The sequence below is a fragment of the Bradyrhizobium sp. STM 3561 genome (assembly GCF_045571455.1).
GTDB classification, from domain to species: Bacteria; Pseudomonadota; Alphaproteobacteria; order Rhizobiales; family Xanthobacteraceae; genus Bradyrhizobium; species Bradyrhizobium vignae.
On sequence record NZ_CP120695.1, the window covers coordinates 4,992,623 to 5,107,153 of the forward strand.

Consider the following 114,531-nt stretch of genomic DNA (forward strand, 5'->3'; position numbering starts at 1 on the left):
GCCGTCATCGCGAGCGGATAGGCGAGGCCCGTGATGGCGGTGAGCACCAGCAAGAGCACGATGGCCGGGCGGATTTCTCTGAGCATGTGCTTCTCCTATTTCTTTCGTCATTGCGAGCGAAGCGAAGCAATCCAGCGTCCTTCTGAGGCAGTCTGGATTGTTTCGTCGCTTCGCTCCTTGCAATGACGCGTTAGGCCAAATGCAAGGCGACGACGACGAGGTCGATCGCCTTGATACCGATGAAGGGAACGACGATGCCGCCAAGCCCGTAGATCAAGAGGTTACGCCGGAGCAGCGCACCGGCACCGACCGCGCGATAGGCAACGCCTTTCAGCGCCAGCGGGATCAGCGCAATGATGACGAGCGCATTGAAGATGATCGCCGACAGGATGGCGCTCTGCGGGCTCGACAGGTTCATGACGTTGATCACGCCAAGCTGGGGATAGAACGCCAGGAACATCGCCGGGATGATCGCAAAATATTTTGCGACGTCGTTGGCGATCGAGAACGTCGTCAGCGCGCCGCGCGTCATCAAGAGCTGCTTGCCGATCTCGACCACCTCGATCAGCTTGGTCGGGTTGGAGTCGAGATCGACCATGTTGCCGGCTTCGCGCGCGGCCTGGGTGCCGGTGTTCATGGCGACACCGACATCGGCCTGGGCGAGCGCCGGCGCGTCATTGGTGCCGTCGCCGCACATCGCAACCAGCTTGCCCTTGGCCTGCTCGTCGCGGATCAGCTTAAGCTTGTCCTCTGGAGTTGCCTGCGCCAGGAAATCGTCGACGCCGGCCTCCGCCGCGATGGCAGCGGCGGTCATCGGATTGTCGCCGGTAATCATGATGGTGCGGATGCCCATGCGGCGCAGTTCGGCGAAGCGCTCGCGAATGCCGCCCTTGACGATATCCTTGAGCTGAACGATTCCGAGCAGCTTGCCGTCCTTGGCGACAGCCAGCGGTGTGCCGCCCGATTTGGCGACTTCGTCGGCAATGGCGCTGATCTCGCGGCCGGCCTCGGACAAAGCCGCGGGCTGCAAGGCCCGTGCCGCGTTGCCCGAGGCGATCGCGATCGGCGCGCCGCCGCCGATATGGTTGAGGATGGCATCGACCGCACCCTTGCGCACCGACGAGCCGCCGGCGTTGACGCCGCTCATGCGGGTCTGCGCCGTGAACGGAACGAAGGTCGCTCCCAGCTCGGCCATGTCGCGGCCACGGATCCCGTACTTCTCCTTGGCGAGCACGACGATGGAGCGGCCTTCCGGCGTCTCGTCCGCGAGCGAGGCGAGCTGGGCGGCATCGGCCAACTCCTGCTCGGTGACACCGCGCACGGGACGAAAGGCGGTCGCCTGCCGATTGCCGAGCGTGATGGTGCCGGTCTTGTCGAGCAGCAGCGTGTCGACATCACCGGCAGCTTCGACCGCGCGGCCGGACATGGCGAGCACGTTGAAGCGCACCAGGCGGTCCATGCCGGCGATGCCGATCGCCGACAACAGCGCGCCGATCGTGGTCGGGATCAGCGTCACGAACAGCGCGACCAGCACGATCACGGAGATCGAGCCGCCGGCATAGGCCGCGTAGCTCGGAATGGTCACGGTGGCGAACACGAAGATGATGGTGAGGCCGGCGAGCAGGATGTTGAGCGCGATCTCGTTCGGCGTCTTCTGCCGCTCGGCGCCCTCGACCAGCTTGATCATGCGGTCGATGAAGGTCGAGCCCTGCGCGGCGGTGATGCGGACGCGGATCCAGTCCGACAGCACCTGCGTGCCGCCGGTCACCGCCGAACGGTCGCCGCCGGATTCGCGGATCACGGGCGCGGACTCGCCGGTGATGGCAGCCTCGTTGACGGAGGCGACGCCCTCGATCACTTCACCGTCCGATGGGATCGTGTCGCCCGCCTCGACCAGCACGAGATCGCCGACCTTCAGGCTCGTGCCTGATACGAGCTTGTAGTCGCGGCCCGCGCCGCTCAGGAGCTTGGCCTGGCTCTCGGTGCGGGTCTTGCGCAGCGTCTCGGCCTGCGCCTTGCCCCGGCCCTCGGCCACCGCTTCGGCAAGGTTTGCGAACAGCACGGTGAACCACAGCCAGAGGATGATCTGGAAGGTGAAGGCGAGATTTTCCCCGCCGATGACGAGGTCGCGGACGAAGATCACGGTGGTGAGCGCGGCCACGATCTCGACCACGAACATCACGGGGTTCTTGATCATGGACCGCGGATCGAGCTTGGTGAAGGCTGCACCGATGGCGGGCATCACGATCCTGGGATCCAGCATCGCCGAGACCGGCATGCGCTTGTTGGGTTTATGGACGGGTTCCATGGAGGTCACTCCGAAAGAGCTGGATCAGAAGACGTTGCCGGCGTTCATCGCGAGGTGCTCGACAATGGGGCCGAGCGCGAGCGCCGGGAAGAAGGTCAGGCCGCCCATGATCAGGATGACGCCGACGACGAGGCCGACGAACAGGCCGCCGGTGGTCGGAAAGGTCCCCATCGACGGCGGAATGGATTTCTTCTCCGCCAGCGATCCCGCGATCGCCATCGCCGGCACGATCATGAAGAAGCGGCCGACGAACATGGCAACGCCACCGGTCAGATTGTAGAACGGCGTATTACCGGTGAGGCCCGCAAAGGCGGAGCCGTTATTGGCGGTCTGGGAGGTATAGGCATAGAGCACTTCGGCGAAACCGTGTGGGCCGGCATTGGCCATCGACGCCACGGCCGGCGGCAGCACCACGGCGACGGCGGTCCAGCCGAGAATCATCAGGGGCAGGACGAGAATGGCGAGCATCGCCATCTTGACCTCACGCGCCTCGATCTTCTTGCCGACATATTCCGGCGTGCGGCCGACCATCAGGCCTGCGACGAAGATCGCGAGGATGACGAACAGCAGCATGCCGTACATACCGGCGCCGACGCCGCCGACGATGATTTCGCCGAGCTCCATGTTGATCAGCGGGATCATGCCGCCGAGCGCGGTGAAACTGTCGTGCATGGCGTTCACCGCGCCGCACGAAGCGGCGGTGGTGATGACCGCGAACAGCGCGGACGCAACGATGCCGAAGCGGACTTCCTTGCCCTCCATGTTGCCCCCGGTCAGGCCCAGCGCCTGGAGCGTCGAGGTGCCTTGAGCCTCCGCCCAGTAGGCGACGGCGACGCCCGCGACGAACAGCACGCCCATTACTGCGAGGATCGCCCAGCCCTGGCGCTGGTTGCCGACCATGCGGCCGAACACGTTGGTCAGCGCCGCACCGAGCACGAAGGTCGACAGCATCTGCACGAAATTCGACAGCGCGGTCGGATTTTCGAACGGGTGCGCGGCATTGGCGTTGAAGAAGCCGCCGCCATTGGTCCCCAGCATCTTGATCGCGACCTGCGAGGCGACCGGACCGACCGCAATGGTCTGCTTGGTGCCTTCGAGCGTGGTCGCTTCGACGTAGTTGCCCAGCGTCTGCGGCATGCCCCGCCAGACCAGGAACAGCGCGAACACGACGCAGATCGGCAGCAGGATGTAGAGCGTGCAGCGGGTCACATCGACCCAGAAATTGCCGACGGTGCGCATGGATGCACGGGCAAAGCCGCGGATCAGCGCCACCGCGAGCACGATGCCGGTCGCCGCCGACAGGAAATTCTGGTGCGTGAGGCCGACCATCTGGGTCAGATAGGAGAGCGTGCTCTCGCCGGCGTAGTTCTGCCAGTTGGTGTTGGTGATGAAGGAGATCGCGGTGTTGAAGGACAGATCCTCGGCGACCGCGGACTGCCCGGCCGGATTGAACGGCAGCACGGCCTGGAGCCGCATGAGGCCGTAGATGATGAGAAAGCCGCCGACATGGAACAGCAGCATGGCGACCGTGTAGGTCAGCCAGTGCTGCTCGCGCTTCTCGTCGACGCCGGAGATCCGGTAGATGCCGGCTTCGATCGGGCGCAGCACCGGCGACAGGAACGTCCGCTCGCCGCTGAAGACGCGCGTCATGTACCAGCCGAGCGGCTTGGCCAGCGCGACGATGATGGCACAATAGAGAATGATCTGGAGCCAACCGATCACGGTCATGGAGAGAGCCTTTGTGGAATCGCGTTAGAGCGGCGCCCGCTCAGAACCGTTCGGGCCGCAGCAGCGCGTAGGTGAGATACATCAGGAGGCCGAACGAGACGGCGCCGGCGAGCGCATAATCGAAGATCATGGTCCGCTCCCTCAAAGCCGTTCGCAGGCGTAGGTATAGCCGACCGCGAGCGCGAAGAAGACAAAGCCCAGCGCCAGCATCAGAATGTCCATCATGGAGATGATCCTCGTCGTGTCCTTATGTCCGGCAATTATTCTCGGCCTGCCGGCGGCACGACGCTGAGGTGCCACCGCGGACATAGGTTTTCGAGACGGAGGCCGCGGCGAAGTTATAGGAATCTCATAAAGGCCGGCGAGCCGGCTTGCCGTGGTCGGTCGGGCAAGTGCATCCGCGCCTTTATGAAATCCTTATATCTTCCGCCCCTTTCTCACCTCGTTTTCAAATGCCGTTCCAGCCATCTTGGACACGCCGGCCGACTGACCGAGGCAGATGTCCACGAGGCCCAAGTGACCGCCGCTCTCGAACGCCGTGATCTGCTCTTGCTGGGTGAACGCATTCGCGCCGCGAGCGCAGCGACTCGGCCGTTGATGATCGAGATCATCGATAGGGCGTGCCGACGCTTGCCCTCGCTCAGGCAAAGCGCAGGCACCGCGCGCGTCATGAGCCTGATCGACGTCGAGGCTTGGGCCGATGCCGCGCTCGCATTGATGGAGCTCGAGCTGCCGCTTTGGCAGGTCCGCCGTATCGCCTATGACGATGGGGAGTGGCATTGCGCCCTGTCGCGCCAACGCGAACTGCCGGACTGGCTGGACTCCGCGGTGGAGGGCCGCCATGCCGACCTTGCGCTCTCTCTGATGTCGGCCTTTGCCGAGGTGCAGGTGCTGACCGCGGAGGCAGCCCGGCCGAGCGTTCCCTCTGTTCGTCCGGCCCGCGATCCGCTCTACGAGCCGATCGGCTGCGACAATGTCGGTTAAACGCGCATGCAGACCGGCACGCGAAATCTGGAGCGGGTGGTCACCGTTATCGTCTTGACGATGACGCTGAGCATGATCTGGGGCGCCGTGCTGACGCTCGTGATCGCGCTGGCAGCACGCGGCCTGGGCGTTTAGGATCGCGGCGCCGCGCGCGGCAACGGCTCGCGCGCTGACCATGGCTGCCTTTGAAGCGAGCAACCGCGCGCGCAGCGCAGTCGCAATGCCGGGTTGAGGCAAGCTGTCCCGCGGAAAAGGCCTGCCCGATCTGGCGCAATTTCACGGAACCGTGTAGATCGGTTTCATGAGCACAAGCAGCGTCAACGTCGTCGTCCACCCCCTGGTCCAGCACAAGCTCTCCCTGATGCGGGAGAAGGATCGCTCGACCAAGAGCTTTCGCGAGATCCTGAACGAGATCGGGATGCTGCTCTGCTACGAGGTGACGCGTGACCTGCCGCTGGAGCTGGTCGAGATAGAGACGCCGATCGCGCCAATGCAGGCGCCGAAGATCGCCGGCAAGAAGCTCACGCTGGCGCCGATCCTGCGCGCCGGCGTCGGCTTCCTCGACGGCATGCTCGCCTTGATGCCTTCGGCGCGCATCGCCCATATCGGGCTCTACCGCGACCCCGAGACGTTGCAGGCCGTGGAATATTACTTCAAGGCGCCGCAGGACCTGTCCGACCGCACCGTGATCCTGATGGACCCGATGCTGGCGACCGGCAATTCGGCCTGCGCCGGCGCCTCACTGCTCAAGGCCCGCGGCGCCCGCGACATCCGCTTCGTCTGCCTTCTGGCCGCGCCCGAGGGCATCGCCCAGTTCCAGAGCGAGCATCCCGACGTGCCGATCTGGACCGCCGCAATCGACGAGCGGCTCAACGACCATGGCTACATCGTGCCGGGCCTGGGCGATGCCGGCGACCGGATGTTCGGCACCAAGTAGACAGGTTTGCGCGGGCGCGTTACTCCAGTCGGCATGAGCGCCGACGCTTTTTCGCTGCAATCGCTGATCCGGATCGAGACCGCCGCCGATCCTGCCTTCGTATTCGACGCCACACTCTTCTCCCGCGTGGAATTCTCGGCAAAGGTCGAGCAGACCGCCGCCTGGCTCGCCGCGCAGGGCATCGGCAAGGGCGACGTCGTCGCGGTCTGGCTGGTCAACCGGGTCGAATGGCTCGCACTGCTGTTCGCCGCCGCACGGCTCGGCGCGGTCGTCGCCGCCGTCAACACGCGCTACCGCAGCGCGGAAGTCGCGCATCTGCTTCGCGTGTCCGGTGCGAAGCTCATGGTGGTCGAGGCCGCATTCCGCTCGATCGATTTTGCCGCCATCCTCGCAGGCATCACCAAAGACGAGGTGCCGGCGCTGCAAAGGCTCGCGGTGGTTGGCGCGGATGCGATCCCGGCACACTGGCCCTGCGTGCGGTTCGACGCGTTTGAGAAACCCTATCCACCGGCTCCGCCGGCCCAGGACGACGTCGACCTGCCCGTGCTGCTCTACACGACGTCAGGCACCACCAAGGGCCCGAAGCTGGTCGCGCATTCGCAGCGGACGCTGGCGACGCACGCCGCCTCCGTCGCCCGCGCGCTCCAACTCGATCACCGGCGTCATTCGCTGCTGGCGATGCTGCCGTTCTGCGGCACGTTCGGCATGACGAGCCTGCTCGGCTTCATCGCAGCCGGCGCGACCATCCATGTGCTCGACGCCTTCGAAGCCGCGCCGGCCCTCAAGATTCTCAGCGCGTGCAGGATCACGCATTCCTTCGGCTCCGACGAGATGTTCCGGCGCATTCTCGCCCTCACCGATGCGCCGCGCCCATTTCCATATCTCGAAGTCTGTGGCTTCGCCGCGTTCCAGCCCGGCTGGCGCGAGCTGGCAGTCGAAGCAGAGGCGCGCGGCATGAAGCTGTTCGGCCTCTACGGCTCGAGCGAGGTGCAGGCGCTGTTCTCGATCGGCCGCACCGGTGATGCCTTCGCCGACCGCATCGAGGGTGGCGGCTGGCCGATGTCGCCTGACGCGCAAGTCCGCGTACGCGATGTCGAGACCGGCGAGCTTGCGCCCCAAGGCGTGCCCGGCGAGATCGAGATCAGCGCGCCGTCACGCTTCCTCGGCTACTTCAACAATCCCGCGGCAACGCATGAAGCGATCACCGCCGACGGGTTCTTCCGCACCGGGGACATCGGCCGGCTGCGCGGCGACGGCTCCTTTGTCTACGAGACGCGCGCCGGCGATGCGATGCGGCTCGGCGGCTTCCTGGTCGCGCCCGGCGAAATCGAGGACGAGCTCAAATCCTGCACCGGTGTCGCCGACGCCCAGGTCGTCGCGGTCGATCTCAGGGGTCAGGCACGCTGCGTCGCCTTCGTGATAACGGCTGGAGATCCACCGCGACAGGAGGCGCTGACCGCTCATCTGCGCGAACGGCTCGCCGGCTACAAGGTGCCGGCCCGGATCTATGTCGTGGACGCCTTCCCCGTCACCGACAGCGCCAACGGCGTCAAGATCCAACGCGCCAGGCTTCGTGCCATGGCGATGGAACGCATCGCCGCCGAATAAGCCGGCCTGTTTGGTTGCGCCGCGAGACTCGTTCAGTAGGACTTCGCGAGCCCCAGCACCTTTTCCGCGATGAAGCTGAGTGCGAGCTGCGGGCTGACCGGCGCAATGCGCGGGATCAGCACCTCGCGCAAATAGCGTTCGACATGGAATTCCTTGGCATAACCGAAGCCGCCATGGGTCATTACCGCCTGCTCACAGGCCGAGAAGCCCGCCTCGCCCGCCAGATATTTCGCGGCATTGGCCGCAGCGCCGCACGGCATGCCCTTGTCGTACTGCCACGCCGCCGACATCACCATCAGCCAGGCCGCTTCGAGCTCGACCCAGTTCACCGCGAGCGGATGCTGGATGCCCTGGTTCTTGCCGATCGGGCGGTTGAACACGGTGCGCGTCTTGGCGTACTCCGTCGCGCGCGACAGCGCGAGCTTGCCGAGACCCACGGCTTCGGCCGCAATCAGGATGCGCTCGGGGTTCATCCCTTCGAGAATGTACTGGAAGCCTTTGCCTTCCTCGCCGATCCGATCCTCCATCGGGATTTCAAAGTCCTCGAAGAACAGCTCGTTGGAATCGACGATCTTGCGGCCCATCTTCTCGATTTCGTGGACCTTGATCCTGTTGCGGTCGAAATCGGTATAGAACAGGCTGAGGCCGTGGGTGGGCGAGCGCACCTCCTCCAGCGGGGTGGTGCGCGCCAGCAGCAGGATCTTGTGCGCGACCTGTGCGGTCGAGATCCACACTTTCTGGCCGTTGACGATGTAGCGGTCGTTCTTGGCGACCGCGCGGGTCTTGAGCTGCGTGGTGTTGAGTCCCGTGTTGGGCTCGGTGACGGCGAAGCACGCCTTCTCGCGGCCTTCGACCATCGGCGGCAGCATGCGCCTGCGCTGCTCCTCGGTGCCGAACACGACCACCGGATTGAGCCCGAATACGTTGATATGCACGGCCGAGGCACCGGACATGCCGGCGCCGGACTCCGCGATGGTACGCATCATGATCGCGGCTTCCGTGATGCCGAGCCCGGAGCCGCCGTATTCCTCCGGCACGCAGATGCCGAGCCAGCCGGCGTCCGCCAGCGCCTTGTGGAAGTCGTGCGGGAAGCCGCCGTCGTGATCCTTCTTCAGCCAGTAGGCATCGGGAAAGCCCTCGCAGATCTTGGCGATCGCGTCGCGAATGGCTTCCTGCTGATCGGTGAGCGCGAAATCCATGTTCTTGATCTCCTCCTTGGGAGCCGCGACCCCGCCATCTCCCTTGCCTTCGCGTTCCCCAACCAAGGCCACGACCTATTGCTGTGCCTCGGTCGCGCCTTTGCTCGCGTTCTTAGCTCGAAAAACTGGGCACAGATACGTGAATTTATCCGTAGACTGTGTGTACCATGCATAGGGTCATGCGGCGCGACGGTGCGAGCGCGCCGTTATTTCGCAGGGAGGAAACCGCGATGGCCGGACTTTATTTCGAAGACTTTTCCGTAGGCCAGGAGTTCAGGCATCCGCTGACCCGGACCGTTACGGAGATGGACAACACCATGTTCAGTCTGCTGACGCTCAATCCGCAACCGCTGCACATCGACGCCCATTTCGCCGCGAAGACCGAGTTCGGCCAGCGCATTTTCAACAGCCTTTACACCCTCGGCATCATGATCGGCATGACGGTCTATGATACGACCCTCGGGACCACCGTCGCCAATCTCGGGATGACCGACGTCACCTTTCCAAGGCCGGTCTTCCATGGCGACACCTTGCGGGCGACGACGAAGGTGCTCTCGGTGCGAGAATCCAAATCGCGGCCCACGGCCGGGATCGTCGAGTTCGAGCACCACGCCCTGAACCAGAACGACGAAATCGTCGGAAAATGCCGCCGCATGGCGATGATGCACAAGAGGCCGGTCTGATGCGTTCGATGCTGTTCGTGCCGGGCGATTCCCCGCGCAAGTTCGAGAAGGCGAGCGAAGGCAAGGCCGACGCGTTGATCATCGATCTCGAGGACTCCGTCGTCACAGAGAAAAAGGCGGAGGCGCGCGAGTTGACAGTTGCGATGCTGAAGAGCCGTCCCGGCCCACACCAGCTCTACGTCCGCGTCAATGCGCTGGATACCGGCATGACGCTGGCCGACCTCGCGGCGGTGATGCCGGGCAGGCCCGACGGCATCGTGCTGCCGAAATCGCAAGGCGGCGACGACGTGCGGCAGGTCGCGACCTGGCTCGAAGCGCTCGAGGCGGCAGCCGGCATCGAGATCGGCGCGACCCGCATCGTTTGCGTGGCGACGGAAACGGCCAGTTCGATCTTCGGGCTCGGCAGCTACAAGGGCTGCTCCCCTCGCCTTGCCGGGCTGATGTGGGGCGCTGAGGATCTCTCCGCCTCGCTTGGTGCCACCGAGAAAGCGAGCGGCGGCGTGTTCCACAGCCCCTATCGCCTCGCGCGCGATCTCTGCCTGATGGCCGCGGCCGCGGCCGAGGTCGCGGCCATCGACACGGTCTACACGGATATCGACAACCTCACTGGCCTCGAGCAGGAAACGCGCGCCGCGCGGCGCGATGGTTTTTCGGCAAAGGCGCTGATTCACCCTAAGCATGTCGACATCGTCAACGCGGCCTTCGAGCCGACGGACGCCGAACGCACATGGGCGGAGAAGGTCATCGCGGCGTTCGCGAGCAATCCCGATTCCGGCACGCTGCGGCTCGACGGCCAGATGATCGACAAGCCGCACCTTCGCGCCGCCAAGAAGATCCTCGGCCAGTCCTAGATCGGGACGAAGCCTCGCCAGACAGGCGAGGGCTTGAAGCTGCCGGCCTCAATCGAATCCCTGAACGGGCGGCGTCGAGGTCTGCGCCGGGACGGCAGGTGCGGCTTGAACCGGCGGGGCCGGATTGCCGGCAGCGCGCATCTGGCCGTTGGCTGCCATCGCCTCGCGCGTGCGCGACGGACCCCCGGTCGCGGCGGCGCGGCGCAGCGGCTGCCGGTGCCTTGCCGAGTGCGAACCTCTCGTGCCCCAGGAGCGGGCGATCGAAGGTCCGGCCGTGTAGCCGATCAAGGCTCCGGCGACCGCACCGACCGGGCCCAGCACGACCGCGCCCGATACCGCGCCCAGCGCCGCATCGCCCGCACGCTCCTGCGCAACCGCGCTCGCGGGCACGCAGGCCAGCATCGCGATAGCAGTGATCAGAGCTTTGTTCATCGGAGCGCCTCCCTCACGGGAATTCACTCGTTCTCAAATATGGCCGCACGAGGTTCACTTGCCGGCCAACAAAAGGCAATCGACCCGCGGAACTCGGCGATTCCTGAGCCTTCCGCTGCCAACTGGTGGTTGCGGCGGCATGGCAACTACACGATCTTGATCGACATGTCGGGCAGGCCCTCGAGCTTGCAGAGCAGCACGTCGCCCTTCACGACGGGGCCGACATTCTCGGGCGTGCCGGAATAGATGATGTCGCCGGCCTTCAGCTCGAACGCTTCCGACAGCTTCGCGATCTGCTCGGCCACGCTCCAGATCATCTTGCTGAGATCCGAGTTCTGCCGCACCGTACCATTGACGGCCAGCGAGATCGCGCCCTTCTCGAAATGACCGGTCTTGCTCGCTGGGTGAATCGGGCCAAGCACCGCGGCGTGGTCAAAGCTCTTGCCGATTTCCCAAGGCTTCTTCTCCGCGGCCATGCCGTTCTGGAGATCGCGCCGGGTCATGTCGAGGCCCAGGGCATAACCATAGACGTGGTCGAGCGCCTTATCGACCGGGATATTGGTGCCGCCGGACTTCAGCGCGGCGACCAGCTCGACCTCGTGATGATAATTCTTGGTCAGCGACGGATAGGGATGTTCGGCGACCTCACCGATCGCGACGTTCTGGATCGCGTCCGTCGGCTTCTGGAAGAAGAACGGCGGCTCGCGGTTCGGATCCGAGCCGCGCTCGATCGCATGTGCCGCATAGTTGCGCCCGATGCAGTAGATGCGGCGGACCTGAAACACCTGGCTCTCGCCGACGATCGGGATCGTGACCATCGGCACCGGGAAGATCGGCTTCGGTCCGGCCTGCGCCGCGGCCGGTGCGATCTCGGCCAGCGAAGCTGCGGTGGCCGCCGCCGCGGTTGCAATCAGGTCGCGTCGCGTCGGTGAGATCCTTCTCATGTCAGGTGCTTCCTTCCTTGTCCTTGGGCAGCGTCAAGCGCTCCGATCCGGCTGATAGTCGATCTTCAGCCTGCCAGCAACAAGGACTGGCACGGGCTTCGAGCATCTTGACACCGTTCACCCGCCGCATATTTTTTCGCCGAGAAGTTTCTCACCCTCGAAATCAAAGGACTTAACGCGACCGTCTGGAGAGACGATGATGCTCGATGAGAATCTGGCCCGCATTCGTGCGCACCGCAACAACATCCACCGCTACCGGCGCCTGCTGAAGACCAGGCTGTCGGAGCTGGAGCGCCATTTCATCGAGAGGCGCCTCGCAGAAGAGCAATCGGCGCTCGATGCCCTGACCGCAGCGATCTTTCCTGTCAGCTTCCGCGCCCCGGGAGCGCCGGCCAATGCGACGGGGATGGCGCAATGAACAGTCAGCGAGACCTGCTCATTCGAGGCAGCGAGAAGGTCATTGGCCATTACGAGCTGCTTCTTGCCAGCGCGAAGAGCGAGCATGAGCGCGAGCTCTATCGCCAGCGCATCGAACGCGAGCGGCGGCTTATCCGGGACCTGCAAGACGGGCTGGATCACCGCGCGGCCTGAGCTGGGAGATCATACGCCTGCGACCATTGCAGGGGACAAGCAAACCGCGCTTCCGTTCGCGGATTGCCGCTGCATCCGGTTCAGCGAACGAGGCGGTTGGGGCCCGCGAGCGCACTGCTCGGTTCGGCCGCTGGCGCCACCCTCACCGTGGCGGTGAGCGGCGTACCGTCGCGCAGCAGAGTAAGCTTCACATCCTCGCCGACGCGCGCAAGGCCGATCGTGTTGCGGAGCTGGGCGGCGGTGCGTATCGGGCGGTCGTCGGCGCCGGTGACGATATCTCCCTTGCGCAAGCCGGCCCTCTCTGCCGGCGAATCCGCGGCGATCTCGGCGACTACGGCGCCTTGATTCAGTCCCTTGTTGACTGACGGATGCAGGTCCTTCAGCGAAACGCCGATGCGGCCGCGCTCGACGCGCCCCTTGGCGATGATCTGCTCCATCACCTTGCGCGCCATGTTGACCGGAATGGCAAAGCCGATGCCGACATTGCCGCCCGCGGGTGAGATGATCGCCGAGTTGATGCCTACGAGTTCGCCGCGCAAGCTGACCAGCGCTCCGCCGGAATTGCCGGGATTGATAGCTGCATCGGTCTGGATGAAATCCTCATAGCCCTGCTTGCCGAGGCCGGTGCGCCCCAGCGCGCTGACGAGCCCCGATGTCACGGTCTGGCCGAGGCCGAAGGGATTGCCGATCGCAAGGACGAAATCACCGACCTCGAGCCCGTCGCTATCCCCGAAGGGAAGCGCCTTGAGCCCGGCCGGACTCTGGACCTGGAGCACCGCGACATCCGTGGGCGGATCACGGCCGATGACCTTGGCGGAAAACTGCCGGCCGTCCTTGGTCGTGATCTGAACCGCGGAGGTGCCTTCGACCACGTGATTGTTGGTCAGCACATAGCCGCGCTGGGCATCGACGATCACGCCGGAGCCGGTCGCATTGACCTCCTTCTCGATTTGCCGGGGAACGTCGAAGAACTCGCGGAAGAGCGGATCGCGATAGAGCGGGTTGTCCTCGCGCACGCGCCCGTGCACGGAAATGTTGACCACGGCGGGCGTGACCTGACGCACCAGCGGCGCCAGGGTCGGCACCGAGCCGCCGGTCTTCATATCCGGAATCTGGCCGGCGGCAGGCTGCGACGCTGTGAGCGTCAGCACCAGCAAGGCCAGGAAAAGCAGACGCACAGCATTCATCATCTTCACCTGCCGCTTGGTATTGTGTGGATATTCGAGACCTTGGTGGCTTCAGCCTTCGTCGCGTGGCGCGACGATCCAGCCCTGCAGAGCCAGAAGCGGAACGACCCAGGCTGCCGAGGATTGGCCGAGCAGCACGAGTCCGAGAACGGCGGGCGTAAACATCATGCGGCCTGCCTCTCCGCGGCGGCCCATGGCCGCCGCAGCCGCATCGGCACGCCGCCGCCGCGCGGTGGGTCGTCGTTGTCGTTGTCACCGTCACCGTCGAGCTTGCGCAGGGCGGCCAGAATGTCGGCGAGCCGGACCGTGTGGCTCATGCCGGGAATCTCGCGCAAGGCCGGACAGGATTCGACCGCGTACATGTCGGATGCCCAGGACGACAGGATGATGCGCTTCTCCGGCGTGGAGAGCTCCTCGGCATTCAGGACTTCGGTAGGCGAGTTGTAATGGGCCGCAGGGTGAAACAGCGGATTGAGAGTGCCGATATTGGTATTCACGTTGGTCATTGGCGGTGCCTCCCTCAAACTCCTTTCCATAGGGGACGGGGTTGTTGACTGCGGGACGGCGGGGCCAATCGCCGCCGCCCCGCTTGACACTAATGCGTATTGATCGCGATGCGCTTGACGCCTTCGCGCGCCTTCTCCGATTTCGGCAGCGACACGGTCAGGACGCCGTCCTTGAACGACGCCTCGGCCTTGTCCTCCTCGACGCCCTCCAGCGGGATCTGCCGCTCGAAGGCGCCGTAATAGCGCTCGGTGAAGTACCTGCCTTCGCCGTTGCGCTCCGCCTTCCTCTCGCCGCGGACTGTCAGGACGCCATTGGCGATCTCGACCTGGACGTCCTTCTCAGTCAGGCCGGGAAGCTCGGCCGAGATCGTCATCGTCTTGTCGGTCTCGCTGAGCTCGAGCTTCGGCCAGCCGAAGCGACCTTCCATCAGCGGCGACAGGCCGGTCCCGCCGAAGCCACGGAAGACGTCGTCGAACAGACGGTTCATCTCGCGGTGAAGCGTCAGGAACGGATCGAAATTGTCGCGCGCCGGCGCGAGCTCCTGGTTTCTCGACCAGGGAATGAGATCACGAAAAGCCATGGTTCTCTCCTTCATGCATCGGGAGCGCGGCCCGCGCATCCGCGCGCCGCGTCCGCCGTGGACCGATCGAGCGCTCAGGCTGCTTTCTTCTGCTCGATCTGCGATGCCGCAGGAGCGCCGCCCGCGATCGGAATCCGGCGCGGCTTCATCGCTTCCGGAACCTCGCGGACGAGGTCGATGATCAGGAGCCCGTCCTGGAACGAGGCCTGCTTGACCTGGACGTAATCGGCGAGATTGAACACACGCCGGAACGGACGCGCGGCGATGCCCTGGTACAGGTATTCGCGCGCAGCGGTCTCGGGCTTCTTGCCCTCGATGGTGAGCGCGTTCTGCTCGGCCGTCACGGTGATATCGCTGGCGCCGAAGCCTGCCACCGCAAGGCTGATCCGGTAGTGGTCTTCGCCGGAGCGCTCGATGTTGTAGGGGGGATAGTTGTCCTCGGTCGCCTGGCGCAGCGTGCTGTCGACGAGGTCGGCCAGGTGATCGAAGCCGATGGTGGAGCGCCACAGGGGCGCGAAGTCGAAACTGGTCCTCATAACCAAGTCCTCCAAAGAGCAAGATGGATACGAAGGAGCGCAAGGCGGGGATTCAGACGGGTCCGAAAAGACCAGCCCGGCGCCCGTGCCGGACCCGATTTTGGCATCCGGCACACCGCTCTCGCGGCGAAAAACGACTTAGAAAACCGGACATCGGTTTCAAGAGGGGGCCGAAGATTTTTTTGTGCCCCACCCTGGTCAATGGCGCCGGGGGCCCGTCCCTTTGCGCCGCGGTGGCCGGCCCCCGAGGCGCCGGCGGCGGGCACTCGGCGTCGATGATGCAGTAAAATTCAGATAAGTAAAATACAGGTAAATTGTCGATCTGGATAAAGGCCAGGGTTGCCTCTCATGCATCTGGACCGGCGCATGACGACGATCGCGCTGCTCGCGACCGTAACGATGTGCGCGGCGCACGCCGGCGGCGTTGCCATCTCGCCCTCCAATCTGAATGCGATCGGAACGATCGACGAGCGCTTTCAATCCTACAACATCGAGATGGTGGAGGTGACCGGCGGACGGTTCTGGCGGCCTTATCCGCCAATGGGACGTGCTTTCGATGGGCGGGATCGTTACAGCGGGCGACCGCCGATCGATCTCGCCAATGCGCGACTGCGCCTGCTCGCCGCGGCGTTGTCGCCGGCTTATCTGCGCGTGAGCGGCACCTGGGCCAATGCAACGTTCTTTGCCGAGGCGCCGGGAAAGCCGCCGCCGGGATATGGCTCGGTGCTCAGCCGCGCGCAGTGGCGCGGCGTCGTGGAGTTCGCGCGCGCTGTCGATGCGGAGATCGTCACGTCCTTTGCGATCAGTCCCGGCAGCCGCGATGCCAATGGCGTATGGAAGCCGGACCAGGCGCAGCAGCTGATCGACACCACGCGCGCGCAGGGTGGCCGCATCGCCGCGGCCGAATTCATGAACGAGCCGACGCTCGCAGCGACGGGCGGCGCACCGGCGGGCTATGACGCGACCGCCTATGGCCGCGACTTCAAGATCTTCCGCGACTGGATGCGGCGCGCCACGCCTGAGACGCTGATCCTCGGCCCCGGCTCGGTCGGCGATGCACCGTCGCCATCCGGGTCGGGCATCACCACACACGACCTGCTTGCCGCATCCGGTTCCGGCGTCGATCGTTTCTCCTATCACCATTACAACACGATCTCGCCGCGCTGCGGCGGGCACGATGATCCGGCGCAGGCCCTCTCGGAGGACTGGCTGGCGCGCACGGATGCGACGCTCGGCACTTATCAGGCCCTGCGCGACGCATTCGAGCCGGGCAAGCCGATCTGGCTGACCGAGACGGCCGATGCGGCCTGCGGCGGCAACCGATGGGATCGGACTTTTCTCGACACCTTCCGCTATGTCGACCAGCTCGGACGCCTGGCGAGGGCCGGCGTCCAGGTGGTGATGCACAACACGCTGGCCGCCAGCGATTACGGCCTGCTCGACGAAACGACGTTCCGGCCGCGGCCGAGCTACTGGGCCGCGCTGCTCTGGCGCCGGCTGATGGGAACGATTGTGCTCGACGCAGGAAAGGCTGCTCCGCGCGGTCTCCATCTCTATGCGCAGTGCCACCCGGCCGTGGCAGGTGCGGTGTCGCTGCTCGCAATCAACACCTCGCGTCGCATGTCACACGCGCTGACGCTTTCGGATTCCGCCGAACGGTACACGCTGCATGCGGCGCGGTTGCAGGGCACGGCTGTGCAGTTGAACGGCAAGAGGCTCGCGCTGACGACGGATGGCCAGCTGCCCCGGCTCGAGGCACGCGCAACGCCGCCGGGAGCAGTCAAGTTTGCGCCGGCGACCATCACCTTCCTGGTGTTTCCGAACGCTGCAAATCCCACTTGCTCGTCCGGGCGCTCAGGATCTTAGCGAATCCCGCGCCGTCTCCGGCGCCATCAGCGTCGCGACGATCGTCACGATCGACAGCGCGACGATGTAGACCGATACCGCCCAGTACGAGCCGGCCCACGCCAACAGCGCAGCCGCGATCAGCGGCGAGAAGCCGCCGCTCAGCGCCGCCGCGACGTTGGCGCCGAGCGAGGCCCCGCTGTAGCGCACTTGGGTGCGGAACAGCTCCGGCATGAACGCGGCCTTCGGCCCGAACAGCAGCGCATGGGTGAGAGTCATCGTGACGACGAGCGCGAGCGTGATCAGCGCCGGCTCCTTGCTGTCGAGGAACCAGAACAGCGGAAAGGCCAGCGCGACCGAGAAGACGCCGCCGGCGAGATACAGCGCCTTGCGTCCGAAGATGTCGGACAGCCAACCCGCGAGCGGCAAGGTCGCGAACTCGACGATCGCGGCATAGACCACGGCATCCAGGATCACCTGCCGTGGCAGACCGAGCTTGGTCGTCGCGTAGACCACCGTGAACACGGTGAGGAGATAAGCGAGCCCGACCTCCGACACCGTGATGCCGATCGCGAGCAGAAAGCTGCGCCAGTCGCGGCGCAGCACCTCGAGGGCCGGCTGCGCCAGCACCTCCTTGCGTTCGACGATCTCCTTGAAGTGAGGCGTCTCCGCGAGTTTGAGCCGCACGATGAAGCCGACGCCGACCAAGAGGATGCTGATCAGGAACGGCACGCGCCAGCCCCAGCCGAGGAAATCCGCCTCGGGCAGCTTCGTCATCAGGGCGAAGATGCCGGTGGAGGCAGCGACGCCGACGGGAAAGCCGACCTGCACCAGGCTGCCGTAGAAGCCGCGGCGATTGCCGGCGTGCTCGATCACCATCACGACCGCGCCGCTCCACTCGCCGCCGAGCCCGATGCCCTGAACGAAACGAAGGATCACGAGCAGGATCGGCGCCCAGACCCCGATCTGACCGTAGGTCGGCAGGCAGCCGATCAGGAAGGTGCCGAGTCCCATCGCGATCATGGTCGCAACCAGCATGGTCTTGCGGCCGAGCCGGTCGCCGTAATGCCCGATGATCGCGCCGCCGATCGGCCGCGCGACGAAGCCGACCGCGTAGGTCGAGAACGCCGCCAGCGTGCCGACGAACGGATCGAAGCTCGGGAAGAAGAGCTTGTTGAAGACCAGCGCGGCCGCCGTGCCGTAGATCAGGAAATCGTACCATTCGATGGCGGTGCCGAGCGCGCTCGCCCAGACCACATGCGCCGTCGTCGATCTCTCCGCCGCCGCGGAGACCCCCGTTGCCGTCGTCATGGCCTGCCCCAAAAGGTTCCACACGGCATAATGGCCAATCGTAGGTAGGGTTGCAACCTGCCCGCGCATTTGACTGCTCTCGCCCAGACGCTGCGCAGCACTGAAGGCGCGATGACGCGCGTCTTCGACGCACTATGGTGATGCGCTGTAGAGCCGGGGCCTGCGCTTCCTCAAGCAGCCCGTGCGGCATGGGTCCCGGCTCTGCGAAGCCGCGCAAGAGCGCCGCGGCGCGTCCGGGACACGAGAGCGTTCGGAGCAACTGCTCGTACAGCCGTCATTGCAAGGAGCCCTTGCGACGAAGCAATCCAGAATCCCTCAACGGAAAGACTCCCATGCCTTTATTCGTCATTGACAAATTAATTCGCTTATATCTAATTAACCACCAGAACGACCAGCCGCGCCAAGCGGCCCAAAAGAGTGAGGAAACGACGATGAGAGGGTTTTTGGCCTGTGCTGTGCTCGCGGCCATGACTTCGACTGCCATGACCAATGTTGCGATCGCGCAAGTCTCCGACGACGCGGTGCGGATCGGCGTGCTGACGGATCTGTCGAGCTGGGGCCGCGACAATAGCGGGCCGGGCTCGGTCGAGGCGGCCAAGATGGCCGTGGAGGAATTCGGGCCAACCGTGCTCGGCAAGCCGATCGAGATCATCAGTGCCGACCATCAGATGAAGACCGACGTCGGCGTCCAGATCGTGCGCGGCTGGTTCGACAACGGCAAGGTCGACGCCGTCGTCGACATCCCTAATTCCGGCATCGCCATCGCCGTGCACAACATGGTGCGCGAGCGCAATAAGATCGCCCTGCTCTCCGGTCCCGGCGCGAGCTCGCTGACAGACGAGCTGTGCAGTCCCAACACAGTGCATTTCACCTACGACACCTATGCGCTGTCGAAGGTGACGGCTTCGGCCGTCATCAAGGAAGGCGGCAAGTCCTGGTACTTCATCACGGCAGACTATGCCTTCGGCCAGCAGCTCGAGAAGGATGCCACGCGCTTCATCAACGAGATGGGCGGCAAAGTGCTCGGTGGCGTCAAGCACCCGACCAACACGGCGGACTTCTCCTCCTTCGCGCTGCAGGCGCAGAGCTCGAAATCCGACGTGGTCGCTTTCGCCAATGCCGGCCAGGACACCGACAACGCCATCAAGCAGTCCGGCGAGTTCGGCCTGGTCCAGGGCGGCCAGAAGCTCGTCGGCCTCTTGATGTTCGACACCGACGTGCACGCGATCGGGCTGAAGGCCGCGCAGGGCACCTACATGACCACGGCATCGTATTGGAACATGGACGAGGCCACCCGCGCCTGGTCGAAGAAGTTCTACGAGCGCACCAAGGTGATGCCGACCATGATCCAGACCGGAGTCTACGGCTCGGTGCTGCATTACCTGAAAGGCATCAAGGCCGCAGGCACCGATGATCCGGCCAAGGTGATGGCCAAGATGCGCGAACTGCCGATCGAGGATATCTTCGTTCACGGCGGCAAATTGCGCGAGGACGGCCGCGTCATCCGCGACATGTATCTCGCCAAGATAAAAAAGCCCGAGCAGTCCAAGGAGCCGTGGGATTATCTGGACATCGTCAAGACCGTGAAGGGCGAAGACGCCTTCCGCCCGGTCTCCGAATCCAAATGTCCGCTCCTGAAGAAGTGAGGTGAGCGATGACCGGCAACGAGCATAGCGCCATTGAGACTTACGAGTGCGACGTGCTCGTGGCCGGATCGGGTTGCTCCGGCATGTCGGCCGCGATCACCGCGCGCTATCGTGGGCTCGATGTGCTGATCGTCGAGAAGGAGCCGCGCTTCGGCGGCACCACCGCGCGTTCCGGTGGCTGGCTCTGGATTCCCGGCACCTCGCTGGCGAAGGCCTATGGGATCGAGGAGACGCCGGAGCAGGCCCGCACATACTTACGCCACGAGGCCGGCAACAATTATGATGCGGCACGCGTCGATGCATTTTTATCGGCCGGCCCCGAGGCGGTCGAGTTCTTCACCACCAAGACGGCGCTGCGTTTCGACATGCCGCTGGTGTTTCCCGATTATCACGCCGAAGCGCCCGGCGGCGCGCAGGGCGGCCGCTCCATGGTGACGCGTCCATTCGACGGCCGCGAGCTCGGCGACCTCATCAAGACCCTCGGCACGCCGCTGCCCGAGCTCACCGTGTTCGGCATGATGCTGGGCTCCGGCAAGGAGATCATCCACTTCATGCGCGTGACGAAGTCGCTGACCTCGGCCGTTTATGTCGCCAAGCGGCTGTCGCGGCATTTCATGGACGTGCTGCGCCACGGCCGCGGCATGACGCTGACCAATGGCAATGCGCTCGCAGGCCGCCTCGCGAAATCCGCGCTCGATCTGAAGATTCCGATGTGGCTGTCCTCACCGGTGCGCGAGCTGACGGTCGAGAACGGCGCCGTGACTGGCGCGATCGTTTCGCGCGAGGGACGCGAGGTGCGCGTTCGTGCAAGGCAAGGCGTCGTGCTCGCCTGCGGCGGCTTTCCGCACGACGTGGCACGCCGCAGAAAAATGTTTCCGCACGCGCCGACCGGCAATGAGCACTATTCGCCCGGGCCCGCGGGCAATACCGGCGATGGCCTGCGCCTTGCGGAAAGCGCCGGTGGGCGCATCGAGGATCGCCTGCCGAACGCGGCAGCCTGGGTGCCGGTCTCGCTGACTACGCGCAAGGATGGCTCTAAGGGCGTGATGCCGCATTTCATCGACCGCGCCAAGCCCGGCGTGATCGCGGTGATGCGCGACGGCAAGCGTTTTGCCAATGAAGGCAATTCCTATCACGACTTCGTCCAGGCCATGGTCAAGGCGGCCAAACCCGGCGAGGAGATCGCCGCCTTCCTGGTCTGCGACCACAAGACGCTGCGGAAGTATGGCCTCGGCTGCGTGCCGCCTTTCCCGATGCCGCTGGGTCATCATTTGAATACCGGCTACCTCATGCGCGCCGACACGCTGGAGGCGCTCGCGGCGAAAGCCGGCATCGATGCGAAGGCGTTCGTCGAAACCGTCAGGCAGTTCAATACGACGGCGCCGCTGGGACACGACACCGCCTTCGGCAAGGGCTCGAAAGCCTATAACCGTTACCAGGGCGACGCGCTGCACGGGCCCAACCCTTGCGTCGCGCCAATCGAGAACGGCCCGTTCTACGCCATCAAGATGGTGATCGGCGATCTCGGCACCTATGCCGGCATCGTCACCGACGAGAACGCGCGGGCGCTCGATGCCGAAGGCCGCGTCATTCCCGGCCTCTATGCCGCCGGCAACGACATGGCAAGCATCATGGGCGGCAATTATCCCGGGGCCGGCATCACCCTTGGGCCGGCGCTGACCTTCGGCTACATTGCCGGCCGTCATCTTGCCGACAGCGCCGCCAAGCGCAACGCGGCGTGAGCGAAAACGCCGGGAGGCACATGAACAGAGAGAGCCGCGGCATCCAGTCGATCGAGGTCGGCGGAGAATTGCTTCGCGCGCTCGCAAGAAGCGGCGAGCCGATGATGCTGCGCGATCTCGCGCGCGAGGCCGGCATGACGCCGGCCAAGGCGCATCCCTATCTCGCCAGTTTTTCGCGTATCGGCCTGATCGAGCAGGACGAGACCACCGGCCGCTACGAGATCGGCGCGCTGGCGCTGGAGCTCGGCCTGATCAGCCTGCGCCGGCTCTCCGGCGTTCGCATCGCACGTCCCAAGATCGCGGGCCTCGCGAGCCAGATCGGCCACGCAGTCTCGCTCGCGGTCTGGGGCACGCACGGCCCGACCGTGGTGCAGGTCGAGGAGCCGGCCCAGCCGGTGCACATCGTGATGCGCGTCGGCTCCGTGATGGCGCTGCTGGAGACTGCGACCGGCCGCGCCTTCGCGGCGTTCCTGCCGGAGAAGACGATCAATGCCGCGCTCGAAAGCGGTCTCGACCGTCACGGCGTCGGCTACAATCCAAAGCGCGCCGTGAAAGGCGCGAAGGTTGCCGAGATGCTCGCTGAGGTCCGCACGCACGGGCTCGCCCGCGCGCTCGGCGATCCCCTGCCCGGCGTCAACGCATTCTCGGCGCCGGTATTCGACCATTCCGGCCACGTCGCGCTGGTCATCACCGCGATGGGGCCGGAAGGAACGTTCGACGCGCGCTGGGACAGCCCGATCGCAAATGCGCTGCGCGATTGCGCCGGCGGCATCTCGAAGCGGCTCGGCCACGGCATGACGGTCGCGGCGGAGTGAGAGGCAGTGAGCCCTACTTCTCCTTCACAGGCACCGTGTAGTTCAAAACCAGCCGGCCGCCATCCGGATAGATCGTCTGTCCGGTGATGTAGGACGCATCGTCGCTGGCAAGGAACGCCACGACGGAGGCCACCTCGCTCGGCTCGCCGCCACGGCCCGCCGACGTACGCGACGTCACGGTCTTGCGGGCCTCCTCGGAAGTGTAGGTGGACGACGTCACCATGTCGGTCAGGATCGTGCCCGGCCCGACCGCGACGACGCGGATGTTGTGCGGGGCCAGTGCGACGGCCGCGACGGAGGTGAGCTGCTTCATGCCGCCCTTGGAGATGGCATAGGTCGCAAGCGTCGGGATCGCCAGCAGCGCATTCACCGAGGACATGTTGATGATGACCCCGCCTTGATGATGACCCCGCCGCCACCTTGCGCGATCATCTGCTTCGCCGCGGCCTGCACGCCGAAGAACGCGCCTTTCAAATTGATGCCGATGATCTCGTCGAAGTCCTGCTCGGTGATATCGAGAATGTCCTGGTTGCGGGCGACGCCGGCGTTGTTGACCATGATGTCGAGCCGGCCGAACTCCCGGACCGCGGTGGCGACCGCGCGATCGACGTCCGCGCGCCGCGCGACGTGGCACGGCAGGGCATACAGCTCCTCGGGCTTGCCCAGGGAAACGGCTAGGTCGTGCCGTTGCCCATGTCACCGGGAATGCGGGGAAAGCGTGCTTCCAGCATCAGGATTCCGAGCGGCGCGCCGTACACGGCCTTGCCGACGCGGGCGATGCGGGCGGACGAATTGACTGAACTGGTCATGCTGCGGCCTCAGAGGAAACGTCCGGGTGCGAAGGGGCCGAGCGGAATCTCCGGCGTCTTGCCGCTGACAAGCTGGGCGACGAGCCGGCCGGTACGGGCCGAGCCGACCAGGCCGACATGCCCGTGGCCGAAAGCATACACGATGTCGCGGGAGGCGCGCGCGTAGCCGATGCAGGGACGTCCGTCCGGCATGCTGGGGCGATGGCCGAACCAGGTCTTGATGCGCGAAGCTGGGATGTCCTTCGGCAACTTCGGGAACATCCCGAGAAGGTGGTTGCGCAAGATTTCGGCCCGCTTCCAATTCGGTGCGGCCTCGAGGCCGGCGATCTCGACCGTGCCGGCGGCGCGCAGGCCCTTGTTGGTCCAGTTCACCACCATCTTGGCGTCGGATGCCATCATCGAGCTGCGCGGACCTACTTCCGGATTCTCAATCATGACGTGATAGCCGCGCTCAGTCTCGAGCGGGAGGGAATCGCCGACCGACGCGGTGAGCTGCCTCGAGCGGGCACCAGCCGCGACCACCGCGGCATCGCAAGGAATCTCGCCGGTCTCGGTGAGAACAGCCACGAGCTTGTTGCCGTTTAGCTTCAGCCCGGTCGCCTTGGCCCGCACGTGCTTCGCGCCACCGGCGATCGCATGGTTGGCGAGGGCGGCGACATAAGCCCCGGGATCGCGGCAGCGGCCGGCCTCCTCCACCACCACGCCAAAGGTGTAGCGCGGATGCAGGTCCGGCTCGCGCTGGCGCATCTCGTCGGCATTGAGCTCCAGCCATTCGACTCCGACCTTCTTGCGCAGGCGCCAGCCGAGATCGTCGTCGAAATTGCCGCGCGAGGTGAAGACATGCGTCACGCCGTTGCGCTCGATCAGTTCGGGCACGCCGGCTTCTTCCGCGAGCTTGCGGTGCAGCAGCGGCGCGTCCTTGAGGAGGGCGCGCAGCGCGAACGCCGTCGTCTCGACCCGCGCCTCGGTCCAGCCGGACAGCAGGTACTTGACCAGCCAGGGCAGCGCCTTCGGCAAATACGACCAGCGGATCGCGAGCGGGCCGAGCGGGTCCATCAGATAACCCGGCACCTTCTTCCAGACGCCTGGCTCCGCCGGCGGAATCACCGAATGCGAGGACAGCCAGCCGGCATTGCCATAGCTCGCCGCCTGTTCGCCGCCAGGCTCGCCGGGATCGATCAGTGTGACGCGATGGCCCTCGCGCAACGCCTCGATGGCGCTGATCACGCCGACCGCGCCGGCTCCGATGATCGCAACGTGGCGACCGGCCGCCATCGCTTTAAGCCTTCACCGCCGGCGTGAAATCCTTGCCGACCGAGATCGCGCGCGGATCGATGATGCAGTGGAGGATCGACGGCTTGCCCGAAGCCAGCGCGCGCTCGAACGCCGGTGCGAACTCTTCGGTGCGCTCGACGCGCTCGCCATGGCCGCCGAACGCCTTGGCGTACATCGCAAAGTCGGGGTTCTTGAGCTGGGTGCCGACGACGCGGCCGGGATAGTCGCGCTCCTGGTGCATACGAATGGTGCCGTATTGCGAATTGTCGACGATGATGACGATCAGCGGCGCGTCGTATTGCACGGCGGTGGCGAATTCCTGACCATTCATCAGGAAGCAGCCGTCGCCGGCAAAGGCGACGACGACGCGATCCGGATATTGCCGCTTGGCGAGCACGCCCGCGGGCACGCCGTAACCCATCGAGCCCGAGGTCGGCGCGAGCTGGGCGGCAAAGCTATGGAAACGGTGATGACGATGGATCCAGCCGGCGTAATTGCCGGCGCCGTTGCAAACGATCGCATCCTTCGGCAGGCGGTCGCGCAGCCAGGTCATCACCTGGCCGTACTGGAACTTGCCGGGCAACTCGCGCGCCTTCTCGGTCCAGGCGAGATAATCGGCATGCGCCTTGGCCGCCTCGCCCTTCCAGGCCACGGTTCCAGCCGGCTTCAGCGTCTCGACGGCGGCGGCGAAGGCGGCGGGCGTCGCCTGGATCGGCAGCGCCGGCTGATAGACGCGGCCGAGTTCTTCCGAGCCTGGATGCACGTGGATCAGCTTCTGCCGCGGAGTGGGAATGTCGAGCAGCGTATAGGAGGAGGACGGCATCTCCGACATGCGGCCACCGATCAGCAGGATGACGTCGGCACCCTCGATGCGCGCCTTCAGGCCCGGGCTCGGTCCGATGCCGAGGTCGCCGGCATAGTGCGAATGGTCGGCATCGATCAGCGAGGCCCGGCGGAACGAGGTCGCAACCGGCAGGTCGAACCGCTCCGCGAATCGCGCGATGCTCTTCGCCGCCTCATCGGTCCAGCGCGAGCCGCCGAGAATGACGAGCGGCGCCTTGGCTCCCGCGAGCATGGCGCCGAGCTTTTCGATATCGGCCGGCGCGGGCCAGCTCACCGCGGGCTCGACGCGCATGGCGTCGGCAACGGCCGCGGTCTCGGTCAGCATGTTCTCCGGCAGCGCGATCACCACGGGACCGGGGCGGCCCTGCATGGCGACGCGGAACGCGCGCGCGACCAGCTCCGGAATGCGGTCGGGGCGATCGATCTCGACCGCCCATTTCGCCATCGAGCCGAACACCGCTTTGTAGTCGAGCTCCTGGAACGCCTCGCGCTCGCGCATGCCGGTATCGACCTGGCCGACGAACAGGATCATCGGCGTCGAATCCTGCATCGCGATGTGGACACCGTGGCTGGCATTGGTCGCGCCGGGACCGCGGGTGACGAAGCAGATTCCGGGGCGCCCCGTGAGCTTGCCATAGGCCTCCGCCATCATCGCAGCGCCGCCTTCGGCGCGGCAGATCACGACGTCGATCGGGCTGTCATGCAGCGCATCGAGGGCCGCGAGATAGCTCTCGCCCGGCACGCAGGTGACGCGCTCGACGCCTTGGGCGACGAGCTGATCGATCAGGATCTGGCCCCCGGTGCGGGTGTTGCGAATGGTCATATCGGCTCCCTCGAGGCTCTGGCGATGCGCGCTTGTTCGGGGAACTGGCCTAGGACAGGCCGAGAGAGTGCGCAAGGTCGAAAGGCTTCTCGCAGCCTGCGCAGGCGTCATGCCCGTCCTTACCGTTTGCACTACAGGCCCTGCCGCGGCCATGATGGCGAGCCTCGGCATCTTCGTCTACGATCGGCCGACCCAAATCGTCTGGAGCAGCGGAATGCAAACCATCGGCCTGATCGGCGGCATGAGCTGGGAGAGCACCGCGCTTTATTACAAGCTCATCAACGAGCGCGTCCGCGACCGCATGGGCAAGCTGCATTCGGCTCCGCTGCTGATGTATTCCTACGATTTCGAGGAGATCAAGCAGATGCAGTATGGCGGCCGCTGGCAGGAGGCGGCGGCCAGTCTGGCGGAAATCGCGCGGCGCCTCGAAAGCGTCGGCGCGCGGGCGATCGTGTTGTGCACGAACACGATGCATAAACTGGCGCCCGAGATCATGTCGAGCGTGACCGTGCCGTTCATCCACATCGGCGACGCGACGGCGCAGCGGATCCGGGCCAGGGGATATCGGCGGGTCGGGCTGCTCGGCACCAAGTTCACGATGGAGGAAGACTTCTACATCGACCGATTGCGCGCGCACGATCTCGACGTTCTGATTCCCCCCGCGGACGAGCGCGCCGAGGTGAACCGCATCATCTACGACGAGCTGTGCCTCGGCAACGTCGCTGCGCCGTCGCGCCGCCGCTACCGCGAGGTGATGGCGGCCCTCGTCGCCCGTGGCGCAGAGTGCATCATCCTCGGCTGCACCGAGATCACCATGCTGGTCGGTACGGACGACACGTCGGTCGAGACGTTCGACACCACCGCCATTCACGCAGAGACGGCAGCCGATTTCGCAATCGGCTGATCTGATCTCGTCGATTTCATCCGCTCCGCTTCTGTCGCGCGCTCGCAAGGAGCACCAGCATGAAGGATGCGGCCGTCATCAGCGTCGAGATCGCGGCGATGGTCGGGTCGATCTCGTCCCGGAGCGCGGTGAACATGCGCTTGGTCAGCGGCTGGAACTGGCCGCCGGAGATGAACAGCGCGACGATGGTCTCGTCCATTGCCGAGATGAAGGCGAAGATGCCGCCGGCGATCACGCTCGACTTGATCTGCGGCAGCGTCACCGCGAAGAAGCTGCGCAGACGGTTCATGCCGAGACTGCGCGCCACCATCTCCTGCGCGGGGTCGAAGCTCTGCAGGCCCGCAAGCACCGAGATGACGACATAGGGCAATCCCAGCATCAAGTTGGCGAGCACGAGGCCGGACATGGTCGCGACCAGGCCTACCTTGGCGTAGACGAAGAAGATGCCGACCGCGGTGATGATGATCGGTACCACCAGCGGCAGCAGCAGCGCCATGTGGATGATGCGCATGATGCGCAGGTTCGACTGGCTGATGGCATAGGCAGCGGCCACGCCGAGCGGGGTCGCGATCACGACCGTCAGCAGCGCAACCGTCAGCGTCACCCGCGTCGCCTGCATCCAGGCGGCGTTGGCGAAATACTGCTGGTACCAGCGCAGCGAGAACGACGGCGGCGGGAAGGTCAGGAAGCGCGCGCTGGAGAACGAGATCGGCGCGATGATCAGGACGGGCAGGATCAGATACACCAGCACCAGCGCGCTGATCGCGTAGAGGGCAATCCGGGTGGGCGAAGCGCGCATCATTTCTGCCCCAACACACGATCGAGCGAGATGAAGCGGCTGACGGCGAAGAAGATCAGGAGCACGCTCAGGAGCAGCACCACCGCGACCGCGCTGGCAGCCCCGAACTGGTTGTAGAGCTCGACATTGCGGCTCACCAGCATCGACACCATCACGGTGCGGCCGCCGCCGAGCAACTCCGGCGTGATGTAGAAACCGAGGCAGAGCACGAACACCATGGTGCAGCCGGCGAGCACGCCCGGCAGCGACAGCGGCAGGAACACGCGGAAAAATGTCAGCGACGGGCTCGCACCCAGGCTGGCGCCGGCCTGCATGAGATCGCCGGGGATCTTCTGCATGGTGGCATAGAGCGGCAGCACCATGAACGGCAGCAGGATGTGCACGGTCGCAACCACCGTGCCGAACGTGTTGTGGACCAATGCGAGCGGCTCGGAGATGACGTCCAGATAGCGCAGGAACTGGTTGATCACGCCGGTGCGCTGCAGCAGCGCCAGCCAGGCATAGGCCCGAACCAGCACGCTGGTCCAGAACGGCAGCACGACCAGCGACAGGATCAGAATGCTCCAGCCTTTCGGCACCGAGTTGGCGAGATAGGCCACGGGATAGCCGAGCAGCAGCGCGATTCCAGTGACCGCGAGGCTGATCTCGAAGGTCAGTGCAAAGCTACGCCAATAGACGTCTTCGGTGAAGACGCGGCGATAATTCTCCAGGGTAAAGCCGTCATGATAGACCGACTGCCACGCCAGCCAGCCGACCGGCAGCACGATCAGGGCCAGGATCACCAGCAGCGCCGGCGACACCAATGCCAGCATCAGGCCGTGCTCACGGCGCTGATGCTTTTGGGAGGGATCTGGCAGGGATGTCGTCAACGCTGCCTCGCTCACTTCTGCATGAACGACGCCCACCGCTTCTCGGCCGCTTCGCCCGCGGGCGAGGACCACCAGGCGTAGGACATCAGCGCCTGCTTGGCCGCATTCGCCGGCTCGCTCGGCAGCTGCGCGGCGCGCTCGGGCTTGATCACGCCGGTCTCGAACGCCTTCGGGTTACCGGGGCCGTAGTCGATGTGGAGCGGCAGGTTGGCCTGGTGCACGGGATCGACGGCCTCGTTGAGGAATTTCACCGCTGTTTCCAGATTCGGCGCGCCCTTGAGGATACAGAGCGAAGTGCTCTGCAGGATGCCTTGATTGTAGGTGAACGCGACCTTCGCGCCTTCCTTGGCGACCGCGCTGACGCGGCCGTTCCAGGCCATCTCCATGTCGACCTCACCATCGTTGAGAAGCTGCGCCGATTGCGCGCCCGAGGTCCACCACACGGTGATGTGCGGCTTGATTTCTTCCAGCTTCTTGAAGGCGCGGTCGACGTCGAGCGGATAGAGCTTGTCGGGCGCGACGCCATCCGCCATCAGCGCCGCCTCGAGCGTGGCGATCGGATGGTTACGCAGCGCGCGGCGGCCGGGGAATTTCTTGACGTCCCAGAAATCGGCCCAGCTGTTCGGCGCATCTTTCGGGAACGTCTTCTGGCTGTAGGCCAGCACGCTGGAATAGAACTCGTAGGAGACCGAATACGGGCTGCGATACGCCTCGGGCATCGCCGCCGCATTGGGGATCTTCGAGAAATCCAACTTTTCGATCAGCCCCTGCTCGCCGCCGCGCAGGCAATAGCCGGTCGGCGTGTCCACGACATCCCAGATCGGCTTGCCGCTGCCGACTTGCGTCTTGATCGCGGGCCAGGCGTCGGGAATGGAATCCTGGTTGATGGTGATGCCGAGCTTCTTGGCGGAGGGGTCGAGGATCGCCACCGTCTGCGCCTGCTGATAGGCCCCGCCCTGCGAGACGACGGTGATCTGCTCGGCGGCATCCGCCGCTGTGGTCAGTCCGATGGCGCCCAGCAGCGCGCAGCCCAATCCAATAGTCCGCTTCATGATCATCCTCGCCTCCTCCAAACAGATCTCACTGACCAATCGCGTCGAGAAACTGGTACCAGCCGGCGACCATGCGCACAGCGGGTTCGCGCAGCGGATAGAACGGAATTGCTCTCATGCGCCTGATGTCGAGCAGGCCGACCTCGGGCGTCTCGCCGCGCACGAAGGCGGCGAGATAGCGGCCCATCAGGCTCGACATCGCAACCCCGGCGCCGTTGTAGCCGATCGAGACCAGCGTGCGGTCGTCGAGCCGGCCGATATGCGGCACCGAGTCCAGCGTCATCGCGACCAGGCCCGACCATTTGTATTCGAGCGGGATATCGGCGAGATCGGGGAAGATGCCGACCATCGCCTTGCGCAAGGCGTCGAACGCCGCTTGCGAATCCTGCTTGCCGAAGGCGCCGCGGCCGCCGAAGATGACGCGATTGTCGACCATGCGGAACCAGCGCATCATGCGCTTGGTCTCGGTGTAGGTTCGCCCTGTCGGCATCAGCTTGCCGGCGAGATTGCGCGGCAGCCTGTCGGTGGCGATGATGGCGCTGCGGAACGGGATCAGCGTGCGCTGCATCTGCGCGGTGGCATCGGTCAGATCCGAATAGCTGTTAGTGGCGATGATCGCCTGCTTCGCCCGCACCGCGCCTCTCGGCGTCTCGGCGACGATGCCGCCATTCTCCCGCCGGAGTTTGACCACCGGCGACTCCTGGTAGATGGGAACGCCGCGGCGCGCGACACCATCGGCAAGGCCGCGCAAATAGTTCAGCGGATGAATACCGCCCGAGCCGGGATTGAGCACGCCGCCGACAAAGATGTCCGAGCCGGTCTCGTCGCGCACGGAGCGCTTGTCGAGGATGCGGACCTCCGCATCGCCCATCTCTCGCCTCATCCAGTCGGCTTCATCGATCGCGGCCTTCAGCGTCGTCTCGTTATGTGCCGCCTTGACCTGGCCGGTGCGCGTCAGCTGAGCGCTGATGATGCCGAACTCGGAGACGAGCTCTTCGACCATGTCGGTCGATTCATGCGCGATCTCGTACATGCGCCGCGCCATGGCGCGGCCGTGCACCGCATCGATCTCGCGGAACGAGAGGCGGAATTTTGCCGTAATCACACCGCCATTGCGGCCGCTGGCGCCCCAGCCGGGGCGGTTGGCCTCCAACACGACCGGGGCAAGCCCGCTTCTGGCGATGTGGTGCGCGGCGGAGAGGCCGGTGTAGCCCGCGCCGATGATCACCACGTCCGCCTGTTGCTCGCCCGACAGGACCTGGAACTCGCGCGCCGGCTCGGCCGTCGCTTCCCACAGCGAGTTGGCCGATGGCAGCGCGCTCCAGTCCCGTGTCATGCCGCCGCTCCTCGTTACGCCGCCGGACCGATCGCGGCGTCGGCGAGCGCCTTCAGCGTCGGATAATGGAAGTCCGGTTTGGTCAGCGTCTCCACCGCCGGCGTGCCGCCGAAGCCGGCGATGCCCTGGCGGCGCTCGATCCAGCACACCTTGTAGCCGAGCTTCCGAGCGATCCCGATGTCGTGGTACTGGCTCTGCGCGACGTGCAGGATGTCCGACTGCTTGTAGCCGAAGGCGGACTGGCGACCCTTGTTGTAGGCGAAGAATTCCGGGTTCGGCTTGGCTACGCCGGTGTCGTCGGCGCAGACCGTGTCGTCGAAGGGATTGCCGAGCGCATGCGCGTAGCAGGAGAGCGCAACCCGGTCGGCATTGGTCATCGCCACCAGCCGGAATTTGGTACGCAGGCGCCTGAGCGCCTCGACCGAGTCCGGGAACGGCCCCCAGCGCAACACGGCGAGCTGGAACATGTCGCAGGACGCATCGTCGGCCGGCAGCCCGAGCTCCTTGGCGAGATAGCGGTAGACGTGGAACATCACCTCGCTCGAGCGCTCGTAATGCTTGTCACGACCGCGCTTGTAGGATTCGAAGATCTGGTCGTCGCTGAGCTCGGCCGGCGTTTTGCCCGAAATCCTGCGCACCGCGGACAGCACGCCGGTCTCGAAGTCGATCAAGGTGCCGACGACGTCGAAGGTGAGAACCTTGAAATTGCTGAACGCGGCTTGGGTCGACATGTTCGTTTCTTCTCTCGGGTTGGATGAGGCTTGAGTTCAGTCCACCTTGGGGACGACGATGGTGTCCTCGGGGTGAAGGGTCACGGTGAGGCTGCCGCCGAGCGGCGGGATGCGGCTGTAGGCCTGGTGATAGCTCGGCTGGCGCAGGCTGAGCGCGATGCCGCCTTCGAGCGCCAGGAAAATGCGCAGGCTCTCGCCCTGATAGACGATGTCGGTAACCGTGCCCGTCAACCGATTGCAGGCGGCATCCTGCGCGCCATCGTCGATCAGAAGCTTTTCGCTGTGCACGGCGAGCATCAGGGCGTCGCCATCGGGAATGGCGCGGGCGCTGCGCAGCAGCGCATTGCCGAGCGCAACGCTGCTGGGATCGGCGCGGCGGACCGGCAGCAGCGTGGCTTCGCCGATGAAACTCGCAACGAAGGAATTTGCGGGATGGTCGTGCAGCCGCTCGGGCTGGTCGATCTGGATCAGCCGGCCGTCCTTCATCACCGCGACGCGGTCGCTCATGGTCAGCGCCTCACGCTGGTCATGGGTGACATAGATGATGGTGGCGCCGATACGCTTGTGCAGCGCGCGCAGCTCGATTTGCATGGATTCGCGGAGCTGCTTGTCGAGCGCGGAGAGCGGCTCGTCCATCAGGATCAGGCGCGGCTCGAAGATCATGGCGCGGGCCAGCGCCACGCGCTGGCGCTGGCCGCCGGAGAGTTGCGCGATGCCGCGCGCCTCATAGCCGGCGAGGCCGACCATGGCGAGCGCCGCTCGCACTTTGTCAGGCCAGTTCGCTTTGGGCAGGCGCCGGGCGCGCAGGGGAAACGCGACGTTCTCGCCGACGTTCATATGCGGGAACAGCGCGTAGTTCTGGAACACCACGCCGATGTCGCGCTTGTGTGGCGCCACGTATGTGACGTCGCGGCCGCCAAACAGGATCGTGCCCGACGAGGGCAGGATGAAGCCGCCCAAAATGCCGAGCAGCGTGGTCTTGCCGGAGCCGGAGGGGCCGAGCAGAGAGACGAATTCACCGGCGCCGACATCAAGGGAGACGTCATCGAGAGCGCGAACGGCGCCATAGGCCTTGCTGGCGGACCTGATCTCGACGCTTTCCGCTCGTTTGTCCAACGATCGACCTCGCCATGTCCCGTGCCGGCGTGCCTCACTGCGCGCCATAAGCCTGCATTATAGACAAGGATTTCGGGCACTCACGGACGAAGCGTGCAGCGCACCAAATCTTCTTCCGCAAGCCCCTGTCTGTAGGCTGTCATGCCAATGACACCAGACTTGGCAAAATCCGGCAATTGCCAAATTCTCACCGCCCTCATAACATGGCGTTATGCCCGAGCTGCGCCGCATGCTGCCGTCCAGCAACGCCCTGTTCGTCTTCGACGCAGCGGCGCGCAATGGCAGCTTCACGGCTGCGGCCGCCGAATTGAACGTCACGCAGCCGGCGGTGAGCCGTATGCTCGGCCAGTTCGAGGAGCATCTCGGCGTCCGCCTGTTCGACCGCAGAGGGGGACGCGCGGTGCTCACTGAGGAAGGCGAGCGGCTCTATCGCCGCGTGCTCGAAGGGTTTCGCAGCATCGAGAGCGGGCTCCTCGATATCGAGCAGCGCCGCAAGGGTACCGAGACCGTGACGCTGTCGGTCTCCTCCGCCTTCACCACGCATTGGCTGATGCCGCGCATCGACAAGCTCCAGAAGCAGTTTCCGCGAATCGATCTGCGCTTCCAGCTGATCTCCGGCGCGCTGCGCGGACCGGTGGAAAATGTCGATCTCGGCATGCGCTTTCGCGACCGCGACGAGCCGTCGTCGGGCGGCACATTGGTGATGAAGGAAGTGATGCTGCCGATGTGCAGCCCCGGCTATCTCGGCGAGACCGATCCCACCGAAGGCAACACCATCATCCGCCTTGCCGAAACGCCGGGCGACTGGGCCGCCGATTACGCCTCGCTCCTCACCGGGCGCCGTGGGGCGGCCAAGGCGCTGAGCTTCACCGATTATGCCGTCGTGGTGCAGGCCGCGCTGCTCGGCCAGGGCATCGCACTCGGCTGGCTGACCGTTGCCTCGCACTGGCTTCTCACCGGCGCGCTTGTGCCGGCCTCCGACACGCTCACCACCACGCGCCGCCTATGCGAATTCCTGCCGCCGCGCAACCGGCCGATGCGCCCCATCGCCGCCGAGATCCGCGACTGGATCATCGCGCAGATGAAAAGCGAGATCGCTGCGATCGACCGGCTCTATCCGAAGCTCGGCGCGATGGACGCTTGTTACTAAGCAGGCGGTGTTTGGGGGAAGCACCCTCTCTCCACGTCATCGCGAGCGCAGCGAAGCAATCCAGAGTCTTTCCGCAGAGGGGTTCTGGATTGCTTCGCGGAGCCTGTCATCGGGCCGCGCTTCGCGCGGACCCGTTGGCTCGCTATGACGATGTGGATAGAGCTTTGGCTCTACCGATGCTCGATCGCCCTGATTGCACCGCGCAACTCCGCGAGGCCGCGCAGGCGGCCGATGGCGGTGTAGCCGGGATTGGTGCGCTTGGTGGCGGCGAGATCGTCGAGCATGCGGTGGCCATGATCGGGCCTGAACACAATTTTCGTGTCGGGCGAACGCCGCGCGTTCTCCTTGAGCAGCGCCTTGAGCACCGCGACCATGTCGACGTCACCGTCGAGATGATCGGACTCGTAGAACGACAGGCCATCAGCTTCGCGCTTGGTGGCGCGCAGATGGGCGAACGCAATGCGAGGGCCGAACCGCTCCGCCATCTCAGGCAGGTTGTTCTCCGCACGCACGCCGAGCGAGCCCGTGCACAGGCAGATGCCGTTCGCCTTCGACGGCACGGCGTCGAACAGCGCCTGGTAGTCCTCAGCGCTGGAGGCAATGCGCGGCAGGCCGAACAACGGCCGCGGCGGATCGTCCGGATGCAGCGTCAGGGAGACGCCGAGCTGCTCAGCGACCGGCGCGACGCGCGCGAGGAACTCGACGAGATGCTGCCGCAGCATCTCAGGCGTGATGTCGCGATAGGCCTCCAGGCGGTCGCGGAATTGCGGGATCGTCATCGGCTCGGTGGTCGAGCCGGGCAGCGCGCTGGCGATGACCATGATGAGGTAGTCGATATCGGCCTGGCTCATCTTCTCGAACAGCGCCTTCGCGCGCGCCTGCTGCTCGAGCGAATAGTCCTGCGCGGCGGCCGGACGTTTGAGGATGTGCAGCTCGAACGCGGCAAAGCGGTCCTGGTCGAAGCGCATGGCGCGGGCGCCGTTCGGCAGCTCCCATTCGAGATCGGTGCGGCACCAGTCGACTACTGGCATGAAATTGTAGCAGATGATCCTGATGCCGGAGGCCGCGACCGCCTCCAAGCTTGCGATCCACGCCTCGATCGACTTGGTCGCCTTGCCGCCGAGCCGCTTGACGTCGTCGGGGATCGGAATCGATTCCACCACCGACCAGGTCAGCTGCGAGCGGCCGGGTTGGCCGTTCTCGATGAAATTCTTCCGCTCCTCGACCGCCTTGCGCGTCCAGGCCTCCCCAATCGGCACCTGATGCAGTGCCGAGACGATATGGCTCGCCCCGGCCTGCCTGACGTCGTCGAGCGAGACCGGGTCATCCGGCCCGTACCAGCGCCAACCCTCCAGCATCATACCCGCTCTCCCAATCAGTTCGCGGTCAGCACGACCTTGACGCTCTGCGAGCGATCGAGCGCGAGCCTGAACGCGTCGGGTGCGGTCGAGAGCGGCCGCTCGGCGGTGACCAGCGACAGCACGTCGACGCTGCCGGCGGCAATCAGTTCCACCGCGGTCATGAACTCGAAGCCGAACCGGAACGAACCGCGCAGGTCGATCTCCTTCGCCATCACCGCATTCGACGGCGTCGGAATCTGGCCGCCGGGCAGATTGCCGATCTGCACCACGACGCCGCCGCGCCTGACGATACCGATCGCGCTCGCAAGGCCTGCAGCCGTGCCGGAGACTTCGAAAGCGACGTCATAGGGACGCGACGCGGCTTGTGCTTTCAAGCCTTCCTCGCCTGCAGAGACGTTCTCGACGTGCGAGGCGCCGAGCTTGGTCGCGAACGCCAGTGGTGCCGGCGCGATGTCGGCCACCGTGATGTCGGCCATGCCGGCACGGTGTGCGGCGAGCATGGTCAGAAGCCCGATCGGGCCGGCGCCGAAGATGATGCCTCGCTTGCCCTCGATCTTGCCGGCACGCGCAACCGCGTGCAGGCAGACCGCGAGCGGCTCGGCCAGCGCGGCGGCCTGGTAGGATACGTGATCGGGGATCTTCACACACTGTGCGGGGATCGCGTCGAAATAGTTGGCGAAGCCGCCCTGCATGTGCGGCGTCTTCGAGGCCGAGCCCATGAAGTAGATGTTCTCGCAGAGGTTCGGCCGGCCTTCACGGCAGGCGACGCAATGCCCGCACCAGCGCGACGGGTTCACGGCGACGCGGTCGCCAACCTTCAGGTTCGCAGCAGTGCCGGATATCTCCACGATCTCGCCCGAAATCTCGTGGCCGAGCACCAGCGGCGACCTCACCACGAAATCGCCGGTCCGGGCATGGCGGAAGTAATGCATGTCCGAGCCGCAGATGCCGCCGGCGCCAAAGCGGATGCGCACCATGCCGTCGGCGAGCTTGTCGAGCGGATGCTCGATCATGCGCAGGTCTTCGGGGCCGAACAGCGTTGCGGCGAGAGCGGTCGAGGTCATTTGGAGAGTCCCATGTATTTAGGCAGCCAGAGGGTCAGGTCGGGAATGTAGGTGATCGCGATCAGCGCCAGCATCAGCGGCACCAGCCATGGCAGGATCGCCACCGTCGTGCGCTCGACCGAGAGCTTTGCCACGCGGGCGAGCACGAACAGCACCATGCCGAGCGGCGGATGCAACAGGCCGATCATCAGGTTCAGCGTCATGATCAGGCCGAAATGAATGGGGTCGATGCCGAGCTTGAGCACGATCGGCAGCAGGATCGGCACCAAAATGGTGATCGCCGCCGTGGTGTCGATGAAGCAGCCGACGAACAGGATCAGCACGTTGGCGAGTGCCAAAAACACCCATTTGTTGTGGATGATGTTGAGCATCCAGTCCGACAGCATCTGCGCCGCCTGCGACACCGTCAGCAGCCAGGCGAAGATCGAGGCTGCGGTCACGATGAACAGCACCGAGGCCGTGGTCTCGATGGTGTCGAAGGTCGCCTTGGCGACCGTCCGGAACGTCATGGTCCGGTAGCGCACGAGGCCGAGGAACAGCGACCAGATCACCGCGGCGACGGCGGCTTCGGTCGGCGTGAACCAGCCGAGCGTCATGCCGCCGATCAGGATCACCGGCGCCATCAGCGCCATCACTGCCGAGAAATCGAAGTACCAGTCGATCACGAGCAGCGTGCCGAGGCCGATCACGACCGCCATGTTGACCGAGAGGCCGGCGAGTACCATCAGCCAGATCGCCATCGGGAACGACAGCACGATGACGATCTCGAGACCGGCCGAGCCGAGTTGCGGCCAGGAGAACGGCGTGTCGCTACCCCATTTGTTCTTGTGCGCGAAGTAGGTGACGGTGGCCATCATGAACAGGGTCAGGACAACGCCGGGAATGACGCCGCCTAAAAACAGCGCGCCGATCGAGACGTTCGCCATCATGCCGTAGATCACGAAGGGCAGCGACGGCGGGATGATCGGCCCGAGCGTCGCGGAGGCTGCGGTGACGCCGACCGAGAATTCGGTGGAGTAGCCGTGGTCCTTCATCGCTTTGATCTCGATGGTGCCGAGACCCGCGGCATCCGCGATCGCGGTGCCGGACATGCCGGAGAAGATCACCGAGCCGATGATGTTGACGTGGCCGAGCCCGCCGCGCATCCACCCCACAAGAGCGACGGCGAATTTGTAGATGCGCCCGGTCACGCCGGCGATGTTCATGAGATTGCCGGCCAGGATGAAGAACGGCACCGCGAGCAGCGGAAAGCTCTCGACACCGGCGATCATGCGCTGCGCCAGCGTGACGTCGGGCGTCACGCCGCTGACCAGGATGTAGAGCAGCGACGACGCGGCCATGGCGATCGCCACGGGAACGCCGAGCAGCATCAGGATGAGAAAGCCTCCGAGCAGCAGCAGCATGATATTATATCTCCGATCCGTCGTAGGCACCGGGACGTTCGAGGACCGAGTAGCCCTGCCGCCAGTTTTGCGCCGCCACCTGCACGGAGCGTGCGAACATCAGCACGAAGCCGAGCAGCACGGCGTAGTAGACGTAGTTCTTCGCGAAATTGATCGTGGTCATCTGCTCGTCGCCGATGATCTGGATGTAGACCCAAACCAGCTTGATGGCGTAGCCGAAGAACGCGATCCGGATCAGGTCGATCACCGTCGACAGCGCACGTCCCACGGGTCGCGGCAGATAGCGATAGACCAGGTCGACCTGGATGTGCCGCGACAGCCGCACGCACATCGAGGCGCCGATGAAGACCACCCCGATCAGGCAATAGGTCGCGATCTCCTCGGTCCAGGCATAGCTGTCGTTGAGCACGTAGCGGCTGAAGAACTGCAGGAAGACGGCAAGCGCCATCACCCAGAAGATCGCCAGCGCCACCCAGTCCTCGAAAGCGTAGATGCCGAGATCGACCTTCGGCGTCGCCTCTTCCTCGAAGGTGTGGGCGATCTCGTCCGCGGTGATCTGCCGGTGTAGTTCGGCGGTCGACATGGGTTACCTCTCTCCAAATCGTCGTTCCGGGGCGACGCGTTAGCGCCGAACCCGGAACCTCGAGATCCCGGGTTCGGTCCTACGGACCGCCCCGGATGACGACTACGTCGTCATTTCACTTCCTGGATCCGCTCCCAGTCGGCCTTGCGGTAGCCGAAGGTCTCGAACGGGACGTTCTTCAGCACGGTGTCGCGGAATTCGTTCTTGTCGACGTCGGTCACCGTCAGGCCCTTGTCCTTGAAGAAAGCGACCAGCTTGGCTTCGTTCTGCTTGATCTCACCGGTGGCCTTGGCTGCCGCCTCCTGCGCGACGTCGGTGAAGATCTTCTTGTCCTCATCAGAGAGCTTCTTCCATAGCCCGCCGGCGATCACGGTGTTGAGGTGATCGACGATGTGGCCGGTGAGCACGAGGTGCTTCTGCACTTCGTAGAATTTCTTGGCCTCGATCGTGGTCAGCGGGTTCTCCTGCGCCTCGACGGTGCCGTTCTGCAGCGCGAGATAGACCTCGGCAAACGCGATCGGCGCGGTGTTGGCGCCGCAGGCGCGCGGCATCGCCAAGTAGGCCGGCACGTCGGGCACGCGCATCTTCAGGCCTTTCATGTCGGCGCAGGTCTTGATCGGCTTGTTCGACGAGGTCTGGCGCACGCCGTAATAGGTCACCGCGACGATGTGGTGGCCGCTCTTGTCCTCATAGCCCTTGGCGAGCTCCTTGAAGATGTCGCTCTTGGTGTAGGCGAGCAGATGATCGGCGTCGCGGAAGGTGTAGGGATAATAGGTCACGCCGATCGGCGCAAAGCTCTTGGCCGCGAAGCTCGAGCCGGAGACGATGATGTCGACCGAGCCGAGCGACAGGCCCTGGTTGATGTCGGCCTCCTTGCCGAGCTGCGAGGCCGGATAGACCTCGATCTGGTAGCGACCGTTGGTGCGCTTATTGATCTCCTGCGCGGCCCAGACCGATGCGGTGTGGAACGGCTCCGAGGTCTCGTAGACATGGGCCCATTTCAGCTTGGTCTGCGCCATGCTGACACTAGTCGCGGCCAGCAGGGTGGCGGCGGAGATCGCCGCGGCAATCGTCATCTTCTTCAACATCGATTTTTCCTCCATCGTTCAAGTCTGCTTCTTGTTCGCCCCCAGCCGAAGCGGATGCGGGCCGCCCAATCTCATCGCCGCCGCGCACCGCCGCTCGCGGCTGGCTTCTTCTTCGGCGCATGTTTCGGTTTCGACGGTCTTGCCGCCGATCGCACCGCGCGGCCTTGCCCTGAAGCCGACCCCGCCGCGGACTCGGCACCGAAATTCTGCGCAAAGCGTTGCTGGGATCGCGCCAGATGCGCGCGCATGGCTTCGCGCGCGGCATCGGGATCATGCGCGGCGATCGCGTCGCGCACGGCGCGATGCTCGTCGAGCGCCGTGCGCCACGTACCCGGGCTCTCGAAATAATGCGCGAGCTTCGCGAAATATGGATTGAGACGCTGATCGAACAGCTCGCCGACGACGCGCACCAGAACGGCATTGCCGAGACTTCCGGCGATCGCGATATGGAACGCGCGGTCGTGCACCATCGAGGCTTCGCCGGGATGTTCGACATTCTCCATCGCGACGAGGGACGCATTGATGCGGGCGAGATCGTCTTTGGTCGCGACGCGCGCGGCCTGCTCGGCGATGGCGCTTTCCAGGAATTCGCGGGCGCGCAAGAGCTCGAACGGCCCCTCGATGACGGCGGCGGGAGCAGGCGCGGCCACGGCGGCAGGCTCGATCACATAGATGCCGGACCCGACACGGATACGGAGGCGGCCCTCGACCTCGAGCGCGATCAAGGCTTCGCGCACCGTCGGCCTGGACACCTTGAGCTGCTCGGCGAGCTCGCGCTCGGTCGGCAAGCGGCTGCCGACCGCGTACTCGCCGCTGTCGATCAGACTTCGCAATTGATCGGCGACCTGGCGATAGAGCCGTCTCGCCTCCACAGCTTCCAGCGGCACGCTGGTCCTCCCGAAAGGGTCCGCGCGAGGCACCCGTCGCCCCCGCGGCCCCGCCAATTTTGGAAAATTGGTCTTACCAATTGACCGGAGCATTGACCTGATACGGGCGCCATGTCAAGCAGCGGCCAAACACAGGGAGAGACGACCATGCGCCAGATTTCGATGCGTCTTGGCCGCGCCAACCTCGACCGGCTGCCGCCAGCCATCCGCCGCCCGGCCTATGATCGTTCGCGCGTCACGCCTGGCATCGTGCATCTCGGCCTCGGGGCGTTTCATCGCGCGCACCAAGCGGTTGTCGTCGATGACTGCCTTGCCGCCGGCGCCACGTCCTGGGGTATCGTCGGCGCCAGCCTGCGCAGCCCGGACACGCGCGACGCCCTCGCCCCGCAGGATCATCTCTACACAATTGCCGTGCGCGCCGCCGAAGGCACCGAGCACCGCGTCATCGGCGCCCTGCTCGACAGCGTCGTCGCGCGCGAGAAGCCGGCCGCGCTGGTGGAGCGGATGGCCAATCCCGCCACGCGCATCGCGTCGCTGACGGTCACCGAGAAGGGCTATTGCCACACGCCGCAGACCGGCGACCTCGACGAGCGGCATCCCGATGTCGTGCACGATCTCAACAATTTCGATGCGCCGCGCTCGGCGCCCGGATTCATCGTCGCCGCGCTGGCACGCCGGCGGGCGCTAGGCGCCATGCCGTTCACCGTGCTGTGCTGCGATAACCTCGCCGCCAACGGCCATACGGTGCGGCGGATCGTGACGCAGTTCGCTGCGCTGCGCTCAAAGGATCTCGGCAAGTGGATCGCGGATGCGGTCGCCTTCCCCTCGACCATGGTCGACCGCATCGTGCCGGAGACGACGGATCGCGACCGCGATGCGGTCGAATCGGCGCTGGGCATGCGCGACGCCTGGCCGGTCATGACCGAACCCTTCACACAATGGGTGGTCGAGGACCGCTTCACGGCGGGCCGGCCGGACCTTGCCGCAGCGGGCGTCGAGCTCGTCACTGATGTCAAGCCGTTCGAGTTGATGAAGCTGCGGCTGCTCAACGCCAGCCATTCCGCGCTCGCCTATCTCGGCTATCTCTCGGGCTACGAAACCATCGCCGATACCATGCAGGATCCGCATTTTGCGCGCCTTGCCGCGCAGGTGATGGAAGAAGCCGCGGTGACGCTGACGATGCCCGCGGGCACCGACCTCGCCGCCTATCGCGCCTCGCTGCTCAAGCGCTTCGCCAATCCGGCGCTGCATCACCGCACCTGGCAGATCGCAATGGACGGCTCGCAAAAGCTGCCGCAACGGCTGCTCGGCGCGATGCAGGATCGCCTTGCGAGGGGCCTGCCGATCGCAACGCATGCGCTCGCGGTGGCCGGCTGGATGCGCTACGTCACCGGCCTCGACGAGCAGGGCCGATCGATCGACGTGCGCGATCCACTCGCCGGCGAGTTCGCCGCGCTGGCGCGCGAGGCGGGACCTGTTGCCGAGCGGCTCGCGCCCGCGCTGCTTGGTGTCGCAAAGGTGTTCGGCCCGCTCGGCGCCGAGCCGCGCCTGCGCGAGGCCGTCACCGCGGCGCTCGGCCGTCTCTACACGGTTGGCGCGGGGCAGGCCGTGGCAACGCACGTCTCGGCATGACCACGAAGCGGGCAGCATCTTGAATGCTGCACTGCAGCCAAAATCGACGGAAGTCGCGCTTGCTTTTTGCCAGTCATTGGCTCACCCGAGAGCGATGGGAAAGGACAACAAGGTCATCGCCGCCAACGCGGCCTTCTACGCCGCGTTCTCGACGGGCGACTTCGCCGGCATGGAACGGATGTGGGCGGACGACGACTCCATCTCCTGCATCCATCCCGGCTGGCCGGCCATCATCGGGCGCGCCACCGTGATCGGAAGCTGGCGCGATATCCTGCAAAACCCGCACCGGCCGCAGATCGTCTGCGCCGAACCGCAGGCGATCGTCGACGGCGACAGCGCCCGCGTGCTCTGCATCGAGATCGTCGACGGCACCGCCTTGGCCGCCGCCAACCATTTCCGCCGCGTCGGCGACGACTGGCGCCTGGTACACCATCAGTCGAGCCCGATCGCGCAGATTGTCGAGCAGGCTGAGGACGATAGAACGAGTCACCGCGTCCACTGAGCGTGGCGATCACGCCAGCGTGATCTACTGTGCATGGGGTTGTTTTTCAGTTTTTTGTTTGCCGGTCCCGAGGTCCGACAGATCATCCAGCACGACCCGCGCCGCGGTGAAGTCATCGTCGCCAAAGAACATGCTGCGCGTGATCAGAACCGGGATACCGGCGCGCGAGGCCGCGATCAGCCCATTGGCGGAATCCTCGATTGCGACGCACGCCGCGGCGTCCAGCTTCAGCCGCGCCAGGATCTCGATATAGACGTCCGGCGCGGGCTTCTTGTGGCTGACATCATCGCCGGCGACGACCGCCTCGAAATCCGCGGCCCAGCGCTTGCCCAGCGCCCGCGAGAGCAGCGCGTCGATGTTGCCGTGCGAGGTGGTGGTCGCGATCGCAAGCCGCTGGCCCCGCGCCCTCGCCGCAGCGAGCAGGTCCGCCACGCCCGTCCGTAAGGGGCAGCAGCCGGTCTCGACCAGCTCGGCATAGTGCGCGGTCTTGATGCGGTGGAGCTCTGCAATCTCCATGTCCGACAATGGCGGAGCGGCGCCCAGCCTGGCGTGGTAGGCGCGCATGCGCTCCTTGCCGCCCGTCACCCGCAGCAGGTCCTTGTAGACGGCGCGGTCCCACCGCCAGTCGAGACCGTGGCGAGCGAAGGCGTGGTTGAAAGCCTGCCGATGCAGCTCCTCGGTCTCTGCCAAGGTGCCGTCGACATCGAAGATTAGTGCGGCCGCACGGCGGATCAGCTCGTTGGCGTCGCATCGCACTGTCGCGGGCGCCTCCCTCTGCGTGATCGACCCGGTCGCCAACTGCGCCTCCCTCCCGACCTACCTGTGACGGATGACCATCCCGCGAAGTGGCAGGCGAGACAAATCGCAATATCTTTTGCCGGACCCAAAAATCTCTTATGAGCGAACTACGCGCGACGTCGCGAACGGGAACTTTCGACCTGCACGGGAGACGCATGCGGCTCTTCATCCTTGGCCTCGGCTACAGCGCCCGGCACTTCGTCCGCAAATACGGCGACGGCTTCTCGCAAATCGCCGGCACCGTGCGCGATCCCGCGCAGCGGAACGATCTCGCCGGCCTCGAGGTGCATCCGTTTTCCGGCCGCCCTCCGTCGCGCGAGACGGTTCAACAGGTTCGCGATGCCGATGTCCTGCTGGTGTCAATCCCGCCCCGCAACGGCGGAGATCCCGCGATGGCGGCGTTCGGCGGCGTGCTCCAGGGGAGCCGCTGCAAGGTCGTTTATCTCTCCACCATCGGGGTGTACGGCGATCACGGCGGTGGATGGGTCGACGAGAGCACGCCGCCGCAGGCAACCCTCGACCGCACGCGCATGCGGGTTGCTGCGGAGCAGGCCTGGATGGACGCGGCGCGCGGCGATGCCGTGATCCTGCGGCTTGCGGGCATCTACGGCCCGGTCCGCAACGCGCTGGTAACGCTGCGCGCGGGAACGGCAAGGCGCATCATCAAGCCGGGACAGGTCTTCAACCGGATCCATGTCGATGACATCGCGAGCGCGATCATGGCCGCTGTTCATCACCAGGGCGGCGGCATTTGGAACGTCTGCGACGACGAGCCCGCGCCGCCACAGGACGTGATCGCCTATGCGGCGAAGCTGATGGGGGTGGCGCCGCCGCCTGAAGAAGCGTTCACGACGGCCGAGATGTCGGCAATAGCCCGCAGCTTCTATGCCAGCAGCGCACGTGTCTCCAATGCGAAATTGAAGCGCGAGCTCGGCGTCACGCTGGCCTGCCCCACCTATCGACACGGCCTCGACGCACTATGGCGCGCAGGCGAAGGGCGATAAGGCTCCTGCGCTCCCACGCTTTCCAGCCATGCCTCGCCCGCGCTTGACTTCATCCCAGCGCGGTCGTGATCTAGGCATCGAGCGAGCCACCGCACAACGAGCTCGTCCATTGGGAGGATGCAATGAACAAGACGATCGCCATGATCGCGGCGACGGTTGCCGTCGTCACGCTCAGCGCAGCACGGGCCGCGCCGCTGCCCGAAGCCAGTCCCGACGATGTTGGATTTTCAAAACAAGGCCTTGCGCGGCTCGACACCTTCTTCGCACGCGAGATCGCCGCCAAGCGCGTCCCCGGCGCGGTCGTTGCGATCGCGCGTGACGGCAAGCTCGTGCACTACAAGGCCTATGGCGTGCTCGATCCGGACAAGGGCACGCCGATGCCGGTCGATGCGATCTTCGCGCTGGCCTCGATGACCAAGCCGATGGCAGCGGTCGCCGGCCTGACGCTGATGGAGCAGGGCCGGCTGCCGCTCCAGGCCAAGCTGTCTGATTATTACCCCGGCTTTGCCGACATGAAGGTCGGCGTGCCCCAGGGCGACGGCTCGCTCAAGCTCGAGCCGCAGGCCTCGCCGATCTTCATCCACGATCTCTACCGGCATACGTCGGGCCTGATGTATGGCGGCCGGCCGGACTCATCGAGCCCGGTCGCACGGCAGTATCCTGATGGCATCGCGCCCGCGATCGAAGGCGACACCCAGGCCTTCATCGACCGCATTACAAAACTGCCGCTGGCGCACCAGCCCTCGACCGAGTTCGAATACGGCTTTTCGATCGACGTGCTCGGCGCGGTCGTCGAGAAGGTCAGCGAGCAGAAGCTCGGCGACTATCTCGCCGCCAATGTCTGGCAGCCGCTCGGCATGAAGGATGCGACCTTCCACCCGATCGACGCGCAGCGTTCTCGCCTCGCCCGCCCATTCGCGAACGATCCGCTGACGGGCAAGCCGCAGGGCATCAAGCTCTTGGACACCCCAACCAAGTTCGATTGTGGCGGCGCCTGCTCGTTCGCGACGGTCGGCGATTACATCCGCTTCGGGCAGATGCTGCTCAACGGCGGCGAGCTCGACGGGCAGCGCATCCTCTCCCCGAAGACCGTGCATCACATGACGGCCAACCATCTCGGCCCCGAGATCAAGAACAATGTGGCCAATATCGAGCCGCATCGCGGTGGCTTCGGCTTCGGCCTTTCGGTGGCGGTCCGGACCAGCGAGGGCCTGTCGTCGGTCCCCGGCAATCCCGGCGAATTCACCTGGAACGGCGCTTACGGAACGCAGTTCTTCTGCGATCCCAAGGAGCGTCTCGTCGTGGTGGTGGGGACGGCCGCGCCCGGCGAGCTCAGGAAATATTATCGCGAGCAGGTTCAGGACATCGTCTATGGAGCGATGACCAAGTGAAACCTGTGCGCTGACATGAAAAGGGCGACCGTTCGGCCGCCCTTTTGTTTGGACCCGACGTCAGCTCAACACGCCGTACTTCTTGAACCAGGCCTCGGCCCGCTTCCAGGCGTCTTCCGCGGCGTCCTTGCGGTAGCTACCGCGATAGTCGGCATGGAAGCCGTGCGGTGCATCGGGGTAGATCTTGAACTCGGCTGTCTTCTTGTTCTGCTCGAGCGCTGCCTTCATCTGCTCGACCTGGGCAACGGGAATGCCGGTATCAGCAGCGCCGTAGAGGCCGAGGACCGGCGCCTTCATCTCGGGCGCGAGCTGCATCGGACTCTTCGGCCACAGCGGATTGGCGGGATCGACCAACGTTCCATAAAAGGCAGCGCCCGCCTTGAGAGCGCCGCTGTGGGCGGCGTACTCCCAGACCGTGCGGCCGCCCCGGCAGAAGCCGATGATGCCGAGCCGGGTGGCGTCACCGCCTTGCGATCCCGCCCACGCCACCGTCGCATCGAGATCCGACAACAACTCGGCATCCGACTTCGCATTCACCACCGGCAGCAGGTCCTTGACGTCCGCGATCTTGGTCAGGTCGACGCCCTTGCGGAAATAATAGTCGGGTGCGACCGCCAACACGCCGAGCTTGGCGAGGCGTCGCGTCACGTCCTTGATGTATTCGTGCAGGCCGAAGATCTCCATCGCCACGATGATCACCGGCGCCTTGGTGTTGCCGGCCGGGCGGGCGAAATAGGCGGGCATCTCTTCGGAGCCGACTTTGATCTTGGCATCGCCTGCCTCGAGACCCTTGGTGTCGGTCGTGACCACCTCGGCGCGGACCGGCCCGGCCGCAAGCGTATAGCCTGCCGCCACGGCCGCGGTGGCACTCATGAATCCACGGCGCGAGACCGCAGCACTTTTGGTCAGGCCGACGACGTCGGATGTCATGGTGGTTTCGAAGCTCATTGGCCATTCCTTCCTGCTGATTGCCATCCCCCGGGGCGACGCATTCGCCGATAATTGCCGGCGGAACGCAAGTCACCAGCCTGCGAGCACGCTCGCTTTCACGCCAAGCCACGAATGCCGGCGATCGTCGAGTTTGAGGATGTTGCCGAGAGTGGCTGCCGATGCGACACGGTTGACGCTGAACCGCATTGGATTCCCAACGACACTTCGACGTTCCCTGGATCGGGCGTGTGCCGGATTTAACCGTCTGGCTACATTGCATCGCAACATCCGTTAACCGAAAAATGCGGTTCTTTCCCTGTGGGCCCGATCGTCGGACGTCGCAGTGAATGCTCTTGTTCGTTCACTCGACAGGCACAGCCGCAACAAATGGCAATCGTGATGGTGACGATGACAAGTCATGTTGCTCATGCATCGCAGATCGTCGCCAATTCTCGTGCGAACCGTCGTTATTTGATTGAAGTTTTCGGAAAATCTGCGTCGCGCGATTTGCTCGAATTTTCTTTGTCATGCCCTAGTTCCACGGCCGGTTCCATCGCCGGCAAGGCGGACCTCACCGGCCTCACCGGAGGGAGGCGGGAATGCGCACAGGAGCCCTATATCACTAGCTGTATTGCTTGCACGCCCTTGGGCGGTGCAGGTCAAGGCACGCATGAATAAGAACCGGCGAACCGGCTCCGAAAGCGAAATTTTATCGCACCAGTCGGATCAACTCGCACGACCCGCTTCGCGAATTGATGGCCGGGTCGAGCAGGTGCAACGTATGCTGACCTGGGCTGAGCCAGTCCGATCATTCTCGACCCTCGCACTGGCCGCCAAGTTTCCCGACCAGTGCTCGCCGGCCGCCCGGCATGGAAGCTAGCCAGCTGGTGCTAATATGCAATATCGGGCAGGCCCGTGGGTGGCATCATTTTCCAGCACGGGCTGGTATTGCCGCAAGCCAATCGAGCTCGAACAGCTCAGAAAGGCTATCAACACTATCTGCATGCTCTAGTCCGGTCTCAGGAGGCGCGCTTTTGCGGCAGCCGTCGTGGGCCATCAGTCAGCTCGACGCCGCAGCTCCTCGCCATTCAGAATCGACACTGCGGCACCACATGCCTTTCGCCGTTCTCTTTGAAACACTCCACCGCGATGTAGTTCGACCTCTTTATATCGCCTCGGCGGTGGCAAGCTCCGCCTCAATCCTCGCCTGTTCGCAACGAACGAGCAAGTTCATTGCCTCCACCGCAAGGGTCGCTAACCTGGCCGTGGAAATCCTTTAGTCTGTTGAACGCATTCTCGATGCGCGACCGAAGCTTAGAACTGCACTTTGAGACGCTGAGCGGCCGTGAAGCTGAGCGGCCCCGCCTGACGCCCTAGCATCCAACTTGCGTTCCTCGTGCACAACAATGTTTGCTACGTCGCTGCGTTTGAGAGCGGCTCTTGCTTTGGGCGCGTGCGGGGTCGGCACGTTTGGCGCGATGGGCGGTGAGTTGGTGTCTTCGTTAAGCTCGTTGCTAATGCCCCAAATTGCGGCTTGCGTCCGATTGTGCACGCCGATTTTGCGAAGGATCGCCTTTACATGGACCTTAACCGTCGACTCCGCGATGTCAATTTTCCGCGCAATGGATTTATTCGATTCGCCTTCGACGACACAGCGCAGAATCGTTTTTTGCCGCGGGGAAAGCTGTTGTGCGCTGCGTTCATCTGGCGAGACTGTCAGGTCCTTGCGCGCGGTTGCGCGATCATTGTCTCCACCTTTGAGATTGAGAGCCAAGGGCAGGAATGCCGAAGGAAACATTGTTTCGCCCATGATCACGAGCTCGATAGATCTGATGAATACGTCACGGCTCATGACGTCAACGAAATAGCCACTGGCGCCGGCCTGAAATGTTGCAGCCACTTCATCGGGCCGGTATCGATCGGCAACCACAACCACGGGCGCATCTGGGTGACCACGTCTGAGAGGCTGGATTTGCTCGCGGGCAATCTGGAAATCGTCGCCGGTATGTACAAGGACAAACAACTTTTGACCCTGTTCGAATTTACTTGCGTTCAATTGATCAACACATGTCACTGAACTCACTGTGCCAAAATCCGCAGAGCGTAGGAATTCAGTAAGAGCGTCTTTTCGTAAGCTGTTTCCTCCGATGACTATGGTTGTTAGAGAGCGTCTCCTCTTGATAGATTTCCTGCTCATAATTGATCCCCTGCAGGCAATTCAAATCTCGCAAACGACGGGATGCCGTCGGAGACTAATTCGTATAGTTATATTCCGGACAACCCGGCTGAAGCTACATCTCCGCATCGAAGGCTCCTTTGCCTACGATAGAGAAGCGCCATTGCCGGCAAAGATTGCGATGGAACTGGAACATCGCCGCAGCTTAGGCCCGCAGCACCGCGATCATGTAGCGTAGCGCGACCACATGGCAGGCCTAGCACGCGCTCTTATACGCAGCCACTACTGCAAAAGCAGTCGCATAAAGATCATCTGAGAGTCTGTATTGCTCAATACAGTTTACCACTTAATTTCGTGACGAACCAAACTGGAACCGGAAATCCGCGACGAGCTCGCGGGCGCACTTGTTCGAAATAGGAGGATTGGGCGGGGGGCAGATCAAACGTCAATTTCCTCGCTACATTAGGACCGGTCGTACGCGCCCAATCGACTTCTTGAACGAAGTTAGGATCGCCGATCGTTGTGTCGTATTCCAAAGGATGTATTGCACGGATGCGGTCGCTGCTGAAAGCTTGTGCAAGCCGGCCGGCCGGGTCGCGAGGCGTTCGCCATGGGATGTTATCGACGGCGAATGGCAATACTGATATCCGTTTTCAGGATAGACCTGCGATGATAAGGCAGCTGGCTAAAAATAGATTGCTTGCCGCCATGTCGCCAGCCGAGCTTGAGCTTCTCAGACCGGATGAGGCCGAGTTCTCGCGCGGTGATGTGCTGTTCGACTGGCATGGTCGGGTGGACCGGATTTACTTTCCTCATACAGCGCTTGTATCGCTTTTGACCCACCTGAAAGAGGGTGGGACGATTGAAACGGGTACAATCGGTTGTGAAGGAATTGTCGGGTCTTTTGCGATTGATGGCGATAGCATTGCTCTAGCCCGGTCGATTGTGCAAATTCCGGGACGTTGTTCCGTCGTCAAGCTCTCACGGATGAAGACGGCAGTTTCTGAAAGCGAACGAATCCGTATGCTCGTCGGTCACTTTCAACAGGCCTTCGCCGCACACGTTCTGCAGCAAGTTGCGTGTAATGCAGCCCATGATGTGCTCTCGCGATGTGCGCGCTGGATCCTTATGGGCCTTGACCGAACTGAGGGTGACGTTGTCCATCTCACGCACGAATTCCTAGGGGAAATGCTCGGCACGGTGCGACCCACCGTGTCGTTGGCTCTCAAGAAGCTTCAAAACGATGGGCTCATCGAGACGTCCTACGGGAGGATTCGAGTGCTGGATCGCTCGGGCCTCGAGAATGCAAGTTGCGAGTGCTATGGGCTCATTCGAGCGACATATCGGCGACTGCTACCCCTGACGTATGCGTGAGGCTGCCGCGATGGAGTTGCGCGGGAGCTCTAACATGATTCCGCCCCGGCCAGAGTCTAAGCTGCTCCGAACTCGCCAACCCGGTTGACCGGGTTTCGGCAGCATGCGCGCCGATTACGTTGTTGAATAATCGGGTCTTGCGCCGTCCTTTGTATGTCTGTACGCAGCCGGGCTCGCGAAGCCTTGGCGGTAACACGCTTAGGGCTTGACGTAAGTCCAGCCCTGCTCCTCCCGTTCCATGATGCGCACGACACCGGAGTTGACGACTTGAGCCTCTGGAACAAGTTCTATATCCTTGTTCTCATGCTTGCGCATATTGTCACGCGTGTTGCCGCACGCTTTGAACAATACCTCCGGCGTGCTCACCGACATTGTTTCAATTCTGTCCTTCACCGGCGAAGTATCGGCGCGGAGCATGTGCAAGCCAGGCCCGAAGGTGATCACTTCGATCTTAACCTTCTCGCCTACGTCTTTGTAATGTTGCACCACGTTTGTAGCGTTGTTCAGGGTCAAATTCATCGCCGCCGCATCGTTGCTATTCACTTGCAAGATGAGGCGATGTTCTTTGTTCTTAGCCGCGGATCGATTCTCTGAGCTGGATAACGGGCGCACGTTTTTTTTCGCCACAACCACCTTTTTTTGCTTTGGCAGTAGGGACACCGGCGCCCGATCGACCGGTCGCGCAGCTTCCTGTCCCGTAGACAAAGATACCGCCACCAGAAGCATGGCCAGGCTTGTTGTTCCCTTAAGCGCAATTTGCCGTAACATGCTCAACCACCTCCCATTAGCTTGCCTTGTACCAATATCAGCTGTTCGGCTTCGCGATGGCGGCAGGCCACTTGCATGCCGTGGCTATCCTGGTGCGCACCGCCTCAAGTCCAACCAATGAGAACGTTCCATGTTGAGCGGCTCCCAGGCGGGAAGCAATGTACACGACCAGTTCGCCATTGGTTGGAAGCGACTGAAATAAGGCGATGGGATCGGCCTTGAAAGCAATACCGGTCCCAAACGCAGGAGTGGCCACAGCGATTTGGACGGGCTGGCCACTCTTGGTGCTGTAGGACACGACATAATCCTCAGGCCGCCCTGAGATCGCGGGGCCGGAGACAACGAGTTCGCTCCGTTCACCTCGGCAACGCATGGTAAGCTGCAGCGGTGAGCCGCCTGCGACCTCGCGCGACGAGGTCGTCGCGGTGGCGACGGGCGTGTAATCCACGGGCGACGTTGTCTGACTGACGACCCATTGGCTTACCGCCACTGTGGGCCCGGCCGACGGCTCGATGCTTCGCGCGAGCTTGTCCAGACATTCCACCCGCTCCTCGCGCTGCATCAGACCACAGGTACGAAGTTGCGCCAGCGGATTTTCGGCGCTCTGCGCCGGTGCCACTCCTGTTGCGACAGCAAGCGCGGAAGCCGCGGTAAAGATCGCGCGATTCATTGCGATGCCTGCGTAGCGCGAGAATGGTTATCCAGCCACGCCTGCGCCGCTGGAAAGCGGGTGAGCCCGGGCACCGTCGCACCTAGATTGATCGATTTCCATTTTCGATCAAATCCGGGCTCCTGCAGCCTGTTGATGCGGGAGAACAGATGATCGATAAAGCGAGCGACACGCTCATAGCGATATGTCTTATTTTGCCAGTTGTAGGCGACCAACGCGGTCGGTACGGCGATCGTGTCGACATGTTCGCCTTCTTTAATAAGGCCGGGATAATCGGCCGCTTCCAGAGATGCAGGGAGATAATAATCTTCCAGCCTGCTTTCGTACGGTACCGGGAGGAACTTGAATCCAGGCTCCCAGCGTCCACGCACGAAGGGCTCGACCGGCTTGGACGTGATGAACACGACCGCAGCGATATCGCCCTTGCGCATTTGTTCCAACGCGACCTGATGCGGAATGAAGGTCTGCTGCACGTCAAGTCCGAGACGGCTGAAGATCAGCGGCCCAGAATAGGCTGCGGCCGTGCCTTGATTGTTGAAATTGACCTTCTTCCCTACTAGGTCTGTCAGACTGTGAATCTCCGGACGAACGAAAATATGCAATTCGGATGGAAAGAGATTCAGCAGGTAGGCTAGGCGACGCTGAATGTCCGGCACTTCCCTCTTGTACTCGTCGAGCACGTCCGCATTGATGATGGCCGCATCGATGCCATGCAAATAGAGCAGTGAGTTGACGTTTTCGGCGGCTCCTCGCGTCACGACAGGCAGTACATGTAGATTGTCGCCGTCGTCCGCAACACGCGCGATCTCCGCGGCAAGACGAATAGGCGCGCCCTCGAGGAGGCCTCCGGCAAGGCCGACAGTCCAGGCATTCATCGTGACTCTCGGATCGGGGCGAACGATTTCCTTCGCTGATGCAGCAGTGTTCGTATTAGCACCTTTTGTCCGCGCATCCAGACCGGAGGGCTGCAGTAGCAACAACGGAGCAAGTGCGGCGAGCAACAGTTGCGGTCGAAAGAGCTTTTGCATTTGGTACTCCTTTTTGTGTGAGAACGCCTCGCTTATCGCAGCGCCACAGCTCCTCTACCGAAGCGCTTCCAATCGCAGTTTCGCTTGCGTGTTGCCGACTGCCTCGGCCCTTGCGTAAAGCTCTCGCGCCTTTGCCACGTCCCCAAGCGTGCCAACTGTTGACCATTTGGGAAGAACGTAGGGGTCGTAGGTCTCCGCTAGCGCGAAGACTGCCTGTGCGCTGCCTCTTTCGGCCGCGCGCTCAAGCACAATCCGAGCGCCGCCTATATCACCCTGCTCAAGTAACACCCTCGCACGTGCGACCAATCTTGACGCCGCCGCCCCCTCATCGGCACTGTCGGGCCGCTCGTCTCCAACACGTGCTGATTTGATCTGATCGGCTTGGAAGGGTTTTGCCCTGTCCGCCTCAGGCTCATTGCCAGCACTTGCAATCGGACGCGCGTTTGCTACCACTGCGGCTGTGAACTCGTGCTTGTTCCTGCGCTCGGACGCGGGATCGACTTGCTTCGCGGTTGCCAGTTCTTGTTGCACCGATTTCCGCGGCTCCGCAGCGTTCGCCTCCGCCACTTTCTTTAGCTGCTCAATTTGCCGGCTCTCATTGGGAGCCCGAACCTCGTACTCGTCTCTCGTAGCGTGTGCCGCCTGGAGCTCTCTCGCCAACGCCTCCGCCCTATCATGCTCCTGCCGTAGCGATCGCTTCAACTGCGTCGCGTCAGTCTCTGCAGCCTGCTTCAGTCGGCTGGTCTCGTCCTGTGCCTTGGTTACCAAGGCCGTTTGCGTCTCGACGTCGCGCTTGGCTGATGCCAGATTCTGTTCGAGCTGCGCAGCTCGTTCGCGTTCCCGCTGCAGAATTTGTCGCAACTCGGCCGCGCCAGTGTCCTCTGCCCTCTTCTTGAGATCTTCCAATTGCTCATCGGTTTTACGCGCCTGCGCCTCGTAGGCGTATGTCTTGGTGCGCGCGGTTGACAGCTCGTTTGCCAGCGCCTCTGCCTTTTCATGCTCCTGCTGTAGCGATCGCTTCAACTGCGTCGCGTCATTCTCTGCAGTCTTCTTCAGTCGGCTGGTCTCGTCCTGTGCCTTGGTTACCAAGGCCGTTTGCGTCTCGAGGTCGCGCTTAACCGATGCCAGATCCTGTCCGAGCTGCGCAGCTCGTTCGCGTTCCCGCTGCAGACTTTGTCGCAACTCGGCAGCGCCAGTGCCCTCTGCCCTCTTCTTGAGGTCTTGCAATTGCTCATCGGTTTTACGCGCCTGCGCCTCGTAGTCGTATGTCTTGGTGCGCGCGGTTGACAGCTCGTTTGCCAGCGCCTCCGCCTTATCATGCTCCTGCTGTAGCGATCGCTTCAACTGCGTCGCGTCATTCTCTGCAGTCTGCTTCAGTCGGCTGGTCTCATCCTGTGCCTTGGTTACCAAGGCCGTTTGCGTCGCGAGGTCGCGCTTAACCGATGCCAGATCCTGTTCGAGCTGCGCAGCTCGTTCGCGTTCCTGCTGCAATGAGTTTCGCAATTCGACCACGCCAGTATCACCGGCAGGCGATGGGCCCATGCCGTCCGTCGCCTTGGCTACCGGCGCTGTCTGCGTCCCCGTTGCGGGCTGAAGCCCCGTGAACCCCTGCCCGAGCGACTCAGCCTGATCACGCTTCCGCTCCAAAGGTTTCAGTAATTCGAGAGCGCGCGTTCCGACCGTCAGTTCGCAGGACCGTCTCTCCGCGGAGTGGTGTTCTGGAGATTGTCCTATATCGCTGACGACCGCTTGCGAAATATGAATTATTTTTTCGTTGCTAGGCCGAATGGAGGGGGACGAGTCCTTCGCGGTGCCGAACTCAGGCCGCAGCAGCTCCGCTGCCTGGTGTTCTTCTGGTGCGTGCCGCGAGATTGAATTGGTTGCCGCCGCTTGCATAAGCCGGGTCGACGCCTTGCCGACATTGGACGATCGCGCCCCCGCGAGGGGCGACCCGGCGGAGACGGGCCGTTGCACCTGCGCGGACTCCGAAGACGCGCCCGTTTCCGCCGCTGATGTTACCGCTAGGACGCTTACAGTAATCAGGGCAACCGCTCGCCCATGAGGGAAAAGCTGGCGCGCCGGCGGTTGCGCAAAACGAATAGGTAGCTCGGCGCAGCTACGCGATGTTGCGCAAGCGTTTGCGTCGTTATCAACATCATTTTGTTCTTCGCCCGGAACATACGCAATCAACTGCCGCATGGCGAACCGCCCCTACTGCGATGTCTAACAATACACTTCGCGTCTCTCCGCCGCCATTCCTCGCATGGAGGACGGCTCGTACTCCCTTTCTGTTCCTCGCAGGGATGACCTTATGTATCCTTTTGGGTTAGGGTCGATGCACGACAGAGCGCCGATGCAGGATGCCGTCCGTTAGCGATCGAGATTAAATCTCCTCAGGGCCGGACGTGTTCGATGAACAAAGTCATTAGGGATGCCGAGCGATCCCCTCAATGATCCCAATGGCGACGCGCGACGCCGGCTACGAAGCGGCGTGGTCGTTGCGTTGCTCCGACTAGCACTACTTTGGCAGATTGTGTTTTCGCCGCTGTTTTTCACGGATTTGCCTTCGGCAATATGGGCAATGCTGAGACGGCGGCCGAAGGATGAGATCGACGATGGCGTGACGTACGGCTGGCATGGTTGGCTGAGGCGGAGGCCCGTAGATTCTTTTTTCCGCCCCGCGTGTGCGAGGCGACGATGTTGCAGGAAGGCGTAGGCAATCATTGTCATCAGGGCGTGGCGATGAAGACCTTGCCATGATCGCCCTTCGAAGTGATCAAGTCCAAGTTCCTCCTTCAACTGCTGATGCGCCTGCTCACAAATCCACCGTGCCTTGATGGTGGCGGCCAGCGTGCGCAGATCCGTCGCCGCCGGAAGATTGGCCAGATAGTATTTCTTCTCCCCGGACGCACGTTGCTCGCCAATGAGCCAGGCTTCGTCGCCTGGGAGATGCTGCTGACCTTTATCCCATATCCGCTGCGGAGGGCCGTCGGCGGTCCGGACACGGACCGCAGCAAATTGGGCTTTAAGCCGACCTTTCGTCCCGCTACGCCAACTCACGGTTTTCCATTTGGCGCCGGCCAGCATTTGCTCGGCCGCAATTGATAAGATATCGGGCACGTGGTGCTTTCGTGGTTTGCCGCGGGCTTTGGTAATCGGCCAAATGAGCTTCACATCGACCGGATACACTTTCAGGTGCCGCGGGATTCCGACAGCCCAGACCAGCCCGCGCTCTGTTAGCCCTTGTCGAAACGGTGCGCTGAGGCCGTATCCTGCATCCGCCAGCACATATCCAAAGCGCACGTTGGCTGCTATCGCGCGGTCAATCTCGGCCAAAGCAATCTCCGGCTTGGACCGTGGCGTTCGATGTTCGACTGGCACGCGAGCGCGCTTCAAACGAGATTCGTCGCTTGTCCAACTGTCAGGCAGAAAGAAAGACGTAACGCGACCATCACGGGTACTTCGCCGCGCGCAAGCGTCAAAGACACCAGTGTTTGGCAATTTGCCGTTTTACCGAGAGCCGAGGCGTATTGAGCCGCAACACCGACCGAGCGCTCACCCTTCTTGGGAAGTGAGGTGTCATCAATAACCAGCACCGCATCCCTGCCGCCGACAAGTCGGTCCGCCTGGTTGAGCAACTCTGTCTCCAGCGGCGTCGCGTCCCAGACACCGTCCGCAATGAAATGGTGCAACTGGTCGTAGGTGCTGGTGGCAAGGCGTTCCGCCATCGGCTGAACGCTCTTACGATCGCCGGGACCGATCAATCCCGCAACATACAGAGGACACATCCGCTGCCGGGTCTTATGACCCAGTCGGTCCAAGAACGGCATCAGCCAGCGTTCGAGTTCGTCTTCCCATCCCGGCATGGTCAGCCCTCCAAGAGCCGACCACCCATGAATCATTGAAAAATTGATTCGGGAATCCTATAAAACGCGCCAAAATCAACAATCTGCCAAAGTAGTGCTAGGGTCCGGACTCAATTGATCCACCAAGTAACGGCGGCGACCAAGAGGATGGCCGAGAGGAAGTTGTCGGCTCGCTTGTCGTAGCGGGTCGCAATCCGCCTGAAGTCCTTGAGGCGGCAAAACATGCGTTCGATGAGATTGCGTCCTTTGTAGGCCTTCACGTCGTACCGGTGCGGATGCTTGCGAGTTGGGTTGGGCGGAATTACTGCCTTTGTTCCGCGCTCGGCCAACCACTCACGCAGGCTATTGGCGTCATAGGCCCTGTCAGCAAGCAATCGTCGAGCAGGTGAGACGGCAGGCAGCAGATCGCGCGCCGCCGTGAGGTCATGGCAGTTGCCAGGCGTGATCACGAAGGCGATCGGACGTCCATAATCCTCGGTCAGCGCGTGGATTTTGGTGGTGCGTCCGCCTCGCGAGCGGCCGACCGCCTGCTGGAAGTCCCCTTTTGCGCCCGCCGCCGAGGTGGGCTTTGATGTGGGTCGCGTCGATGGACATTGTCCCGACCCGGCCGGTTGAGCCAGTCAAGGCGTAGAAAATATTGCCCCACACGCCTTGGCGGCTCCAGCGATTGAAGCGGTTATAGATGGTCGTGTAGGGGCCGTAATCTGCCGGGCAGTCTCGCCAGCGTGCGCCCGATCGCAGCATGTGGAGGATCCCGCTGATCACGCGTCGGTCATCCACGCGATGGGCGCCGCGCCGCCCACGTGGCAACAGCGGTTCAATCCGCTTCCACTCCGCCTCACTCAGCCAATATAGCTTTTGCCCCATCAAGCCCCCCTTCGACTCGGAGGTCTTGAATCACAACTCCGCCTCAGCGGGAATCCCTATTGAGTACAGACCCTAGTCCGCTTCTGTCAGCGAAGCAAACGATCCGCCTACTCCCGTCGAATGACAGAATGAAGGTTTGGCCGCGGCTCCATCTTAGCCCCTGCAGGATCGATCCTGATCCAATGCGGAATTGCATTCCTCTTCGCCGTAGGTGCGTCGAGTTGCGTACACTTAGGCCATGTGGACCGCGCATCTTGGCCTCGCTCGAGCGTCATGCCTCTTTCGCGCGGAGACAATCCGATAACGAATACAGCGTCCGTTTCTCAAGCGACTTGTGTCGTCTACCTTGACAGAGTGTTATCGAGACGTAGCATTGGTTCGTTACGCTCTTTTTTTTCGAGCTCAGTCGAGTTCGTACACTCTTCTGTCAGCGATGCGTCAATCAATCCAGTACAATCCGGCGCAAAGCCCTGATTTCCGACGAGCGCCAATTGCGTTCTGTTTGTGGCACCAAATTTCCTCATAAGTTGCCCAACGTATACCTTCACAGTTGCTTCCGTCATCCCGAGCTCCCGCGCAATCATCTTGTTAGAGTCTCCGAAGCGGACACGTTCAAGCACCTCTCCTTCTCGTCCTGTCAGCTTGCTTTTCATCCTGTGGCCGTTTTGATCCGATTTCGGTGCATGCGTCTCTTCCTGTGATCGGTTTTGCGCTGACTGGCGCTGGAGTTGGCGAATAGCGGCCTGTGGAAAATACGAACCGCCATGTAGGATAAATGATAGTGCCTTACATGCGAGATTGGCGTCCATACCGGTAGGAACAAAGCCTGTTATTTCCGCGGCGACTGCGGCGGCGATCTCTTGAGGATCATCTCTATCCGAGATGATGATCAGAGGTACACCACCTGATTGCCCGCGCAGCATCATAAATGTTTGCAAGTTTTCCGGCTCAGCGATGGAGCAACCGCCTACGTTGACGATCAGCATCCGAATGTCTGCCTGCGCCTGGAGTGCTTCACAAGCTTCGACGACATCGAAAGGTGTCAACATCAACTCTTCAGAGTGAGCCCATTGCTGAAAGAAGCTTATTAAACTAGCGCGTCGCAGGCTTTTGGAGTCTATGATCGCAACTTGCGGCTTGCCAACAGGCATTGATATTCCGCAACTCATGCGTCTGCGCCCCACAAATCTACATTGTGATTGGTAGTCCAGATAACTCAAGTGACATGAGCCCTGCAATCTCCTTCAAAATGGGTAGGATCCATCACCTCAGAGGGGGATGGGACATGAAGCTCGGGAAAACTGGTAACGCCGCCGCCAGATGAGACCACCTTCAGATCAGGTGTGAGGTCAGTGAGTGGGGGGCGTGCTCGGCGGTTGATCGACGCGGATCGAAGTTGTCGACCGCATAACGCGGCTGAGCCGGCCTCGGTTCGCCGGCGGTTCGGCGCATTCATAACCAAAAAAGCGGCGCCCGTTATTCGCGAGGAACGCGTAAGGCGCAAGCGTGCGTCCGGCACAAGCGCGTCAATGGCTTTGCAAGGCCACTTAGCCGATCGCAAGCGCTCTGATACGCAGACGCCCGGCCCAGCGTGGATTGGTCGCAGAGTCATCACCGGACCGGCATCGCAACAGGATGCAAATCGTTTTAGGTCAAAGGTCGTATGCCGCCGTTCTCGGGGCAACCGTCGCACACTGTGAGCTTGTTCATCGGACCATTCAAATGTCGTACACCTCATGCAGCGTTGCGCAACACTGAAATCTACGTACGGTTTTGTGTCGCAAGAAGATTGCCGACACGGGCAATCTATTGCGTCAGACCGACTGAAACAGGAGGCTGCAATGACCATGACTAGCAACAATGGAATGCGTGAGTTGGCCGATAAGGAACTGGATGCAGTGTGTGGAGGGGGGAGCTTTAGAACGGGAGATATTTGGGCCCACCAGACAAACGTTTCTGTGGTGAACAAGAGCAAGGACGTCTGGATCTACCAGATCAACAACAACAATACTGGTATTCAGGTCGGGTAAGTGATTGCCCGCTCCCCCGATCGCACTTGCGGAGGAGCGGGCTCTTCAACAGGAGAATCCCAATGGCTTATAAGGGCGCGCTCTATGAGTTGAACGAGCAGGACATCGACAGAGTCTCGGCGGGCCAGAGCATCCACATCGCGATCGTTGTGAGATCGTCGGATCAAACCATCACACAAACTGGCGGGAGCCAACTCGATGTAATAACGAATAACAGGACCGTCATTGATGCTATGTCGATCGGAAAGCCCACCAAATAGTGGATTTCAGTTCTCCCACATAGCCTCTGATCGGCAGAGACGTGTCCCGAGGTACATAGGAATTGGGTTCCGGAGCCGTGTCATCGCAGCTTCTGTTATTTCGCCAGGAGGCAATTGAGTTCCAACAGGACCATCGGCAGTGGGGCCAGGTCGCGTTGCTCCAGACGAGATCGACGAAGGTTATAAGCTGGTTGATTGCGGCGGTAGTCGCACTTACGGCGGCCTTCCTGTTTGTCGGACAATATGCTCGAAAGGAGACCGTGGCGGGGTACCTGACCCCGATCGCCGGCACGGCGAAGATATTCGCTTCAAAATCGGGTACAATCAAAGAGGTTCATGTCAAAGAGGGACAGGAGGTCAAAACAGGGCAGAGGCTTTTAACCATCGAAACTACTCAGATTGCAGCCAATGGGCAGGACGTGAACGATGTCATGCTCGGCACACTGGGGGCGGAGCAAGTATCGCTACGAAATCAGATCTGCGCGGAGCAGGACCGCATTAACTCCGAGGAAGCGCGCCTATCAGCCAAAATTGCAAGCCTCGAAACTGAACTATCCCGATTCGACGCTCAGATAGAGAACCAGCGCGAACAAATTCGGTTGTCCAGCGAACTCGTTTCCTCTGTAACGAACCTGGCGGCCAGAGGCATAGTCTCAGACGTGGAATATAAGAAGCGGGAGATCGCCGCGCTCGAACAGAAGCAGAAGCTCGACTCCTTGAAGCAGCAGGCAGCCACTCGGCAGAATGAGCTTACTGAAGCCCGTTCTTCCCTCGAACAGCTGCCGACCGTCACGGCCGGAAAGATCCAGAACCTGCGCAGCGCACTTGCCACAACAGAGCAGCGCATAGCCGAAATTAGTGGACGCCGCGCGTACGAGGTGCGAGCGCCAGCGGCGGGACGCATCTCAATTCTACAAGCAACTGTTGGTCAATTCGTGGATCCGCAAAGACCGCAAATGCAGATCGTCCCTGACCACAGCGAGCTGCAAGCAAACCTGTTTGTTCCGGCCAAGGCCATAGGCTTTGTTCAGCCAGGGCAGGACGTCAGAATACTATATGAGTCGTTCCCCTATCAGCAGTTCGGTACATATCGCGGCCGCGTAAGTGAAGTCTCACAGACGATGTTGACGCGCGCTGAGACCTCCGCACCCATTGAGCTCAAGGAGCCTGCGTACCGGGTCACGGCGAGACTCGATCGCCCAGATATTGACGCCTATGGAAAGCGCATACGGCTTCAGGCCGACATGCTTTTGAAAGCAGACATCATTCTTGAAAGACGATCTCTGATCAGATGGTTGCTTGATCCATTGCTCAGCGTGAGAATGTCAATCCCGGGATGCGATCATGGTGCATGTGCTAAACCGTAGGCATCACCTGCCGGTAATCCGACAAACAGAAGCAGCAGAATGCGGTCTCGCGTGCATTGCTATGATAAGTTCTTATCATGGCCACCAGATCGATCTGAACACGCTGCGGCGGCGCTATCCCGTGTCGCTAAAGGGTGTGACGCTAAGAGCCTTAATTCAGCTGGCTAGCCAGATGCAACTAGCTGGTCGCCCTCTGCGCTATGAGCTCAGTAAGATCAGGGACCTGCACCTCCCCGCGATCGTGCACTGGGACATGAACCATTTCGTGGTCCTGAAGTCGACAACGAGGCGAGGTATTGTGGTGCATGACCCCGCTTTGGGAGAGAGGTTCTTTCCGACGGTAGAAGCCTCCAAGCATCTGACCGGCGTTGCTCTTGAGCTATCCCCAACCGAGTCATTTCTTCCCAAAGACGAGAGAGCGCACCTCCCATTTTCAACCTTCTGTAGACAGTTGCGCGGTAACACACATGCACTTGCTCAGGTTTTGGTGCTTTCAATCGCTCTTGAAGCATTTGTGATTGCAAGCCCTTTCTATCTCCAGCTTAGTGTCGATGAGGTCAGCGCCAGGGGCGATGCCGATCTGATGACAGTGCTGGCTCTTGGATTCGCTCTCCTAACAGCCATCAAGGTCGCCTCCACTATTATCCGCTCCTCGATTATTCTGGTTGTCCAGAACGCGTTGCACTTCCAAATCGGCGCTCGTCTGTTTCACCACCTAATCAGATTGCCGGTCGCCTATTTCGAGAAGCGGCATATCGGCGATGTTCTCTCGCGTTTCACGTCCATTGAACCAATTCGCACGGCACTCGCAGAAGGGGTGATAACTGCCGCGATTGATGGGGTAATGGCGGTTGCAACGTTGGCAATGATCTTTGTCTATAGCACTCAACTCGCATTGGTAGTACTTGTTACGTTTGCCGGTTATGCGGCAGTGCGTCTAGGTCTCTATCGTTTGCTGCGAGAGCGTAACTTAGCCGTGATAGAAGCTAAGGCCCATGAAAACTCGACCTTCATCGAGACCCTGCGCGCGATCCAAAGCTTGAAGATCTTCAATCGTGAGACTGACCGCGAGACCCAGTGGCTTAACCGTTATGCTGATGTAGTAAGCGCCAACGTTCGATTGGGTCACATCAAAATAGCTTTCACAGGTATCAACGACGCGCTGTTTGGTCTTGAGAATATTCTCACCATTTACCTTGCCGTCCAACTGGCTCTAGGCAACCATCTGACCATCGGTATGATCTTCGCCTTTATTAGCTATAAGCAGCAGTTTATCGAGAAGGCTGTTCAGTTCATCGAAAAGATTCTTGATTTCCGAATCATCGAATTACATCTCGAGCGCTTGGCTGATATTGCCCTGAGCCCGCTTGAGCGGGGCCATGACAGACCGTTGGCCTATACCCCGCGCGTTCAGGGCCGGATCGAATTACGAAAAGTCTCTTTCCAATATGCCGAAACGGATCCTTTTGTACTTGAAGACGTCAGCTTTATCATTGAACCTGGGGAATTCATCACGATTATGGGTCCTTCGGGCGGAGGCAAGACGACCCTTGTCAAGATCATGCTCGGTTTGCTGGAACCGACAAGCGGGGAGGTATTGATTGACGATGTTCCTCTCTCGACGATTGGTGGAAGAGCCTATCGTGAGCACGTGGCCGCAGTGATGCAGGAGGATCAACTACTCTCAGGCTCTATTGCCGATAATATTTGCTTTTTTGATGCGTCCTTCGACGAAGTCCGAATGATTCAATGCGCGCGCCTGGCGGGTATACACGACGAGATCATGGCGATGGCCATGACCTACAACAGCCTAATCGGAGACATGGGTAGCTCGTTATCAGGTGGACAGAAACAGCGACTAATGCTCGCGCGGGCGCTTTATCGGCAACCTAGCATTCTGTTTCTGGACGAGGGCACGGCTCATTTGGACGTGGATAACGAAAAGCGCATCAACGAGAGCCTTAAAAGCTTGCAAATGACTCGAATAAATGTGGCACACCGGCCTGAGACAAGTAGCCGAGCAGATCGAATTCTGCGAATAGCAAGGACGTTGACGAGCGATCTGAGGCGCAGTGAGGACTGCCAACGGGATGAAGCCGTCATTCCTTCCTTCTTAGAGCTGGATAAACAGGGGCGTAGCCTTCCAGGTTGAGACCAGGCCGGTACAGAATCGTAGAAGATCGTAGTCCGGCGCGTAAAATTGCAGAATCGCTAGCGGGGGTCCGCTACATAGGAGACCCACACAGTTTTGGAAGCCCTATTTTCTTATTGACCTTGCCCCACGGGCTTAATCCAGTTTGAAGTTCGCTCTGGCCCACATAAGGACCAGAGCATGAAGCGCAGTCGCTTTACGGAAGAGCAGATCATCGGGATTTTGAAGGTGCACGAAGCTGGCGTTTCGGTCGCCGATCTGTGCCGCAAGCATGGCGTCAGTGACGCCAGCATCTACAAATGGAAGGCAAAATTCGGCGGGATGGAGGTGTCGGAGGCCAAGCGGCTGAAGACCGTGCAGGACGAGAACACACGACTGAAGCGGCTCTTGGCCGACGCCATGCTGGACAATGCGGCCTTGAAAGATCTCCTGGGAAAGAAATGGTGATGCCCGCTGCCAAGCGGAAAGCTGTCGCCCATCTCGTGGACGTCTACGGAATGAGCGAACGTCACCTGCAACCCGCGACGGGATCTGGCGCTGCGCTATGCTGAGGGCTCCGCGCCAGCTCCCGTCGCTGCCACCGCCCAAATGGGCAAATCCAACGACCGGGGCGAACTCAGGAATGGATAAAACTTGATGTGGTGGAACGGCCCGCTCCAACAGCATCAAAGTGCTAGAACGTGGTCGTTGTTCGAACGCCACAAAGGAGGGACCGTTCCGTGAAACAGGTTAGCACCATCGGGTTAGATTTGGCCAAGCACGTTTTCCAAGTTCACGGCGCGGATGCGGGGGGCTCGCCCGTGTTCAACAGGAAATTGCGGCGCAGCGAGGTTCTGCGCTTCTTCGAGAAACTGCCACCATGCCTGGTGGGGATGGAAGCCTGCGGTAGCGCCAACTATTGGGCGCGCGAGATCGCAGCTCTCGGTCATGAGGTGCGGCTCATTCCGCCGGCTTATGTCAAACCCTTCGTAAAGCGAGGCAAAACGGATGCGGCGGACGCAGAGGCCATCAGCGAAGCGGTGATCCGCAAGACCATGCGCTTCGTCCCGATCAAGACGGCCGAGCAACAGGCTGCCGCGATGGTGCTGAAGACCCGCGCTCTTCTAGTGCGGCAGCGAACGCAGGCGGTTAACGCGTTGCGCGCGCATCTGGCCGAATTGGGCATCATCGCCACCGCTGGCCTGGCAAAGATTGAGGCGCTGGTCGCAATCGTACGGGATGAGACAGATGCTCGCCTGCCCGCAGCAGCGCGCTTCGCGCTGAGGGCTATTGCCGACGAGATTGAAGCTTCAGCCGACCAAATCGAGAGACTCGAGCGCGCGATTGTTGTGGAGACCAAGCACGACGAGGACATGCGTCGGTTGACCACGATACCTGGCGTCGGCGCCATCACGGCGGCGACCATCAAGGCGCTCGTGCCGGATCCCGGCGGGTTCAAGTCGGCTCGCCACTTTGCCGCCTGGCTGGGATTGACGCCGCGGCCTCATTCAAGCGGAGGCAAAGAGCGACTGGGAGGAATATCGAAGATGGGAAATCCGGAACTCCGCTCTCTGCTCGTTGTCGGGGCGACGGCCGTCTTGCGGGTTGTCCGAAACGACGCTCGGGCGCGGCGTGGCTGAAGGCGCTTCTCGCCAGACGGCCCTTCAAGGTTGCCGCGGTCGCGCAGGCCAACAAGACGGCGCGGATCATCTGGGCGCTTCTGAACAAGGGCGGGACGTACCGACGTCCCGACCCGCTGACTGCCGCGGCCGCCGTCTGATAGACACAGGACCGCCAAAGCGATCTGACCGGCGCAGGCCGGCAGAGGGCAAGGTGCAACAACAGCCGATGAACCCATGGGACGACATCCCGAAACGAGTGAAGCTACTGCCCCCAATGCGCTCAAACGCGTAAACTTGATTTTGCTCCTCTTCCGCGGATCTCATCGAGGCCAGCGGCCATGTGCCGCGCGCAAAGGCCGGACATATGACCGCACCGTTCCTATGTGTGTAAGCCTCCGAGGAGAGACGCCTTGCGGCGGGCTGGCCTGATGGTTGAGAACTGTACGTATGGACAGCCATACGATCAGTACGTTGAATCGACTGGAAGTGGTTGATACGGGCCGGCGGCGGCGTTGGTCTGAGGAAGAGAAGGCGCGGATTGTTTTGGAGAGCCTATCCGAGCCGCGCCTGGTTGCGGCGACAGCCCGGCGGTACGGCTTGTCGCGTTCTCTATTGGTGACCTGGCGAAGAGCCTTCGCGGCGACGGGGACCAAATCCGAGGCTGGCTTTGTCAGGGCAGTTGTGGCCGAGGGGGTGCCCGCGGCGTCGGTGGCGGCGTCATCGGAGAGCGCGACCGTACATTCGACGGAGCGTCGGATCGAGATCGAGCTAACCGGCAGGCGGCGGGTCATTGTTGATGCGGGCGTTGACGTTGAGGCGCTTCGCCGGATCATCGAGGTTTTGGATCCGCGATGATTCCGGTTCCTACGGGAGTTCGGGTGTGGCTGGCGACGGGCCACACCGACATGCGTAAAGGCTTCGCCTCATTGTCACTGCAGGTGCAAGAGGTGCTGCGCCGCGATCCGCTGAGTGGTCATTTGTTCTGCTTCCGCGGACGCAGAGGCGATCTATTGAAAGTGATCTGGCATGACGGCCAGGGAGCATGCCTGTTTACGAAAAAACTCGAGAGAGGTCGTTTTGTCTGGCCGTCGCTGGCGGACGGCGTAGTGTCGATCTCGCAGGCGCAGATGAGCTATCTGTTGTCCGGCATCGACTGGCGCAATCCCCAGGAGTCCTGGCGTCCGACCAGTGTGGGCTGAGACTTTGTTATTTGAGTTTGGCCGCGAATGTGATTCCATCTGGCTATGGACTCCAGCGCCGACCTGCCGCCCGATCCGAGCGCGCGGCCAGGCTTGCGGCGGAAGCCAGGCTTGCTGAAGCGGCCAATGCCCAGGCGAAGCAATCGAGCACCGAAGCGCTGATTGCCCACCTCAAGCTCGAGATCGAGAAGCTACGACGCACGATATATGGCGCACGCTCCGAGCGGTCGGCGCGGCTGCTCGATCAGCTGGAGCTAGAGCTTGAGGAACTCGAGGCGGGGGCACCGAGGATGAGCTGGCCGCCGAGAAGGCGGCCGAGAAGACGCAGACGGTGCGTTCGTTTGAGCGCAAGCGGCCGGTGCGTCAGCCCTTCCCCGACGACATCGAGCGAGAACGCGTCATCCTGCCGGCTCCGACGCAATGCCCCTGCTGCGGGTCGACGCGGCTGTCACGCCCGCCTTCTGTTGGGCACATGGACGGAGGGCGTTCTTCGAACTTGCCGACATCGCCCAGAACGCTCGCCGCGGAAGATCGGCGACCGCGATCTCGCCCATTGCGCTGGAAGCGGTTCGTCGGATTGACCAATTGTTCGAGATCGAGCGCGACATCTATGGGCTGAGCGCTGAGGAGCGGCTGCAGATCCGCCGGGAGAGAAGCGCGCCACTGCTGACCGACCTTGAGGCTTGGCTCCGAGCGGAATCTGCCCGGCTCTCACGCTCGTCCAACGTGATTAAGCCGATCAACTATCTGCTCAACCGCTGGGAGGGCTTTGCCCGCCTTGTCCACGACGGACGGATCTGCATGACGAACAATGCAGCGGAGCGAGCGTTGCGCGGTTTTGCTCTGGGAAGAAAGGCATGGCTGTTCGCCGGTTCTGATCGCGGCGCCGAGCGGGCTGCCGTGATGGCCACGCTTCTCATGACGGCGCGTCTCAACGACATCGACCCGAAAGCCTGGCTTGCCGACGTCTTCGCGCGCATCGCCGACATGCCGCAGAACCGCCTGCGCGAGTTGCTGCCCTGGAACTGGACGCCTCCTGCGCCGAGGTCCTCCGCCCCGGCGGCGTAGCCATGCACGTCAACAAGGTTCACGCCGTCTTCACCATCGCTCGCGTCGCAAAAGACCTCGGCGAAGACGAGGACTGGCTCTGGGACGTGGCCAACGGAATGGACACTGAGGATGGCGTCATCTGGGTTTACGGCATAGGTGACGACCAGGTCATGGCGTTCACCGACTTCGGCATCGAGAACCTGACCGAGCTCATCAGGATGCACAAGGACGACCCCGAGCTCCTCAAGCGCTGGGATCGGTGAGCTCCTGTCCGCGGTCTAGCCCGGATGGATACCTATGTGTGAAATCGACTGAAAAAGCTCTTGCCACGCGGGCCGTTCCACATATGGGGGTAAGGTCATTATCGAAGGGCAGCCTAACTCGGGAAGTCTCGTCTGGATGGTTCACCGGAAGGCGCCGTTTGCGCGCGATCAATCGCCGCCCGAGATGCAATGGTGCGACTCCAGAACGCTGCCATTAAGTCGACCCGCGGAGACTGCATGTCGCACGTTTCCAAACGTGCTCCAGGATTTGCGCCTGCCCGACTTTGGTGCACAACGAAAAGCGCTCTCGTCGGCAGCAACGCACCAGACTTCCGAACGGTGGAATCAAAATCAGTATTGAGCAATTTCAAGGGACGTTGGAGAAATGGCCAAAGTCGCCCTCAAACGAACTCAACAGCGCAGCCGCCGTTTCCAAACAGAAGCGCACAAGGGATCCGTCGCGTCAACCCGACATTTAGCAAAATGGTAATCGCTCCGCTGCGGGTGCTCGCGTCCTCCCTCATGCGGGCTCGCTACGCGATTTCACTCCCGCCACAGAGTCTGTAATGGGTCACATCCGGGCGTCACGGTCATATTCGTCCTTGGTCCGTTCGCGCTTCGCAAGCCGCCGTTAACAGGTAGAAGCAGAGAGGCAGCTAGGGGCCGGCCCAAAAGCGGGCGTCATGATCAATGCGACTTGGCTACCTACTTACGGCTGTTAAATCTGTGGCCTGATTGCCCGACTCACCTTGTTTCACGGCGCGAGCGCGCGCATTCGGATTGCGTCGTTCCCATCCCGAGTGCAGGCGATAGCGGGCTAGAGTCCCGATTGCCGAACGACGTAAATCGAAAGACGTAAAGCCAACGCTGAATTGCAGGCGCCTGTTTCTCGCGAGAGTATTGCGGGGCCGAACGCGCGAGAGCAGTTCGCTTTCAAGCAAAGCAAGGAGAACATCATGCAAGACAGACGCACGCTGAGAGAACTCAGTGAGAAAGAACTAGAGCAGGTGCATGGTGCAGCATTAACAAGTGCGAACCCGGGCGGGCAGCCGCACGGTGCATCGCAGATGACCACTACTTCAGGGAACGGCAATGCCCCTCCGGGCCAAAATAAAGACCTGCCCCCGGGACTCCAGTAGTCGGCGGTACCGAACGCCGGTCAGAATTCGTCCAATACAGATCCAAGGAGAATGTCATGGATACTCCGTTGAAAACGATGAACGATTGAGAGAGATCGCGGAAGCCGAGTTCAAGAATGAAGGCGACCACAGGTGCGGGCGGAAGACGCCCGGCACCAAGCTACGCTCTCCCATCGTTTCGTGCCAACTTGCTGCAACGGAATGGGTCTCCGCTGGGCACGGCGGAGACCTTCCCTGGACGTCAACTTTGCTCAGATGAGCTCCATACTTCCTGATCTCAGTGCTGGGATCACCAGTCACGCTGGGCGGGGAAACTGTGTTGAAGTAGCCCGGCGATCGGCCGGCCTCAAGGCTGGCGCTGGCGCGCCACCGCCTCCGGCGGCTTCCGGCCTTGACCCCGTCCGCTCGCCGGTCTTCAGGGCGTGCAAGCGCTCGGCGGAAGCCGAGCGGAGTTGCTCACTTCGTACCGGCCGGCGTCCCATTTCTCGCCGCGTGCGATCATGACGTTCAGGATCACGATCAGCTTGCGCATGCAGGCGGTGAGCGCAACCTTCGGCTCCTTGCCTTTGGCGATCAGGCGATCGTAAAAGGCCTTGAGCACGGGGTTATGCCGGGTCGCGGCTCCCATGGACGCCATGTAGAAGACGTTGCGGACCTTGCGGCGTCCGCCCTGGATATGACGGACGCCCCGACGTTTGCCGCTGTCGTCGTCATAAGGCGCAGCACCCAGCAGGGCCGCGGCCACTTTGTTGCCTATCTGGCCGAGTTCCGGCATCGCCCCGATCAGTCCGGCGGATGTGCCCCCGGCAAGACCTGGTACGCTCTCGATGATCTCGGCGAGTTCGGCAAAACGCGGTGTGGTCTTGATCAGGGCTGCGATCGCTGCTTCCAGCTTGGCAATTTCGGCGGCGAGCCGCTTCAGCAGGCGATTTTGCATCTTCTGCACGACGTCAGGAGTGGAATGCTCCGTCCTGTTTCGCAAGCTCGTCTGCACGTCAATCAGAGCCTGGCGCGCACTCACGATCTGCGCCAGCTTCTCGCGTGCCGCATCGTAGGCTTGCCCCCTTGCCTCAATGAAGGTCTCGGCGAACCAGGCAATCATCTCCGCATCGATCGGATCGTTCTTGGCGAGCTGTCCAGCCGATTTGGCGAAGTTGCGCACCCGCTTTGGATCCACCACCAAGCCTTCGATACCATCCTGGCGTAGCACCTTGGCCCACTCCCGCTCATAACCACCGGAAGCCTCCATGGCGGCTTTGCCGACCTTGTGCTTGCGAAGCCAGCGGATCAGCGCTCGCCGACCTTCTGGGCTGCTCGCGAACGTCTGCCGTTGTGACAATGAGCGAATGCACACATCCACCTTGTCCTTGGCCACGTCGATGCCAGCGACAAGGACGTCGTTTTGTGCCATCATCTACTCCCTTCCTTGCTCGGTTCGGGCTCGAAGCCCATGCAACTGTTCGGGTTGAGGAAGACCACCGGATCTGTCCCTCGCTCCCCGACAGGCTCAAGGCCTTTGAGCACGAACGGGCTCAGATCCAGCGACGGGCGGTTTTGCGAGAACCGCCCGTTCGCACATTCTGGCAGATTTTCTGGACACAAGGAGCAGGACAACCGAGTTCTGGTCCTTCAGCTCGTAGGTCGCGGCCGGCTTGGCCGGGACGCCGATCAGAGCGGCCGTGGTCACCGTACCAGCGTACTTCTGGTCGAGGTGGGTCCAGGCGAGGTCAGTCGAGAATGTCAGAGTGAGCGTCACTTTCCTGGAGGTTGGGCTCTTTATTTTGATTGGAATGCTTTGAAAGGAGCGCGCGATCTGGGCAGCGCGCAGCCCATTTAAGGCCGCGTACTCATAAACCTCCTCGATGTCCGGTTTGCCCCAACACCGGCCACCTTTGTGCAATTGCAGCAAATGAGCGATGGGCCATCACTAGAGACGCTGCAGCGTATTCGATCACTTGGTCGGCTCGTGCGAGCAACGCTGGGGAGACCGCAATTCCGAGTGACTTTGCAGTTTTGCTATGATGACGAGATCAACCTCGGTCAGTTGCTCAATCGGCAAGTCGGCAGGTTTCGCGCCTTTAAAGGCTTGGAACAAGCTCGGCCTGCGGCGGATTGGAGGCGATCATCACGAGCGGAATGCTCTTTGTTCTCCTTCGCAATTTTGGCCGTGGCCGTCGTCCAGGGGACGATGATGTCCGCCTTCCGTCCAGGGCGTCGAAGATTTCACGCCCGGTTGGATCCGGTCTACCCCGATGGGCCGACCACTGAGGACGCCGCCTAAACTTCGCATTCGGGCTAGACGCTGACGCTCGGCGCATAATCTGCGCCACAGAGTTCCGACCTACTCAAAAAACGTCCCAAATTGACGCTGTTCCGTTGTATGCTGCTCTGCACCCTCGGGAACGCCGCTTGGTAAAAATCATTGATTTTTTGTATTTTTCAGTGAGTGGAGTTGATCATGCGTCTTCTGTTTGCAGAAATCGCGATAGCGTCCTTAGCTGCTTGCTTGCAGTCTCCGTATGCTTCAGCACAAAGCTTCGACGAAAGATGGTCTATTATTCCGAAGGCACATGCTGAACCTGCTCCTGAAGAGAAGGAGCAAAAACAGAGTCCTCCTGAGCATATTCCGGCAGGGCCACTATGGACGCGGACGCCAGACAATCCCCGGCCTTCCAAATCGTTCAATAAAGTCTTCACCGGAAAAGCGTCCTTCTATTCTTATACAAAGGGTAAAACAGCTAGCGGGTCGCTCTACAATCGCGAGGAAATGACGGCGGCCCATCGAAGTCTTCCCTTCGGAACTCGGGTTCGCGTCACCGACATTGCGAGTAGCAGGTCGGTAATAGTTCGTATTGCAGACCGCGGACCGTGGATTCGCGACCGCGTGCTGGACCTCTCCCTTGGCGCTGCACGCGGCTTAGGAATTACTGATCGAGGTGTGGCACAAGTTCGAGTAGAGGTCCTTTAGGTAAGCGCCGCGCTCTATGTGGCAACAGTCGTGTGCTGCTATCAGTGCGCGATTCGCCTCGGCAGTTGACGCGGCCAGAACGCTGTGCTGGGAAGATAGCGTGCCGTTTTTCGAACCAGCAATCCACTTGGAGATTGTCCGCTTTGGGTCTTGGCCGTGTAAAAACACCCTTCCCAGCCAGCGAGGTCGGAGAGAAGCCAGGACCGGTTCGTTCTCAGGCCGCGATCGCGGCCATCAGCGGCTTGATCCCGACGATGTTCATGGCCCGTGTCAGATTGTAGGCGAGGACCGAGAGAGCCCATCTCGGCAGCTACTTTTGGAAGAGTTTTGGTGAGGAAGTGCGTCGCTCCCATGCGAGCCTTCATCGTGCCGAACGGATGCTCGACCGTCTCGCGACGTTGGCGCATGGCTTGTGGGTTTGCATCGAGCCGCTGCTGCACAACCTTGAGCAGATGCTCATGCTCCCAACACGTAATCCGCCGCTCCGGCCCGGTCGTGTATGCGATTTGAGTGAACAATTTTGACAGGCTGTGGTCCAGTAACGCCGCAGCATCTTGCCGTCTTCTTTGCTTGTGTAGCGATACTGCAATCGCTCCCCAGCACGATCAAATGATGCTCGGTGTCTACGGCGACCTGCATACCGAGAATCGGGATAGACGAAGTCGCCCTTCCTCGCGGCCATGACGACGACAATCGCACGCACCGTCTCAAACATCCTCGCGCAGCCGCTTGAAGAACGGCTGCCGCACCTTCCCCTCAGCCGAGTGCCGAGACCTTGTCGAAGCAGTGGTCGACCTTCCCGGCGTAGACCAGGTCGTCCCCTTTTTCGACCTAAGTAACGGGAGCTGTAGCATGCAGCACGGCTGTTCCAGAATTAACCCGCGACCGCGACATCAAGCTTAATTCCAGACTTTGATTGCAGCGAAGCTACGAAGGTTTAGCTTCTCACGGCCCGACATTGCCCTTTGGTCCGGGTCCCCAATGCGACGCCGTCGCGCCATTATATTCGACGCGGCGGCTTCGTTTGGACTATAGGGCTCTCGCGCGAGTTTCATTTGAAAAGGCAGTCAGACTGCGAAACTCTCGATCTCATGGAGATGCGTCGGCAACTCACGGCCCTGCGCTCGGAAGCGCTCGATGTCACCACCGTCAGCGACGAGCAAGTAGTGATGTTCGCCGTCTGAGCCGGGGATCAACTCACCAGTATCGCCACGGCTCAATCCAGCGCTCGTGCTGGAGCGGCTGACGCGAGCGGCGCGCGCGAGACCAGGAGCGATCTTGAGCAGACACTCCCACATGCCGCCGCTGGCATCGATCTTGACTTTGACTTCCGGAGGCATGCCCTTGGTATCAAAATCAATCAAAACCCAGGACGGCACGCCAGACCGATAGTTGATGAAGTCGCGGGTGCGGGCAATGCAACCGGGATTCTCGTTGATGCGGTCTTTCGTGACGATGTGAACGGGAGCGGCGATGTTCTTGGCCATCGAGCCGAGCGCGATCGCTTGATTGGAACGACACGCGACGATGATACGGGCGAGCATAGCCGCCGTGGCGGCGAGTGCGCGCGCTGCAATGCCCTTGCTCATCCAACATTTCGAGCCGTCGCTATTCAGCGAGCCGTCGTCGTTCAACGACAGCCGCTTCGACATCAGCGACGGCTCGTCCAGTTTCGTGATCAAGGTCAGTTCTGCGCCTGCCAGGTCAGCCTGACCGGCGGCGACGTCATCGCTTTGCGTGATGTCTTCGTCAGCTGACGGCGGAACAGAGTTAAGAGTGCTCATTGCCGTTACGCGACTTTGCCGTACGCGCGGCTCGCATGTTCGCCGCAGGGTTTTCCCGCGCTGTCGACGTCACGGGAAAAATGCTGGCGAGACGAACCATTCAGCGCCGCTCGTCCGCACGCGGCTCCGAGCTCACAGGGACTACCCGCCCTGCCCGCACCCTTCGTGCCGACGCTGCCGCGTCCACCGCAACCCGACGCGCGACACGTGACGACACAGATCGCCCCTCAAGACTGAGCCGGGATGGGCGACACATACGACAAATCCGAATTTCTGTAAAGTCGAATATTCTGGCGGGGACGGATTGACATCGCCGCATGTGGAAACATCCAGGTGTTTTGCCCGTCGGGCGCCGTAGCCCGGATCGAGTGTTGTCCGGCATCGCACCGCTCATTCTACAGCGCCCCGGATTACGCTTCCGCTCCGTCCGTACGAGGGGCGTCGGATGTCACGCAGAATGCACACAAAAAAACACCCGGCGGTTTCCCGCCGGGTGTTCGTTCCACTGGTTGGAAAGATCTTACCAGTTGCGCTGGGCGCGCAGGATCATGGCGATCGAGTCCTGGTCCTTCAGCTCGTAAACCGCAGGCGGCTTGGCGGTCGTGGCGGACGGGCTGATGGCAACCGTACCCGAATACTTCTGGTCGAGGTGCGTCCAGGAGAGGTCGGCCGAGAACGTCAGGTTCTTGACCGGGGTCCAGCGGGTGACGATACCGAGCTGGCCGATCGCGAAGTCAGGGTTACAACCCGTGACACCGGCGAGGCCGCCGAACACGCCGCCTGCACCGCTAGCGCCGCAGAGCGTGGTCTTGGCAAGCGTGCCGAACTGGGCCTGAGCGTAGGCACCGTAGAGCGCGGAGTTCCAGTTGGGATTCCAGTTGTGGGTGTAAGCGCCACGGAAGCCCCAGGTCTTGACCGTCTCCTGCTGCGAGCCGGTGATGTACACCGTGTCAGGAGCATTGGCGAAGCCGATGCTGCCATAGGCACCCGCAAGGCCCGAGCCGCCGAACAGCGAATACGTGCTGCCCGACAGGTTCTGGAAGTTGTAGCGGGTCGCACCGTCGGTGTAGACGCCCTGGATGTTGATCGTGTCACCCGCGCCGGTCGGGATGTTCTTGATCGACAGAGCGAGCTGAACCGCCCAACCCCACTTGTCGTCGGGGTGGCCAGTCAGCTCGTTCGCGCCGTAGTAGGCAACGTGGTTGTCATGCGCAGCGACCGACGCCTGGAAGAGACCCCAAGCCTGGTCGACACGCACCTGACCAATGAGGTTCGGCGAACGGGAGCCGCCGATGGCGTTGGTGCCGTACGAACCACCGATCATGCCACCCACGCTGGCCCCGGACATGTTGAGGTTGCCGGCCTGATAATATGCCGTCGCGTCTTCCGCCGAGAACGACGCCGTCACGCCCTGACCGAAGTCAGCGGTATAGGTGAACTGGTTGACACCAGTGACCGTGCCACTGCCGCCGACGAGATTGTCAGTGATGTTGCCCGGATAGTTGGTCCAGGGCGCATCGAACTGCGACACGGCCTTACCCATGGTGAAGCCGGCGAACTGGATGAAGGCATAATACACGCCGAGCGCACCGCCCGAGGTACCGCCGTCGGTCGGGTTGATCGACGAACCGACCAGCGCCGGGGTCGCACCCGAGGTGTTGAGCGCCAGCGTGCTGCTGTAGGCGGTGCCGCCCGTCGCAGAACCGGTGCCGGAATAGTTGCCGGTCGTCCAGGTGAAGACCGCATCGAAATAGGTGCGGACCACGCCGTACTCGGTCGCGGTGCGCGTGTCGATGTTGAGGTCTTCACGAGCACGGAAGGTGTAGTAGTTGGCGAGGCGGTTGCGGGCGCCGGCAACACCGCTCTGGTTCGGGTTGAAGTCCGAGTTGGTGTTCAAGTTCGCGTCGGCGCGCAGATAGCCGCCCAGCTTGATGCAGGTGTCGGTGCCCGGGATGTAGTAGAAACCGGCGCCGTACAGCGAGCAGATCTTGACGTATTCGACCGCCTTGGCCTTCACCGGCAGATCGGCTGCGAACGCCCCGGAGACGGCCATCAGGCCGGCTGCCGAGCCGAGAAACAGCGTCTTCGTTAACTTCATTCGTAAACCTCCAGGTCGCTTCATGGGGCTCGGCTCCTCGGAGGACGCCGCTTCACCCAGTTTGATTTCCGTTCAATTCAGGTCCGCACTGAAGGTCCGGACTGAAACGACAGCGAGGTGCCCCCCCTCCGTCGTTCCTTTCGTATAGTTTATAAAAACAATCGCCTCAATTTGTTGATTTGGTAAATCGTTGTTTCCGGCGCGGATGTGGCCCAAAGGCAACAGAGCAGTCCTTGCGAGGCCATAAATAAATGAAAAAGCCCTCAGGGGGCATCCCGAGGGCTTTTTTGGAGGTTCTCACGTCGCCGGCCGTGACAAGGTCAAGAGCCAAAGAGAGAGTAGCTGAGACGTAATTTAATCAATTGATTTTTGCAAGCACTGAATTGTCGGTCGCTTCCAGGCTGCAACATCTACGCCATCTTCGTGCGCGACAGGCGAGACGCCTGCTCAATATCCCGTTACTATCCGGGAAAAGGGATCAAAGGAATCGAACGAGGGAAGCCAGGGTGCTCGAGAAGAAGCTCAACAGGGCGATTACGGACTTCATTTGGAACGTCGTCGAAATCCACTCCCAGCTGGAGGACATCCACACCAGCTGGGCCGGACTGCTGGGCATCACCCAGCCGCAATGGCTGATCCTGATGGCCATCACCGAACTCGATGAGGGGCGAGGCGTCGCCGGCATCGACATCGCGAATAAGTTGCGGGTCCACCCCGCGTTCGTCACCAACCAAACCAAGACGCTCGAAAAGCGCGGATTTCTGTCGCGACGAGCCGCCCCGGACGATGCCCGCTTCGTTCTGATGTCGCTCACCGCAAAGGCGACCACGGAGATCGAAAAGCTGGCCAAGCGAAAGCTCGCCCTTAACTCGACCATGTTCAATGAACTCGACGAAACGACCTTGGCCGAGTTGAACGCCACGCTCGCGACGATCGCCAAGAACGCCCGGCTGGCGGCACGATTGCTGGCGATCGAGACTTCATGATCCGCCTGGCCCCGGCGCTTCACAGGTCCACGTGACGCGTTAGAGGTAAGTCACGGGATCGAATTGACGAGCCGCTCCAAACTTGCTGTCGAGCCATTGGACAATGAAATTGTCGGCGGCGATGAAATTCTCGACCTCACCCAGCGGGTGCGGAATGCGGTTCGGCACAACGACCGAGCAATCGGCTCCGGCCCGCCAATAGGTGGCCTGTAACTCGAGAGCCTCTCGCTCCCGCAGCATCGAGCGGCTGCCAACCACCATGAGAAGCGGGCAAGCGATCCGATGCGACGGCGGCAACTCGCCATTCGAGGCTCTATCATCGACGCCGGTCATCCAATGCACCGATGCGCGACGCGCGACCGAGGTCAACAGTCCCGCGTCGCACACGGCGGCGGCTATCCGGCAGTCCGAAACGGCGAGGCGAGAGGCACGACTGGCGCCCGTCCCTTCGCCATAGACCGCGATCTGCTGCGCGTCGACATCCTGACGCGCTTCCAGATAGTCCAGCCAGCACTGAAGCATTTGCTCCGGCTCCACGCCGCGGCGACCGGGTGAGGCGCCGGCAGCGAGGAAGAGGAGTGACGTGGTCCCGCCGCGTGTGGCCGGCAACAGCCGGCTCATCATCGAGTCCAGCGTGATGTCCTCGTCACCGATGCAGATGATTGCGGGCGCGCAAGGTCCGCCACGCGACGCCGGCACGAAGAAACCGGACAGCGGGCCCCGATCGAGGCCATCGATCTCGACGCGCTCGATCGCCGGACCGAACCCGTCCATGAAAGCTTTCAGGTTGGCTCCGACCTTGCCGGCGAGGCCGGCCAGCGCCGGGTCCTCCGGACAGGACAAGCTTCGCGCGACTTCGAGGGCCGTGAGCGAACACAGCCCCGCTTCCGACGCAATCCAGGCCGAACCATCTCTGCGCGCGGACTCGGCGAACAACCGGTAGTCGTCTGCGACCCGCAGCCAGTCCGCGACCCACAGATGTCTGTGCGTCTCACGCGCGAGCTCTGCACCGGTGAGGCTTTCGAAGAATTCGGACACGCGATTGCGCAAGCCCGTCAGATTGCGACCGGCACCGTCGCGCGAGCCGTGAGGCCAACGATCACCTTCCATGTCACCCCCGAACGGCGCCGTCAGCGGCTGCCCGGACATGGATGGCGGGAACGCAGCGCAATCTCCGCACCGCGTGCGCCCGCTTGCGCCTTTCGCGCGATACGATTCATCCTGACGATCGCTCCGCCGTCGCTTCGCGCAGCGAAGTTGCCGGCGCTCCATCGTTCAAACGAGCCGGTCCCGATACGACGTCCCCGCCGGCTCAACTCAGTCGTCACAGCTCAGCTCCCTTGCTGACACTTGGTCTGCGCCCCGCGCCATTCTGCCATTTTCGCGGTCCCCGGTTTGTAGTTTTTTGTTGTGACGGGCGCCTAAAATATAGAGGGGACTTGATGACAGAGGAGGCAATCGCGATTTCAGCCGCAGATCCGGCGGATCGTCATCTGATCATCGCAAACCACCGCGACGCGCAGCTCCAGCTGTTTGCCTCTCCAGCGAGCCGGAAGGGCGATACGATTTTGCCGAATTATTCGAACCGAGATTCTCGGCATCGTGACCGAAGCGCCGTGCTTGCCTTCCTGACTTTTGCGAGCCTTGCCGCGGCACGATCCTTGTTGAGCTCCTCGTCGAAATGCGAACGAAGCGGGAATATCACCGCCTTGTATGCATTATCCCAGTTGCCAGCCCTGCGCACTTCGCTTTACATGCGGCCAACCTGCCCTCGGACTAGGACCGAGGCCCAAAATCACATGACCGCTCTGAGGACGAAACATGGCGCGTAACATTTTGATTCTTGGGGCTTCGTACGGCTCGCTGCTGGGCACGAAGCTGCTGATGGCGGGTCATAACGTGACCCTGGTCTGCCGCGCCAAGACCGCCGAGCTGATCAATCGGGACGGTACCGAGGTGCGCATCAAGTTGCGCGACGAGGCGGTGCATCGGGCCATCTTCTCGCGCGACCTGCCCGGCAAGCTCGATGCGGTGACGCCGGCCAATGTCGACCTCTCCCGTTACGATCTGGTGGGCCTTGCGATGCAGGAGCCGCAATACACCAACCACACGGTGCGCGTTCTCATGGTCAAGATCGCCGCGGCGAAACTGCCGTGCCTGTCGATCATGAACATGCCGCCGCTGCCCTATCTGAAGCGGATTCCTGCGCTCGCGGACATGGAGCTCGAGGAAGCCTACACCAACGCGCAGGTGTGGGAGCGGTTCGAGCCGGGACTGGTGACGCTGTGCTCGCCCGACCCGCAGGCCTTCCGGCCGCCGGAAGAGGCCGCCAACGTGCTTCATGTCGGCCTGCCGACGAATTTCAAGGCATCGGTCTTTGCCGACGAGAAGCACAACAAGCTGCTGCGCGAGCTCGAATCCGATATCGACGCGGTGACGCTCGACGGCCATGACGTGCCGGTGAAGCTGAAAGTGTTCGACTCATTGTTCGTGCCGCTGGCGAAATGGTCGATGCTGCTCACCGGCAATTACCGCTGCATCACGCCCAATGAGCCGCAGTCGATCCGCGACGCAGTGCATGGCGATCTCAAGCGCTCGCAGACGATCTACGACCATGTCGACGCGATCGCCCGCCGCCTCGGCGCCGATCCGCAGGACCAGGTGCCGTTCGCCAAATATGCCAAGGCCGCCGAGAGCCTGCTCAAGCCGTCCTCGGCCGCGCGCGCGGTCGCGAGCGGCGCGCCCTTCATCGAGCGCGTCGACCTTCTGGTGAAGCTGATCTCGCATCAGCTCGGCGTGCCCAGCGCCGAGATCGACCGCACCGTCGACACCGTGGACCAGAAGCTGAACGAGAAGATCGTGCAGGGCGGATCCGGCGCGCAGTGACTTCGCGCCACGCGCTCGGAAATCATTGAAGCCGGACCAGGCTGGTCGCCGCGACAGCGTGACCGCGCCGGTGCGCGTGACCAAGTTGCGATGTCCGAGCCGGCGTCCGTGATTGTTCCCGGTGTGGCGCAAACTCACCGATAGTTCTCAAGCCACGTGATCGGGTCGCGCTCACGCGCGAACCGCAGGTATCACGACTGCGTGAGACGACGGCATGCCGCCCGTCATATCCCGCGCTTCGCAGGCAAAGCAGGCCGATTCGATGCGAAAGGCTCCGCCTTACGTGCAGACCCTTCATTCGCGCAAACGTTGCATGCGCGCAGGACCGGTCCAGCTTCTTGCCGGCAGAGAGATGAGTAACATATCTTCCTAACTCAGGTGTCTATGACCTGTTTGCCGGTCTGCTTTCCGGCGCGTTCGCAATGCACGACTGAAAGAACAACAACAATGGATCAGGCGATGCTGAGCATCGTCCGCGCGATGGAGGCAGGCGCGACGACGATGAAGGCCGTGATCGACGCCACCGGACTATCCCGTCTCAAGATCGAACGTGCGTTGACCGCGCTGGAGAAGCAGAAGCTGCTGGTCCGTGACGGCCAGGGCTTTCGCGCGACCGGTCTGCCGAAGGCGGCGCGTCCCGCCCGGCAGTGCGGCTCATGCAACGCCTGCTGCGATATCCTCGAAGTGGCCGCCGTCGACAAGCCGGTGAACCAGCTCTGCCGGCATTGGCAGCAAGGGACCGGATGCACCATTTACGACCGCCGCCCGCAGATGTGCCGATCATTCGCCTGCGCCTGGCTGCAGGGCCATCTCGATGACGACTGGTTTCCCGAGAAAGCCGGCCTCGTGGTGCATTTCAGCCAGGACGCCGTCAATGTCACCGTCGACGACGATTGCCCGGACCGCTGGCGCGAAGAGCCGTATTTCAGCAAGCTCGCCGAATGGTCGCTGAACGGCATCAGGCGGATCGGAAACCGGGGCTATGCCACCCTCGTCGTCTCCGGCACTGAGCGCTTCCTGCTGCTTGGACGCACCGTCATTCCCGAGCCGACGCCGTTCGGCACCGCGTTCCTGCCGCTCACGGCTGACACTTTCCGGTTCTGGCGGGCGAAGTCGCCCGAGCATTTGCGACGGCTGCACGAGCGCATCGCCGAGATCGAGCGGATCAGGCAGGAATTCGGATCCTGCGCCATCCCTGAGAACGAGGACGACGATCCGCAACCGCCCTATCGGCCCGCGCTTCTACGGTTGTCGCATCACGCCTGAACTCCGCCGTGGGCAACACGGCCTGATTCGCGCGCTGGCGCTCGACGCGCCTCGGTCGGGTTGATAAGTCCCTGTCCGCGAATGACGGGGACTTGAGTCGGGGACATGACGGTTGCAATCGAGATGGGGCAGACCACGGCAGGCGCCGCGGCCGCCATGGACCTCGAGGAACTGCTGGCGACCCGCCTCCTGGTGCAGGGCAATTCGGGCTCCGGCAAGTCGCATCTGTTGCGGCGGCTGCTGGAGCAGAGCGCGCCCTGGGTGCAGCAGGCCATCATCGATCCCGAAGGAGATTTCGTCACGCTGGCCGAGCGCTTCGGCCATCTCGTGATCGACGCCGAGGATCACACCGAGCGCGGCCTTCAGGTTGCCGGCGAGCGCGCGCGGCTGCATCGCGTCTCCACCGTGCTCAATCTCGAGGGGCTGGATGCCGAGAACCAGATGCGGCGCGCCGCGGCGTTCCTCGGCGGAATGTTCGATGTCGATCGCGACCATTGGTACCCGATGCTGGTGGTGGTGGACGAGGCGCAGCTGTTCGCACCGGCGGTCGCCGGTGAAGTCTCGGACGAGGCGCGAAAACTCTCGCTCGGCGCCATGACCAACCTGATGTGCCGCGGCCGCAAGCGCGGGCTTGCCGGCATCATCGCGACCCAGCGCCTCGCCAAGCTCGCCAAGAACGTCGCGGCGGAAGCCTCGAACTTCCTGATGGGCCGCACCTTCCTCGACATCGACATGGCGCGCGCCGCCGATCTGCTCGGCATGGAGCGGCGGCAGGCCGAGGCCTTTCGCGATCTCGAGCGCGGGCAATTCATGGCGCTGGGACCGGCGCTGTCGCGCCGGCCGCTGCGTCTGAATATCGGCTCGACCGAGACCTCCCCGCGCAATTCGACTCCGCGGCTGATGCCGCTGCCGGAAGCGACGCTGGAAGATGCGCGCGCCGTGATCCTGGCGGCGCCGCCGCCCGATGCCAGCCGGCCGCAGCGCCGGCCCGCGCCGGATCTGCTGGAGCAGCTTCGCGCGGCGAAAGCCGCCGCCGCGCCGGAGATCCGGCCCGAGCTGGCCGAGGTGCCGGTCAGCGCCGAAGAGCTCGCGGAGCGGCGCGAGCGTGTCGACCGCACGTTGCGCGCCGTGCTGGCCGAGCCCGACGCCGGCTTCCGCGCCATCGGCGTGCTCTATCAAGAATTCGTGGTCCGCTGCCGCATCGAGGGGCTCGGCGCGGCGGTGCCTGATCTCAACGAATTCCGCCGCATGCTGACGCATGCGCGCGCCGGGCTCGGGACCGATCTCGCTGAAGACGACGCCTGGCAGGACGTGTCGCTCCGCGCCTCGATCCTCCCCGACGACATGCAGGGCGTGTTCATGATGATCGCGCGCGCGGCCAAGGAAGGTTGGCCGTGCCCCGGCGATGCCGCGATCGCGCGCGCCTACGGCTCGCACTCGCTGCGCCGCGCGCAGCGGCTGCTCGGCTACATGGAGGAGCAGGGCCTGATCGTCGTCCAGCTCGACGGCACCGGCCGCCGGATCGTCACGCTGGTGGAGCTGGCCTGGGCCACGGCGCCGGGCGATCCCAATGGCGATGATCTGCCGGTGGACCAGGTCGCGAGCGCGGCGTCGGCCTGATACGAGATGGAGGTCGTCATGCCCGGGCTTGTCCCGGGCATCCACGTTGTTCGTGCCGGGAGGCAAGACGTGGATGGCCGGGTCATAGGCGAGCGCAAGCGACGCCGTCCTTCGGACGGCTATGCCCTGCCATGACGTGGAGAGGTCAGCACATTGCGTCAGGCCGCCTCGGAGCCGCCGAGATAGGCGTCGCGCACCCGGGGATCGTCCTTCAGCGCGCGCGCCGGGCCTGACAGCACGATCTTGCCGGTCTGCAGCACATAGGCCTCGTGTGCGATCTCCAGCGCGAGACTGGCGTTCTGCTCGACCATGAACACCGAGACGCCTTCCTGGTTGATGGTGCGGATCAGCTCCAGCACGCGGTCGACATAGAGCGGCGACAGGCCCATGGTCGGCTCGTCCATCACGATCATCCTGGGACGGCTCATCAACGCGCGCGCCATGGCGACCATCTGCTGCTCGCCGCCGGACAAGGAGCCGGCGCGCTGCGACAGCCGCTGGCCGAGCTTCGGAAACAGCGTCAGCATCCTGTCGAGATCCTGCGCCACCGCGTCGCGGTCGTTGCGCACGAAGGCGCCCATCAAAATGTTTTCGCGCACGCTCATGTCCGCGAACAGCCGCCGCGCCTCCGGCACCGAGGCGATGCCGCGGCGGACGATCTGCGGCGTGGAAAGGCCGACCAGCGAAGCGCCGTCGAAGCTCACCTCGCCCGAACGCGGCTTCACCAGACCCAGAATGATCTTCATCGTCGTCGACTTGCCGCTGGCATTGCCGCCGAGCAGGCAGACGATGTGGCCGCGCGCGACCGTGATCGACAGGTCGAAATGCACCTGGGCCTGGCCGTAGAAGGTGTTGACGCCCGACAGCGCCAGCAGCGGTTCGGGTGCGCTCGTCGTCATGCCGCGCTCTCCTGCTCCGCCGCACCCGACAGGCCGTGGCCGAGATAGGCCTCGATCACCTTGGGATCGCTCCGCACCACCTCGCCCGGTCCTTCCGCAATCTTCTTGCCCTCGTCCATGACGATGACGCGGTCGGACAGGCGCATCACCATCTCCAGCTTGTGCTCGATCAGCAGGATGGTCAGCCCTTCGGTCTTGAGCTCGGCGACGAGCGCCTGCATCTCCGCGGTTTCGGTCGGGTTCATGCCGGCGGTCGGCTCGTCCAGAAGCAACAGGCGCGGCTTCAGCGCCAGCGCCCGGGCGATCTCGACGCGGCGGCGGTTGGCGTAGGACAGGCTATAGGCCGGCTGGTCGATGCGCGGCAGCAGCCGTTCGCCGAAGCGGGCGAGAATGGCTTTCACTTCCTCGCGCAACCGCTCCTCCTCGGCCTTCACGCCGGCCGGGCGCAGCAGCGCCAGGCCGAGTTCGAGCAGCGGACCGATCACCGGCACGGCCGGCTTCACGGCACGCAGCCGCGTATGCGCGCCGATCAGGACATTGTCCATCACGCTGAGATTGCCGAATACGCGGCCGAGCTGGAAGGTCCGCGCGATGCCTTCGGCCGCAAGCCGTTCCGGCGAGAGACCGGTGATATCCTGGCCTTCGAAGCGTACTGCGCCTTCATCCGGCCGATCGAGACCGGTCACGAGGTTGAACAGCGTCGTCTTGCCGGCGCCGTTCGGGCCGATGATGCTGATGAGCTCGCCTTTGGCGAGGTCGAGATCGATCGCATCGACCGCGGTGAGGCCGCCGAAGCGGCGCGTCAGCCCGCGCAGGGACAGCATGGGATTGTGCTGCTCCGACATCAGATCGTCCCCAACAGGCCCTGCGGCCTGAATCGCACCAGCAAGAGCAGCACGATGCCGTAGATCAGGATGCGATACTCCGCCGCGATCCGGAACACCTCGGGCAAGCCGACCAGCGCCACCGATCCAACAATCGCGCCGACCACGTTGCCGAGGCCGCCGAGGATGACGACCGTCAGCGCCAGGATGGACTGCTGCGTGTTGAAGGTCTCGTGGTTGATGTAGGAATAGAGATGCGCGGCGATGCCGCCGCTGACGCCGGCGGCGAAACCGCCGAAGATGAAGGCCAGCGATTTATAGCGGTTCAGGCTGAGGCCATAGGCGCGCGCGGCGATGTCGTCATCGCGGATGGCACGGAAGCTGCGGCCGAGATGCGAAGTGAGCAGCCGCCCTTGCAGCAGGGCCAGCACGACCATCACCGCAAGGCTGAACCAGTAGACTGAGGACGGGCTGATCAGGTCGTAGCCGAACAGCGACAGCGGCGGGATGCCGGAGATGCCGATCGGACCGCGTGTCACGCTCTCCCAGTTCAGGATCACCAGCGACACGATCTCGCCGATGGCGAGCGTCGCGATCGACACATAATGCCCGCGCAGGCGGAAGGACGGCGAGATCAAGAGCGTGCCGAGCGCAGCGCTCACGAGGCCGCCGCCGATGACCGCGAGGCCGACCGGAACGTTGAGGGTCAACGACAGCAACGCCGACGTATAGGCGCCGATCGCCAGCAGCGCGGCGTGTCCGAGCGAGACCTGCCCCATCGTGCCCGCGACCAGCGTGAGGCTGAGCGCGAGCATGCCGAGCAGCCAGGCGTTGATCAGGGTCTGGAGCACGTAGAAGGATACCGGGAAGAGCGGCAGGACGGCAAAGCCGGCAGCAGCAACAGCCAGGACCCAACGTGGAATGCGCACCGGGCGGCTCGGGGCGATGAAGGTGCCGGTGAGCGGCTCCGGCGGCGCCTGCCGCGCGCTGGCGAACAGGCCGTTCGGGCGCAGCACCAGCACAACCACCAGCAGCAGGAAGGCGAACAGGTTGCGGTAGCTGGTGCCGAACACGGCAACGCCGTAGCTCTCGACCAATCCCAGGAGCAGGCTGCCGATCACCGCACCCGGCACGTTGCCGGCGCCACCGACGACTTCGGCAACGACGCCCTTCAGCGTCGCCTGCAGGCTCATCGCGGTGTCGATCTGGTTGTAGTACATGCCGACCAGCATGCCGGAGACGCCGCCGAGCGCAGCGGCGATGCCGAACACCGCCTGATTGACGCGGTTGACGTCGATGCCCATTTGCATCGCCGCGTCGCGGTCCTGCGAGGCGGCGCGCACCGCCCAGCCGAGCTTGCTGTAGCGCAGGAACACGAACAGCAGCAGCGCGCTGCTGATGCCGACGCCGGCGATGAGCAGATCAAGCGGTCCGATCGTGCCGCCGCCGAGCTGGAAGCGCACGTCCGGCAGCTGGCTCGGCAGAGCGCGCGGATTGGGCGAGAAGGTCAGCATCACCAGCTGGTCGAGCACGAAGCTGATGCCGATGGTCGCGAGCAGCGGCGCGATGCGCACGGAGTTCTGCAGCGGACGGAGGCCGAACCGTTCGATGATCAGGCCGACCACCGCGGCCGTCGCCGCCACCACGATGATGGTGAGCGGCAGCGGCGTATGCAACTGCACCACCGCGACCCAGCCGATATACGCGCCGACCAGATAGATCGAGCCTTGCGCGAAGTTGATCAGCCGGCTGACGCCGAAGATCAGCGCGAGCCCCACTGCAACGAGGGCGTAGACATTGCCGACGATCAGCCCGTTGATCGTGTAGTCGAGCCAGGAAGACAAACGTTGATCCCCGCGTAGAAATGAAGGCAGCCGGAGCGGCGCGCTCCGGCCATCAGGTCAGGTCGGCTTGCCGTCCCAGAGCGCGAACTGGCCCTTGCGCACGACGAGCTCGGCGTTCATCGCGCCCTTGACGCGGCGGCTCTCGACGTCGAACGTTGCCGAACCGAAGATGACGCTGGAGACGTCCTTCACTTTCGCGAAGGCATCGCGGATGGCGCGGCGATCGGTGCCGCCGATCTTGAGGACGGCGGCGGCCATGTTCATGGCGTCATAGGAATAGGCGTTGAAGGCGTCGGGCTCTTGTCCATTGTACTTGGCTTTGAAGCCTGCAATGAACTTCTTCACCTCGGGCCGCGGATCTTCCGGGAAGTAGCGCGTGCCGAGATGGACGTCCTCGACCGCCTCGCCGCCGAGCTCCAGGAATTTCGGCGAATAGACCGAGCTTGCCGCGCAGATCGTCTGCTTCAGGCCGACCTGACGGGCCTGGCGCGCGATCAGCGCGCCGTCGGAATAATAGGAGATCAGGATCAGCCCGTCCGGGTTGGCGTCGCGCACGCGCACCAGGGTCGAGCGGAAGTCGCGTTCCTCGCCGATGTAGCCCTCGGTCACCGCGATCTCGGCGCCGTATTCCTTCGCGGCCTTGACGAAATAATCGCGGCTGGTGCGGCCCCAATCGGTGTTGAGGTGCAGCACCGCGAGCTTCTTGAGACCAAGACGCTTGACGGCATAGGCCGCGAGCAACGGCTGCTCGTCGGCCTGGCTCACGGACGTACTCCACATGAAGTCGCCGCCCTTGGTGAAATCGGGGTGCGAATTGGTGAAGCCGAACTGCACGAGTCCGCCGCGCTGATAGATTGGGGATGCCGCCATCGAGGCGGGACTGGAGAAGTCGCCAAGCTCCATGACGATGCGCGGATCGGACACGAACTTCTGGGCGATCGCCACCGACTGGCGCGGATCGCTCTGGCTGTCCTCGAATTGATAGGCGAGCTTGCGGCCGTTGATGCCGCCGGCGGCGTGGATCTCGTCCAGCGCGAGATCAAAGCCCTGCTTCCACTGCGCGCCATATTGCGCGTTCGGTCCTGTGAGGGGGCCGCTGACGCCGAGCAGGATCGGTTCGGAGGATTGCGCGAGCGCGGCGCGCGAGAAGGCTGCTCCCGCCACCACGGCGGCGAGAGAGCCCCTGACCAGGGTACGGCGATCGATGTTGCTCATGCACGGCTCCATCCATTCATTGTTGAAACAAGCAGCAATTCTCGTGCCGGTGAGATTGCCTATTTCGAGGGCTCGCCGAGCGACAGCATCAGCCGGTTCGCCCAGTTGAAGAACGAGGCGCCGTTGATGACGTCGACGATCTCGGCATCGTCGAGGCCGGCGCGGCGCAGCTCCGCGATGTTGTCAGGACCGAACGCGATCGGCGTCTCGGCCAGCGCCACCGAGGCCTTGACCACCGCATTCCAGCGCTCGCCGAGATCCGCACCAACGCCTTCATCGAGCAGACGCTGCACGTCGTCGCGGCGCTTGGAATAGGTGCTGGCAAACCGCGCATGCACGGAGGCGCAATAAATGCAGCCGTTGTAGCGCGACGTCGCAGCCGCCGCGAGCTCGCGCTCGGCGCGCGGCAGGCCGTCGGCGACGTTGTAGAAGATGTCCTTGTCGGTCTTGGTGCGGGCTTCCAGAACTTCAGGGTCGCGCACCAGCAGGCGGAAATATTCGGACTTGGCGCGGGCGCGGTCGACGAGGCCGGCGAAATGTCGTTCGGTCAGCTCGGCCTCGGGCAGCGGGTCGATCCACGAAACCCAGCCGAGCTCGTCCTGGGTGAAGACGACGGGCGGATTGACGGTGCTCATGATGCAACCTCCTACGCGCTTGCCGCTGCGAGCGTGCGCAAGCCGCTGACGACGCGGACCTGGAACGACAGGAACGCGACGAGCTGGGAAAACGTGACGATGCCGGTGGTCGACCAGCCGGCGGCCAGCAGCGTCTTCATGTCGGCGGATGCGGCATCGCGCGGGTGGAACACCAGCAGATGTGCGTGCTCCAACGCTGCGACCAGCCGGGCGCCGAGGACAGGCTTGCGCTCCGCGCTGACGCGATAGCTCAAGCCGGCCTTGTTCTCGATCGACAACGGACCGGCCGGATAGGCGCCGTATGGGCCCGAGGTCTTGCCGCGCTCGATCTCGGCCTTGATTGCATCGAGCAGCGGCGCGCCATCCGCAGTCGCGGCAAGCTTGTTGCGATAGAAAGCGGCGACGGGGGATTCGCCATGCAGCCCTGTCACGAAGGCCGCGACCGCGGCGCGTTCGGCCAGCGAAAAATCGCCCGCGTCGATCGGCTCGAACAACGAGAGATAGCTCTTCTGCGCATTCTCGCGCGCCTGCAGGCGGCGCGCGCGGATGGCATCCAGGGTGGAGCCGGGCTCGATCCCGGCGAGCGTGTCGATGATATCCTTCGGTGCCATCATTCAGCCTTGTGCAACGCGATTCTATTCATTCCGGCTAGCCTGCGAGGGCAACTTCTTTGGCGGCCGTCCGGGTCCAGCCCAGCGCCGGCGCCACCTTCTCCGCGACCAGCTCGATCGAGCGCAGGACATAAGGATGCGGCGCGTCGACCGAATGCACCTGGAAGACGAGATCGGTCACCCGCTCCAGCGTGACGTCGGTGCGGAGCGAGGCGATCACCTCGTCGGCGGCGCCGACATGAGTGTCGAACGCGGTGATCATCTCCTCCAGCGTCTCGCCCGGCGGAAGGTGACCACCCTTCATGAATTGCGGCAGGGCGCGGCGCAGTCCGATATCGGCAAGGCGCATCGCCTCGCGATGATCGTCGGCGACGAAGACGCTGCGCGAAGCCATGATGCGCGGTTCGCAGCCCGGCGGCAGCGCTGCGAGATAGGCGTCGATGATCGGATTCTGGATCTCGGCGAGCGTGGCCTTCGGCGCCTCCTTGGCCCGCGGCTGGGTGCGCGACAACAAGAGACCATCGCCGGCCTTGCCGGCCCTGGCGCCGCCGGCGACGGAGAACGTCGCCTGCCAGATCCGCTTGTCCAGTTGCGGCCGCTGCGGATAGAGCGTGTCGCCGCCGTCGAGCGGCTTGCCGGTCAGCGCCTTGCGGACGATGTCCAGATTGCGCGCAAAGATCTCGTTGCGCTGGGCGCTGTCGAGGCCGAAGGCGGCGAAGGCGGACGGGTTGCCGCCGGTGCCGACGCCGAGCTCGAACCGGCCGTCGCAGAGGAGATCGAGCACCGCGGCGTCCTCCGCCACCCTCACCGCATTCTCCAGCGGCAGCGTGACGATGCCGGTGCCGAGACGGATGCGCGAGGTTTGCGCTGCGACGTAACCCAGGAAGGTGAAGGGCGACGGCAGGCCGCCCTCGCGCTCGTGGAAATGATGCTGCGCGATCCACGCGGAATCGAGGCCCGCCTGTTCGGCACGGACGATCTGCTCGGCCGCGAAGCGATATCGCTCGACGGCCGGAGCCTCGTCGAGCAGCCGCGTGAAGAAGCCCAGGCGTTTCAGGTTTGCAAAGCGTTTCATAAGACCCCTGTCGGGCGAGGATGGGCCCCGATGATGTCGGTTGCCGCGGCTCCAGACAAGCGGGCATTGCGCAAGGCTCATACGCAAGCCTGTGCGCCGGATCGCCCTTTACATGGACTTTACGCGGGCAGTCTGCCTACCAGCTCGGCAGCACCGCGCCCTTGAACTTGGTCAGGACGAATTCCTTGACCTCGGGCGTATGATAGCTGTCGACGAGGATCTTGACCCAGGGCTTGTCCTTGTCGACGGTGCGCACCGCGATCAGGTTGACGTAGGGCCCCTTCGGATCCTCGCGCAGGATCGGGTCCTTCACAGGATCGAGGCCCGCCTGGGTTGCATAATTGGTGTTGATCGCGGCTGCGTCGACGTCGTCGAGCGCGCGCGGGGCCTGCGCCGCATCGACCTCGATGAACTTCAGCTTCTTAGGGTTCTCGGTGATGTCGAGCACCGTCGGCTTGAAGCCGACACCGTCCTTCAGCTTGATCACGCCCTTGTCGCGGAGCAGCAGCAGCACGCGGCCGCCATTGGTCGGATCGTTCGGGATCGAGACCTTGCCTCCCTCGGGGATATCGGCGAAGGCCTTGTGCTTCTTCGAATAGACGCCGATCGGGAAGTTCACGGTCAGGCCGACCGACTCGATCTTGTAACCGCGGTCGGCCTTCTGATTGTCCAGGTAAGGCTGGTTCTGGAACGAATTGGCCTGGATCTCCCCGGCATCGAGCGCGGCGTTCGGCACCACGTAATCCGAGAACTCGAGCAGTTGGATGTCGAGCCCCTGCTTGGCGGCGATCGGCTTCACGGCTTCGAGGATCTGCGCATGCGGTCCCGGCGTCACGCCAATCTTGATGGTCTCGGCTGAAACTCCGGCCGACCACACGGCCAGCACGGCGGAGAGAATCAGAGGAAGGCGAAACGACATCTTGGTCTCCATGGAGTCGGCGGTAACGATTGGAACCGTATTCCCTTTTCTGCGCCGCGAAATCAATGAAATGAAAATCCATATTGGCCGGCCATCGCGGGCAACCCTTCTCCGATCGATCTCAATCGGGAAACGGATGCAGAGGGCCGGGAACGTGCACCACGAGCGCCTGACGGCATCGCGGCAAAGCGGCGCACCCCCCGCGCACCGGTCGCGGAGCGTCCGCCCCTCTTTGACTCCACCACGCCCGACGTGCTGAGTTAGAGCGCACTAAGCCGGCGACGACGTTACTTCGCGAGGTGGAGATCATCCGATGGACGAGACCGAAATCCGCGATCTGGTCGCGGAGGTGAAGCAAGGCACGCTGTCGCGGCGCTCGTTCATCAGGACAATGGCCGCGGTCGGAATCGCGGCGCCGATCGCGAGCCAGATCCTGGTGTGGCACGATGTGGCCATGGCGGACGCTACGCTGCCGTACAAGCCGACAAAGGCGGGCGGCGGCGGCACGCTCAAGATCCTGCTCTGGCAGGCACCTACCCTGCTCAATCCGCATTTCGCGCTCGGCACCAAGGACCAGATCGCCTCGCGCATCTTCTTCGAGCCGCTCGCCGGCTGGGACAAGGAGGGTAACCTCATCCCCTGCCTCGCCGCCGAGGCTCCGTCCAAGGCGAACGGCGGCCTCGCGGCCGACGGCATGAGCGTGATCTGGAAGCTGAAGCAGGGCGTCAAGTGGCATGACGGCAAGCCCTTCACCGCCGACGACGTCGTCTTCACTTGGCAGTACGCCGCCGACCTCGCCACCGCGGCCTACACCACGGGCTCCTACAAGGACATCACGGTCGACAAGATCGACGACCATACGGTCAAGGTCAACTTCAAGGCGCCGACGCCGTTCTGGGCCGATCCGTTCGTCGGCGCGGTCGGGATGATCCTGCCAAAGCATCATTTCGGCGATTATATCGGCGCAAAGTCACGCGAAGCGCCAGGCAATCTGAAACCGGTCGGCACCGGCCCATACAAATTCGTCGAGTTCAAGCCGGGCGACATGATCCGCGCCGAGCGCAACTCCGACTATCACATCAAGAACCAGCCGCATTTCGACACGCTCGAGGTCAAGGGCGGCGGCGACGCGGTGTCTGCGGCGCGCGCCGTGCTGCAGACCGGCGAATACGACTTCGCCTGGAACATGCAGGTGGAGGAGGAGGTCCTCAAGCGCATGGAGGCGGGCGGCAAAGGCAAGCTCGACATCACGCCTTCCGGCAATGTCGAGTTCATCATCCTCAACACGACGGACCCCTGGACCGAGGTCGACGGCGAGCGTTCGAGCGTCAAGACCAAGCACCCGACGCTGTCCGACCCCGCCGTTCGCCGCGCGATCAATCTCTTGATCGACCGCGATTCGATCCAGAAGTTCATCTACGGACGCGGCGCCATCGCAACCGCGAGCTTCGTCAACGCGCCCAATCAGTTCAAGTCCCCCAAGCTGAAATATGCGTTCGACATCGACAAGGCCAACAAGATCCTCGACGAGGCCGGCTGGACCAGGGGCGCGGACGGCATCCGCGAGAAGGACGGCAAGAGGCTCAAATACGTATTCCAGACCTCGACCAACGGCCCGCGCCAGAAGACCCAGGCCATCATCAAGCAGGCCTGCCAGAAGGCCGGCATCGACATCGAGATCAAGGCGGTCACCGCCTCGGTGTTCTTCTCCTCCGATGTCGGCAATCCCGACACCTATTCGAAATTTTATGCCGACATGGAGATGTACAACACGACGCAGCCGCAGCCCGATCCGGAGCGCTTGCTGAACCAGTGCGTCTCCTGGGAGATCGCCACCAAGGACAACAAATGGCTCGGCCGCAACAATTCACGCTATTCCGATCCCGAAGCCGACAAGGCCTACAAGGCCGCGCAGAACGAGCTCGATCCGGTCAAGCGCGCCGCGCTGCTGATGAAGGTCGACGAGATCTTCTGCGAGGCCCACGTGTTCCTGCCGCTGCTCTCGCGCCACGTCGTCAACGCGGGCGCCAATAACCTGATGATCGACATCTCGGGCTGGGACACCATCACGTGGAATCTGGCGGCGTGGTATCGGAGCTGAGGGAGACAGGCGGCGGCTCTGGTGTTCCGGACAGCTGCAGCGCGCATAACCCGTGGAATCTCTTCCACTGTGTGCTCCAAATCACAGCAGAATCACGCACCGTCCTCTATGAAGATTGGGCATGGCCGCAAACAAGGTAACGGCGGTACGCACGAGGCTGGGAAGACGATCAACAGCTACGGACTTTGCGCAGCCGTCAGGGTGAAGAACCCGGCGGCTTTTTCTTTTTGCAGGCTCGGCAGGATGGGTGCAGCGAAGCGAACCCATCAGAATGTTTCTAGTGCGGACGCATGATGGGTTGCCCAAGGGCTCGACCTATCGCACCTTCGAGACGGCGCCGCTAGTGCCACGTCGTGTCTGCTTCCACGATCACCACTCTCACTTCAGGGTCTTCGGTCGTGTTGCAGATGCAGGGCATGCCTTCGCCGCAGCGGCAGCCGCCCAGCTTCTCACTCCAGACCCGGAGCGGATGGTTTTCGCAGACCCATCCGAGACCCTGGCAGAATGGGCACGTCTTGTCGGTCACAGCGTATCCGGCGTCCGCATCGTGTTCGACTTGTCCTCGTTGCGCAGCTCTTGCTCAGCCGCGTGCCAAAACTCCTCCTCGCGGCCTTCGGGCTTGCCGGCCTGCTCCCACAATCGGTGCGCGCGTTCTCTGATCTCTTGCTCGGTCGGCTCGGACAATGGCACCTCCTGCTTGGGAGCACGGCCCCACCCTGGGGGGTATGGGGGCTTGGAGGCGGGGCCGTGCAGGCCAGCCATCGGCGGCGACGCTGGCCCGCAGAGTCAATCTTCGACCACAGGCAAGAGTTCCTGCGCGCTTGGCCTTGGCGCAGGCCTTCGCAATACGGTGCAGACAACCCATCGGGTTCGGCCATTGGAATCGGAAGCCCTTTGGGAAAATAGAAGAGCTCTTGAACCCGCTCATGGCGTTGCTTCCGAGTCGCGGAGAAGGGTTCCTCTTCAGGAGCCACCAATTTCGTCTTTGGAACGCGCGCCCCCCGCATCTGTTGAGATTGCAGTCGGAAGAGCCCGCATTAGCGAGACTTGCCAGTAATGCGCGGCATAGGAGGCAACCATGAAAAAGATCAGCGATGTAATGACGCGCGACGCGAAACTCGTAAACCCAAACGACACGATCCAGGACGCGGCAAAGCTGATGAAGGAATGCGATTGTGGTGTATTGCCCGTGCGTGACGGTGACCGCCTCGTGGGCATGATCACAGATCGCGATATTGCGGTGCGCTGCATCGCGGACGGCAAAGGGCCGAACAGCAAGGTCCGTGACGCGATGAGCCAGGAGGTGAAATACTGCTTCGAAGACGAGGACATATCTCAAGTCTGCACGAACATGAGTGAGATCCAGGTGCGGCGATTGCCCGTGATGGACCGGAACAAGCGCCTGGTCGGGATCGTGTCGCTTAGCGATTTGGTGCGCCAGTCGGCAGGGACTGCCAAAGCGCTGCATGGAATCGCGCGGCCGAGTCAACAGCACAACCAGAGCTCGCCTGCCGCCTGAGCCTGCTCATCGGCCCATGATGTCATAGGGTCCTTGATATCGTAGGGACCTCGATATCGTAGGATGGCGGGGGACTCATCAAGGAACTGGCTCCAATCGCAGCAAGTGCGCTCGGTAAGCGTGGTCAGGCAGCCAACTGCAGGACCTTCGCTTCGATCGACCGACGTGAGATGCCGTACCTGTCGAGTAATTCGTCTTTCGTGCCGGAGCGCGGCAGTCGTGCAATCCCCAGCCGATGCACCGGCGCGGTCGAGCCGACCGCGGTCGACACGGCATCGCCCAGCCCACCATCGATCGCGTGGTCCTCGACGACGATCAGCCCCTCGGTATCGCGAGCGGCTGCGGACAGCGTGACGACATCGATGGGTTTCACCGAGTAGGCGTCGATCACGCGGATCGAGATGCCACGTGCGTCGAGCATCTCGGAAGCGGCCAACGCCTCATGTACGGTTATACCGGCCGCGACCACAGTGAGGCGATCTTGCAGCGACGAGCGCAGCACCTTGGCTCCGCCGATCGGAAACTCCTCCGCATTGGAGTAGATCACCGGCGTCTTCGGCCGCGTGGTCCGGATATAGACGATCCCGTTGGTGCGCGCCGCCGTTGCAGTCAGCCGCTCGGCGCTGACCGCGTCTGCCGGATACAAGACCGTACTCTCGATCAGGGCACGGAACATGGCGAGGTCCTCAAGGCCCATCTGCGATGGGCCGTCCTCGCCGATCGACACGCCGGCATGGCTGCCGCACAGCACGAGATGGGCGGGCCGTGAATATTGCGCCATGCGGATGAAGTCATAAGCGCGCGTGAGGAAGCAGGCGAACGTCGCTGCACATGGGATCTTGCCTGCCGCCGCGAGGCCGAGGGCGACGCCGAGCATGTTCTGCTCGGCGATGAAACCCTCGAAGAAGCGTTCCGGGTATCGGGCCGCGAACGCCTCTGTTCCGGTGGAGTTCTTGACGTCGCCATCAAGCGCCACCATCGCAGGTTCCTCACCGCCGAGCCTCTCCAGTGCGCGTCCAAACGCCTCGCGGGTCGCCACCTTGTCGCCCAGCCGATAGGCGGGCGCGGAGCGTGACGCGGTCACGCGCTGCGGTCTTGCCACCTGGCCGACCCGATGCGCCTCGAGCGCCGGCGGAGGCGGCGCATCACCCAATTCTTCGAGCGCCCGCGACATCTGTTCGCGATCGAGCGGTTTGCCGTGCCATCCATCCGCGCCTTCCAGGAACGAGACCCCTTTGCCTTTGATCGTACGCGCGATGATCGCGGTCGGGCCGCCATCATGCGCAGCCCGCAGAGCCGCGAGGATCGCTGTCATATCGTGACCATCGATCTCGATCGTACGCCAGCCGAAGCTCGCGAACCGGCGCGCGAACACCCGGGTGTCGTGGTGATAGGGCGCCGCCTCGCTCTGGCCGAGACCGTTGACGTCGACGATCGCCGTCACGTTCGCGAGACCATTGAGCGAAGCAAACTGCGCGGCCTCCCACACCGACCCTTCCGAGCATTCACCATCGCCAAGCAGACAGAACACGCGAGCGTCGATGCGGTCCAGGCGGTTCGCCGCTGCGAGCCCGTTGGCGGCTGCCAGCCCTTGTCCGAGCGATCCGGTCGCGACCCTGACCCACGGGTTGAGCGGGGTCGGATGGCCTTCCAGCGTGCTGTCGATCCGCCGCAGCGACAGCGGATCCTCGCTGATGGCGCCGGCTTCGTGCAGCACCGCCCACAGGATCGGCGCCGCATGGCCCTTCGACAGAACGAATGTGTCGACGTTGCGCGCGGCCGGATCGTGCGGATCCCAGCGCATCTCGCGGAAGAACAGCGCCGCCACGATGTCGGCGCAGGACATGCAGGAGGTGGGATGACCCGAGCCCGCTTCCGTCGTCATGCGGATCACCAATTGCCGCAGCCGCCGGGCCTCTGCCCGCAGATCGTCCACGTCACCGAAAGCCACGGCGCGCTCACCCTTGGCAGCGAACTGCATGATTAGCGAATCAAACGGATCGATGAACTTCTGGACCGCGTCGTTCTCGAGCTGGGCCGTGACCAGATCTAGCGACACGCCGAGCCGCTCCAGATCTTCCATCATACGCCGCGCGCTCTGCACGCCGTGCGTGATTGTGGCTTCTACGGTGCCGTGGTCGCGGAACGCGGCGATCGTCTTGCGCGTCATCGTATTGATGGTCATCGGACCGATCAATGGCTCGACATACATGAGGTCCGGATAGTCGGGATTCTTGGTGCTGGTGCTCGCCCATAGCATTCGCTGGACCCGCGCGCCCTTCTCGGCGAGCGCCATCCAGCGATTGCTCGCCACGATATGGCTGAATGTCTGATAGGCAAGCTTGGCGTTGGCGATCGCGATCTTGCCCAGGAGAGCGCGCGGATCAGGATCGGGAGGTCGGCGATCGGGCACGATGCGTTGTCCCAGAAGCCGATCGACGAGCACATCGATGCGACTGAGAAAGAAGCTTGCGACCGAGGCGATGCGCTCGATCGGCCGACCGGCTTCGAGCCGCCGTTCGAGCGCTCGCAGGTAGGCCTCAGCCACCGCTTCATAGCGCGCGATCGAGAACAGCAACGTGATGTTGATGTTGATGCCTTCGAACAGCAGCTGCTCGATGGCAGGAACGCCTGCCGGAGTGCCGGGTATCTTGATGAACAGGTTGGGCCGGTCAACCAGTGTCCATAGCCTCCGCGCCTCCTCCATCGACGCCTCTGTGTCGTGCGCGAGATGGGGCGAGACTTCGAGGCTTACGAAGCCGTCGACTCCCGCGGTGTCCTCGTAAACCGGACGCAGGATATCACAGGCGTTCCGGACGTCCGTGGTAATCAGCTCTTCGTAGATGCCGACCGGAGACCGGCCCGCCATCGCAGCGCGAGCGATGTCCTGGTCGTAATTCGCGCCTTGCGCGACCGCCTTCTCGAAGATCGCGGGGTTCGAGGTGATGCCACGCAGGCCTTCCTCGGCAACCCGTCGTGCCAGATCGCCGCTATCGATCATTTGCCGGGTGAGATCATCCATCCAGCAGCTCTGGCCTTGCGCCAGGAGTTCGACTGTCCGGTTCATGTGCGATCTCCTTCGTTGGAGTACCTGAAAAACCGACCACGTACCGCCCTATTGCCATTCGCCCTTGTCAGCGGGGCGATGGGACGCTCGCGCGGCGACATCTTGAGCTGGCGGAAGATGCCGGCATTGCGAGCCGTCTCGTGTTCGGTCTCGATATCGATCCCATAGGCGCGCTCGGGATCGACGCGCGCGCCGATCAGGATGAACACGGCGCCTTCGTAATCGAGCGGATGCGGGTCTTCCGAAACCTCCGCCTCCAGGTCGCCCGCGCCTGTGTCGCAACAGAAACCATGTCGCAGCCAATCGTGCTCGACCCTTCTGCCCTGCACCCTGCTCAACGGAATGCAAACGCACGCGTTCCTGAGTTCCGGCTGGAACACGATGCGGCCACACAATTCCTCGCAAGGGGCCGGAGGAGGCTGCGGGAGCTTTAGGAACGACCAAGGCATAGGTGGCGTTGGCGGTCCGACGCCCCAATGGACCGGATCAGGGTGCCTGCCATACATGAGCTTCGCGCGGCGTCCGGCGCTCGGGTCATGCCGGATGCGGCCCAAGCCCCCAAGGGCGAGTTCGGCGTGTATCTGGTTTCCGATGGGACCAACCAACCCTACAGGTGCAAGATCCGCGCCCCCTCGTTCGCGCATCTGCAGGCGATGGACCCAATCCGCCGCGGCCACTTGCTCGCCGACGTCTCGGCGATCATCGGGTCGCTGGACATCGTGTTTGGGGAGATCGATCGATAGTGTCATGAAAGGAGATTGCCATGCCACAGATCCAGATCGGCCGGCAGCCGGTGACGCAAATTACCATCATCGAAGCCGAACCGGAGAAGCAGGCCGAAGCGCTGTCGCTCATGAGGGAGCGAGCTCGCTTCATGCAGCGTCAGCCAGGATTCATTTCCGTCAGCCTGCATCGCAGCCTCGATGGGCGTCGTATCGTGAACTACATTCAATGGGAAAGCCGTGACCTTCTACGGGCGGCGCACCAGTCACCTGAGTTTCGCAAAGCCTGGAGTCAGTTCGGAAGCCTCACCGACGATATCGATCCTCATCTGTACGAGGTCGCCGACGTCCTCGCGAAGAGCGATTGAATCTGCGCTCGATGAGCCCAAGAATGACAAGAGTGAGATGAGCCCAAGAGTGAAACGCCTTTCGCTCCGCACGGGTGGTGGAACGGAAGCAGCACGTGGCTGTTGGGCGCTCATGAATATCCGACGCGTTGTTTCGATGACTGCACGTCCTGTCTTGATGGCGGGACTATTTGCACTTGCGCTCTTGCCGCCATCCGCCCGCGCCCAAGAGCGCTCCGTTCTGACCTATCATGGCGACAACAGCCGAAGGGGCCAGTACGTCGTTCCTGCGCTCTCCTGGGAGAAAGCCAGATCGGTTCAGCTGGATCGCGCCTTCAACGCCCGTGTCGCGGGCTCGATATACGCTCAGCCGCTGTACTGGCGTCCTCCTGACGCGAGCACCGGGATGCTCTTCGTGGCCACCGAGGATGACGTCGTCCAGGCCTTCGACGCAACGACCGGTAAGGAATTGTGGAGGCGCGTGGTCGGCCGTCCCGTGCGCCGTTCGTCGCTTCCGTGCGGGAATATCGACCCTCTCGGCATCACCGGGACGCCCGCAATCGACCCGGCAGCCCAGGCCATCTATTTCGATGCTGCCGTGGAGCGGGGAAACGGCCCGCGCCATGAGGTGTTCGCGCTTTCGACGAGGGATGGCAGCGTTCTCCCGGGCTGGCCGATCGATGTGGCCGACCTTCTGCACAAGGCAGGACGACATTTCGATCCGAGCGTTCATAACCAGCGCGCGGCACTCACGTTGCTCGACGGCACTGTCTATGTCGCCTTTAGCGGCCATTTTGGTGATTGCGGAAATTTTCACGGCTGGGTGGTCGGAATCTCCCTTCATGAACCTGGCAAGCACGTCAGCTTCGAAACGCGTGCGCGAGGCGGCGGCATCTGGGCGCCAGGCGGTCTGAGCGTCTCCGGACGCGACATCTACTTTGCGACCGGAAATACGCTCGGCGCGCAGACCTGGAGCGACGGCGAAGCCGTGTTTCACCTTGGCCCCGACTTGCGCCGCAGTGACGACAAGAAGGACTATTTTGCACCATCGGATTGGAAGGCACTCGATGCCGGCGATGTGGATCTCGGCGGCAGCAATCCGATTCCTCTCGACGTTCCCGGCGCCGACGGTACTCGCGCGCTGATTCTGGCGCTGGGGAAGGATGGCAAGGCTTATCTCCTCGATCGAACTGGTCTCGGCGGCGTTGGCGGCCAGCTGGCTGCCGCGACAGTATCCCAGTCGTCGATCGTCACCTCGCCGGCGGTTTATCGCGTCGGCGATGATATCCTTGTAGCCTTCCAGGCCTCCGGAGCGCGTTGCCCGCAACCTGGCCGAGGTCACGATCTGACCGTCTTGAAGATCACGCCAGGCTCCCCGCCGGCGATGGCCACGGCCTGGTGCGGCGCGCTCCGCGGCCGTGGCTCCCCCATTGTGACCACCACGGATGGCCATTCCAACCCGATCGTCTGGATGCTTGGTGCCGAAGGCGACAACCGGCTCCACGCCTTCCGCGGCGATACGGGCGAACCGATCTTTGTCAGCGAGCCCTTGAACGGCCTCCGACGCTTCCAGACGTTGATCGCGACGCAGGACCGCCTCTATGTGGGCGCCGACGGGCGCATTTACGCCTTTCTCTTTGAAGGCAATCCGCACGCGCCGGCCGGCCCTTGATCGGGGGGTCACGCCCACGCCGCCGACGGGAACGCCGCCACGGCAAGGCGGACGGCGAGCCTTCGCATTCTCGCGGCTCAATTCGCCCGAGCTTTGCTTGATCGCTCCACCCTCTGAAAGCCAAGAGCAACTGTGGCGAAGTAGCCCGGCGATCGGCCGGCCTCAAGGCTGGCGCTGGCGCGCCCCCGCCTGCGGCGGCTGACGGCCTTGACCCCGTCCGCTCACCGGTCTGTTGGCTTTGCATGCGCTCGGCCGAGGTCCGAGCGCGAGATAGGCGCGCTCGTCAGGCCACCCTGTATTTCTTCGGATCCCACGTCTCGCCGCGCGCGATCATGGTGTTGAGGATGATGATCAGCTTGCGCATGCAGGCGACGATCGCGACCTTTGGCGGCTTGCCCTTGGCAATCAGCCGTTCGTAGAAGGCCTTGAACACCGGATTGTTCAGCGTTGCGGCACCGACACAGGGCATGTAGAGGGCATTTCGCACCCAGCGGCGGCCACCCTTGATGCAGCGTTCACCTCGACGTTTGCCGCTATCGTCGTCATAAGGAGCAACGCCCATCAACGCGGCGGCAACTTCGTCGCTCACCTGCCCCAGCTCCGGTAGTCCTCCAAGCAGCGCCATTGCGGTCCCCTCAGCAAAGCCTGGTACGCTCTGGATGATCTCGGCACGTTTGGCAAAGTCCGGCGTTGTCTTGATCGTCGCCGCGATCGCGGTCTCGAGCGCGGCGATTTCGTCAGCCAGCTTCTTAAGAAGACGCGCGCGAGCCTTCTGAACAAGGGCCGGCGCCTCATGCTCCTTCTGCATTTCCAGGCGAGCCCTGACGTCAAGCAGGCCTTGGCGTCCCTTCACCAGTGCCTTCATCTCCTCGTGAGCGGGATTGTCGACTTGGCTGGGAGCCTCGCCGAATGTCTCGGCGAACCAGGAGATCATCTCCGCGTCGATCTTGTCATTTTTCGCAAGGCGTCCCGCCGATTCCGCAAAGTGGCGAACCCGTTTGGGATCGACGATCCGTACTTCCAGCCCTGCTTGGCGCAACGCCTTGGCCCATACCCGCTCGTAGCCGCCGCTTGCCTCCATCACTGCCTTGCCGACCTGATGCTTGCGAAGCCATGCAATCAAGCTCCGTCGCCCCGCCGCGGTTGTTGGGCAAGTCTTCCGCTCCGTTACGGTCCGAATGCACGCATCAATCTTGTCTTTAGCGACATCGATGCCGACGACAACCAGATCGTCTTGTGTCATCATCCACTCCCTTCCTTGCCTGGTACGGGCTCGCAGCCCTTGCAACTGTTCGGGTTCAGGAAGACACCGGAGCTGTCCCTTGCTCTTTAGCAGGCTCTGTCGCCTTTGGGCGCAACGGGCTCAGTTCCGGCAACGGGCGGTTCTGATCCAACCGCCCGTTGCCACATTCTGGCAGATTTCGGGGACACAAGGGCGCAGGGAAGGCCGCATAGGCGTTAAGTTTGTTCTTGAGTGTTGGAATCACACGTGATTCCAAGGCGGGATGGCAGACGAATCGCTTCTGAACGAGGACTGGGCGAGAGTGGTTACGCAGCTCGGCGGGGCTGCGCAGCTTGAAATAAGTGCGCGCCAGACGAAGGCTTTCGTGCGGCGGCGCCAAATTCCAGATGCGGTGTCGTTACTTCGGCTGATGCTGGCCTATTGTCTGGGTGAAAGAGGGTTGAGATCGACAGCCGCGTGGGCCGCTTCTGTTGGCCTTGCCGACCTCAGCAGCGTGGCGTTGTTCTATCGCCTGCGTCAATGTGGCGATTGGTTTGCAGTGCTGGTGGAGGGCTTGCTCGCTGCGGCAGCCCCGAAAGCGAGCCGAGGCCGCCTGATCCGCATTATCGATGCGACGACAGTGCCTCAGGCAGGACCGGCTGCGCGCAGGAACAGTGAGCTTTGGCGCGTTCATAGTGCATTCGATCTGCCATATGAGCGCTTTGGTCACTTCGAGCTGACAGATCAGCAAGAAGGCGAAACGTTTGACCGGATACCGGTGGTCAAGAACGAGATCCGCATTGCTGACCGCGCTTATCTACAACCTGACCGCATCGCCGCTGTGCGCGACGCCGGGGCAGACGTTTTGATCCGAGCGGGCTGGAAGAACGCACGTTGGCTTGATGCCAAAGGCCTTCCGTTCGATCTGATGGCCCAATTGCGTGCGGCGAAGGCGCACGGACTGATCGATCGGAGGATTTGGATCAAACGCAAGGACGGTGCGCCTCTGGCTATGCGTCTGGTCGCAGTCAAGAAGCCCGCCGGTGCAGTCGCGGCTTCGCGCCGTAAAGCCCGGCGCGACGCACAAGACGAAAACCGCGTCATCTCCAAAGAAACTCTGGAAGCCGCGGATTGGGTCATTCTGGTCACGTCGCTCGCGCGGGACGAGTTCTCCACCAAGGATGTACTCGCGCTCTATCGACTGCGATGGCGCATCGAACTTGGCTTCAAGCGACTGAAGAGTCTGATTGGTCTCAAGACGCCACCTGGAACCGATCCGCGCTCCGCCAAGCCCTACTTGCTGGCACACCTCTTGATCATCCTGCTGCTCGAGCCGCTTGCCCGCGACTTCGAGGACTCTCCCCGCTGGACGCAGGCCGCCTGACGGCACCTGGCGCTTGGCGTGTTTTGCAACAACTCGTTGCATCCTTGCTACAAGCGATCATTCCACAACCAACCATCCGTTGCTTTCGCCGCAGAAAGCGAGCGCTTGGGCGGCACCTGCGCGAGCCTCCTCGAAAACGTCCGTATCAATCGATGCTCGCGCTACCTTAACGCCTATGGGGAAGGCCGGGTGCTGACCTCGCACCCGCGGTCTGCTGCGCGAAAGGATCGCGCAAAGGAGACCGCACAGCAGCATACAGGTGGTGCCAATCACTCGGCCTTCCCTGCGCGATGGTCGGACGGCTTATGCCGCGCTCTCCCGGGAGCCGAATTCCTTCTGGCCTCCCTCACGCTCGCGGAATTCACCGGCAGCCGCGCCGGTTGACGCGACTGCCGCATTCGCAAGCGCTTGACCGTAGCAACGACGGCCAGGACCACACGGTTTTGCCGTACGCACGGCTCGCCATTTCGCCGCAGTTTTCCCCAGCCCTGTCGACGGAGCTGCGAACTTACAGGCGAGACCAACCTGACAGCGCCGTTCGTCCGCACGATGCCTTGGGGCTCACGGAGAGCAATCCGCCCTGCCCCTGGCTGTTCGCGCCCGACGCTGCTGCGTCCACCGCAAGCCCGGCTCGCGACAATGACGACCTCATGATCGCCCCTCGAGAATGAGCCGGGATGCGCGAACACATACGACAAATCCGAATTTCGGTAAAGTGGAATATTTTTGCGAGGAGGGGTTGACGGAGAGCGAAACAGCCTGCGTCAGCTCGCTCAGCCACCAATAGCTCCATGTGGACATGAACCAGATGGAAATGCGCGCATGCAGGTGGTATAGTTACCGCGGAGCAACTGACGGGGGCCGAGCGTGGTTCCAAAGTGCGACATCTTCATCAGCTATCGTAGACTCGATAGCGCAATATTCTCACAATGGCTCGCGGCTCAATTGAGTGCTGCCTATGGTCAAGATTCGGTTTTTATCGATACACAGAACATCCGGACCGCCGATGTCTGGGCTGAACAGATCGAGCAACGCCTGATTGATTCTTCTCTCGTCTTGATCGTCATCGGAAAAGCCTGGCTGTCCATTGCGGACGAGTTCGGGCGCCGCCGGATCGACCTCCAGGACGATTGGGTTCGTCGGGAGATCGAGGTCAGCCTGAGCAGCAAGAAGAAGATTCTTCCAGTCTTGATAGAGGGGGCAACCCTCCCAGCAAAGCAGGCTCTACCGCCCTCGATTGCTCCGCTACTCGACATTCAGGCGCGGACAATGGATCTCGAAGCGGTGCAACGTGATATGGCCGAGTTTGTGAACGAGGTCGGCATTCTGCTCGGCAGAAAGCCTGCCTCTGTAGACGTCGCGTATCCGTTCCCCCTTTTAACGATAAGTCCTCTAGACGAACAGAATCTCAAAGTTCTGGCGGAAAGACTGCCCACTTGGCAAATCGTGACACGCGCCGATGAAAAGGGAGACAAGACCGAGCTGGTGCGAAAGTTCGAATTCAAGAGCTTCCGCGACGCGATCCATTTTATGAATACCGCTGCGCGCTTTATTGACCAAAGAGACCATCATCCGGAATGGACCAACATCTGGCGGACGGTAATTGTGCGTTTGACGACTTGGGATATTGGTTCAAAACCGTCAATGCTGGACGTCGACGTAGCAGCCTATCTCGACCAGTTGTATCAGGCATATGCGCCAAAGATCCGGCAGAAGGACATCGGCGATATTCTGCCGCCCAGGGCGGTTGCGCACAGCTGACTGCCAATGAGCACGGCTGAGCCGATTTGGATCAATCTTGAGGTGTCAGCACAACTGGACCAGAGACTTCTCCACGCCAACGAACCAAGGCTATCTCATCCAATCCCGCGGATGAGGCGAGCGGCAATTGAAGGGCTGGCAGCCTAGTAGAGAGCCGAAGCAACGGAATGCGCAAGAGCTCCGAACGTGGCGTCTGTTCGGTGCCAACATCGTGCAACCGAGCTAGACCGGTCACGGCATTATCGAGCTTCATCGAGCTTCGCATTGGTTCGGAAGAGCGGCCTCTTTGCGCCAAGTACTGCCGTCCGCCTCCCGCTCCGGATGATTGCGGAATAACGATCCGCGGAGCTTTGCTGCATTGCAACTGCGCTTCCGGTCTGATCGCGCGACGGCCGGCTCTCGCGCGCGATATACGTCCCCATCGGTGCAGGATATTGTGGACTGAATGACGTTCCAGCAAAAGATGGACCTCATCTGCTCCGCATCAGGCGCGCATAATCGTTGAACCCAGGCAAAAGACTTGTCGAACATCAATCTCAAGCTTCTCCATACCTTCCTGCTCGCAGCCGAGCACGAAAGCTTCCGGAAAGCGGCGGAGGAATCGAACCGATCACCGTCGGCGATAAGCATGCAGATCCGCGACCTGGAGGAGCAGATCGGCGTTCTGCTTTTTCGCAGAACGCCGCAGAAGGTGCTGCTCACGCCTGAGGGGCGGATCCTGTTCGAGCAGGCGAAGCGCGCGCTTCAGGAAGTGCAGTCCGGGCTCGACCTATTGACGGAATCAGCGCAATCCCGCAGCCGCCACATTCGAATGGCCTGCGTTCCGACGCTTGCGTCCGGATGGCTTCCCAACATCCTGGCCACATTCAAGGTCCGCCATCCGCGGAGCCAGGTGCAGCTCATGGAGCTCTCCACGACGCCGATGCTCGAGCTGCTGAAACGTCAGGATGTCGAGTTCGGCATTGGCCCGGAGGTCCCCCACATGGCGGATTACGAATTCGAGCCGATCCTCGAGGATCCGCTTTTTGCATGCGTACCGCCGGTGTTCGACGAGGGGCAATCGAGCGTCAGCTTCGCCGATCTCGTCGAAAAGCCGGCCATCCTGCTGTCGAAGACGACTGCAGTCCGAGGGTTGATCGACGAGACGCTGGAGACGCTTGCCGTCCGCCTCGATGTGCAGTTCGAAGTCCAAGCGGCCACGACGGCGCTCGCCCTCGCAGCGTCCGGCCTCGGTATCGCGATCGTGCCGCGGGTCGCGCTGGTGCAGGCCGGCGTGCAGCGGTTTCGTGTGGTCCCGATCTCCGATCAAATCAAGCTTCGCCGAATCGGCTTGATCACGGGGCGGGGACAGGTGCGACGCCCGAACACCGAGCAACTGATTGCATTGATCCGTTCGAGCCTAGCCCAGCTTCGCTGATGCCCTCGCTTTTTATTTGAGCATGATCTCTGCGCAAACGCTCCGTGTTTGTCGCGAGGAAAAGCCGCTTCGCACCTTTCGAGTCCGGGCTCATGCTCTAAAGCGAAATGACATTCAGCATGAGGACCGAGGGCGCGGCAGCAGCTTCAACGGGCACTGATTGCAGCGATCAAGCCTCATCTCATGGCGCTTTAGAGCAGCTTCATGAGCGCATCGACGACCTGATCGGTGGTCGCATGACCGCCGATGTCGCGCGTCCTCAGCGAAGCGTCCTCCAGCCCGGTGCGTACCGCAGCCTCGATCCTGTCGGCACCAAGGCGCAGCCGGTTATCCCGATAGCGCTGATCCAGACGCCGCAGCATCAGGATCGACGCCAGGATCGTTCCATAGCGATTCGCAAGTCCCTTCCCCGCGATGTCGGGAGCCGAGCCGTGCGAAGCCTGGAAGAAGCCGACTCCGTCGCCCACTTCTTCGGACGGAGCCATGCCCATGCCGCCGACCGTCGCCGCGCCGAGATCGGAAATGATGTCGCCGAACATGTTCTCGGTGACGATGACGTCGAAATGGGACGGCTTGTTGACGAGATGAACCGTCATCGCATCGACGAGGACGTGCTCGGCTTCGATATCGGGATAGTCCTTGGCCACCTCATCGAAGACCGCGCGGAAGAACGCATACGTCCGCAGCACATTGGCCTTGTCGCAGCACGTCACGCGACGCCGTCCGTCCTTCGGCGAACCGTTCCTGGTCCTGGCAAGCTCGAACGCGAAGCGGACGATGCGCTCGATACCCTTGCGGGTCTGGACCAGCGTGTCGACGGCGACTTCCTCCCTCAGCAGCGCGCCCGCGCCGCGCGCGGCATAGAGGCCTTCGCTGTTCTCCCGGACGATGACGTAATCGATCGCGCCCGGGCGCCCGAGCGGGGACGGCACCCCCTTGTACAGCTTGATGGGCCGCACGTTGGCGAACAGGTCCAGCTTAAAGCGAAGCTGCAAGGTGAAATCGAGACCCGCTTCCGTCCCATCGGGATGGACGACACCGGGAATACCGGCCGCACCGTGGAGGATCGCGTCGGCTGCGCGGCAGCCCTCAAAGGAGCTGGCCGGAAACGAATCCCCCGTCTCGAGAAAATGAGTGGCGCCTGCCGGATACTCCTCGAATTGGAGCGTGCCGGCCTGAACTCCGGCTTGCAGCAACGCAAGCGCCGCACCGGCCACTTCGGGTCCGATACCGTCGCCGTGCACGACCGCAATTCTATAATTGTCCTTCATGATACTCGCTCGGTGAGTTGAACTTGTGATGGTCACGCCATTTCCCTCACGGCAGCGCGCAAACGGGATCGCACGCCGGCACGCCGTCGCTCGGGTGAAACGCTCGATGGGCTAGATGGGTATGTCTCGTCGCGACTGACCGCGAACGCGACAGAGTCCGGGTCAGTCCAGCTTGATCCAGACCCCCTTCGTGTTCAGATATTCGTCGAGCTGTTCGGTGCCGCCTTCACGGCCGTATCCGCTCATCTTGTAGCCGCCGAAGGGCAATGCAGGATCAATGGCGTGATAGGTGTTCACCCAGACCGAACCGGCGCGCAGACTGCGCGAGACGATGTGGGCCTTGCTCACGTCACGCGTGAAGACACCCGCCGCAAGCCCGTACGGCGTCGCGTTGGCTCGTTCCACGGCTTCATCGAGCGTGTCGAACGGCAGCGCGGAAATGACCGGACCAAAGATTTCATCCCGGGCGATCTGCATCTCGTCGGAGACGCCCGCGAACACGGTCGGCTCGACGAAATTGCCCTTCGCGAAACTCCCCTCCCTCAGTCTCCGGCCTCCGGTCACGACCTTCGCGCCCTCGTCGCGTCCGCTGTTCAGGAAGCCTTCGACCTTGTCGAGCTGCCGCTCTGAAACGAGAGGTCCGATCTCCGTCGTAGGATCCGCGCCATCTCCGATCTTCAGACCCGAGGCAAACTTCCCGAGCCGTTCGACCAATTCGTCGTGGATCGATCGCTCGACGAACAAGCGGGAGCCGGCGATGCAGATCTGGCCCGAATTGGCAAACGCCGCCATCGCGGCAATCGGGACTGCCTTGTCGAGATCCGCATCGGCGCAGACGATGACGGGCGACTTTCCGCCGAGCTCGAGGGACACCCGCTTCAGATTGCCGGCAGAGGCGCGGATGATGGCCTGCCCGGTCGCTGTTGATCCCGTGAAGACGATCTTGTCGGCACCGAGATGTTCGGCAAGAGGCGCACCCGCCTCCGGCCCGGTCCCGGTCACGACGTTGACGACGCCCGGAGGTACACCTGCCTCGTTCATCAAATCCGCGATCAGGAGCGGCGTCAGCGGTGCTTCTTCGGAGGGCTTGAGCACGATCGTGCAACCGGTCGCAAGGGCCGGCCCGATCTTCCAGACCGACGCCGCCGTGGGCGCGTTCCACGGAATGATGGCACCGACGACCCCGACCGGCTCCTTCCGCGTGAACGAGACGATGTCGCCCGGAAGCGAATTGTCGATGGTCTGACCGTGAATCGCGGTCGCCATGCCGGCGTAGTATCGGAGCATGCCGAGCACGCGGAGCTTGTTCGCCCGCGTCCTGACGATCGGCATGCCCATGTCGGCGGTGTCGGACTGGCTGATCTCCTCCCAATGCTTCTCGAACAGATCGGCGATACGCAGGAGCAGAGCCTGCCGCTCGAACGGCTTGAACCGGCTCCACGGTCCGACGAAAGCGCGGCGGGCGGCGCTGACGGCGGCGTCGATGTCGCCGGCGTCTCCCCGCGGAACACGACCAATCACCTCACCAGTCGCAGGATTGCGCGTTTCGAACACTTTCCCCGAGCGAGCCTCCACCCATGCGCCATCGATGAACATCTTGCGCGTTCGGCCATCCACGGGAAATCGGATATCGGTTCTTGTCATTGACTTGCTTTCCTTGTCTCAACAGTAATTCCGCCTAGGCTGCCGACTTCGTCTTGCGGAATAGCCGCGCCAGGTCCGAAATATAGGCTTGGCCATGGCCGCTCTCGACCACGGCCGCAATGGCGGCGCCAACACCGTCAGCGATCGCTTTGGACGCTCCGGAGTGGCTCGCCATCGTCTGGTAGTAGGAGATGTCCTTTAGCGCATTGCCGATGAAGAATGGAACGGCGCCGACGTCGCCCGTCACGATCGCCGGCGCCATGCGCTGGAGCGCAACGCCCGCCCCGCCGCCCTTGGCGAGAACGTCCACGAAGATCGCCGGATCGACGCCTGCCTCAGCCGCCTGCGCCGCAGCCTCGCCGAGCAGCGCCATGAAACCGATCGACACGTAGTTGTGGAGCAGCTTGAGCCGATGGCCAAAGCTCACCGGGCCGACATGTTCGACATTTTCGGTGAAAGAGGCGAGGACTGCACGGACGCTCCGAAGGTCCGCTTCGTCGCCGCCAACCAACAGGTTCAGCGTACCTTCTTCCGCGTGCCTGGCGGTGCGTGTCATGGGCGCATCGAGAAAGCGTCCTCCCGCCGCTTCAACCGCGGCAGCCATCCGCAAGGTCGAGTCCGGCAGCGCCGTCGAACAGTCGACAATGATGGTCCCCCTGCGGAGGCGAGACAGAACGCCGGTCTCGCCCGTGAGGATCGCTTCGACCTGAGGTGAGCCCGTTACGCAGAGGATGATCACATCCGATGCGTTCGCGATCTCGCCGGGAGTCTTGCAGGCCTTAGCGCCGAGGCCGATGAGATCGTCCACGGGCTGATTTCCGGGATGATCGAGAAAAGCCAGAGGGAAGCCGCCGCGCGCAACGACGTTCTTTGCGATACCGTGGCCCATCAGCCCGACACCAATAATTCCGACTCTCATCGCAGCACTCCCATTCATCGGTTCAAGCAAGCCCCTCGTGAACGGCCGCATACATGATCTGCTGCTCGGGTGCCTCTGTCGCCTTGATCTCCTCGACGATCTTTCCGCGGTTGGCGACCAGGATGCGATCCGAGAGAGCCGGTACGCCCGGCAGATAGGGGGAAATCACGACGGCAGCCGGATCCAAAGGCACGACGGTGTCGTGCTCTCGTGCTGGAGGGACTGCTCGCAATCATCGTTTCCTCGCCTGTAGAGGCTTTCTTTTTGCTGGCGCAAGCTGAGCGGCGTGCCCCGGCTTCATGCAAGGCGCTTTTTCTGACGCCCTGTTTGGTTTTTCTGATCTAGCGGTTCGGGGCGCTCTGGTGCGATCGAGCTATGTCGGTATCATCGGCAAGAAGAGTGCTTTCTGACAAGCCGCACTCTTCCAACCATTGGGAAGCCGCACACGCATTGACTAAACCTGCACCGAGGTCAGCTTCTTCAGGCAGCGCAGCGCAAACGATGACCGGCTGTGGCGGATACCCGGGATGCGATAGAGCTTTTCCCGCAGGAAGCGTTCATAGCCGGCGGTGCTCTCGACCGCGACCTTCACGACGTAATCGTAGTCGCCCGTGGTGAGATAGGCCTCGATCACCTCCGGCAAGCCCGTGAGCAGTTGACCAAAACGTTCGAGCATCTCTTCGTCGTGGCGATCGAGCGTCAGCTCGATGATGACGGTCTCAGGCAAGCCGAGCTTGTCCTGATTGAGCAGCGCGACATAGCCATCGATATAGCCCTGCGTCTCCAGGCGCTTCAGCCTGTTCCAGCATGGCGTGGTCGAGAGCCCGATCTTGTCGGCGAGTTGCGCCGTCGTCAGGCGTGCGTCCTGCTGCAAGGCGCGCAGGATCTTGCGATCGATCTCGTCGAGCCGAAGCGCATCCTTGCGCGGTGCCTTGGCCGCGGCGCGAACCAGTTCGGTCGCCGGAGCCTGTGCCCCTGAAACTGCACGTACCGGAACCGGCGGTGCGCCCGGGCGGAAAACCCGATTTCTCGAACATCCGCATTCCGCGCGCCGGCCAGGTCGATCGCCCCAACGTCGACGTGGACGCCGAGGCGATACGCGACCTCGCCTTTTCCGTGATCCGTGTGCTCAACCGCGACGGCGAAGCCGTCGGCCCCTGGGCCGGCGCGCTCTCGGAGAGCGAATTGCTGGAGGGCTTGCGCCACATGATGACGTTGCGTGCCTTCGATGCACGCATGCAGATGGCGCAGCGTCAGGGCAAGACGTCGTTCTATATGCAGCATATGGGCGAAGAGGCCGTGAGCTGCGCCTTCCGCAAGGCGCTGCTTCCGGGCGACATGAATTTTCCGACCTATCGTCAGGCAGGACTTCTCATCGCCGGCGGCTATTCGCTGGTCGAGATGGCCTGCCAGATCTACTCCAACACGCACGATCCCCTGAAGGGGCGCCAGCTGCCCGTGATGTATTCCTCCCGGGAACACGGCTTCTTCTCGATCTCCGGCAATCTCGCCACCCAGTACATCCAGGCGGTCGGCTGGGCGATGGCGTCTGCAATCAAGAACGACACGAAGATTGCCGTCGCCTGGATCGGCGATGGCGCAACCGCCGAATCCGACTTCCATGCCGCCCTCGTGTTTGCCTCGACCTATCGCGCGCCGGTCGTGCTCAACATTGTCAACAATCAATGGGCCATTTCGACGTTCCAGGGCATCGCGCGCGGTGGCTCCGGGACGTTCGCTGCGCGCGGTCTCGGCTTCGGCATTCCGTCGCTGCGCGTGGACGGCAACGATTACCTCGCGGTCCACGCGGTGGCGAAATGGGCCTGCGAGCGCGCCCGCCGCAATCTCGGCCCGACCCTGATCGAGCACGTGACCTATCGCGTCGGCGCCCACTCAACCTCCGACGATCCCGCGGGCTATCGGCCCAAGACGGAATCCGACGCATGGCCGCTGGGAGACCCGGTGATCAGGCTGAAGAACCATCTGATCGTGCGCGGCGCCTGGTCGGAGGAACGACACAAGCAGACCGAAGCCGAGATCCTCGACACCGTGATCTCGGCGCAGAAGGAAGCCGAGAGTTACGGTACGCTCCATTCCGAGCAGCGGCCTACGGCGCGCGACATGTTCGAGGGAGTGTTCGCCGAGATGCCGCCACATCTGCGCCGCCAGCGCCAGGAAGCCGGAGTCTGAACCATGCCACGGCGGACCATGATCGAAGCGATCCGCGACGCCATGGACGTGATGATGTCGCGCGATGACGATGTCGTCGTGTTCGGCGAAGACGTCGGCTATTTCGGCGGCGTGTTTCGCGCGACCCAGGGCCTGCAAGCGAAATACGGAACGAGCCGCTGCTTCGATACCCCGATCAGCGAGCTCGGAATCGTCGGCATCGCCGTTGGCATGGCGGCCTACGGCCTGAAACCCTGTGTCGAGATCCAGTTCGCCGATTATATGTACCCGGCTTACGATCAGATCGTCTCCGAGGCCGCGCGGCTGCGCTATCGCTCCAACGGCCAGTTCACCTGCCCGCTCGTGGTGCGCATGCCGACGGGCGGCGGCATTTTTGGCGGGCAGACGCACAGCCAGAGCCCCGAAGCGCTGTTCACCCATGTCTGCGGTATCAAGACGGTGGTGCCGTCGAACCCGCGCGACGCCAAGGGTCTCCTGATATCGGCGATCGAGGACCCCGATCCCGTGATCTTTCTCGAACCGAAGCGGCTCTATAACGGTCCGTTCGACGGCCATCACGACCGGCCGGTGACGCCCTGGTCGAAGCACGATCTCGGTGAGGTCGAGGACGGGCACTTTGCCATTCCCCTCGGCAGCGCCGCGATCCGCAGGCAGGGCCAGGCCGTCACCATCCTTGCTTACGGTACGATGGTTCATGTCGCGCAGACGGCCGCCGCGGAAGCCGATATCGACGCCGAGATCATCGATCTGCGCACCCTCCTGCCGCTCGATCTCGACACCATCGAAACGTCGGTCAAGAAGACCGGACGCTGCGTGATCGTGCATGAGGCAACGCTTACATCCGGCTTTGGTGCAGAGCTCTGCGCGCTGGTCCAAACGCGGTGTTTCTATCACCTGGAGGCACCGATTGTTCGCGTTGCCGGCTGGGATACGCCCTACCCGCACGCGCAGGAATGGGACTACTTCCCGGGACCGGCTCGGATCGGCCGCGCGCTGATCGAAACGCTGGAGGCCTGAGATGGCCGAGCGCGTGGTCAGGCTGCCCGACGTCGGCGAAGGCATCGCCGAAGCCGAGCTCGTGGAATGGCATGTGAAAGTTGGCGACGTCGTGCGTGAGGACGCCGTGCTCGGCGCCGTCATGACCGACAAGGCGACGGTGGAAATCCCTTCACCCACCGACGGACGTGTCATCTGGCTCGCCGGCAAGGTGGGCGACCTGCTCGCCATCGGCTCCGATTTCGTTCGGCTGGAGGTGGACGACAAGAGCGAGCCGGCGTCGGCGAAGCTCGCATCGCCTGCGGCGAGCGCTTCGGCCAAAACGCCGGGTCATGCCGCGAGCGCTCCACGCCCGTCCACGAGCGTGCCGTCCGAGGCGGTGAAATCGCACTCCTCCGCAACGCGTCCATCCCTTACAGGCGACCGGCCGTTGGCCGCTCCCGCCGTCCGGCTTCGTGCACGTGAAGCAGGCATCGACCTGCGGCAGATAACCGGCTCGGGACCGGCCGGCCGGATCACCCACGATGACCTCGACGCCCAGCTCGCGCGCGGCCGCGCCGGGACGGCGGCATCGCCGTATGCGGCGCAAACCGCGGTCGCCGACATCAAGATCGTCGGCTTGCGTCGCAAGATCGCCGAAAAGATGTCGATTGCGAGATCGCGCATTCCGCACATCACCTATGTCGAAGAGGTCGACGTCACTTCGCTCGAGGATTTGCGCACGAAGGTCAACGGCCAGAAGCGGCCGGGCAAGCCGAAGCTGACATTGTTGCCGTTCCTGATGCGCGCCATGGTGCGCGCGATCGCCGAGCAGCCGCATCTCAATGCTCATTTCGACGATGAGGCCGGGATCGTGCACCAGCACGCCGGCGTTCATATCGGGATCGCCACGCAGACGCCGGCCGGCCTGATGGTCCCGGTCGTCCGGCATACGGAAGCGCGCGGCATCTGGGATTGCGCCACCGAGGTTGCGCGTCTCGCCGAAGCGGCTCGCAACGGCAACGCCACCCGCGACGAACTTACCGGCTCGACCATCACGATCACCTCGCTCGGCGCGCTGGGCGGGCTTGTGACGACGCCCCTCATCAATCATCCGGAGGTCGCGATCATCGGAGTCAACCGGATCGCCATCCGACCGTATTGGAACGGCACGGCCTTCGTGCCGCGCCAGATCATGAACATGTCATCCAGCTTCGACCATCGCGTGATCGACGGTTTTGATGCCGCCCAGTTCGTGCAACGGATCAAGCTGCTGCTGGAAACGCCGGCCATGATCTTCATCGATTGATGGAACGATGACCGAAATCACCTGCAAGCTTCTAGTCGTCGGCGCGGGCCCCGGCGGCTATAGTCGTCCGTTAAGAAGCCGATTGCAGCGGTGAGCGGTCGCTGATGGCTGCGATGAGGGTAGCCAGGAAGAGGCACCAAAGAACCCTCAGCCAGGCGAGGATGCGGCGGAAGTTGTGACCGACGGCAGAGAGGATGACGTTGGCGGCATCGCCGGCGCGGCCTTTGAGGTAGCAGCGGCCGAGGTGACCATCGGCCTTCAGGTGTCCGATGACGGGTTCGATGGCGGAGCGGCGCCGCAGCTCGCGCTTGATGATACCGAAGACGCCGCGCTTCTGGCCGGAGATGAAGACACGGCGCGGGTTCTGCGCGTCATGGCCGCGGTATCCCTTGTCGACATAGGCCCGCTCGATCGGACAGCCGGTGAGTGTCTCGGTGCGGTCGATGACGTCCCGCAGGGTGTGACCGTCGTACGGGTTATCGGGTAGCGCCCTGGCGTGCAGCACGAACAGGCCGCCGGGAGCACGGCGGTTGTTGGTGACGATGGAGGCTTTGACACCGAACTCGTAAGGCGCGGCTGCTTTGCCCTTGCCGATGCACTCGACCTCCGGAGCATGGAAGGAATACAGCTTCCAGCCGCGCTGGCGCTGCTGCTGCGAGCGGATCTGCGCGGCCCGGCTGAGCGGCAGGGCGAAGGCGTTCTCGAGCACGGCCTGAGCTTCGATCTTGCGGCGGATATCGCGGATGATCCGGCCCAACCGGCTGCGCAGGATGCGCAACTGCCGCTG

At 62.9% G+C, this 114,531-nt stretch carries 99 protein-coding genes and 10 pseudogenes (2 of these 109 only partly in view); 46 read left to right on the forward strand and 63 right to left on the reverse strand.

The features are described 5' to 3' along the window. The 5 genes from P6U28_RS23650 to P6U28_RS23670 all read right to left on the reverse strand — a co-directional run. On the reverse strand, positions 1-86 hold the start of the coding sequence (locus P6U28_RS23650) for a K(+)-transporting ATPase subunit C (RefSeq protein WP_407120011.1). It extends 520 nt beyond the left edge of the window; 86 of the gene's 606 nt are visible here — the first part of the coding sequence; the start codon lies at positions 84-86; its stop codon lies off the left edge, out of view. Positions 87-190: 104 nt separating this feature from the next. After that, positions 191-2,308, reverse strand: coding sequence for a potassium-transporting ATPase subunit KdpB (kdpB, locus tag P6U28_RS23655; protein ID WP_407120012.1), 2,118 nt, complete (start codon positions 2,306-2,308; stop codon positions 191-193). Positions 2,309-2,332: 24 nt separating this feature from the next. Then, positions 2,333-4,036 (reverse strand): potassium-transporting ATPase subunit KdpA, encoded by a 1,704-nt coding sequence (kdpA, locus tag P6U28_RS23660; RefSeq protein WP_407120013.1) that lies wholly within the window; start codon positions 4,034-4,036, stop codon positions 2,333-2,335. A 40-nt stretch (positions 4,037-4,076) separates the two neighbouring features. Continuing rightward, positions 4,077-4,166: a K(+)-transporting ATPase subunit F gene (locus tag P6U28_RS23665; RefSeq protein ID WP_091879689.1), complete on the reverse strand. Its 90-nt coding sequence runs from the start codon at positions 4,164-4,166 to the stop codon at positions 4,077-4,079. A gap of 11 nt (positions 4,167-4,177) precedes the next feature. Next, on the reverse strand, positions 4,178-4,345 hold the full coding sequence (locus P6U28_RS23670; protein ID WP_407120014.1) for a hypothetical protein: 168 nt from the start codon (positions 4,343-4,345) through the stop codon (positions 4,178-4,180). A 207-nt stretch (positions 4,346-4,552) separates the two neighbouring features. Here P6U28_RS23670 and P6U28_RS23675 point away from each other — a divergent pair, with 207 nt between their 5' ends. The 4 genes from P6U28_RS23675 to P6U28_RS23690 all read left to right on the forward strand — a co-directional run bounded on the left by P6U28_RS23675 (position 4,553) and on the right by P6U28_RS23690 (position 7,565). Further along, the gene (locus P6U28_RS23675; protein WP_407120015.1) at positions 4,553-5,020 is read left to right on the forward strand and encodes a hypothetical protein; all 468 of its coding nucleotides are present in this window, start codon (positions 4,553-4,555) and stop codon (positions 5,018-5,020) included. Between the two features lie 6 nt (positions 5,021-5,026). Next, on the forward strand, positions 5,027-5,155 hold the full coding sequence (locus tag P6U28_RS23680; protein ID WP_283809952.1) for a hypothetical protein: 129 nt from the start codon (positions 5,027-5,029) through the stop codon (positions 5,153-5,155). 166 nt (positions 5,156-5,321) lie between these two features. Beyond that, entirely contained in the window at positions 5,322-5,957 is a 636-nt protein-coding gene (gene upp / locus P6U28_RS23685; RefSeq protein WP_407120016.1) for a uracil phosphoribosyltransferase, read from the forward strand. 33 nt (positions 5,958-5,990) lie between these two features. Continuing rightward, positions 5,991-7,565: an AMP-binding protein gene (locus P6U28_RS23690; RefSeq protein WP_407120017.1), complete on the forward strand. Its 1,575-nt coding sequence runs from the start codon at positions 5,991-5,993 to the stop codon at positions 7,563-7,565. Positions 7,566-7,597: 32 nt separating this feature from the next. Here P6U28_RS23690 and P6U28_RS23695 read toward each other — a convergent pair whose 3' ends face one another. Continuing rightward, entirely contained in the window at positions 7,598-8,764 is a 1,167-nt protein-coding gene (locus P6U28_RS23695; RefSeq protein WP_092297474.1) for an acyl-CoA dehydrogenase family protein, read from the reverse strand. A 179-nt stretch (positions 8,765-8,943) separates the two neighbouring features. Between P6U28_RS23695 and P6U28_RS23700 the strand changes: the two genes are divergently transcribed. Both P6U28_RS23700 and P6U28_RS23705 read left to right on the forward strand, forming a co-directional pair. Next, positions 8,944-9,447 (forward strand): MaoC family dehydratase, encoded by a 504-nt coding sequence (locus P6U28_RS23700; protein WP_407120019.1) that lies wholly within the window; start codon positions 8,944-8,946, stop codon positions 9,445-9,447. Further along, entirely contained in the window at positions 9,447-10,298 is an 852-nt protein-coding gene (locus P6U28_RS23705) for an HpcH/HpaI aldolase/citrate lyase family protein (RefSeq protein ID WP_407120020.1), read from the forward strand. Before P6U28_RS23700 ends, P6U28_RS23705 begins: the two co-directional genes overlap by 1 nt. Before the next feature lie 48 nt (positions 10,299-10,346). On the opposite strand, the gene P6U28_RS23710 is transcribed toward P6U28_RS23705, so the two are convergent. Beyond that, positions 10,347-10,730 (reverse strand): hypothetical protein, encoded by a 384-nt coding sequence (locus P6U28_RS23710; protein ID WP_407120021.1) that lies wholly within the window; start codon positions 10,728-10,730, stop codon positions 10,347-10,349. A gap of 146 nt (positions 10,731-10,876) precedes the next feature. Next, entirely contained in the window at positions 10,877-11,674 is a 798-nt protein-coding gene (locus P6U28_RS23715) for a fumarylacetoacetate hydrolase family protein (RefSeq protein WP_122401822.1), read from the reverse strand. A gap of 196 nt (positions 11,675-11,870) precedes the next feature. Here P6U28_RS23715 and P6U28_RS23720 point away from each other — a divergent pair, with 196 nt between their 5' ends. Beyond that, positions 11,871-12,092, forward strand: a complete 222-nt coding sequence (locus P6U28_RS23720) for a hypothetical protein (RefSeq protein ID WP_376707291.1) — start codon at positions 11,871-11,873, stop codon at positions 12,090-12,092. Continuing rightward, a complete protein-coding gene (locus P6U28_RS23725; protein ID WP_164936970.1) occupies positions 12,089-12,265 on the forward strand; it encodes a hypothetical protein in 177 nt (58 codons plus the stop codon). Before P6U28_RS23720 ends, P6U28_RS23725 begins: the two co-directional genes overlap by 4 nt. 80 nt (positions 12,266-12,345) lie before the next feature. Here the strand turns inward: P6U28_RS23725 and P6U28_RS23730 are convergent, their stop codons facing one another. From P6U28_RS23730 to P6U28_RS23745, 4 genes are all read right to left on the reverse strand, one after another. Continuing rightward, a complete protein-coding gene (locus P6U28_RS23730) occupies positions 12,346-13,455 on the reverse strand; it encodes a trypsin-like peptidase domain-containing protein (RefSeq protein WP_407120022.1) in 1,110 nt (369 codons plus the stop codon). 161 nt (positions 13,456-13,616) lie between these two features. Beyond that, positions 13,617-13,958 (reverse strand): hypothetical protein, encoded by a 342-nt coding sequence (locus P6U28_RS23735; protein ID WP_129144054.1) that lies wholly within the window; start codon positions 13,956-13,958, stop codon positions 13,617-13,619. Positions 13,959-14,047: 89 nt separating this feature from the next. Then, positions 14,048-14,539, reverse strand: coding sequence for an Hsp20/alpha crystallin family protein (locus P6U28_RS23740; protein WP_122401820.1), 492 nt, complete (start codon positions 14,537-14,539; stop codon positions 14,048-14,050). Between the two features lie 74 nt (positions 14,540-14,613). Next, positions 14,614-15,075 carry an Hsp20 family protein gene (locus P6U28_RS23745; protein WP_122401819.1) on the reverse strand — a complete coding sequence of 154 codons (462 nt, stop codon included), beginning with the start codon at positions 15,073-15,075 and terminating at the stop codon, positions 14,614-14,616. A gap of 366 nt (positions 15,076-15,441) precedes the next feature. Between P6U28_RS23745 and P6U28_RS23750 the strand changes: the two genes are divergently transcribed. Next, a complete protein-coding gene (locus tag P6U28_RS23750; protein ID WP_407120023.1) occupies positions 15,442-16,941 on the forward strand; it encodes a hypothetical protein in 1,500 nt (499 codons plus the stop codon). On the opposite strand, the gene P6U28_RS23755 is transcribed toward P6U28_RS23750, so the two are convergent. Beyond that, entirely contained in the window at positions 16,930-18,231 is a 1,302-nt protein-coding gene (locus P6U28_RS23755; protein ID WP_407120024.1) for an MFS transporter, read from the reverse strand. The two genes, P6U28_RS23750 and P6U28_RS23755, sit on opposite strands and share 12 nt — an antisense overlap. A 431-nt stretch (positions 18,232-18,662) precedes the next feature. Here P6U28_RS23755 and P6U28_RS23760 point away from each other — a divergent pair, with 431 nt between their 5' ends. From P6U28_RS23760 to P6U28_RS23770, 3 genes are read left to right on the forward strand one after another with little or no spacing between them, the layout of a single operon-like run. Continuing rightward, positions 18,663-19,877 carry an ABC transporter substrate-binding protein gene (locus P6U28_RS23760; RefSeq protein WP_407120025.1) on the forward strand — a complete coding sequence of 405 codons (1,215 nt, stop codon included), beginning with the start codon at positions 18,663-18,665 and terminating at the stop codon, positions 19,875-19,877. An 8-nt stretch (positions 19,878-19,885) separates the two neighbouring features. Further along, a complete protein-coding gene (locus P6U28_RS23765; protein ID WP_407120026.1) occupies positions 19,886-21,619 on the forward strand; it encodes an FAD-dependent oxidoreductase in 1,734 nt (577 codons plus the stop codon). A 20-nt stretch (positions 21,620-21,639) separates the two neighbouring features. Beyond that, a complete protein-coding gene (locus P6U28_RS23770) occupies positions 21,640-22,434 on the forward strand; it encodes an IclR family transcriptional regulator (protein ID WP_407120027.1) in 795 nt (264 codons plus the stop codon). 13 nt (positions 22,435-22,447) lie between these two features. On the opposite strand, the pseudogene P6U28_RS23775 reads toward P6U28_RS23770, so the two are convergent. The 4 genes and pseudogenes from P6U28_RS23775 to P6U28_RS23790 form a co-directional block, all read right to left on the reverse strand. Further along, a pseudogene (locus P6U28_RS23775) lies at positions 22,448-23,061 on the reverse strand (SDR family NAD(P)-dependent oxidoreductase); the annotation flags it as partial. Positions 23,062-23,111: 50 nt separating this feature from the next. Continuing rightward, a pseudogene (locus P6U28_RS23780) lies at positions 23,112-23,243 on the reverse strand (aspartate/glutamate racemase family protein); the annotation flags it as partial. 9 nt (positions 23,244-23,252) lie between these two features. Beyond that, positions 23,253-24,518 carry an NAD(P)/FAD-dependent oxidoreductase gene (locus P6U28_RS23785; protein WP_407120028.1) on the reverse strand — a complete coding sequence of 422 codons (1,266 nt, stop codon included), beginning with the start codon at positions 24,516-24,518 and terminating at the stop codon, positions 23,253-23,255. Between the two features lie 4 nt (positions 24,519-24,522). After that, positions 24,523-26,184 carry a thiamine pyrophosphate-binding protein gene (locus tag P6U28_RS23790; protein ID WP_407120029.1) on the reverse strand — a complete coding sequence of 554 codons (1,662 nt, stop codon included), beginning with the start codon at positions 26,182-26,184 and terminating at the stop codon, positions 24,523-24,525. Between the two features lie 214 nt (positions 26,185-26,398). Here P6U28_RS23790 and P6U28_RS23795 point away from each other — a divergent pair, with 214 nt between their 5' ends. Next, the gene (locus P6U28_RS23795) at positions 26,399-27,088 is read left to right on the forward strand and encodes an aspartate/glutamate racemase family protein (protein WP_407123106.1); all 690 of its coding nucleotides are present in this window, start codon (positions 26,399-26,401) and stop codon (positions 27,086-27,088) included. A gap of 16 nt (positions 27,089-27,104) precedes the next feature. Here the strand turns inward: P6U28_RS23795 and P6U28_RS23800 are convergent, their stop codons facing one another. The 6 genes from P6U28_RS23800 to P6U28_RS23825 form a co-directional block, all read right to left on the reverse strand. Continuing rightward, positions 27,105-27,890, reverse strand: a complete 786-nt coding sequence (locus P6U28_RS23800; protein WP_407120030.1) for an ABC transporter permease — start codon at positions 27,888-27,890, stop codon at positions 27,105-27,107. Continuing rightward, entirely contained in the window at positions 27,887-28,699 is an 813-nt protein-coding gene (locus tag P6U28_RS23805; protein ID WP_162500555.1) for an ABC transporter permease, read from the reverse strand. The genes P6U28_RS23800 and P6U28_RS23805 overlap by 4 nt, the downstream gene beginning before the upstream one ends. Before the next feature lie 68 nt (positions 28,700-28,767). Beyond that, positions 28,768-29,814 carry an ABC transporter substrate-binding protein gene (locus P6U28_RS23810; RefSeq protein WP_407120031.1) on the reverse strand — a complete coding sequence of 349 codons (1,047 nt, stop codon included), beginning with the start codon at positions 29,812-29,814 and terminating at the stop codon, positions 28,768-28,770. 22 nt (positions 29,815-29,836) lie between these two features. Beyond that, on the reverse strand, positions 29,837-31,144 hold the full coding sequence (locus P6U28_RS23815; RefSeq protein WP_407120032.1) for an NAD(P)/FAD-dependent oxidoreductase: 1,308 nt from the start codon (positions 31,142-31,144) through the stop codon (positions 29,837-29,839). Between the two features lie 14 nt (positions 31,145-31,158). Then, positions 31,159-31,875: an HAD family hydrolase gene (locus P6U28_RS23820; RefSeq protein ID WP_122401807.1), complete on the reverse strand. Its 717-nt coding sequence runs from the start codon at positions 31,873-31,875 to the stop codon at positions 31,159-31,161. Positions 31,876-31,911: 36 nt separating this feature from the next. Beyond that, the gene (locus tag P6U28_RS23825) at positions 31,912-32,991 is read right to left on the reverse strand and encodes an ABC transporter ATP-binding protein (RefSeq protein WP_407120033.1); all 1,080 of its coding nucleotides are present in this window, start codon (positions 32,989-32,991) and stop codon (positions 31,912-31,914) included. Positions 32,992-33,202: 211 nt separating this feature from the next. Here P6U28_RS23825 and P6U28_RS23830 point away from each other — a divergent pair, with 211 nt between their 5' ends. Continuing rightward, on the forward strand, positions 33,203-34,141 hold the full coding sequence (locus P6U28_RS23830) for a LysR family transcriptional regulator (protein WP_407120034.1): 939 nt from the start codon (positions 33,203-33,205) through the stop codon (positions 34,139-34,141). Positions 34,142-34,311: 170 nt separating this feature from the next. Here the strand turns inward: P6U28_RS23830 and uxuA are convergent, their stop codons facing one another. From uxuA to P6U28_RS23860, 6 genes are all read right to left on the reverse strand, one after another. After that, positions 34,312-35,502, reverse strand: coding sequence for a mannonate dehydratase (gene uxuA, locus P6U28_RS23835; RefSeq protein ID WP_407120035.1), 1,191 nt, complete (start codon positions 35,500-35,502; stop codon positions 34,312-34,314). 14 nt (positions 35,503-35,516) lie between these two features. Further along, positions 35,517-36,566: an L-idonate 5-dehydrogenase gene (locus P6U28_RS23840; RefSeq protein WP_407120036.1), complete on the reverse strand. Its 1,050-nt coding sequence runs from the start codon at positions 36,564-36,566 to the stop codon at positions 35,517-35,519. Beyond that, entirely contained in the window at positions 36,563-37,969 is a 1,407-nt protein-coding gene (locus tag P6U28_RS23845) for a TRAP transporter large permease (protein ID WP_407120037.1), read from the reverse strand. The genes P6U28_RS23840 and P6U28_RS23845 overlap by 4 nt, the downstream gene beginning before the upstream one ends. A 4-nt stretch (positions 37,970-37,973) precedes the next feature. Continuing rightward, positions 37,974-38,552, reverse strand: a complete 579-nt coding sequence (locus P6U28_RS23850; protein ID WP_407120038.1) for a TRAP transporter small permease — start codon at positions 38,550-38,552, stop codon at positions 37,974-37,976. A gap of 110 nt (positions 38,553-38,662) precedes the next feature. Beyond that, on the reverse strand, positions 38,663-39,628 hold the full coding sequence (locus tag P6U28_RS23855; RefSeq protein WP_407123107.1) for a sialic acid TRAP transporter substrate-binding protein SiaP: 966 nt from the start codon (positions 39,626-39,628) through the stop codon (positions 38,663-38,665). Between the two features lie 83 nt (positions 39,629-39,711). Then, entirely contained in the window at positions 39,712-40,527 is an 816-nt protein-coding gene (locus P6U28_RS23860; RefSeq protein WP_407120039.1) for a FadR/GntR family transcriptional regulator, read from the reverse strand. A 147-nt stretch (positions 40,528-40,674) separates the two neighbouring features. Between P6U28_RS23860 and P6U28_RS23865 the strand changes: the two genes are divergently transcribed. Together P6U28_RS23865 and P6U28_RS23870 are read left to right on the forward strand one after the other, a co-directional pair. Further along, positions 40,675-42,159: a mannitol dehydrogenase family protein gene (locus P6U28_RS23865; RefSeq protein ID WP_407120040.1), complete on the forward strand. Its 1,485-nt coding sequence runs from the start codon at positions 40,675-40,677 to the stop codon at positions 42,157-42,159. A gap of 94 nt (positions 42,160-42,253) precedes the next feature. Then, positions 42,254-42,661, forward strand: a complete 408-nt coding sequence (locus tag P6U28_RS23870; RefSeq protein WP_407120041.1) for a nuclear transport factor 2 family protein — start codon at positions 42,254-42,256, stop codon at positions 42,659-42,661. Positions 42,662-42,685: 24 nt separating this feature from the next. Here P6U28_RS23870 and P6U28_RS23875 read toward each other — a convergent pair whose 3' ends face one another. Further along, complete coding sequence (locus tag P6U28_RS23875; protein ID WP_407120042.1) at positions 42,686-43,459, reverse strand: HAD family hydrolase; 774 nt, start codon at positions 43,457-43,459, stop codon at positions 42,686-42,688. Between the two features lie 155 nt (positions 43,460-43,614). Between P6U28_RS23875 and P6U28_RS23880 the strand changes: the two genes are divergently transcribed. Then, the gene (locus tag P6U28_RS23880) at positions 43,615-44,463 is read left to right on the forward strand and encodes an SDR family oxidoreductase (RefSeq protein WP_407120043.1); all 849 of its coding nucleotides are present in this window, start codon (positions 43,615-43,617) and stop codon (positions 44,461-44,463) included. Between the two features lie 122 nt (positions 44,464-44,585). Then, the gene (locus P6U28_RS23885; RefSeq protein WP_407120044.1) at positions 44,586-45,854 is read left to right on the forward strand and encodes a serine hydrolase domain-containing protein; all 1,269 of its coding nucleotides are present in this window, start codon (positions 44,586-44,588) and stop codon (positions 45,852-45,854) included. 60 nt (positions 45,855-45,914) lie between these two features. Here the strand turns inward: P6U28_RS23885 and P6U28_RS23890 are convergent, their stop codons facing one another. Further along, entirely contained in the window at positions 45,915-46,802 is an 888-nt protein-coding gene (locus tag P6U28_RS23890; protein ID WP_407120045.1) for a dienelactone hydrolase family protein, read from the reverse strand. Positions 46,803-47,171: 369 nt separating this feature from the next. On the opposite strand from P6U28_RS23890, the gene P6U28_RS23895 reads away from it, so the two are divergent. Then, positions 47,172-47,462 (forward strand): hypothetical protein, encoded by a 291-nt coding sequence (locus tag P6U28_RS23895; protein ID WP_407120046.1) that lies wholly within the window; start codon positions 47,172-47,174, stop codon positions 47,460-47,462. 598 nt (positions 47,463-48,060) lie between these two features. Here P6U28_RS23895 and P6U28_RS23900 read toward each other — a convergent pair. Then, positions 48,061-48,867: a LuxR C-terminal-related transcriptional regulator gene (locus P6U28_RS23900; RefSeq protein ID WP_407120047.1), complete on the reverse strand. Its 807-nt coding sequence runs from the start codon at positions 48,865-48,867 to the stop codon at positions 48,061-48,063. 708 nt (positions 48,868-49,575) lie between these two features. Between P6U28_RS23900 and P6U28_RS23905 the strand changes: the two genes are divergently transcribed. Then, positions 49,576-50,334 carry a Crp/Fnr family transcriptional regulator gene (locus P6U28_RS23905; protein WP_407120048.1) on the forward strand — a complete coding sequence of 253 codons (759 nt, stop codon included), beginning with the start codon at positions 49,576-49,578 and terminating at the stop codon, positions 50,332-50,334. 198 nt (positions 50,335-50,532) lie between these two features. Here P6U28_RS23905 and P6U28_RS23910 read toward each other — a convergent pair whose 3' ends face one another. The 7 genes and pseudogenes from P6U28_RS23910 to P6U28_RS23940 form a co-directional block, all read right to left on the reverse strand. Beyond that, positions 50,533-51,102, reverse strand: coding sequence for a hypothetical protein (locus P6U28_RS23910; protein WP_407120049.1), 570 nt, complete (start codon positions 51,100-51,102; stop codon positions 50,533-50,535). A 37-nt stretch (positions 51,103-51,139) separates the two neighbouring features. Further along, entirely contained in the window at positions 51,140-51,772 is a 633-nt protein-coding gene (locus P6U28_RS23915; RefSeq protein WP_407120050.1) for a hypothetical protein, read from the reverse strand. Further along, a complete protein-coding gene (locus tag P6U28_RS23920) occupies positions 51,769-52,800 on the reverse strand; it encodes a TAXI family TRAP transporter solute-binding subunit (RefSeq protein WP_407120051.1) in 1,032 nt (343 codons plus the stop codon). Before P6U28_RS23920 ends, P6U28_RS23915 begins: the two co-directional genes overlap by 4 nt. Before the next feature lie 54 nt (positions 52,801-52,854). After that, positions 52,855-54,696, reverse strand: coding sequence for a hypothetical protein (locus P6U28_RS23925; protein WP_407120052.1), 1,842 nt, complete (start codon positions 54,694-54,696; stop codon positions 52,855-52,857). Between the two features lie 656 nt (positions 54,697-55,352). Next, positions 55,353-56,702: pseudogene (locus P6U28_RS23930) on the reverse strand (IS701 family transposase). 74 nt (positions 56,703-56,776) lie between these two features. Beyond that, a protein-coding gene (locus P6U28_RS23935; protein ID WP_407120053.1) for an IS5 family transposase occupies positions 56,777-57,533 on the reverse strand; the annotation gives its coding sequence in 2 pieces (ribosomal slippage) (positions 56,777-57,227 and positions 57,226-57,533; 759 coding nt in all). A 341-nt stretch (positions 57,534-57,874) separates the two neighbouring features. Then, positions 57,875-58,684 (reverse strand): LuxR C-terminal-related transcriptional regulator, encoded by an 810-nt coding sequence (locus tag P6U28_RS23940; protein ID WP_407120054.1) that lies wholly within the window; start codon positions 58,682-58,684, stop codon positions 57,875-57,877. 690 nt (positions 58,685-59,374) lie between these two features. On the opposite strand from P6U28_RS23940, the gene P6U28_RS23945 reads away from it, so the two are divergent. The 10 genes and pseudogenes from P6U28_RS23945 to P6U28_RS23990 all read left to right on the forward strand — a co-directional run bounded on the left by P6U28_RS23945 (position 59,375) and on the right by P6U28_RS23990 (position 67,455). Beyond that, complete coding sequence (locus tag P6U28_RS23945) at positions 59,375-59,563, forward strand: hypothetical protein (RefSeq protein ID WP_407120055.1); 189 nt, start codon at positions 59,375-59,377, stop codon at positions 59,561-59,563. A gap of 62 nt (positions 59,564-59,625) precedes the next feature. Next, positions 59,626-59,823: a hypothetical protein gene (locus P6U28_RS23950; protein WP_407120056.1), complete on the forward strand. Its 198-nt coding sequence runs from the start codon at positions 59,626-59,628 to the stop codon at positions 59,821-59,823. A gap of 77 nt (positions 59,824-59,900) precedes the next feature. After that, entirely contained in the window at positions 59,901-61,190 is a 1,290-nt protein-coding gene (locus tag P6U28_RS23955) for an HlyD family efflux transporter periplasmic adaptor subunit (RefSeq protein WP_407120057.1), read from the forward strand. Beyond that, positions 61,168-63,342: a peptidase domain-containing ABC transporter gene (locus P6U28_RS23960; protein WP_407120058.1), complete on the forward strand. Its 2,175-nt coding sequence runs from the start codon at positions 61,168-61,170 to the stop codon at positions 63,340-63,342. The genes P6U28_RS23955 and P6U28_RS23960 overlap by 23 nt, the downstream gene beginning before the upstream one ends. Before the next feature lie 180 nt (positions 63,343-63,522). After that, a pseudogene (locus tag P6U28_RS23965) lies at positions 63,523-63,872 on the forward strand (transposase); the annotation flags it as partial. Positions 63,873-64,061: 189 nt separating this feature from the next. Continuing rightward, positions 64,062-65,101 (forward strand): annotated as a pseudogene (locus P6U28_RS23970) (IS110 family transposase). A 289-nt stretch (positions 65,102-65,390) separates the two neighbouring features. Then, positions 65,391-65,798 carry an IS66-like element accessory protein TnpA gene (gene tnpA, locus P6U28_RS23975; protein ID WP_209296671.1) on the forward strand — a complete coding sequence of 136 codons (408 nt, stop codon included), beginning with the start codon at positions 65,391-65,393 and terminating at the stop codon, positions 65,796-65,798. Continuing rightward, positions 65,795-66,142, forward strand: a complete 348-nt coding sequence (gene tnpB, locus P6U28_RS23980; RefSeq protein ID WP_209296670.1) for an IS66 family insertion sequence element accessory protein TnpB — start codon at positions 65,795-65,797, stop codon at positions 66,140-66,142. The genes tnpA and tnpB overlap by 4 nt, the downstream gene beginning before the upstream one ends. Before the next feature lie 32 nt (positions 66,143-66,174). Next, positions 66,175-67,210 (forward strand): annotated as a pseudogene (gene tnpC / locus P6U28_RS23985) (IS66 family transposase). A 2-nt stretch (positions 67,211-67,212) separates the two neighbouring features. Beyond that, positions 67,213-67,455, forward strand: a complete 243-nt coding sequence (locus P6U28_RS23990) for a hypothetical protein (protein WP_209296668.1) — start codon at positions 67,213-67,215, stop codon at positions 67,453-67,455. 1,554 nt (positions 67,456-69,009) lie between these two features. Here the strand turns inward: P6U28_RS23990 and P6U28_RS23995 are convergent. Continuing rightward, entirely contained in the window at positions 69,010-70,008 is a 999-nt protein-coding gene (locus P6U28_RS23995) for an IS110 family transposase (RefSeq protein WP_122402735.1), read from the reverse strand. A 171-nt stretch (positions 70,009-70,179) separates the two neighbouring features. Next, positions 70,180-70,338 (reverse strand): annotated as a pseudogene (locus tag P6U28_RS24000) (porin); the annotation flags it as partial. A 714-nt stretch (positions 70,339-71,052) separates the two neighbouring features. On the opposite strand from P6U28_RS24000, the gene P6U28_RS24005 reads away from it, so the two are divergent. Then, positions 71,053-71,562: a septal ring lytic transglycosylase RlpA family protein gene (locus tag P6U28_RS24005; RefSeq protein ID WP_407120059.1), complete on the forward strand. Its 510-nt coding sequence runs from the start codon at positions 71,053-71,055 to the stop codon at positions 71,560-71,562. A 707-nt stretch (positions 71,563-72,269) separates the two neighbouring features. On the opposite strand, the pseudogene P6U28_RS24010 reads toward P6U28_RS24005, so the two are convergent. From P6U28_RS24010 to P6U28_RS24020, 3 genes and pseudogenes are all read right to left on the reverse strand, one after another. Then, positions 72,270-72,387, reverse strand: a pseudogene (locus tag P6U28_RS24010) (DNA ligase); the annotation flags it as partial. Between the two features lie 242 nt (positions 72,388-72,629). Beyond that, positions 72,630-73,346 carry a hypothetical protein gene (locus P6U28_RS24015; RefSeq protein WP_407120060.1) on the reverse strand — a complete coding sequence of 239 codons (717 nt, stop codon included), beginning with the start codon at positions 73,344-73,346 and terminating at the stop codon, positions 72,630-72,632. A 520-nt stretch (positions 73,347-73,866) separates the two neighbouring features. Beyond that, on the reverse strand, positions 73,867-75,444 hold the full coding sequence (locus P6U28_RS24020; RefSeq protein WP_407120061.1) for a porin: 1,578 nt from the start codon (positions 75,442-75,444) through the stop codon (positions 73,867-73,869). A 506-nt stretch (positions 75,445-75,950) separates the two neighbouring features. Between P6U28_RS24020 and P6U28_RS24025 the strand changes: the two genes are divergently transcribed. Continuing rightward, positions 75,951-76,430 carry a MarR family winged helix-turn-helix transcriptional regulator gene (locus tag P6U28_RS24025; RefSeq protein ID WP_122401792.1) on the forward strand — a complete coding sequence of 160 codons (480 nt, stop codon included), beginning with the start codon at positions 75,951-75,953 and terminating at the stop codon, positions 76,428-76,430. 39 nt (positions 76,431-76,469) lie between these two features. Here the strand turns inward: P6U28_RS24025 and P6U28_RS24030 are convergent, their stop codons facing one another. Continuing rightward, positions 76,470-77,540, reverse strand: coding sequence for an alpha/beta hydrolase (locus tag P6U28_RS24030; protein WP_407120062.1), 1,071 nt, complete (start codon positions 77,538-77,540; stop codon positions 76,470-76,472). Positions 77,541-78,251: 711 nt separating this feature from the next. Between P6U28_RS24030 and P6U28_RS24035 the strand changes: the two genes are divergently transcribed. The 3 genes from P6U28_RS24035 (at position 78,252) to P6U28_RS24045 (ending at position 82,202) form a co-directional block, all read left to right on the forward strand. Continuing rightward, positions 78,252-79,316 carry a ketopantoate reductase family protein gene (locus P6U28_RS24035; protein ID WP_407120063.1) on the forward strand — a complete coding sequence of 355 codons (1,065 nt, stop codon included), beginning with the start codon at positions 78,252-78,254 and terminating at the stop codon, positions 79,314-79,316. Between the two features lie 459 nt (positions 79,317-79,775). After that, positions 79,776-80,582: a YkgJ family cysteine cluster protein gene (locus P6U28_RS24040; RefSeq protein ID WP_407120064.1), complete on the forward strand. Its 807-nt coding sequence runs from the start codon at positions 79,776-79,778 to the stop codon at positions 80,580-80,582. 105 nt (positions 80,583-80,687) lie between these two features. Next, positions 80,688-82,202 (forward strand): helicase HerA domain-containing protein, encoded by a 1,515-nt coding sequence (locus tag P6U28_RS24045; RefSeq protein WP_407120065.1) that lies wholly within the window; start codon positions 80,688-80,690, stop codon positions 82,200-82,202. Between the two features lie 158 nt (positions 82,203-82,360). On the opposite strand, the gene P6U28_RS24050 is transcribed toward P6U28_RS24045, so the two are convergent. From P6U28_RS24050 to P6U28_RS24085, 8 genes are all read right to left on the reverse strand, one after another. Next, the gene (locus P6U28_RS24050; protein WP_122401787.1) at positions 82,361-83,101 is read right to left on the reverse strand and encodes an ABC transporter ATP-binding protein; all 741 of its coding nucleotides are present in this window, start codon (positions 83,099-83,101) and stop codon (positions 82,361-82,363) included. Further along, positions 83,098-83,946: an ABC transporter ATP-binding protein gene (locus P6U28_RS24055; protein ID WP_407120066.1), complete on the reverse strand. Its 849-nt coding sequence runs from the start codon at positions 83,944-83,946 to the stop codon at positions 83,098-83,100. The genes P6U28_RS24050 and P6U28_RS24055 overlap by 4 nt, the downstream gene beginning before the upstream one ends. Then, positions 83,946-85,769 (reverse strand): ABC transporter permease, encoded by a 1,824-nt coding sequence (locus P6U28_RS24060; RefSeq protein WP_407120067.1) that lies wholly within the window; start codon positions 85,767-85,769, stop codon positions 83,946-83,948. Before P6U28_RS24060 ends, P6U28_RS24055 begins: the two co-directional genes overlap by 1 nt. 57 nt (positions 85,770-85,826) lie before the next feature. Further along, positions 85,827-86,984 carry an ABC transporter substrate-binding protein gene (locus P6U28_RS24065; RefSeq protein WP_407120068.1) on the reverse strand — a complete coding sequence of 386 codons (1,158 nt, stop codon included), beginning with the start codon at positions 86,982-86,984 and terminating at the stop codon, positions 85,827-85,829. A 59-nt stretch (positions 86,985-87,043) separates the two neighbouring features. Continuing rightward, positions 87,044-87,619 (reverse strand): alkylhydroperoxidase domain protein, encoded by a 576-nt coding sequence (locus P6U28_RS24070; RefSeq protein ID WP_122401784.1) that lies wholly within the window; start codon positions 87,617-87,619, stop codon positions 87,044-87,046. 11 nt (positions 87,620-87,630) lie between these two features. Next, positions 87,631-88,230, reverse strand: coding sequence for a CMD domain protein (locus P6U28_RS24075; RefSeq protein ID WP_407123108.1), 600 nt, complete (start codon positions 88,228-88,230; stop codon positions 87,631-87,633). Positions 88,231-88,267: 37 nt separating this feature from the next. Further along, the gene (locus P6U28_RS24080) at positions 88,268-89,305 is read right to left on the reverse strand and encodes a putative FMN-dependent luciferase-like monooxygenase (protein WP_407120069.1); all 1,038 of its coding nucleotides are present in this window, start codon (positions 89,303-89,305) and stop codon (positions 88,268-88,270) included. A gap of 136 nt (positions 89,306-89,441) precedes the next feature. Continuing rightward, positions 89,442-90,236, reverse strand: a complete 795-nt coding sequence (locus P6U28_RS24085; protein ID WP_407120070.1) for a MetQ/NlpA family ABC transporter substrate-binding protein — start codon at positions 90,234-90,236, stop codon at positions 89,442-89,444. Between the two features lie 301 nt (positions 90,237-90,537). Between P6U28_RS24085 and P6U28_RS24090 the strand changes: the two genes are divergently transcribed. Next, on the forward strand, positions 90,538-92,325 hold the full coding sequence (locus tag P6U28_RS24090) for a peptide ABC transporter substrate-binding protein (protein WP_407120071.1): 1,788 nt from the start codon (positions 90,538-90,540) through the stop codon (positions 92,323-92,325). A 522-nt stretch (positions 92,326-92,847) separates the two neighbouring features. On the opposite strand, the gene P6U28_RS24095 is transcribed toward P6U28_RS24090, so the two are convergent. Next, on the reverse strand, positions 92,848-93,009 hold the full coding sequence (locus P6U28_RS24095) for a DUF2934 domain-containing protein (RefSeq protein ID WP_122401778.1): 162 nt from the start codon (positions 93,007-93,009) through the stop codon (positions 92,848-92,850). A 394-nt stretch (positions 93,010-93,403) separates the two neighbouring features. Between P6U28_RS24095 and P6U28_RS24100 the strand changes: the two genes are divergently transcribed. Beyond that, the gene (locus P6U28_RS24100) at positions 93,404-93,844 is read left to right on the forward strand and encodes a CBS domain-containing protein (RefSeq protein ID WP_122401777.1); all 441 of its coding nucleotides are present in this window, start codon (positions 93,404-93,406) and stop codon (positions 93,842-93,844) included. Between the two features lie 124 nt (positions 93,845-93,968). Here the strand turns inward: P6U28_RS24100 and P6U28_RS24105 are convergent, their stop codons facing one another. Together P6U28_RS24105 and P6U28_RS24110 are read right to left on the reverse strand one after the other, a co-directional pair. Next, positions 93,969-96,911 carry a transketolase gene (locus tag P6U28_RS24105; protein ID WP_407120072.1) on the reverse strand — a complete coding sequence of 981 codons (2,943 nt, stop codon included), beginning with the start codon at positions 96,909-96,911 and terminating at the stop codon, positions 93,969-93,971. Next, a complete protein-coding gene (locus tag P6U28_RS24110) occupies positions 96,908-97,240 on the reverse strand; it encodes a hypothetical protein (protein WP_407120073.1) in 333 nt (110 codons plus the stop codon). Before P6U28_RS24110 ends, P6U28_RS24105 begins: the two co-directional genes overlap by 4 nt. Positions 97,241-97,456: 216 nt before the next feature. Between P6U28_RS24110 and P6U28_RS24115 the strand changes: the two are divergent. The 3 genes and pseudogenes from P6U28_RS24115 to P6U28_RS24125 form a co-directional block, all read left to right on the forward strand. Then, a pseudogene (locus tag P6U28_RS24115) lies at positions 97,457-97,654 on the forward strand (NADH-quinone oxidoreductase subunit D); the annotation flags it as partial. 20 nt (positions 97,655-97,674) lie between these two features. Then, complete coding sequence (locus P6U28_RS24120) at positions 97,675-98,001, forward strand: antibiotic biosynthesis monooxygenase (protein ID WP_122401773.1); 327 nt, start codon at positions 97,675-97,677, stop codon at positions 97,999-98,001. A 136-nt stretch (positions 98,002-98,137) separates the two neighbouring features. Then, positions 98,138-99,652 (forward strand): PQQ-binding-like beta-propeller repeat protein, encoded by a 1,515-nt coding sequence (locus tag P6U28_RS24125; RefSeq protein WP_407120074.1) that lies wholly within the window; start codon positions 98,138-98,140, stop codon positions 99,650-99,652. A gap of 283 nt (positions 99,653-99,935) precedes the next feature. Here the strand turns inward: P6U28_RS24125 and P6U28_RS24130 are convergent, their stop codons facing one another. Beyond that, positions 99,936-100,898, reverse strand: coding sequence for an IS110 family transposase (locus tag P6U28_RS24130; RefSeq protein ID WP_244607735.1), 963 nt, complete (start codon positions 100,896-100,898; stop codon positions 99,936-99,938). Between the two features lie 259 nt (positions 100,899-101,157). Between P6U28_RS24130 and P6U28_RS24135 the strand changes: the two genes are divergently transcribed. The 3 genes from P6U28_RS24135 (at position 101,158) to P6U28_RS24145 (ending at position 105,436) form a co-directional block, all read left to right on the forward strand. Continuing rightward, complete coding sequence (locus P6U28_RS24135; RefSeq protein WP_407120075.1) at positions 101,158-102,258, forward strand: IS4 family transposase; 1,101 nt, start codon at positions 101,158-101,160, stop codon at positions 102,256-102,258. Positions 102,259-103,125: 867 nt separating this feature from the next. After that, the gene (locus P6U28_RS24140) at positions 103,126-104,019 is read left to right on the forward strand and encodes a 4a-hydroxytetrahydrobiopterin dehydratase (RefSeq protein WP_407120076.1); all 894 of its coding nucleotides are present in this window, start codon (positions 103,126-103,128) and stop codon (positions 104,017-104,019) included. A gap of 520 nt (positions 104,020-104,539) precedes the next feature. Next, complete coding sequence (locus tag P6U28_RS24145; RefSeq protein WP_407120077.1) at positions 104,540-105,436, forward strand: LysR family transcriptional regulator; 897 nt, start codon at positions 104,540-104,542, stop codon at positions 105,434-105,436. A gap of 191 nt (positions 105,437-105,627) precedes the next feature. Here P6U28_RS24145 and P6U28_RS24150 read toward each other — a convergent pair whose 3' ends face one another. From P6U28_RS24150 to P6U28_RS24170, 5 genes are all read right to left on the reverse strand, one after another. Beyond that, positions 105,628-106,707 carry an isocitrate/isopropylmalate dehydrogenase family protein gene (locus tag P6U28_RS24150; RefSeq protein WP_407120078.1) on the reverse strand — a complete coding sequence of 360 codons (1,080 nt, stop codon included), beginning with the start codon at positions 106,705-106,707 and terminating at the stop codon, positions 105,628-105,630. 162 nt (positions 106,708-106,869) lie between these two features. Continuing rightward, a complete protein-coding gene (locus P6U28_RS24155; protein ID WP_407120079.1) occupies positions 106,870-108,351 on the reverse strand; it encodes an aldehyde dehydrogenase family protein in 1,482 nt (493 codons plus the stop codon). Positions 108,352-108,385: 34 nt separating this feature from the next. Further along, a complete protein-coding gene (locus tag P6U28_RS24160) occupies positions 108,386-109,270 on the reverse strand; it encodes an NAD(P)-dependent oxidoreductase (protein WP_407120080.1) in 885 nt (294 codons plus the stop codon). Positions 109,271-109,292: 22 nt separating this feature from the next. Next, positions 109,293-109,463 carry a hypothetical protein gene (locus P6U28_RS24165; protein ID WP_407120081.1) on the reverse strand — a complete coding sequence of 57 codons (171 nt, stop codon included), beginning with the start codon at positions 109,461-109,463 and terminating at the stop codon, positions 109,293-109,295. Positions 109,464-109,724: 261 nt separating this feature from the next. Further along, entirely contained in the window at positions 109,725-110,153 is a 429-nt protein-coding gene (locus P6U28_RS24170; RefSeq protein WP_407123109.1) for an Lrp/AsnC family transcriptional regulator, read from the reverse strand. An 86-nt stretch (positions 110,154-110,239) separates the two neighbouring features. Between P6U28_RS24170 and P6U28_RS24175 the strand changes: the two genes are divergently transcribed. The 3 genes from P6U28_RS24175 to P6U28_RS24185 are packed head-to-tail and all read left to right on the forward strand — an operon-like array spanning position 110,240 to position 113,744. After that, positions 110,240-111,460 (forward strand): 3-methyl-2-oxobutanoate dehydrogenase (2-methylpropanoyl-transferring) subunit alpha, encoded by a 1,221-nt coding sequence (locus P6U28_RS24175; RefSeq protein ID WP_407120082.1) that lies wholly within the window; start codon positions 110,240-110,242, stop codon positions 111,458-111,460. 3 nt (positions 111,461-111,463) lie between these two features. Then, entirely contained in the window at positions 111,464-112,477 is a 1,014-nt protein-coding gene (locus P6U28_RS24180) for an alpha-ketoacid dehydrogenase subunit beta (RefSeq protein ID WP_122401762.1), read from the forward strand. A gap of 1 nt (position 112,478) precedes the next feature. Further along, complete coding sequence (locus P6U28_RS24185; RefSeq protein WP_407120083.1) at positions 112,479-113,744, forward strand: dihydrolipoamide acetyltransferase family protein; 1,266 nt, start codon at positions 112,479-112,481, stop codon at positions 113,742-113,744. Positions 113,745-113,814: 70 nt separating this feature from the next. Here the strand turns inward: P6U28_RS24185 and P6U28_RS24190 are convergent. Beyond that, positions 113,815-114,531: pseudogene (locus P6U28_RS24190) on the reverse strand (IS5 family transposase) (it continues 629 nt past the right edge of the window).

Bases quoted from the DNA above. Each gene is read 5' to 3' on its own strand.
- kdpB (WP_407120012.1), bottom strand. From the start codon at position 2,308: ATGGAACCCGTCCATAAACCCAACAAGCGCATGCCGGTCTCGGCGATG.
- kdpA (WP_407120013.1), bottom strand. From the start codon at position 4,036: ATGACCGTGATCGGTTGGCTCCAGATCATTCTCTATTGTGCCATCATC.
- P6U28_RS23665 (WP_091879689.1), bottom strand. From the start codon at position 4,166: ATGATCTTCGATTATGCGCTCGCCGGCGCCGTCTCGTTCGGCCTCCTG.
- P6U28_RS23670 (WP_407120014.1), bottom strand. From the start codon at position 4,345: ATGTCCGCGGTGGCACCTCAGCGTCGTGCCGCCGGCAGGCCGAGAATA.
- P6U28_RS23680 (WP_283809952.1), top strand. From the start codon at position 5,027: ATGCAGACCGGCACGCGAAATCTGGAGCGGGTGGTCACCGTTATCGTC.
- upp (WP_407120016.1), top strand. From the start codon at position 5,322: ATGAGCACAAGCAGCGTCAACGTCGTCGTCCACCCCCTGGTCCAGCAC.
- P6U28_RS23690 (WP_407120017.1), top strand. From the start codon at position 5,991: ATGAGCGCCGACGCTTTTTCGCTGCAATCGCTGATCCGGATCGAGACC.
- P6U28_RS23695 (WP_092297474.1), bottom strand. From the start codon at position 8,764: ATGGATTTCGCGCTCACCGATCAGCAGGAAGCCATTCGCGACGCGATC.
- P6U28_RS23700 (WP_407120019.1), top strand. From the start codon at position 8,944: ATGCGGCGCGACGGTGCGAGCGCGCCGTTATTTCGCAGGGAGGAAACC.
- P6U28_RS23705 (WP_407120020.1), top strand. From the start codon at position 9,447: ATGCGTTCGATGCTGTTCGTGCCGGGCGATTCCCCGCGCAAGTTCGAG.
- P6U28_RS23710 (WP_407120021.1), bottom strand. From the start codon at position 10,730: ATGAACAAAGCTCTGATCACTGCTATCGCGATGCTGGCCTGCGTGCCC.
- P6U28_RS23715 (WP_122401822.1), bottom strand. From the start codon at position 11,674: ATGAGAAGGATCTCACCGACGCGACGCGACCTGATTGCAACCGCGGCG.
- P6U28_RS23720 (WP_376707291.1), top strand. From the start codon at position 11,871: ATGATGCTCGATGAGAATCTGGCCCGCATTCGTGCGCACCGCAACAAC.
- P6U28_RS23725 (WP_164936970.1), top strand. From the start codon at position 12,089: ATGAACAGTCAGCGAGACCTGCTCATTCGAGGCAGCGAGAAGGTCATT.
- P6U28_RS23730 (WP_407120022.1), bottom strand. From the start codon at position 13,455: ATGATGAATGCTGTGCGTCTGCTTTTCCTGGCCTTGCTGGTGCTGACG.
- P6U28_RS23735 (WP_129144054.1), bottom strand. From the start codon at position 13,958: ATGACCAACGTGAATACCAATATCGGCACTCTCAATCCGCTGTTTCAC.
- P6U28_RS23740 (WP_122401820.1), bottom strand. From the start codon at position 14,539: ATGGCTTTTCGTGATCTCATTCCCTGGTCGAGAAACCAGGAGCTCGCG.
- P6U28_RS23745 (WP_122401819.1), bottom strand. From the start codon at position 15,075: ATGAGGACCAGTTTCGACTTCGCGCCCCTGTGGCGCTCCACCATCGGC.
- P6U28_RS23750 (WP_407120023.1), top strand. From the start codon at position 15,442: ATGACGACGATCGCGCTGCTCGCGACCGTAACGATGTGCGCGGCGCAC.
- P6U28_RS23755 (WP_407120024.1), bottom strand. From the start codon at position 18,231: ATGACGACGGCAACGGGGGTCTCCGCGGCGGCGGAGAGATCGACGACG.
- P6U28_RS23760 (WP_407120025.1), top strand. From the start codon at position 18,663: ATGAGAGGGTTTTTGGCCTGTGCTGTGCTCGCGGCCATGACTTCGACT.
- P6U28_RS23765 (WP_407120026.1), top strand. From the start codon at position 19,886: ATGACCGGCAACGAGCATAGCGCCATTGAGACTTACGAGTGCGACGTG.
- P6U28_RS23770 (WP_407120027.1), top strand. From the start codon at position 21,640: ATGAACAGAGAGAGCCGCGGCATCCAGTCGATCGAGGTCGGCGGAGAA.
- P6U28_RS23785 (WP_407120028.1), bottom strand. From the start codon at position 24,518: ATGGCGGCCGGTCGCCACGTTGCGATCATCGGAGCCGGCGCGGTCGGC.
- P6U28_RS23790 (WP_407120029.1), bottom strand. From the start codon at position 26,184: ATGACCATTCGCAACACCCGCACCGGGGGCCAGATCCTGATCGATCAG.
- P6U28_RS23795 (WP_407123106.1), top strand. From the start codon at position 26,399: ATGCAAACCATCGGCCTGATCGGCGGCATGAGCTGGGAGAGCACCGCG.
- P6U28_RS23800 (WP_407120030.1), bottom strand. From the start codon at position 27,890: ATGATGCGCGCTTCGCCCACCCGGATTGCCCTCTACGCGATCAGCGCG.
- P6U28_RS23805 (WP_162500555.1), bottom strand. From the start codon at position 28,699: ATGCTGGCATTGGTGTCGCCGGCGCTGCTGGTGATCCTGGCCCTGATC.
- P6U28_RS23810 (WP_407120031.1), bottom strand. From the start codon at position 29,814: ATGATCATGAAGCGGACTATTGGATTGGGCTGCGCGCTGCTGGGCGCC.
- P6U28_RS23815 (WP_407120032.1), bottom strand. From the start codon at position 31,144: ATGACACGGGACTGGAGCGCGCTGCCATCGGCCAACTCGCTGTGGGAA.
- P6U28_RS23820 (WP_122401807.1), bottom strand. From the start codon at position 31,875: ATGTCGACCCAAGCCGCGTTCAGCAATTTCAAGGTTCTCACCTTCGAC.
- P6U28_RS23830 (WP_407120034.1), top strand. From the start codon at position 33,203: ATGCCCGAGCTGCGCCGCATGCTGCCGTCCAGCAACGCCCTGTTCGTC.
- uxuA (WP_407120035.1), bottom strand. From the start codon at position 35,502: ATGATGCTGGAGGGTTGGCGCTGGTACGGGCCGGATGACCCGGTCTCG.
- P6U28_RS23840 (WP_407120036.1), bottom strand. From the start codon at position 36,566: ATGACCTCGACCGCTCTCGCCGCAACGCTGTTCGGCCCCGAAGACCTG.
- P6U28_RS23845 (WP_407120037.1), bottom strand. From the start codon at position 37,969: ATGCTGCTGCTGCTCGGAGGCTTTCTCATCCTGATGCTGCTCGGCGTT.
- P6U28_RS23850 (WP_407120038.1), bottom strand. From the start codon at position 38,552: ATGTCGACCGCCGAACTACACCGGCAGATCACCGCGGACGAGATCGCC.
- P6U28_RS23855 (WP_407123107.1), bottom strand. From the start codon at position 39,628: ATGACGATTGCCGCGGCGATCTCCGCCGCCACCCTGCTGGCCGCGACT.
- P6U28_RS23865 (WP_407120040.1), top strand. From the start codon at position 40,675: ATGCGCCAGATTTCGATGCGTCTTGGCCGCGCCAACCTCGACCGGCTG.
- P6U28_RS23870 (WP_407120041.1), top strand. From the start codon at position 42,254: ATGGGAAAGGACAACAAGGTCATCGCCGCCAACGCGGCCTTCTACGCC.
- P6U28_RS23880 (WP_407120043.1), top strand. From the start codon at position 43,615: ATGCGGCTCTTCATCCTTGGCCTCGGCTACAGCGCCCGGCACTTCGTC.
- P6U28_RS23885 (WP_407120044.1), top strand. From the start codon at position 44,586: ATGAACAAGACGATCGCCATGATCGCGGCGACGGTTGCCGTCGTCACG.
- P6U28_RS23890 (WP_407120045.1), bottom strand. From the start codon at position 46,802: ATGAGCTTCGAAACCACCATGACATCCGACGTCGTCGGCCTGACCAAA.
- P6U28_RS23895 (WP_407120046.1), top strand. From the start codon at position 47,172: ATGGCAATCGTGATGGTGACGATGACAAGTCATGTTGCTCATGCATCG.
- P6U28_RS23905 (WP_407120048.1), top strand. From the start codon at position 49,576: ATGTTATCGACGGCGAATGGCAATACTGATATCCGTTTTCAGGATAGA.
- P6U28_RS23910 (WP_407120049.1), bottom strand. From the start codon at position 51,102: ATGTTACGGCAAATTGCGCTTAAGGGAACAACAAGCCTGGCCATGCTT.
- P6U28_RS23915 (WP_407120050.1), bottom strand. From the start codon at position 51,772: ATGAATCGCGCGATCTTTACCGCGGCTTCCGCGCTTGCTGTCGCAACA.
- P6U28_RS23920 (WP_407120051.1), bottom strand. From the start codon at position 52,800: ATGCAAAAGCTCTTTCGACCGCAACTGTTGCTCGCCGCACTTGCTCCG.
- P6U28_RS23925 (WP_407120052.1), bottom strand. From the start codon at position 54,696: ATGCAAGCGGCGGCAACCAATTCAATCTCGCGGCACGCACCAGAAGAA.
- P6U28_RS23940 (WP_407120054.1), bottom strand. From the start codon at position 58,684: ATGCCTGTTGGCAAGCCGCAAGTTGCGATCATAGACTCCAAAAGCCTG.
- P6U28_RS23945 (WP_407120055.1), top strand. From the start codon at position 59,375: ATGACCATGACTAGCAACAATGGAATGCGTGAGTTGGCCGATAAGGAA.
- P6U28_RS23950 (WP_407120056.1), top strand. From the start codon at position 59,626: ATGGCTTATAAGGGCGCGCTCTATGAGTTGAACGAGCAGGACATCGAC.
- P6U28_RS23960 (WP_407120058.1), top strand. From the start codon at position 61,168: ATGGTGCATGTGCTAAACCGTAGGCATCACCTGCCGGTAATCCGACAA.
- tnpA (WP_209296671.1), top strand. From the start codon at position 65,391: ATGGACAGCCATACGATCAGTACGTTGAATCGACTGGAAGTGGTTGAT.
- tnpB (WP_209296670.1), top strand. From the start codon at position 65,795: ATGATTCCGGTTCCTACGGGAGTTCGGGTGTGGCTGGCGACGGGCCAC.
- P6U28_RS23990 (WP_209296668.1), top strand. From the start codon at position 67,213: ATGCACGTCAACAAGGTTCACGCCGTCTTCACCATCGCTCGCGTCGCA.
- P6U28_RS23995 (WP_122402735.1), bottom strand. From the start codon at position 70,008: ATGATGGCACAAAACGACGTCCTTGTCGCTGGCATCGACGTGGCCAAG.
- P6U28_RS24005 (WP_407120059.1), top strand. From the start codon at position 71,053: ATGCGTCTTCTGTTTGCAGAAATCGCGATAGCGTCCTTAGCTGCTTGC.
- P6U28_RS24015 (WP_407120060.1), bottom strand. From the start codon at position 73,346: ATGAGCACTCTTAACTCTGTTCCGCCGTCAGCTGACGAAGACATCACG.
- P6U28_RS24020 (WP_407120061.1), bottom strand. From the start codon at position 75,444: ATGAAGTTAACGAAGACGCTGTTTCTCGGCTCGGCAGCCGGCCTGATG.
- P6U28_RS24030 (WP_407120062.1), bottom strand. From the start codon at position 77,540: ATGGAAGGTGATCGTTGGCCTCACGGCTCGCGCGACGGTGCCGGTCGC.
- P6U28_RS24035 (WP_407120063.1), top strand. From the start codon at position 78,252: ATGGCGCGTAACATTTTGATTCTTGGGGCTTCGTACGGCTCGCTGCTG.
- P6U28_RS24040 (WP_407120064.1), top strand. From the start codon at position 79,776: ATGCTGAGCATCGTCCGCGCGATGGAGGCAGGCGCGACGACGATGAAG.
- P6U28_RS24045 (WP_407120065.1), top strand. From the start codon at position 80,688: ATGACGGTTGCAATCGAGATGGGGCAGACCACGGCAGGCGCCGCGGCC.
- P6U28_RS24050 (WP_122401787.1), bottom strand. From the start codon at position 83,101: ATGACGACGAGCGCACCCGAACCGCTGCTGGCGCTGTCGGGCGTCAAC.
- P6U28_RS24055 (WP_407120066.1), bottom strand. From the start codon at position 83,946: ATGTCGGAGCAGCACAATCCCATGCTGTCCCTGCGCGGGCTGACGCGC.
- P6U28_RS24065 (WP_407120068.1), bottom strand. From the start codon at position 86,984: ATGAGCAACATCGATCGCCGTACCCTGGTCAGGGGCTCTCTCGCCGCC.
- P6U28_RS24070 (WP_122401784.1), bottom strand. From the start codon at position 87,619: ATGAGCACCGTCAATCCGCCCGTCGTCTTCACCCAGGACGAGCTCGGC.
- P6U28_RS24075 (WP_407123108.1), bottom strand. From the start codon at position 88,230: ATGGCACCGAAGGATATCATCGACACGCTCGCCGGGATCGAGCCCGGC.
- P6U28_RS24080 (WP_407120069.1), bottom strand. From the start codon at position 89,305: ATGAAACGCTTTGCAAACCTGAAACGCCTGGGCTTCTTCACGCGGCTG.
- P6U28_RS24085 (WP_407120070.1), bottom strand. From the start codon at position 90,236: ATGGAGACCAAGATGTCGTTTCGCCTTCCTCTGATTCTCTCCGCCGTG.
- P6U28_RS24090 (WP_407120071.1), top strand. From the start codon at position 90,538: ATGGACGAGACCGAAATCCGCGATCTGGTCGCGGAGGTGAAGCAAGGC.
- P6U28_RS24100 (WP_122401777.1), top strand. From the start codon at position 93,404: ATGAAAAAGATCAGCGATGTAATGACGCGCGACGCGAAACTCGTAAAC.
- P6U28_RS24105 (WP_407120072.1), bottom strand. From the start codon at position 96,911: ATGAACCGGACAGTCGAACTCCTGGCGCAAGGCCAGAGCTGCTGGATG.
- P6U28_RS24120 (WP_122401773.1), top strand. From the start codon at position 97,675: ATGCCACAGATCCAGATCGGCCGGCAGCCGGTGACGCAAATTACCATC.
- P6U28_RS24125 (WP_407120074.1), top strand. From the start codon at position 98,138: ATGACTGCACGTCCTGTCTTGATGGCGGGACTATTTGCACTTGCGCTC.
- P6U28_RS24130 (WP_244607735.1), bottom strand. From the start codon at position 100,898: ATGATGACACAAGACGATCTGGTTGTCGTCGGCATCGATGTCGCTAAA.
- P6U28_RS24135 (WP_407120075.1), top strand. From the start codon at position 101,158: ATGGCAGACGAATCGCTTCTGAACGAGGACTGGGCGAGAGTGGTTACG.
- P6U28_RS24150 (WP_407120078.1), bottom strand. From the start codon at position 106,707: ATGAAGGACAATTATAGAATTGCGGTCGTGCACGGCGACGGTATCGGA.
- P6U28_RS24155 (WP_407120079.1), bottom strand. From the start codon at position 108,351: ATGACAAGAACCGATATCCGATTTCCCGTGGATGGCCGAACGCGCAAG.
- P6U28_RS24160 (WP_407120080.1), bottom strand. From the start codon at position 109,270: ATGAGAGTCGGAATTATTGGTGTCGGGCTGATGGGCCACGGTATCGCA.
- P6U28_RS24180 (WP_122401762.1), top strand. From the start codon at position 111,464: ATGCCACGGCGGACCATGATCGAAGCGATCCGCGACGCCATGGACGTG.
- P6U28_RS24185 (WP_407120083.1), top strand. From the start codon at position 112,479: ATGGCCGAGCGCGTGGTCAGGCTGCCCGACGTCGGCGAAGGCATCGCC.